This is a genomic window from Arthrobacter sp. 05T45 (genome assembly GCF_056395875.1).
On record NZ_JBFTKI010000003.1, the window covers coordinates 223824 to 338707 of the forward strand.

The window sequence follows — 114884 nt, forward strand, 5'->3', positions numbered from 1 at the left end:
TCCAGCTCTCCGGTGCGCGCCGCGTCCTGGAGATCGGCACGCTGGCCGGCTTCAGCACCATCTGGATGGCCCAGGGACTGCCCGACGACGGCCGGCTGGTCACCTGTGAATACCTCCCCCTGCACGCCCGCGTCGCGCGGACCAACGTTGACGACGCCGGCCTGGGCCACAAGGTGGAGATCCGGGTCGGCGCGGCGCTGGACACCCTGCCCGAGCTGGAAAGCGAGGCCGGGCCGCCCTTCGATTTCGTGTTCATCGATGCCGACAAGGAAAACAACCCGCACTACCTGGACTGGGCCATCCGGCTTGGCCGGCCCGGCACCACCATCGTGGTGGACAACGTCGTGTGGGAGGGTGCGGTGCTGGACGCGTCGATGGACCCGGTCAACGCCCCCGGAATCATCAGCACGCTCCAGATGATGGGCGATGACCCGCGGCTGGACGGCACCGTGATCCAGACTGTGGGTTCGAAAGGCTGGGACGGCTTCGCCCTCGCGATCGTCCGCTAGGCGCAAGAGACTGTCCGCCGGGGCGAACGCGCCGGTGGCAGCCGACCCCGTGAAGCCCCGGCCACCCCCAAGTGCTAAGTATGCTTAGATTACTTGTCGACGGCGCCAGTGATGGCGGCGCGGCCGCGGACGCGCAGGACTTCAGCCACGTGGCCGGGCCCAGCCCGAATCCGCCCAGCCCGAATCCGCCCAGCCCGAAGGAACACAGGCAGCCGAAATGAACGGGATCCCCATCTCCGACCACCCCCTACCCGTCCGGATCAGCTCCGCGGCCGCAGACCTGGAGACGATCAGCCCCCTGCTGTCCGAGGCGCAGGACGCCGTCCGCGATGTCCCGGGGCTGCTGGAGCTGGCCAAGGCGGCCGCGGCGGCGGCGCCCAAACCCGGGGACGGCCGGACCGCGTTCCTGTGGGAGATTCTGGCCTCCGTAACCGCCGTCGATGTCGCCGCCGGACGGGTGCTGGAACCCCACCTGGACGCCGTGGCGATCCTGGCCCAGGCCGGCGACGAGGCGGCACGGCACGGCCGGGACTGCCCGGACCCCGACGATGCCAACTTCGAGGGGGCCTGGGGTGTGTTCGCCGCCGAGGCGCCCGGCCTGCGGCTTGAAGCCAAGGAATCCGCAGACGGCTGGATCCTGCAGGGATCCAAGCCCTGGTGCTCGCTCGCCGCCCAACTGGACCATGCCGTGCTGACGGCCCATCTGGAGGCCGGAGGCCGGGCCGCCTTCGCCGTCGACCTCCACGCGAACGGCGTGGGCTTCGCGAATCCGGAGTGGACCAGCCTGGGACTGCGCGAGATTCCCAGCGGCACAGTCCACTTCGAGGCCGTTCCCGCCGTGCCCCTCGGCGGCGCCGGCTGGTATTACCAGCGCCCTGGTTTCGCGTGGGGCGGCATGGGCGTGGCCGCCTGCTGGCTCGGCGGCGCCGTCGCCGTGGCGCGCAGCTTCGCCGACTCCCTGCGGCACGCCGCCGACGGCGGACGGGAACCGGACCAGATTGCGCTGGCCCACCTCGGCGAGATTGACCGAACGCTTGCCGCCCTCACCGCCTACCTGGCCGGCACGGCCGCAAGGATCGACGCAGGCGAACTCTCGGACCGCGGTGCGTGGCAGGAAGCCCTGCGTGTGCGCGGCAGCGTGGCCGCCGCCGTCGAACGCGTCCAGACGCTCGTGAGCCAAAATCTCGGTCCGGCCCCCCTCGCCTTTGACGAGCGCTACGGAAAACGGATGGCCGATCTCGCCCTGTACATCCGCCAACACCACGCGATGCGCGACGACGCGCAGCTGGGCGCCCTGGCACTGGCCGAAAGCAACCCATGGTGACTTTCACACACAACGACGCCGGGACGTCCGAGGCCGCCTGGGCCGGCAGCCCCGCCGCCAGGCTGCCGGACCTGCCGCTGGATGACGCGGCGCTCGCCGGCCGGGCCTTCATTGTCCTGGCCGCGCACCCGGACGACGAATCGCTCGGGGCTGGCGGGCTGCTGGCCCGGCTGCACGCCGTCGGCGCCACGGTCCGCGTGCTGCTGTGCACGGCGGGGGAAGGATCCCACCCCGGCTCGCCAACGACGACGCCGGAACAGCTCGCCGCGGTCCGGCTGCAGGAGTTCGGCGACGCCCTGAAACGCCTTTCCGGAGCCGGGAACGGGGCCGGGAACGTGGCGTGGCAGTGCCTGGGCCTGCCCGACGGTCACCTCGCCGGGCACCGGGAAGAGATCCGGGCCGCCGTCCGGGACGCGGTCCGGGAGGCAGCGGCCGTGTGCGGTCGCGCCGCCGACGAGGTGGTTCTCGTGGCGCCCTACCGCTCCGATGGACACACCGACCACGACGTCCTCGGATCCGTTGCCGCCGGGCTCAGCGCCGCGGCGGGCCACGCCCTCCTCGAATACCCCATCTGGTACTGGTTATGGGCGGCACCAGGCGCGCCGGACGCCGGCGGCGGCCCGGCCGGGGCGGCCGGCCTGACCGGACCCGGCGACCCGGACGGCGGGGCATGGCGCGGCTGGTTCCGGCTGCCGCTGCGCCCGGCAGAGCTTGAGGCCAAGGCCGCCGCGATGGCGGCACATGTGTCCCAGGTGCGCCCGCTCTCCGGGCTGCCGGGCGACGAGGTGCTCCTGTCTCCGGCCTTCCTGACACACTTTGAGCGGACCTGGGAGACGTTTGCCTGGCACCCCGCGGTCGTCCCGGCGGATGGCCCGGGCGATGGACCGGGCGACGGCCCGGGCGATGGCGGGGCGGATGGCGGGTCCCGGCGGCCCTTCGCCGCGGGCGACGCGGAGCGCGTGTTCGATGCCGTCCACGCCCGGGAGGAGGACCCCTGGCAGTACACCTCGAGCTGGTACGAGCAGCGCAAACGCACCCTCACGCTCGCCGCGCTGCCCGGCAGCAGCTACACGTCCGGGTTGGAGATCGGCTGCTCCATCGGGACCCTGAGCGTGGAACTCGCGCCGCGGTGCGGAAGCTTCCTCGCCGTCGATGCCAGCGGCACCGCGCTGGCCCGTGCCGCCAGGCGGCTCGCGCACCTGCCCGCGGCGACGACGCGACACCTGACCGTCCCGAACGAGTGGCCGGACGGATCGTTCGACCTGATCGTGGTTTCAGAGGTGGGCTACTACCTCTCACCGGCAGAGCTCGCCGGACTGTTCGACCGGATTCAAGGCTCGCTCATGCCTGGCGGGACCCTCGCGCTGTGCCACTGGCGGCACCCCATTTCCGGCTGGGAACTCGACGGCGACGCGGTCCACGCCGCGGCCCGGCGGCACCTGGGCTGGGCCGGCGGCGGGACCTACCAGGAGCGCGACTTTGTGCTCGAGGTGTTCCTTGCCCCGGACGCTGTACCGGGTGCCGTGCCGGGCCTGGGCGGCCCGGAACGGATGCGGTGACCCCGATGACGGCGTTGCCGTTGCCGCGCGGGCACCGCATCGACCGGGTCGCCGTCGTCATGCCCGCAAACAACGAAGAAGACCACCTGGAACTGGCGTTGGAGGCCGTTCAGCGGTCCGCGGACGCCCTGCGCAGGGTCCGGTCCGACGTCGAGACCCGGGTGACGGTGGTGCTGGACAGCTGCACGGACGGTTCCGCCGCCGTCATGGCCGGCTTCGCAGCCTCGGACCCGCGTTTCAGCGCATTGGAGGTCAGCTACCACAGCGCCGGCGCCAGCCGGGCCGCTGGCGTCCGGGCCTCCGGCATCGGCGTGACCCGGCGGCGGCCGCCCGGCCAGCGCTGGACGCCGCCGCCCTGGGCCGGCCGGACCTGGCTGGCCAACACCGACGCCGATTCCCGGGTGCCGGAGAACTGGCTGGTGCGCCAACTGGAGTTCGCCGAGGCCGGGGCCGACGCCGTGCTGGGTTCCGTGGAACCCGACCCCGCCGGGATGGACCCTGAGCTGCTCCGGCGCTGGCACGAACGCCACCCCTTCCGCGAGGACCACCCCCATATCTATGGCGCGAATTTCGGGGTCCGGGCTTCCGCCTATCTTGCCGCCGGAGGGTTCGCCCGGGTCACGTCCGAAGAAGACCGGACCCTGGTGCACAGCCTCCGCAGCCGCGCCTTTACGGTCACCGCGACGGACAGCATCAGGGTCATGACCTCCGGCCGGACCCATGCCCGGGCGCCCCACGGCTTTGGCACCTACCTGCGGAGCCTGGGCCACCTGCTGCCGCCTGCCAGCTGAGGATTCATTGACGCCGGGACCAGGCCGCTCCACACTGAAGAAGTGACGGACGATGCGAAAGAACCCAGCATTGATCAGGTTGTCGAGCGTCTGGCTGCCAGGTTTCCGCACGTACCGCGGAGGCACATCGCCGGGATCGTCGGCGAGGAATTCGATGCCCTGAACGCAGGCCGGATCCGGACCTACATACCCACACTGGTTGAGCGCGGCGCCCGCGTGCGGCTCAAGAGCGAGTTCGGGATCAGCGCCGCCGAAGACTAACGCACGTGACGCCGCCCCCTACCCCCGAGTTCGCCGGATCCGCGCCACCCGGCACCCCCGAGTTCGCCGGATCCGCGCCACACCGCCGGAAAATTCCGGCGATCCCGCAGCTGTCCGGCGATTTCGACGGCGGCGGCCGGCGGTCTGCAGTGCCCGTGACGGGCGGAGCGCGGGGGTGAATCCCGGGCCGGGGCAGGACTCGCTGTTAGCCGTCGCCGGACTAAGCGCCGACGAAGCTGCCCGGCGGTTGAAGCAATTCGGTGCCAACAAACTGCCCGAGCCCCGTCCGGTCCCCGGCTGGCGAAGGCTCTTGGCTGAGCTGACCCATTTCTTCGCGATTATGCTCTGGGTGGCGGCCCTCTTCGCGATTATTGCCGGCATGCCGGAACTGGGCATCGCCATCGTGGCGGTGATCCTGGTCAACGGGGTGTTCGCCTACATCCAGCAGGAGCGGGCCCAGCATGCCGCCGCCAAGCTCCGCGAGCTGCTCCCGGCCATGGTGTCAGTGCGCCGGGACGGCCGCGTCATCAAGGTCCACTCCACCGAACTGGTGCCGGACGACGTCGTGGTGCTGGTGGCCGGCGACCGCGTTCCGGCGGACCTCCGGCTGGCCCTGGCCACCGGCTGCGAGGTGGACGAGTCCATGCTCACGGGCGAAAGCGAGGCAGTCGCCAAAACCCCCGGCGACACCGCCTTCGGCGGTACCTTCCTGGTTAACGGGCACGCCGAAGGCGTGGTCTCGGTGACGGGCGGCCAGACCCGGCTCGCGGAGATCGCATCCCTGACAGGTAAAGTCGAAGCCCCCACCAGCCCGCTGTCGCTGGAACTGCAAAGAATCGTCCGCATCACCGCCACCATGGCCCTGGGCATCGGCGCCCTGTTTTTCGTCCTCTCGCTCGTGATCGGCATTTCCTGGCGCGACGCCTTCCTGTTCGCCATCGGGGTGGCCGTCGCGCTGGTCCCCGAGGGCCTGCTGCCGACCGTCACGCTCTCCCTGGCCGTCGGCGCGCAGCGCATGTCCAGGCGCAACGCCCTCGTGCGCAACCTCCAAGCCGTGGAGACCCTCGGCTCCACGACCTTCATCTGCACCGACAAGACCGGAACCCTGACGCAGAACCGGATGAACGTCGTCGAGGTCTGGACCCCGGCCGGGCTGCTGACCATCAATGGCCAGGGCTACGGCCCCGAAGCCGAGATGACGGGCGGCGGCCTTCAAGAAGCCCGGCGGCTCAGTGTCGCTGCCCGCGCCGCCTCGGTGGGGCGCGCCGTCCTCCACGAAGACCGCTGGATAGCCGAGGGGGACCCGATGGAGGCGGCCATCGACGCGCTCGCCGTCCGCCTCGCCCTTCCGGGTGAGCAGCCGGAATGGCCGACGCCGTCGCACCGGTTCGCGTTCGACTCCCGCCGGCTGCGGGAGTCGGCAATCGTCGGCACCGCCCTCTTCGTGAAGGGGGCCCCGGAGTCCGTGATTCCGCTGTGTCTGGCCACCGGCGGCGGGGCTTCGGATCCCGGCTCGAACCGCGCAATGGACATGGTTGACGAGATGGCCGCCCGTGGCCTGCGGGTACTCGCCGTCGCCCAGCGCAGCCTGCCCGGGCCGCCCGGCGCCGCGTTCAAGCTGGAGGATGTCGAGGCCGGGCTGACGCTGCTGGGCCTGATGGGCCTGCACGATCCGCCCCGGACCGAGGTGAAAGTGGCACTCCAAGCGGCCCGCGACGCAGGAATCAAAGTGGCGATGGTGACAGGCGACCACGCCTTCACCGCCGCCGCCATCGCCCGGGAGACGGGGCTGCTCGGCCCCACGGAAACCGTGCTGCAGGGAGGGGACCTGCCCGGCGATGACGCCGTCCTGGCCGCACTGCTGGACTGCGACGGAGTGGTGGTCAGCCGGGTGACGCCGGAACAGAAGCTCCGCGTGGCCCGGCTCCTGCAGGGCCGCGGGCATGTCCTGGCCATGACCGGCGACGGCGTCAACGACGGCCCGGCGCTGCAGCAGGCCGACATCGGGGTCGCGATGGGACGCAGCGGCACCGACGTCGCCCGTGAGGCCGCCGACCTCGTGCTGCTGGACGACGACTTCGCCACGATCATGGCCGCGGTGGAGCAGGGCCGTGCCACCTACGCGAATATCCGGCGCTTCCTGACGTACCACCTGACGGACAACGTCGCCGAGCTCACGCCCTTCATTATCTGGGCCTTGTCCGGCGGCCACTTCCCACTGGCGCTGGGCGTGCTGCAGATCCTCGCCCTGGACATCGGCACGGACCTGCTGCCCGCCCTGGCCCTGGGCAGCGAGGCGCCAAGCAAGGGGACGCTGAAGCGGCCGCCCGAGCGCCGGCACCTGATGGACCGCGCCCTCATGTTTCGGGTGTTTGGGCTGCTGGGACCGGTCGAGGCGCTGATGGAGATGACGGCGTTTACGGTGGTTCTGCTCGGTGCGGGGTGGCGGCCCGGCGCCGAGCTGCCGGCTAGCGACGTGCTCCTGGCGGCGTCCGGCGCGGCCTTCACCACGGTTGTCCTGGCCCAGCTGGCGAACGCCTTCGCCTGCCGCAGCGCCACCGTCCCGCCCTGGCGGCTGGGCTGGTTTACCAACAGGCTGCTGCTGTGGGCCGTGCTGGCCGAGCTGGGGCTGCTGTGCGTGTTCCTGTTCCTCGGGCCGTTGGCGGCGCTGCTGGGCCACGCGCCGCCGACGCCGGGAGGCCTGGCGGTGGCGCTGGCCGCCGTCCCTGCCGTCCTGCTCGCCGACTGGCTGTACAAGATCGTCCGCCGCCGCCGGGCTGGTTCCGCCGGCGGCGCCCGGCCCGGCGCGGGAACAGGAGGCTTTCCCCCAGGCGGCACAGTAGCCGGCGGCGGCGCGCGGGTCCAAAGCCCCTGACCCCGGGACACCGGTCCCGCGCAGTATGGGTCCACCGACAATCCGCAGGAGTACTGACATGGCTGAATCGCCCGTGATGTGGTTTGACGAGATCGGCATGGCCGACGTCCCGCGGGTCGGCGGGAAGAACGCCTCGCTCGGCGAGCTCATCCGGACCCTCCAGAGCGAGGGGATACGGGTTCCTGACGGGTTCGCCACCACAGCCGCCGCGTACCGCTCGTTCGTCGTGGCTAACGGGATCGACGCCGCCATGCGATCGCGTATTGCCGCCTACCGGGCCGGGGACGCCACGCTGCGCGCCACCGGCGAGGCCATCCGGGACCTGTTCCTGGCCAGCGAGTTCCCCGGCGACATCGCCGAAGCCATCCGCGCCCACTACCGGACGCTGGGGGACCGGGCCGGCATGGACCGGCTCGCCGTGGCGGTGCGCAGCAGCGCGACGGCGGAGGATCTCCCGGACGCGAGCTTCGCCGGGCAGCAGGAGACCTTCCTGAACATTGCGGGTGAGCGGGAACTGCTGGACGCCTGCCGCCGCTGTTACGCCTCACTCTTCACGGACCGGGCCATCAGCTACCGCGAGGTCAAGGGCTTCGACCACATGGACGTCGCCCTCTCGATCGGCGTCCAGCGGATGGTGCGCTCCGACGTCGGGGCATCCGGGGTGATGTTCTCCATCGATACCGACTCGGGCTTTCCCCGCGCCGCCGTCATCAGCGCGGCCTGGGGCCTCGGCGAAACAGTTGTCCAGGGCACCATCAATCCGGACAAGTACCTGGTCTTCAAGCCGCTCCTGACAGAGTCCGCGGCCGCGGAGGGCATCACCCCGATCATCGAGAAATCCCTCGGCTCCAAGGCCCGGAAGATGGTCTACAGCCGCGGCGGGAGCGCCCGCACCCGGATGGTGGACACCTCGGAGGCCGAGCGCCGGGCCTTCGTGCTGGGCGACGCCGAGATCCTCGCCCTCGCCCGCTGGGCCGTCACGGTCGAAAACCACTACGGCCGGCCCATGGACATGGAATGGGCCCGGGACGGCGAGACCGGGGAACTCTTCATGGTCCAGGCCCGGCCCGAGACGGTCCAGTCACGCCGGACCGGGCCGCAGTTCACCATCCACCACCTGCTGGAACAGGGGCCCGTGCTCGCCACCGGATCGGCCATCGGCGACTCGATTGCGCACGGCACGGCCTGCGTCATCCGGACCGCGGCGGACATCGCGGCGTTCCGCGACGGCGCCATCCTCGTGACCGAAATGACCGACCCGGACTGGGTGCCCATCATGAAACGGGCAGCCGGGATCGTCACGGACCACGGCGGCCCCACGAGCCACGCGGCGATCGTCAGCCGCGAGCTGGGTGTCCCCGCCGTCGTCGGAACCGGCAACGCCACGGCCGTCCTGGCCGAGGGCCGGTCCGTGACGATCTCCTGCGCCGAAGGTGATCTGGGCCGGGTCTACGACGGCACCCTGGCGTTCGAAACCGAAGATGTGGACCTCGGTGCGCTGCCTGCGACGCGCACGGCCGTCATGGTCAACATCGCCAGCCCGGCCGCGGCCTTCCAGTGGTGGCGGCTGCCGGCGGACGGCGTCGGGCTTGCCCGGATGGAATTCATCATCAGCAGCCTGATCCGCGTCCATCCCATGGCGCTTGTCCACCCGGAACGGGTCACGGATCCCGCCGAGGCGCGCCAGATCCGGGAGCTGGCGCAGGGGTATGCGGACCCGGCCGAGTACTTCGTGGACGCCCTGTCGCTGGGGATCGCCAAGATCGCCGCGCCGTATTATCCGCGCCCCGTGATTGTCCGGCTCAGCGACTTCAAGACCAACGAATACGCCCACCTGCTCGGCGGGGCCGCCTTCGAGGAACCGGAAGAGAATCCCATGCTCGGGTTCCGCGGCGCCTCGCGCTACTACGACCCCCGTTACCGTGAGGGGTTCGCGCTCGAATGCGCCGCGCTCAAACGGGTCCGCGAGAAGCTCGGGTTCACCAACGTGATTGTCATGGTGCCGTTTTGCCGCACGCCGCAGGAGGCAGACAAGGTCCTGGCCGTGATGGCCGAGCACGGTTTGGTCCGCGGCAGCAACGGGCTGCAGGTGTACATGATGTGCGAAATCCCGTCCAACGTGGTCCTGGCCGAGAAGTTCGCCACCCGCTTCGACGGGTTCTCGATCGGCTCCAACGACCTCACCCAGCTGGTCCTGGGTGTGGACCGTGACTCCGGCCAGCTCGCGGCGCTCTTCGATGAGCGGGACGAGGCCGTGATGGCGATGATCAGCGAGGCCATCCGCAAGGCCCACGCTGCCGGGATCAAGATCGGCATTTGCGGGCAGGGACCGAGCAACCACCCGGAGTTCGCCGCGTTCCTGGTGCGCGAAGGGATCGACTCGATCTCCCTGAACCCGGACAGCTACCTCAAGACCGTGCCGCGGATCGCGGCAGCGGAGACAGAGTCAGCCAGGAAATAGTCATCCCGGTAGCGGGGCCTGCCGCGCGCTTTCCCGGGACCGCACCGGGCTGGCGGCGCCGTGGCGGCCGGGGCCGAGTGAACGCAGGGCATTGAGGATCGTGGCGAGGTCCACCAGTTCCTGGGACAGGGCGCCGGCGATGGCCGGCACGTAGCCCGCGGCCGCGGCCAGCATGAGGGCCACGCTCAGGCCGATGCCGATCCAGATGCTCTGCAAGGCCACCTGCACGGTGCGTTGCCCGATCCGGACAGCGGTCCCCACCTTGGAGAGATCATCGAGGATGATCACGACGTCGGCCGACTCGCCGGCCGCCGTCGAGCCGCGGGCGCCCATGGCGATTCCGACGTCGGCGACCGCCAGGACGGGGGCATCGTTGACGCCGTCGCCGACCATCATGACCGGACGGTCCGGCAGCGACCTGATGGCCTCGACCTTGTCCCGCGGCAGGCACTCGGCGCGGACGTCGGTGAGCCCTGCCTCGTCCGCGATGTGCCGGGCCGTGGCGAGCGCGTCACCGGTCAGCATGACTGTTCGGCGTACGCCCAGGGCCTTGAGGTCGGCGAGGGTGCGGCGGGTCTCTTTGCGAATGGGATCGCTCATCACCAGGGCGCCCACGAATTTTCCGCCGGCACCGACGTAGATGGCGAGCTCGCCGCTGGCCAGCCCCGCCTCCACCACGCCGGACGCCCACTCTGCGACGAACGCGGGCTTGCCCACCACCACGTCCTGGCCGTCGAACCTGGCGCGGACCCCGTGGGTGGCGAATTCGGTGGCTTCGGTGGCGGCCGCGAAGGGCAGGGCCCGGTTCCGGGCGGCCTCCATCACCGAGGCGGCCAGGACATGCGAGGAATACTGTTCCGCGGACGCCGCCAACTGCAGGACCTCGTCCTCTGCGAGGGGCCCGGCGGTCCGGATACGCAGCAGGGACGGGCGGCCGTACGTGAGGGTTCCTGTCTTGTCGAAGGCGGCCGTCTTGATCCGGCTCAGCTGTTCCAGCACCCCGGCGTGCTTGACGATGACACCGGAGTGCGCGGCGCGGCTCATGCCGCCGAGGAACGCCACCGGCGCTGCGATCAGCAGGGGGCACGGCGTGGCCACCACGAGGACCTCCGCGAAGCGTTCCGGGCTGCCGCTGATGATCCAGCCCACGGCGCCGAGCACGTACGCGAGGGCCGTGAACGGCACGGCATAGCGGTCAGCGAGCCGGACCATGGGCGCCTTGCTGTCCGCCGCCTCCTGCACGAGGGCGACGATCCGGCTGTACTGCGAATCCTCCATGCGCGCCGTGACCCGCATCCGGACCGCGGCCTCACCGTTCAGCGACCCGCTCATGAGCCCGTCCCCGGCGGACCGCTCCACCGGCAGGCTCTCCCCGGTGAGCGAGGACTCATCGAAAGAGCCGGACTCGGAGAGCAGGACGCCGTCCAGCGGGACCACCTCGCCGGGCCTGACCAGCAGGACGTCCCCGATCTCGACGTCGGCGGCCGCCACGTCCTCGTGTTGGCTCTCCGTTGGGGTTCCGGCTGTGTGGGTTCCGGCGGCGGGAGAGCCGGCTGTGTGGTCTCCGACGGCGGCAGAGCCGTTGCGCTCCCGGTGGGCCGTCTGCGGGACGCGTTCGAGCAATGCGGTGAGTTCGCCCTTGGCCCTGCCGGCGGCGTAGTCCTCAAGGGCAGTGCCGCCCGCAAGCATGAGTACGACGATCATCGAGGCGATGTATTCGCCCACCAGCACGGTGCTGACGATTGCGGTGACGGCCAGGATGTCGATGCCGAACTGGCCGCCTGCGAGCCGGCGCGCCATCCCGACGGCGAGGTAGGCCGCCACAGCCAGGGCATAGACGCTCGCAGCAGCCCGGGCTATGCCTTCCTGCCCGGAGAACAGCAAGACCAGCACCGCCAGCAGGACGACGAGGGTCCCGGCCACGAGCGGATACCGGAGTACGAATTTCACGGATGTTCCGCCTTAGCTTCGTATCAGTTTTGGCGTCTCCCTGAATCCTACTGCGCGGCCGCGCCCGGCTTGCCGGGGACGGCCTCCCGGACCGTCCCCGGACCCCGGCATGAGAGGCTGGAAGAGCATCCGTCCCGATCAAGCGGGCCGGCGCGCAGGGACCCGATACATGCAATGGGCGCGGCGCAGCACAAGCGATGCCAGGAGGAATGACGTGCGAAGCAGTTCAGAGACCGTCGACACCCGGACCGCCCTGGTGGTGGGGGCAAGCGGAATTGCCGGATCCGCCCTGGTGGACAGGCTCGCCGAGGAGGGCTGGGACGTGGTGGGGCTCTCCCGCAATCCCCTTCGCCGCCGTGACGTGCGCCATGTGAGCGCGGACCTGACATCCGTGGAGAACCTGCGCGAGGCCCTGGCAGGTGTTTCGCCCACCCATGTGTTCTACACCGCCTGGTCCAGGCGGAAGACCGAACAAGAGAACATCGACACAAACGCGGGCATGCTGCGGAACGTCCTCGCCAGCCTCAACGGCAAGCCTGTGAAGCACGTCGCCCTCATGACCGGGCTGAAGCACTATCTGGGCCCGTTTGAAGCGTATGCGGCCGGGGAAATGCCGGACACCCCCTTTCGGGAGAGCGAGCCGAGGCTGCCGACGCCGAACTTCTACTACGCCCAGGAAGACGAGTTGTGGGCTGCGGCCGCGAAGCAGGGCTTTGGCTGGTCCGTGCACCGGGCGCATACGGTGATCGGACATGCGGTCGGGAACGCCATGAACATGGGGCTCACCCTCGCCGTTCAGGCATCCATCTGTAAGGAACTGGGCCAACCGTTCATCTTCCCGGGCTCCGAGACGCAGTGGAACAGCCTCACGGACATGACCGACAGCGGACTGCTGGCGGACCACATGATCTGGGCGGCCACAGCGGACAACGTTGGCGACCAGGCCTACAACATCGTCAACGGCGATGTCTTCCGCTGGCGGCGCATGTGGCCTGCGCTGGCCGACTACTTCGGGGTCGAGCCGGTAGGTTACAGCAACGAACCGCGGCCGTTGGAGCAGCAAATGCGCGGCATGGAAGGCGTGTGGTCGGCCATCGCCGCCCGCCATGGGCTGGCCGAACCCGACCTCGCGCAGGTCGCCTCCTGGTGGCACACGGACGGCGACTTGGGCCGGAACCTCGAGGTGGTCACGGACATGAGCAAGAGCCGGCTTGCCGGTTTCACCGGGTACCGCCGCACGGAAGACGCCTTCCTGCAGCTGTTCGACCGGTACCGTGCGGACGGCCTGATTCCGGCGGCCTCCTAGGCTGCGGCACGGGCGGGGCCTTTGAGCCCTAGCCTGCCGTAGTGCGTGGTGCCAAGGTGAAACATGGGGTCCATGACCGCGGGCCGCCGCCGGCTGTTGGTGATCGCGGCCGTGGTGGTTGCGCTGCTTCTGGCCGCCGGTGCCGCGGTCGTGCTGCTTCAGGGGGCGCCGACGGCGTCACCGCCCCCATCTGCGCCCGTCACCGCCCCGGTATCCGGACCCGTCAGCGCAAGTGCCTCCGGGACCGCGCCCCCTGCCTCCCCGTCCCCTGAACCGACCTCGGCATCGCCGGCCCCGGACACCAGCGTGCCAGTTCCGGCCGAGCCGGTTCCCGTCCCCCCGCCGAGCCGGGCACCGACGGCTCCCGCTCCCGTGCCCCCCGCGGCGCGGTTCCCCGCCGCGCTCGCCGGCCACGACGTCGAGACCATCCCGGGCGCCGCGACGGTAGTGGCCCTGACCTTCGACGCCGGCGCCAACGCTGCCGGACTGCCGAGCATCCTGCAGAGTCTCGCAGCCGCGGACGTACGGGCCACGTTCTTCCTTACCGGCAGCTGGGCCGCCGCGAACCCCGGAAGCGTGGCGGCGATCGTCGCCGGCGGGCACCGGGTGGGCAACCATTCCATGACCCATCCGGCCTTCACCGGGCTGCCCGACGCCGGCATCAAGGACCAGGTCCGATCGGCCGAACAGGCCATCCGGGCGGCCGGGGCTGACCCGCGGCCGCTCTTCCGGTTTCCCCTCGGCGACCGCGACGCCAGGACCATCGCCACCGTCAACAACCTCGGCTACCTTCCGGTGCGCTGGAGCGTCGACACCCTGGGCTGGAAAGGCACCAGCGGCGGAGCGACGGCGCAGCTCGTCGCGGACCGCGTCCTGGCGGGCCTGCAGCCGGGGGAAATTGTCCTGATGCACATCGGCTCCAACCCCGACGACGGCACCACGCTGGACGCCGCTGCCCTGCCCCAGCTGATCAGCCGCATCCGCCAGGCCGGCTATGGCTTCACCACCCTCGACGCACTCCTGGGCTAAGGGCGGGCCCAACGCCACTGTCGCGGCGCACTGATCGCTGATAGGACAGGGCCATGACGGAGTCGCCCACAGTTGCCGCCGCGCTGGCTCCCGTCGATGCCGTGATCTTTGACCTCGACGGCGTCGTGACCGATACCGGCGAGCTCCGCGCGGCAGCCTGGAAACAACTCTTTGACGACGTCATGACGGACCCCCGGCTTCCCTCGGACGCGCGGCGCGCGCCCTTCACGGACGATGACTTCGCACGCTGGATCGAGGGCCGGACCTGGGAGGACGGCGTGGCCGCATTCCTGGCCTCGCGCGGGGTCCCCATTCCCCGCGGCTCGCCCGCGGACGGCCCGGACGAGTGGACGGCGTTCGGACTCGCGCAGCGCCAGAACGGAAATTTCGAAGCCATGCTCGCGGGCCGGCCCGTGCCCGTTTTCCCCGGCACCGTGGCGCTGCTCGAGCGGCTCCGGGCCGGGCGGATCCCCGTGGTCCTCGCCACCTCCAGCCGGAACGCCGCCGCGATCGTGGCCGCCGCGGGCCTTGGCGAGGTCTTTGACCACATCGTGGATGGCCAGACGGCCCTGGACCACGATGTCGCCGGAATGCCGGCGCCGGCTTTGGTCCTCGAAGCCGTGCGCCGGCTGGAGATCACCCCCGCCCGGGCCATGGTGATCGCGGACGCCGCAGCCGGCGTGGAAGCCGGGCGACGTGGGGGATTCGGGCTCGTGGTCGGCCTCGACCGGGCCGGGCGGCGGGCTGCGCTGGAAGCCGCGGGCGCCGACGTCGTGGTTGAAGACGTCAGCGAACTGGACATCGGGCTGGTCATTACGCACCCGTGGCTGCTGGTGTACGAGGGTTTCGATCCCGCCCACGAAGGGCACCGGGAGGCGCTGACCACGCTCGGCAACGGCTACCTCGCCACCCGCGGCGCCGCCCCGGAACACCGCGCGGGGGACGCCCATTATCCCGGCAGCTACCTTGCGGGCGTCTACAACAGCGTCGCGAGCGTCGTCCAGGGCGTAGAAACCGTGGATGAGCACATGGTTAACATCCCGGACTGGCTGCCGCTGGATGTCCGGGTGGGCGACGGTGCGTGGTGGTCCGGCGGCGGCCTGACGCTCCGCAGCGAGCGGCGCACCCTGGACCTCAAGCGGGCCCTGCTGAGCCGGGAAGCACTCGTGGCGGACGGCGCCGGACGGCAGCTTCAGGTACTCCAGCGCCGGCTCGTGTCCATGGCCGAGCCCCACTTGGCCGCACTGGAAACCACGCTGACCGCCGTCGGGTGGAGCGGGTCCATCAGCATCCGCAGCGGGTGCGACACCGGCGTCACCAACTCCAACGTGCCCGAGGACGCCCAACTGGCCAACCGGCACCTGACAGGGGTGGCGGTGTCCTCGTCGGAGTCTTCGTCGGAGGACGGTTCGGACGCTGCTGAGCTGACGGTTCAGGTGCAGACGTCCGGGAGCAGGATCGGGATCGCCCTGGCACTGCGGACCCGGATTTCCGGCGGCGGGGTGCCCGTCGGGGCCGGCGCAATTCCCGAGGTGGCAGGAGGGATGTACAGCCACCGCTTCGAGCTGCAGGTCACTGACGGTATCCCCGTCACGGTCACCAAGGCAGCGGCCGTCGCCACCTCCCGGGACCACGCCGTCGCCTCGCCGCTCTCGGGGGCGCTCGCGGTGCTGTCGCGCGCACCCCAGGAGTTCGACGCGCTGCTGGCGGACCACGACGCGGCATGGCGCCTGCTGCTGGCACCGTTCATCATCGAATCCGATGCCACGTCCCAGGCCCAGCTGATACTGAACCTTCACGTTTTCCATCTGCTGCAGACACTCACCACCCACACAGCCGAGCTCGATGCCGGGGTCCCGGCCCGGGGGCTCCACGGTGAAGGCTACCGGGGGCACATCTTCTGGGATGAACTCTTCGTCTTGCCGGTCCTGAACTCCCGGCTGCCCGCGGTGGCCCGCGAGCTGATTGACTACCGCTGGCGGCGGCTGGGAACCGCGCGGGACGCGGCCCGGAAGGCCGGGCTGCGCGGCGCGCTTTTTCCGTGGCAGAGCGGCAGCGACGGCACCGAGCAGACACCCAAGTTCCTGTTCAACAAGCTCTCCGGGCACTGGATGCCGGACTACTCACGCCTGCAGCGGCATGTCGGACTGGCGGTCGCCTACAACGCCTGGCAGTACTTCGAAGCAACCCAGGACCGGGGCTGGCTGACCCGGCACGGCGCCGAGATTGTGGTGGACGTCGCCAGGCTGTTCGTCTCCCTGGCGGAGCACGACGCCGCCCAGGACCGGTTCCACATCAAGGGCGTCATGGGCCCGGATGAATACCACACCGGCCACCCGGGCAACCCCGGCGGCGGCCTGGACGATAACGCCTACACCAACATCATGGCGGCCTGGGTATTTGACCAGGCGGTCTGGATCATGCATTCAGTACAGGGTTTCGACATGGAGGAACTCCGGGCACGGCTGGGGATCACGGGCACGGAAATCGACGCCTGGGCGCACCTGAGCCGGCGCATGTTCGTTCCCTTCCACGGCGGCGGAATCATCAGCCAGTTCGACGGTTACGGCGCCCTGCGGGAACTCGACTGGAATCACTACCGCCGCGCCTACCGCAACATCGAACGGCTGGACCTGATTCTCGAAGCCGAAGGGGACAGCACCAACCACTATCGGCTGGCCAAACAGGCGGACGTCCTGATGCTCCTGTATGTTCTTGGCGAGGACCAGCTCCTGGGGTTCCTGCGCCGGATGGGCTACGACGTCGAGCCGGCGCAGATCGCGGCCACCGTGGACTTTTACCTGGCCCGGACCGCGCACGGCTCCACCCTTAGCCGGGTCACCCATGCCTCGGTGCTGGCGCAGCACGATCCGGAGCGGGCGTGGGCGACATTCCGGGAAGCCTTGGACACGGACCTGGACGATACCCAGGGCGGCACCACGCGCGCGGGCATCCATTTGGGCGCCATGGCAGGCTCGATCGACGTGGTCCAGCGCAGCTTCGCCGGGCTACGGATCACCCGGGACGCCTTGGACTTCACCCCGCGGCTGCCGGCCGAGCTGTCCCGGGTGGAGTTCCAGGTCCGCTACCGTGACCAGTTGCTGTCCGTGCACCTCGGGCCGGACCGGCTGCGGGTGTCCGCCGCCCCGGGGGACGCGGCTCCGGTGCTGGTGCGGGTGGGCGTCGAGAAGGTGCTGCTCCGGGCGGGCCAGGAGCACGAGTTCCGCCGGGACGCCGGGACGCCCGGCTGACGCGCCGAAGCGTGTCCCCGGCGTTGTCGTGGTGACTTGCTTGCGATGGTTCCGGGCTATGTCGTGTCCATGTGCAGCACGGCCGCTCCGGTGATCCGGTCCTCCGCCAGGTCCCGCAGGGCCCGGTCCGCGGCCTCGAACGGGTAGGCCACAGTGGTCGGGCGGAGCGGGATCTCGGCGGCGATCCGGAAGAACTCCTCGCCGTCGGCCCTGGTGTTGGCTGTGACACTGCGCAGCTGGCGCTCTTCGAAGAGCTCGTCGGCGTAGTGCAGCGGCGGAATATCGCTCAGGTGGATGCCCGCGACGGCGAGCGTCCCGCCGCGGTCCAGGGCCCGGAGCGCAACCGGCACCAGGCCGCCCGCGGGGGCGAAGAGGATCGCGGCATCCAGGGGATCGGGCGGTTGTTCCTCGGCCCCGCCCGCGAACGTCGCGCCGAGGTCCAGGGCCAGCGCGCGAGCCTGCGCGGACCGGGTCATGACGTACACGCGGGCACCCCGGTAGAGGGCGATTTGGGCCGCCAGATGCGCGGAGCCGCCGAACCCATAGATGCCCAGCCGTCCGCCGATCGGCAGTTCGGCCCGGGTCAGGGCCCGGTAGCCGATGATGCCTGCACACAGGAGCGGCGCAGCCTCCTCATCGCTGAACGTCTCCGGGATCCGGTAGGCGAAGTTCTCCGCCGCGGTGATGAGCTCGGCGTACCCGCCGTCGCGGTCCCAGCCGGTAAACGTGGGGGACAGACAGAGGTTTTCCTGGCCGCGCAGGCAGAACCGGCAGGCGCCACAGGTGCCGCCCAGCCAGGCCACGCCCACCCGTTCGCCGATGCCGAACCTGGCGGCCCCCGGTCCCTGCCCGATCACCTCACCCACTACCTCGTGGCCGGGGATGACCCCGGCGTGCCGCGGCGTGAGGTCGCCCTCGGCCAGGTGCAAGTCCGTGCGGCACACACCGCAGACCCGCACTTTCAGCAGGACTTCACCGCGTCCCGGCACAGGATCCGGGCGGTCGGTGGCCACGAGGGGGCCGCTGGACATGGGCCCCGGAAGTCCAACTTGCCATGCTCGCACCGCGGCCTCCTTCTTTGCAGCGTCTGCAGGTCCGAATCGGTTGCGCTCGCGGCGGCTAGCGGGTGACCAGCACGTTGCAGCGCGCCTTGTGCAGCACGGCGGAGACCGTGTTGCCGGCTCCGGCCGCAGGGTTGTGGGTCCCGAGCACCAGGACGTCGGCGTCGTCCGCGGCGTCGAGGAGCTCCCGGGCCCCATGGCCCTCACGCAGGGCGCCGGTAACCTCCAGCCCGGGCGCCATCCCGCGGGCCTCGTCGATGGCGCGGTCGAGCAGCTCCTGGCCGTGGAGCAGGGCATGGCGGCCGTGCTCTTCCCGTGCCCCGCCGCGCAATGGATCGACGTGGACGAGGTGCAGCGGGGCGCCGAGGACTTTGGCCAACCGGATGGCCTCGGCCACCGTGGCGGGGCTGCGGGGCGAGGCATCGACTCCCACCACGACGGGGTGGGCCCGTCGGCGCGGGCGCCGGATTATCATCACCGGGCAGGGTGCCGAGCCGGCCAGATCGATGCAGACCGAGCCGGCCACCTGGCCCAGGACGGCGCCGAGGCCCCGGCTGCCCACTACCAGCAGCCGTGCGTCCCGGGAGGCGTCGCGCAGCACGGGTGCCGGGAGCCCGGCCTCCATGACGCCGTCGACGGCGGGGCCCGGACGTTCCGGCTCCTGCCCGGTAACGGCGCGCTCGGCCCCCAGCGGTGCGCCGCCGGCCGCTTCGCGGGCGGCGCCGCGTGCCAGCTCGATGCCCTCGGCGAGGACGGCTTCCGCGGAATGCCGCAGCCCGCTGCCGGCCACGCCCTTGACAGGGCCCAGGTTCTTGGTGAAAACCGGCCACACCCAGGCATGGATCACCAGGAGGTCCAGCCCGGCCGCGGCCGCGTATTCGGCCGCCCAGCGAACGGCGAGTTGGGCGGCCCCGGACCCGCCGTAACCGACCGCCACGGTGCCGCCCTGCTGCCCTGTGGGTGCCGACATTATTCCTCCCGGCTCGTCGGACGCACCCCTTCGCCCGGCACTATGTGCAGCCCCAGTAGAACCCTGCGGCCCGGGAATGTGTAGGGGCTTTGGTCCCGCGGGCTGGCCGCCTCCGGGGCCGCGCCCGGGGCCGCCGGTGAACTAGGGTTGAAACATGCACAATGCGGGGGATAGCTGATGGCCAAGCGGGGCAAAGGGCGGGGCGCCCAAACCGCCGGGCCGGGAGTGGTGGAAGTGCCCAAGGGTTCCCGCCCGGCCGGTCCTTTGGCCGGGGTGTACTACATCGATACCGGGGACTGCGAGCTGATCCCGGACCAGGACAATTCCACCGGCTGGCTCCTGCGCATCAACGGCGTCATGAGCTCGCACATTGACCTCGCGGACCCGTTGTTCCTCGACTTCGAGTACATGCGCTGGATGGCAGCCCTGGTGGAGTCGCGCTGGCCGCGGGAGCCTGGGCCCAAGCTGCGCGCCCTGCACCTTGGCGGGGGAGCGTGCTCAATGGCGCGCTATTTCCACGCCGCGTACTCGGACGCCCGCCAGGTGGTGGTGGAGCTGGACGGCAAGCTGGCCGACTACGTCCGGGGCTGGTTCGACCTGCCCAAGGCGCCGTTGCTGCGCCTGCGCGTGGGAGAGGCCCGCGAGGTCACCGAGAGCCTGACCCCGCAGACCCGGGACCTGATCATCCGCGACGTCTTCGCCGGCTCGCTGACCCCGCGGCCGCTGACCACCCGGGAATTCATCGAGCACGCCAAGCGCGTCCTGGCCCCCGGCGGGATATATGTGGTCAACTCCGGCGACGCCCCGGACCTCAAGAATGCCCGCGAGGACGCCGCGACCATCGCCGACGCCTTTGCCTACACCGTGATCATCGCGGATCCGGCCATGCTGAAGGGCCGGCGCTACGGCAACATGGTCATGGCCGGCAGCGATGTCCCGTTCGACGACGACCCCGGCCTCGCGCGGCGCCTGCTCGGCGGTGCGGTGCCGGCCCAAATCTGGAACGACGAAAAGGTGCGGGCGTTCGCGGCCGGCGCCGCCGTCCGGCATGACCCGAAGTCGCCCGTTCTCGCTGAGCCGGCCGCGGAACCGCCCGTTCTCGCTCAGCCGCCCGCCGAGCCCCCGGCTGGGCCCCGCGCAGGGACGCCGACTGCTCCGTAGCAGCCCCTTTGCGGCACCATATTTGCGGCACTAGAGAGGCGGCTACGGAGCAATCGATGGGGCTGCTCCGCGGCCCAGCAGGGCATCGCGGTGCGCCGCGGTCTGCTCCCGCAGCGCCTGTACGAGCGCGGCCACCGCCGGCCGGCGCATCGAATCGGGCCGGAGCACCATCCAGTAGGGCAGCAGCTCCGCGAATTCATCCGGCAGAAGCCGGACCAGGTCCGGATGCAGGTCGGCCGCGAAACAGGGCAGGAACCCAATCCCGGCGCCGGCCCGGGTGGCCTCCACGTGGACGAAGACGTTGGTGGAGCTCAGCCCGTCCCGCATGGTGGGCACCAGCCGCCGCGGGGCGTCCAGATCGTCCACCTGCAGCATCGAATCGACGAAGTAGACCAGCGAGTGGGCCGTCAGTTCCTCCACGGTGGCCGGGGTGCCGTACTCGGCGAGGTAGCCGCGGGAGGCATACATTCCCAGCATGTACTCGCCGAGCCGCGCGGCCTCTGCCCGGTGCACCTGCGGCTCGCCGACCACCACCTCGATGTCCAGGCCGGACCGCTGCTGGAGCGCCCGGCGCGTCACGGTGATGATCTCGACGCTGAGGCCGGGATGGTCGCGGCGGAGCCGGGCCACGGCCGGGGCGGCGATGTAGGCGCTGAATCCATCCGTCGCGGTCATCCGTACGACGCCGGTGATGGGGTCCGGGGTGTGCCCGGGCTGCTCCAGGGTGCGCACGGCGCTCTCGACCTGCTCGGCCACCCGAACGGCCTCGGCACCGAGCTCGGTGAGCTCCCAGCCTCCCGAGGCGCGGGAGAGCACGCGGCCACCCAGCGCCTTCTCCAGCGCCGCGATCCGGCGGGAAACGGTGGTGTGGTTCAGTCCGAGCGTCTGTGCCGCCGTCGTGAATTTCGCCGAACGGGAGACCGCGAGCAGGACCAGCAGGTCATCAGGATTGGCGTTCATATCTGCAATTCTGCACATAGCGGGTGCTGGTTTGGCCATTGAATCGCCGTGGATGTGCGGCAATACTCAATGAAGCCATTTCAGTGCTGTGCGTCACAGCGCGTGTCACCGTGGACACTAAGGAGAATCAGATGAGCGTAAACGAACGCTCTGCAACAACCGCCGCAGCACCCGCATCCAAGGGTTCCGGGCTCAAGAAAATCGTCGCCGCATCGATGGTGGGAACCGTCGTCGAGTGGTACGAATTCTTCCTCTACGCCACCGCCGCCACCCTGGTGTTCGGCAAGTACTTCTTCCCCGCCACGGGCAACGAACTGGACGGCATCATCCAGGCGTTCCTGACCTACGCCGTCGGTTTCGTGGCCCGCCCCCTGGGCGGCATTGTCTTCGGCCAGATCGGCGACAAGCTCGGCCGCAAGCCCACCCTGCAGCTCACCATCATCATCATCGGTGTCTCCACCTTCCTGATGGGCTGCCTCCCGGGCTTCGCCACCCTCGGCTACCTGGCGCCGGCGCTGCTGGTCCTCCTGCGCTTCATCCAGGGCTTCGCCCTCGGCGGCGAATGGGGCGGCGCAGTCCTGCTCGTCGCCGAGCACAGCCCCAACAAGTCCCGTGGCTTCTGGTCAAGCTGGCCCCAGGCCGCCGTTCCCGTCGGCAACCTGCTGGCCACCCTGGTCCTGTTCATCATGTCCAACGTGCTCAGCTCCGCCGACTTCCTCAGCTGGGGCTGGCGGGTGGCGTTCTGGCTTTCCGCCGTGATCGTGTTCGTCGGTTACTACATCCGCACCCACGTCTCCGAATCGCCCATCTTCCTCGAGGCCAAAGCCCAGCTGGAAGAGGATCAGTCCGCCAGCTACGGCGTCCGCGAAGTCATCCGCAAATACCCCAAGGGCATCCTGCAGGCCATGGGGCTCCGGTTCGCGGAAAACATCATGTACTACCTCGTGGTCAGCTTCGCGATCGTCTACCTGAAGTCCGTGCACAAGTACGACACCTCCTCGCTGCTGCTGGCCCTGCTGATCGCCCACGTCGTCCACTTCCTGGTCATCCCGCAGGTCGGGCGCCTCGTGGACAGCTGGGGCCGGAAGCCGGTCTACCTCATCGGTGCCGTCACCGGTGCCACCTGGCCGTTCTTCGCCTTCCCTATGTTCGATACCCGCAACCCGGTGATCATCGTCCTGGCCGTCACGATCGGCCTGTGCCTGCACGCCTTCATGTATGCCGGCCAGCCGGCCCTCATGTCGGAGCTGTTCCCGACCCGGATGCGCTACGCCGGGGTCTCCCTTGGCTCGCAGGTCACCTCGATCTTCGCCGGTTCGCTGGCGCCGCTCCTGGCCACCCAGTGGCTCAAGGACACCGGCTCCTGGCTGCCCACCGCGATCTACCTCCTGGTCGCCTGCGCCATCACCACCGTCGCAGTGCTGAGCCTGAAGGAAACCAAGGGCATCGCGTTGGAGGACGTGGACCGGGCCGACGCCGAACGCGAAGGCCTGCCCGTAGCAGCCACCCGCTGAGCTGCTTGAGTTTTGGGCCGGCTCCAGCCACGCTGGAGCCGGCCGCCTCATCGAATTTTTGACACGGAAGGCTGAGTTATGGAAAACACGCTGAACGGACGCAAGGCCCTGGTCACCGGCGGCGCCGGCGGGATCGGCGCGGCGAGCGTCCGGGCCCTGGCGGCACGCGGGGCCAAAGTGGTGATCGCGGATAGGGACGAGGCCGCCGCCGCCGCGCTCGCCGACGAAATCGGCGGCACCGCGTGGGCCGTCAACCTGCTCGACGTCGAATCCCTCCAGACGCTCAGCCTGGACTGCGACATCCTGGTGAACAACGCCGGAATCCAGCGCATCAGCCCCATCGAGGAGTTCGATCCGGCCGACTTCCGCCGCATCATCACCCTCATGCTGGAGGCCCCGTTCCTGCTGATCCGGGCCGCGTTGCCGCACATGTACGCCAACAACTTCGGCCGCATCATCAACCTGTCCTCCGTGCACGGGCTCCGGGCCTCGCCGTTCAAGAGCGCCTACGTCTCGGCCAAGCACGGGCTCGAGGGCCTGAGCAAGGTGACGGCCCTCGAAGGTGGGGCGCACGGCGTCACCTCCAACTGCATCAACCCCGGCTACGTCCGCACGCCCCTGGTTGAATCGCAGATCGCGGACCAGGCCAAGGTGCACGGCATCCCGGAGTCCGAGGTGCTCGCCAAGATCATGCTGACCGAATCAGCGGTCAAGCGGCTCGTGGAGCCCGAGGAAGTGGCGTCCCTGGTGGCGTGGCTGGCATCCGACGACGCCGGCATGGTCACCGGTGCCAGCTACACGATGGACGGCGGCTGGTCCGCGCGGTAGCCCGTCGCCGCTCAAACCAACGCGGGGTCAGCTACGGCCCATTCGGAGGGTATTAATGGGCGCTAATTGACCCCGCGTTGTGCTGGAGTTGAGCGGCTGGAGCAGCGTGCTAGTCCTTGGTGCCTGTCAGGGCCAGCGTGCCGCCCAGCCCGATCATCATCACGCCGCCGGTGGTGCTGAGAGCGGCGATCCGCCGGGGGGAGCGGGCAAACCAGTGCCGGGCCGTCCCGGCCGCGAGGGACCACGTGCTGTCCGAGACCAGGGCAATGAGCAGGAAGACCGCACCCAAAGTGGCGAGCTGCACGGGAATCGCTCCGGCCGAGTAGTCCACGAACTGGGGAAGCACGGCCACGAAGAACACAATCGACTTGGGGTTGGTCGCGCCGACGATGAAGCCCTCCCGGAGCACGCGGGCGGTCGAGGCCGGGTTCGAGGTCGACGCCGTCGCCGCGCCGCCGCCGCGGTGCCGGATCGCCTGGATCCCGAGGTAGACCAGATAGGCGGCGCCGGCGAATTTCACCACGCTGAACAGCAGCAGGGACTGGGCCAGCACCACGCCGACGCCCAGGGCCACGGCGGCGATCTGCACCACCTCTCCGGCCGCGTTTCCCAGAACGCTCAACAGCCCGCCCCTGCGTCCCAGGGCCAACGTCCGTCCGATCACGAACAGCACGCTGGGCCCCGGGATGGCGATGAGCACCAGGGCGGCAAGGGCAAAGGCCAAGAGGTTGGTGGCGGGGACCATGCCTGATCCTAACCCCGTGAGGGCCCGCCCGGGAGCGTCTTAATCCCTTGGGGGCGAGGCACCATCACCGCCCGGCGGGAACCTGCGGGAGCTGGGCGGTTTCGTCGACCAGTTCCGCCCGCGCCCTGCCGTGGCCGCGGACCCAGAGGCGGTAAGCGAGTACCAGGACGCCCAGCCAGGCGGCGCCCACGTACAGCGCCACCCGGGTGTCCTCGAAGGCGCCCAGAATCACGATCACCAGGGCCATGAACGCGATCGTCAGTATGGAGGCGGCGGGCCACCACGGCGACGGGAACTCCGACGCCGGCAGGGACTTGCGGGCGATCTCGCGTTTCATGGCGACATGGGAGGCCAGGATCATGGCCCAGACCCAGACGGTCGCGAAGGTGGCGATCGAGGCGATCAGCAGGAAGACGTCTTCCGGGATCACGGCGTTCAGCACCACCCCCACCAGCAGGATGCCGGTCATCATCACCACGGTCATCCACGGCACCCCGTGACGGGAAACCTTGCCGAAGCTCGCCGGTGCGTGGCCCTGCCGGGCCAGGCCGAAGAGGATCCGGCCGGCGCCGAAGATGTCGCTGTTGACTGCCGAGAGCGCCGCCGTGATCACCACGGCGTTGAGGATGTGGGGTGCGGCGGGGATGCCCAGGCCGCTGAAGATCTGCACGAAAGGGCTGCCGTTGCTGCCAATTTCGTCCCACGGAAACAGGCTCATCAGCACGCCGAGGGTCAGCACATAGAACAGCAGGACCCGGACGGGCACGGTGTTGACGGCCTTGGGGATGACCTTTTTCGGATCGGCGGCCTCACCGGCGGTGATGCCGAGGGTCTCCACGCCGCCAAACGCGAACATCACCACGGCGAAGGAGGCAAGGAGTCCTTCGAATCCGTTCGGGAACAGGCCTCCGTGGTCCACGAGGTTGCCGAGCCCTGGTGCCACGGTGGCGCCGCCGGCCTGGAAACCGAAGACGATGATCGCCGCCCCGCCCGCGATCATGGCGATGATGGCCGCCACCTTGATCAGGGAGAACCAGAATTCCAGCTCGCCGAACACCTTGACGCTGAGCAGGTTCAGGGCAGCCAGGAAGAAGATGATGGCCAGAATCCAGACCCAGCGCTCCACGCCGGGGAACCAGAATCCCATGTAGATGCTGAACGCCGTGACATCCGCGATGGCCACGATCGCCATCTCAAAGACGTAGGTCCAACCGGTCACAAACCCGGCCAGCGGTCCCAAGTAGCGGCTCGCGTACTGGCCGAAGGACCCGGACACCGGATGCCGCACCGCCATCTCGCCGAGGGCGCGCATCACCATGAAGACCGCGGCGCCGCCGATCATGTAGGCCAACAAGACGGCGGGCCCGGCCTTCTGGATGGCGGAGGCGGAGCCGTAGAACAGCCCCGTGCCGATCGCCGAGCCCAGCGCCATGAAGCGGATGTGGCGGACGTTGAGTCCCCGGCTGAGTACGGAGTCGACGGCTGCGCCGACGGCGGTGGCAGCGCTGCCGGTGCCGGCCTCGGCAGGAGCCGCCTTCGTAGCGGTTTGGGCTTGTTGCATGCGAATACCTTCTCGTCATTGGGAGGGGGATCGCCATCCAGCAGACCATGTCCGGCCTTGCTGTGAGGAGTCTCACGGGAACTTCGTGTCTTTGATTTCAGACTGTGCGGCGCCCCCGCGCGCGGAGCCGGCCGCCGCCGCCGTCGAACCCCAACCGGCGGGGGAGCGGCGAAAGAGCTTGACAACATGTCAGGATTTCTTCACATTCAAGGTGTCGCCCGGCGCCTGCGGTTACGGAATGGCGAGCTGACCCAGAGGAGAAGCACCATGAAAGCGATCGTCCAGGATGTTTACGGTTCCGTTGAGGTGCTGGAACTGCGCGACGTCGACGCCCCCGTGCCCGGCGACGACGACGTGCTGATCCGGGTCCGGGCCGCCGGTGTCGACCAGGGCGTCTGGCACCTCATGACGGGCCTTCCGTACCTGACCCGCGTGGTCGGCTACGGGCTCAGGAAACCGAAGACCCGCATCCGGGGCCGGGCCGTGGCTGGCCGGGTAGAGGCTGTCGGCCGAAATGTCGTCGGCTTCCGGACCGGGGATGAGGTGTACGGCACCTGTGAGGGATCCTTCGCCGAATACGCGTGTGCAAAAGAAGGCCGGCTCGCGCTGAAGCCGAAAAACCTCAGCTTCGAACAGGCCGCCGCCGTCCCGATCTCGGCCGTCACGGCCCTGCAGGCGCTCCGGAACGCCGGCAGGATCCAGGCCGGGCAGGAGGTCCTCGTCATCGGCGCGGCCGGCGGTGTCGGCGCGTACGCCGTACAGCTCGCCAAGGCGTTCGGGGCGCAGGTGACGGGGGTGTGCAGCACCGCGAAAACCGATCTGGTCCGCTCCATCGGCGCGGACCACGTCATCGACTACACACATGACGATTTCGCGGACGGATCCCGGCAATTCGACCTCATTGTGGACACCGCCGGCAACCGCCCGCTCACCGTCCTGCGGCGGGCGCTCAAGCCGAAGGGCACGCTCGCGATCATCGGCGGGGAAGGCGGAGGGCGGCTGACGGGCGGATTTCAACGCTCGCTCGGCGCCGGGCTGCTCTCCGTGTTTGTCGGCCAGCGGCTCAGGGGCGTCATGTCTGCAGAGCGGGCGGAGGACCTCCGGTTCCTGACCGGGCTCATCGAGGCGGGCGCGGTGACCCCGGTCATCGGCAAGAGCTACGCCCTGGCGGACGCGCCGGCGGCAATCCGGGACCTGCGTGATGGACACCTCCGCGGGAAGGCCGTCGTCATCATTTGAGCCCGCTTGCCGGTTGGCCGGCGTCACGGTTTTGGGCGGAGCCGCCTAGGGCGTTCCGGTCCGGAAGCGGGTCACGTACTGCCGCTGCCAGGGAGTTTCCACTGTCCGGCGCCGGTACTGGCGGCGGACGTAGGACACTGCCTGGCCGGGCGGGACTCCGTCCAGGATCGCGATGCAGGCCAGTGCGGTGCCGGTCCTGCCGATCCCGCGCCAGCAGGCCACTTCAACCCGTTCGGTCTCGGCCCGGCGCCAGGCTTCCCGGAACGCCTCGAGGGCATCCGGCTGGTCGACCGGCAGCCGAAGGTCGGGCCAGGGCACCCATCGGGACTCCCACCCCACGGGCGGCGGCTGCTTGCCCAGCAGGTACACGCCGAACTCGGGAAACGGCCCGGCCGGAAGCGGATAGTGCAGGCCGCGCCCACGAATGAGCCGGCCGGACGGAAGAGCCATGATGCCGTCCGCGGAAGTTTCCCACGTGTGCTTCATGAACCCGATCGTAGTCTTTCCCGCCGCCCGGTTGTCCGTGACACGGAACGGCCGGATGTCAGCGGTATCCGGAGGCGTCGGCGTCGAGTCCTGCTTCCTGGACCTCAACGAGGTACCTCCAGCAGTCCGGCTGCGAGCCGTCGGTGTCGGTGAAGCCGTACTCGCGGGCCAGCGCGCCGGACGAATACGAGCCGCCCGTGCGGCTGAGCACGTGGGGGTCCGCCGCCAGGGCCGCGACCGCACGCCCGACGAACAGCGGGCTTTCCGAGATCGCGGCAAAGTGCGGCTGCGTCCCGGCGGCCTCCCGCCAGTTTGCCTCGGTGACGCCAAAGTGTTCGAGCATCATCTCCGAACGCATCCAGCCGGGCGTCAACGCCACCGCCGCGCAGCCGGAGGATCTCAGCTCCTCCGCCTGGCTGAACGCCAGGCGGAGCACCGCGGTCTTGACGAGGTCGTAAAAGACGGAGACCCGGTAGTGCTGTGCGTTGTACTCGCGGGTGCCGTCGGTCATCTCCACCACCAGGCCGCCGGGGCGGCGGGTGAGCAGCGGCAGCGCGAAGTGGCTTGTGATGAGGTGGGTGTCCAGACCGAGGCGGAGCATCTGCAGTCCGGCATTCAGATCGTGGGCCCAGAGCGGGGTGTTCCATTCGATGAAGTCCTCGCCGCCCCAGATGTCGTTGACAAGGATGTCCAGGCGGCCCTGCTCGGCGTCGATCCGCTCCACGAGGGCTTCCACCTCCGCAGCCTGGCGGTGATCGACCTCGATGGCGATTCCAGTGCCGCCAGCGGTGCTGACAAGCCCGGACGTCTCCTCGATCGTCTCGGGCCGGTTGTAGTCCGAACGGTGGCGGGAGGTCGTGCGGCCGGTGCAGTACACCACCGCTCCTGCCTCGCCGAGGGCGACGGCGGTGCCGCGGCCGGCGCCGCGCGTGGCCCCGGCAACCAGGGCGACCCTGCCCGACAGCGCTGCATCCACGTCTGTGCCTTCCCTCCGGAACCATCCCGCATGGGGCTCAGCCGGCGACGGGCTGGTTCCAATGACCGGGCATACCACGGGGAAGCCGGCGCCCACATTCATCGGAACACCGGGGGGGCTGGCCGGGCTAGGGGCGGAAGGCCCGCCGCAGGTATGTGGCCTTTGTCCGGCATTCCAGACAGCCGTTCCTGTGCGAGGCTGTCGGTTGACCGTCGCCGGGCGCATGCTTAAGTACGGGATACCGGACACCACCGACCCTGAAGAGGATCCATGCCACCCACCAGTACTGCCGTGAGCCCCGCCGCCGAGACTTTGTCGGCTGCGACCGACGCGACTCCGGCGCAGTCCGCCGCGACTTTGTCCGCAGCGCCTGACACACCCGCGCCCAAGGCCGTCCACCGGGCCGCCGGAACCAAGGCGGCGTCGAAGGTGCCGGCCGCCGAGAACACGCTGCGCATCCTCAAGCTGCTGGCCTCCCGGCGCGGGCCGATGGCGGCGTCGAACATTGCCACCGCGCTGGGACTGCCGCGCTCCAGCGTCTACCACCTGCTCGGGGTGATGGAGGCGAACGGCTTCGTGCTGCACCTGCACGAGGAGCAGCGCTACGGCCTGGGCATCAGCGCATTCGAACTCAGCTCGGCCTACTCCCGGCAGGAGCCGCTGTCCCGGCTGGGCCGGCCGATGCTCGCCTCGCTCGTGGACGTGATCGGCGAAAGCGCGCACCTGGCGGTGCTGCACGGCCGCGACGTGCTCTACATCGTGGAGGAGCGGGCCAAGAACCGGCCGTCCCTGGTGACCGACGTCGGCGTCCGGCTGCCCAGCCATCTCACGGCCAGCGGGCGGGCCATCCTCGCCGCGCTGCCGAAGTCGCAGGTGCGGGCGCTGTACCCGAACGCTGCCGCCTTCACGGCCCGGCACGAAACCGAATCGCCCATCATGAAGTACTCCGCGCTGTCTTCGCATCTGGACCAGGTCCGCCAGCGCGGCTACGCCACCGAACACGGCGAGGTCACGCCCGGATTCGGTTCGATCGCCGCCGCCGTGACCGACCACGTGGGGTGGCCCACCGCCGCCGTCGCCGTGACGTTCCTGGAGGACAAGCTGCCCGCGGATCAGTGGCCGGTCCTGGCCGCCCGGGTCCAGAAGGTCGCCAACGAGCTCTCGGTCCGGATCCACGGCCGCCCCGCCTGACCGGTTGCCCCATCCCACCCCACCCCACCCCCGGTTGCGCTGTCACCTAGGGCTCCCATTCGCCCTTTTTGGCAACCGGAAGTGATAGCGCAACGGGGGAGGGGAAGGGTCTGGAATCCCGGACAGCACCCCTCCGGCAGGCCTGTTTCCGCGGCCGCTAAGGGGCTTTAGTTGATACAGAACCTCATTCCTCCGGATACACCAGGACACCAGTCCGATCAGACATCATCCGGCGGCATATCCAGCGACAAAGGAGACCCTCATGGCACCCGCCGATTTCACCACCGGTGCCCGCCCGGTCAAAGCAGCCCGCGGCACCGAGCTCACCGCCAAGAGCTGGCAGACGGAAGCCCCGCTGCGCATGCTCATGAACAACCTCGATCCCGAGGTCGCCGAGCGCCCCGATGACCTGGTGGTCTACGGCGGCACCGGCCGCGCCGTCCGGTCCTGGGCCGCGTTCGACGCCATCACCCGCACCCTGGAAACCATGGAAAAGGACGAGACCCTGCTGGTCCAGTCCGGCAAGCCGGTTGGCGTCTTCCGCACCAACGAATGGGCACCGCGCGTGCTGCTGGCAAACTCCAACCTCGTCGGCGACTGGGCGAACTGGCCCGAGTTCCGCCGGCTCGAGGCCGAGGGCCTGATGATGTACGGCCAGATGACCGCCGGGTCCTGGATCTATATCGGCACCCAGGGCATCCTGCAGGGCACCTTCGAGACCTTCGCCGCGATCGCCCGTAAGCTCACCGGGGACGAGAACGGCACGCTCGCCGGCACCCTGACCCTCACCGGCGGCTGCGGCGGCATGGGCGGAGCCCAGCCGCTCGCCGTCACCCTGAACGACGGCGCCTGCCTGATTGTCGACGTCGACGAGACCCGCCTGCGCCGCCGGGCCGGGAAGCGCTACCTCGACGAGGTCGAAACTGATCTCGACGCCGCGATCGCCAAGGTCCTGAAAGCCAAGGAAGAACGCCGCGGCTGGTCCGTGGGCTACGTCGGCAACGCCGCGGAGGTCTTCCCCGAGATCCTGCGCCGCCACAACGCCGGCGAGCTCACCGTCGACATCGTCACGGACCAGACCTCCGCGCACGACCCCCTGAGCTACCTGCCCGAGGGCATCACGGTGGAGGAATGGCACAGCGAGGCTGCGGCAGATCCCGAGGGCTTCACCAAGAAGGCCCAGGCCTCGATGGCCAAGCACGTCCAGGCGATGGTCGAGTTCCAGGACGCCGGCGCCGAGGTCTTCGACTACGGCAACTCCATCCGCGACGAGGCCCGCAAGGGCGGCTACAACCGCGCCTTCGAATTCCCCGGCTTCGTCCCGGCCTACATCCGGCCGCTGTTCTGCGAGGGCCTCGGCCCGTTCCGCTGGGTGGCCCTCTCCGGCGACCCCGAGGACATCGCAGTCACGGACAAGGCCATCAAAGAGCTCTTCCCCGAGAACAAGCACCTGCACCGCTGGCTCGATGCCGCCGCCGAACGGGTCGAGTTCGAAGGCTTGCCCGCCCGCATCTGCTGGCTCGGCTATGGCGAACGCGCCAAGGCCGGCCTGCTGTTCAACCAGCTCGTCAAGGAGGGCAAGGTCAAGGCGCCCATCGTGATCGGCCGCGACCACCTCGACTCCGGCTCCGTCGCCTCCCCGTACCGCGAGACCGAGGCCATGGCCGACGGCTCCGACGCGATCGCCGACTGGCCGCTGCTCAACGCCCTTCTCAACACGGCCTCCGGCGCCACCTGGGTTTCCATCCACCACGGCGGCGGGGTCGGCATCGGCCGCTCCATCCACGCCGGCCAGGTCTCCGTTGCCGACGGCACCGACCTCGCCGCGGAAAAGCTCGCGCGCCTCCTGACCAACGATCCCGGCATGGGCGTCATCCGCCACGCCGACGCCGGCTACGACCGCGCCGTCGAAGTCGCCAAGGAACGCGGCGTCCGCATCCCGATGAACGAAACGAAGTAGGACTTCACCATGACTATCACCACGCATTCACCGCTCACCGTCACCCTCGGCTCCAGTGGTGTCACCCCCGAAGACGTCGTCGCCGTCGCCCGCCACGACGCCCACGTCACCATCGCCCAGGACGCCCTGGACGCCGTCGCCAAGGTCCGTGCCCACATCGACGACCTCGCCCACAGCGAGGTCCCGGCCTACGGGATCTCCACCGGCTTCGGGGCGCTGGCCAACCGGCACATCCCCAACGAGCTGCGCACCCAGCTGCAGAAATCCCTGATCCGCAGCCACGCCGCCGGCATGGGCCCGGCCGTGGAACGCGAAGTGGTCCGCGGCATCATGTTCCTGCGCGCCAAGACCCTTGCTTCCGGCCGCACCGGCGTCCGCCCGGTGGTGCTGCAGACCATGGTGGACGTGCTCAACGCCGGCATCACCCCGGTGGTCCGCGAATTCGGCTCCCTTGGCTGCTCGGGCGACCTCGCGCCGCTGTCCCACTGCGCCCTGGTCCTGATGGGCGAAGGCGAGGCGACCGGCCCCGACGGCACACTGTACGGGAGCAAGGATGCCCGCCCGGTCGCCGAGCTCCTCGCCGCGCACGGCATCGAACCCGTCACGCTGGCCGAAAAGGAGGGCCTGGCCCTCGTCAACGGCACCGAGGGCATGCTCGGCATGCTGCTGATGGCCATCGCGGACATCCGCCAGCTGCTTACGACGGCGGACATCACCGCCGCGCTCAGCGTCGAGGCGCTGCTCGGCACCGACCAGGTGTTCCTGCCGGAGCTGCACGCGGCGCTGCGCCCGCACCCGGGCCAGGCCGCCGCCGCGGACAACATGCTCCGTGTGCTGTCCAACTCCCCGATCGTGGCCTCGCACCGGATCAACGACACCAAGGTCCAGGACGCCTACTCGCTGCGCTGCGCACCCCAGGTGGCCGGCGCCGTCCGCGACACCGTGGACCATGCCGCCCTGGTCGCCTCCCGCGAACTGGCCTCCGCGATCGACAACCCGGTGGTCCTGCCCGACGGCCGGGTCAGCTCCAACGGCAACTTCCACGGCGCCCCGGTGGCCTACGTGCTGGACTTCCTGGCGATCGCCGTCGCGGACCTGAGCTCCATCGCCGAGCGCCGGACCGACCGGATGCTGGACCCGGCCCGCTCGCACGGGCTGCCCGCCTTCCTGGCCTCGGACCCCGGCGTCGACTCGGGCCTCATGATCGCCCAGTACACGCAGGCCGGCCTGGTCTCGGACAACAAGCGGCTGGCCGTCCCGGCGTCGGTGGACTCGATCCCGAGCTCGGCGATGCAGGAGGACCACGTCTCCATGGGCTGGCACGCGGCCCGCAAGCTCCGCCGCTCGGTGGAGAACCTGCGCCGGGTCCTGGCGATCGAACTGGTGACCTCGGCCCGGGCGCTGGACATCCGCACCCAGCTCTCCGGCGGCGAACTCACGCCGGGACCTGCGGGCGCGGCCGTGATCGCCGCGCTGCGCGACGTCGTCGACGGTCCGGGCACCGACAGGTTCCTGTCACCGGAGCTCGAAGCGGCGGATGTCCTCGTGGCCTCGGGCAAGGTCCGGGCGGCGGCCGAATCCGCCGTCGGAAATCTCGCCTGAGAAGAAACAAAATGCAGGGCAGCTGAACAATTCCCGGCGCCCCCGAAATCTTTGGCGACACGGACGGCGGGGGCCCGGGAACTGTAGTACAAATGGAGAGTCCACACCAACGAAGTTGTGGCAAAGAACACATACAAAGGGGTAGAAGTTCTATGAAAGCACGCGGCACGGTACTGTCCAGGCGCCTTGCATCCGCAGCTACGGTTTCCGACTGGAGCGGCCTTCGGGTCGGCGAACGCGTCGAAATTGTCAAGCACGCACAGGTCATTGCGGCCGGTGAGGTCGAAGAGGTCTCGGTAAGCGGGAATGTGCTCTGGCTGGTCCCCGCGGGGCCGTCCGAAACGCAGCTTTTCCTGCAGTCCGACGGCGTGCAGGTCCGCCGCAGCTAGGCTGAGCGTTTTCACCAGAAAGTCCCCGCCACGGCGGGGACTTTCTGCGTTTCGGGGCCCAGGGCCCAGATGTGGGCGCGCTGCTGTCAGTGCCCAGTGAACGGCGGCGGACCCAGCAGCACGATCCCGCCGTTTTTACGTGCCGACTCCTGGACTCTGCCAAAGTCAACCAGGCCCGGCGCGACGGATTCGCCGGCAGGGTCCCCGGCATCGTTGCCGGGGGAGAGGGGTATGCTCGCGTCCCAGTAAAAGGCCTCGCAGCATCCGGGGGTGTGCAGGCAAAGCATCCGGGCGGAGTCGGAGACCACCATGAAGGCGTGTGGAACGCCCCGCGGGGCCACGGCCAGTCCGCCGGGGCCGATCCGGTGCTCTCTCCCGTCCATATGCACGAGGATCTCGCCGTCCAGGATGTACATGGTTTCATCCGAATCGGGGTGGCTGTGCAGCGGTGTCATTTTCCCGCCGGACATCTGGTCCTCGAACAGCAGGAAGGCCCCGGCGGTCTCTTCCGCCCTGGCCTTCCAGGTGTGGACTCCGCCGCCGAAAAACCATCGGCGCTCGCCCTGGTCTTCCGCGCGGATGATGGCTGCCGGGTTGCTGGCCGTTTCCATAAGATCGCCCCTTCGCCGAGGACTACATGGGACGCGTGTCCCATGACAAGACTCGGGTACCATGAGATCCATGTCAACCCCCTATCAGGACGCCGGCCGGACGGGGCAGAAGCGCCGCACTTTTGAGGCCCTGTTGGCTGCAGCCCGCGAGGCCGTCGCGGACGGGGTCGCCCCCACCGTTGACGGCACCGCGGCAGCGGCCGGGATTGCCCGGAGCACGGCCTACCGCTACTTCCCGAGCCAGCGGGAATTGCTCGCCGCAGCCCACCCGGAAACGGCCCGGCAGTCCCTGCTGCCGGCGGATGCCCCCGAGGATCCAGCGGAGCGGCTCGACGCCGTCGTGCTGGAGTTCACACGGCTGATCCTCTCCACCGAGGCGCAGCAGCGGACCATGCTCAGGCTGTCCCTGGAACGTGACCGCGGAAAGTCGGACTTGCCGCTGCGGCAGGGGCGCGCGATCGCCTGGCTTGAGGAAGCACTCGCGCCGCTCCAGCGGAAGCTGTCCGGACCTGAAATCCGGGCGCTAGCGCTGGCCATCCGCAGTGCCATCGGGATTGAGGCCCTCGTCTGGCTGACGGACATCGGCGGTCTTACGCAGGAACAGGCTGTGGCGTCGATGCGTTGGTCCGCCCAGGCCCTGCTCGCACAGACCCTGACGTCCGGGCCGCCGCCTATCCCAGCAGCGTATTGACCAGCCGGGCCGCCACTTTGGCGGTGCGGCCGTCGATGTCGAACTCCGGGTTCAGCTCGGCGATATCCAGATGCAGGAGCTTCCCGCTCGCGGCCACCTGGCGGCACACGGCGCTGATCACCGGCAGCGGCACACCAAAGGCCGCGGGAGCGCTCACCCCGGGGGCCACGGAGGCCGGCAGCACGTCCAGGTCGATGGTCAGGTACACCGCGTCCACCTGTGCCAGGAAGGCTGCCACAAACGCGTACGCGGCGTCCGCCGAGCAGTCCTCGTCCAGCAGATAGTCCACGCCGAGCTCGTCTGCCGTCCGGAACAGCGTCCGGGTGTTGTTCGGCTCGGAAATCCCGACGACGGCGTAGCGCAGCTCCCGGCCGGCGGCTGCTTCGGCGCGGGCCATCTGGAGGAAGGGCGTGCCGGAGCTGGGCACCGGCTCATCGCGGAGGTCGAAGTGCGCATCGAGATTCAGCACGCCGACGCTCAGGCCCTCGCGCACGGCCGCCGACCCGGCCACGCCGAGATAGCTGGCAAAGGCGGTCTCGTGCCCGCCGCCGAGCACCACGGGAAGCCCGCCGGCGTCGAGCAGACTGGTGATCGCGAGCCCGGCGCGTGCCTGTCCTGCCTCGAGCGCGTCCCCGGCCACGGTGACGTCGCCGGCGTCGTGCACGGCCCGCGTCAGGTGGAACGCGAGCGGGCCGAGCGCGGCCCGGATGGCGGCGGGGGCGGCCGCGGCGCCGGTCCGGCCCTTGTTGCGCCGCACCCCGGCGTCGCTGCCGAAGCCGAGGATGACGGCGGGGCGCGCAGCAGGGACACCCGCCGGAACCGTGCCGGGAGCGTAGGGGGTCACCCCCTGCCACCAGCGCCGGTGCTCGTCGCCGTCGCCGTCGAACCTGCCGGTCCAGGGCTGGGGCGGGACATCAACGGGGAGCGCGGGAGAAACCATGCCCCTAGCTCACCGCAGCCCGGGCCGGAAAACCAGCCGGGCCGCCGTCGGACTGTCCGGAATCCCGGAAACTGAGCTTAACAACGGTTAAGCAGCGCCGGGTGGGCCACGCCGGGGGGCGTGGCCCACCCGGCGGGCGTGACCGCGGGCGGGGCTGCGTTAGTGGATCCCCAGGACGGCCTCGATCGGGCCGATCGCGAAGAAGAGCAGGAACGCGGACGCCACGGCCCACATGAGCGGGTGCACCTCGCGGGCCCGGCCCTCGAACAGGCGGATCAGCACGAAGCTGATGAAGCCCGCGCCCAGGCCGTTGGCGATCGAGTACGTGAACGGCATGAGGGTGAAGGTCAGGAAGGCCGGGATCGCGATGCCCCAGTCCTGCCAGTCGATCTTGCCCACCTGGGAGACCATCATGAAGCCGACCACCACGAGGGCGGGGGCCACGGCCTCGAACGGCACGAGGTTGATCAGCGGGGTGAAGAACATCGCCACGAGGAACAGCAGGCCGGTCACGACCGAGGCCAGGCCGGTGCGTGCGCCTTCGCCGATGCCGGCACCGGACTCGACGTAGATCTGGTTCGAGGAGACGGAGGCGCCGCCGCCGATGATCGCGCCCAGGGCGTCCACCTGCAGCACGCGGTCGACGTCGGGGATGTTGCCGTCCTTGTCGATGGTGCCGGCCTCGGTGGCCAGGCCAACCATCGTGCCCATGGCATCGAAGAAGATGCTGAGCAGGATCACGAACGCCAGCAGGGTCGCCGCGACGAAGCCGAGGTGTTCAAAGGCGCCGAAGGGGTTGGCCTTGCCGATCAGGGACAGGTCCGGGGCCGCCCACTCGGAGAACTGCGGTGCCACGAGGGACCAGCCCTGCGGGTTGTGGTTCTTGCCGTCAAAGCTGGGCCCGATGTGCAGGATGGATTCCAGGATCACGGACAGGATGGTCGAGGCCACGATGCCGATCAGGATGGCGCCCTTGACCTTGCGGACCACCAGCGCGATGGTCAGGATCAGGCCGAAGACGAACACGAACGTCGGCCAGCCCAGGAGCTTGCCGTCGAAGCCCAGGCCGACCGGGACGGTGGTGCCGGCGACATCGGGGACGCGGCGCACGAAGCCCGCGTTGACGAGACCGATCAGGGCGATGAACAGGCCGATGCCCACCACGATCGCGGTCTTCAGCCCCTCGGGTACGGCCTTGAACACGGCCGTCCGGAAGCCCGTGAGGACCAGGATCAGCATGGTGATGCCCGAGAGCATCACCAGGCCCATCATGTCCGGCCAGGTCAGGCCGGGGTTCGTGGCCACCGTGACGGCGACGAACGCGTTGACGCCGAGCCCGGTGGCCAGGGCGAAGGGATGCTTGGCCCACGCGCCCATGAGGATGGTCAGGATGCCGGCCACGAACGCGGTGACGGCGGCGACGGCGGGGAAGCCCAGCGTGGCGCCCGAGGAGTCCGGCCCGGAGAGGATCAGCGGATTCAGCACCACGATGTAGCTCATGGCGAAGAACGTGGCGAACCCTCCGCGGATCTCGCGCGAGACGTTCGACCCCCGCTCGGATATTTTGAAATACCGGTCGAGTGCCGAGCCCTGCTTGAGCATTAGGTCTTGCATTAGTCCTCCGGGAGTGATGGGTGTTGCATATATCTTATTTGGCGCCCGAGGGCCAACCCTGCGTTTTCGCCTAGTCTGTAAGGAAGCCAACACTAGGAGTAGCCTGCCCATGCGCCGTATCCGCCAGCTTCGCAGTGCCCTGCTGGGCGCCGTCGTCCTTGTGGCCGTCCTGCTGGGAGCAGTGAGCCCGGCGTCGGCGCACGATACCGCGGAGTCCACCAGCCCGGCTGCCGGAGCAACCGTCGCGGCACCGCCGGAGCAGGTCTCGGTCACGTTCAACCACAATCCGCTCGCCCTGGGGTCGCAGATCGTGGTCAATGATGCCACCGGCGCCAACTGGTCGGACGGTTCCGTGGAAATCGTGGACAACGTCGCTGCGCAGAAGCTGAAGTCCGGCGCCCCTAGGGGGCAGTACACCGTGCACTGGCGGGTGGCCAGTTCCGACGGCCACCCGATCGAGGGCAGCTTCACCTTCACAGCGACGGCGGCTGCGGCAGGCACGACGGCGGCTGCCGCAGTCCCCACGATGGGCACCGCCCAGCCGGGGACCACGCCCGCGCCTGCCCCTGCGCCGGCCGGGTCGCAGCAGTTTCCCTGGAGCGTCATGGTCTTCGTCGCCGTCGGGGTCGGCATCCTGGTGGCCCTGGGCCTGATGGCGAAACGCCGCCTCACACCGGACGAGGGCGGCGACACCGAAGGCTGAAACAAGCCAATGCAACTCCGGCAACGCGGCCAAAGCGCTGCTAGGCGGGGGCGGCCAGGGCAAAGCCGCCGGGCAGCAGTGCGGGGATCCCGTTCGGGTGGACCTTGGCCGAGATTGCCTGTCCCACCACTTTGGCCTGGCGCAGGACTTCCTTGGGCGTCGGGGTAATGAGCTCGCCCACCCCCACGAGGTACATACCCAGGGCATGCATCGCCGCCATGAGATTCTGCCCGGCTGCCATGCCAAGTTCCGAGAGCATCCGGCGCAGCTGGCTGTGGGCGCAGCGGGTCAGGACAAGGTGGTCGGCCAGCAGGACGCCGCCCGGGGTCTGGACGGCCCACTTCTCCGTGGGTGAGCCGTCCGTGCCGGCCTCCAGGAGGTCCAGCTGCAGGGCCCGGATGTTGTTCCGCACGTCGAGCTTGTGGCTTGCGGCGTAGTTGCGCAGGTGCCGCAGGATTTCGTTGCGCTCCCTCAGGCTGGCGGCGTCCGCCGCGTCGCAGCGCTGGAGCGAGGAGGTGTTGGCCGGATGGCCGGCACCCAGGAGGTCGAGCCCGTCCACAATGATGGACGCAACGCCCCGGCGCTGGAGCTCGCTGGCCACAGCCAGGCCCGAGAGCCCCGTCCCGATGACTACGGCGGTGGTCCGCTCAATCCCGCCGTACAAAGGCATGCTCGACACTGCAGGGTACCTCCTTGAAATGGTGCGAGTCGCGGGGGAAACCCCGGACGCCAACCCGTGCCTGGTTCCACAGCCCCAGCGGCTGCTTTCTGGAACACCAGTCTCGGTTCAGCAATGCCTCGAAGGATACCTAAGATTCCCGCCCGTGGATAGGGGAGGTAGGACATTGGCTGTGGTGCCGGATTCCGGCGGTTTCCGTGCTCCCGCTCCAGCGGAAACCGCCTCAAAAGCCTGAATTTCCGGGCCAGGAAACGGCGTGTTAACTCTGCGTAAATCCTTCCGCCGCGGGCGGCCGGGGGCGCCTTGCCGCCGTCTTGAATGTTCGCAATTAACCGAGAATAGTGAGGAAAATCAGGGGTTCCTGCACGCAGATTCCGGGTCGCCTCGCCGGTGGACGCCGGGCGGCAGTACTTCTGGCAGAATAGCCGCAACATCAGGCAAGAATCGCGAGGAGGCGGACCCTATGGGCCGTGAACAGGTGCATCCGGACCCGGCATGGGAGACCGGTGGCGAGCCGGCGCCGCCCCGCGGAATCGTCGTGGGAGTGGACGGCTCGGACCACAGCCACTGCGCCCTGGTGTGGGCGGCCCGTGAGGCGGAGCGCCGCCGCCGCCCGCTGCACATCGTGACCGCCTATTCCGTTCCGATCTTCGCCGCTTCCGGGCTCGACGGCGGCTACGCCACAGTGGACGACTCCGTGATCCGCGAGGGCGCCGAAGCCATCCTCAAGCACGCCATGGACAAGATCGCCTTCTACAACATCGACGTCGACGCGTCCGTCGAAAACGGGGACGCGTCCGGCGTGCTGCTGGAAATCAGCGAAACCGCGGAGCTTCTGGTCTTCGGCACCCGCGGCCGCGGTGGCTTCGTGGGCCGGCTGCTCGGCTCCGTCAGCAGCGCGCTGCCCGCCCACTCGAAGTGCCCCACCGTGACTGTGCCGCTGATCTGCGCGGACCGCCTGGGCGAAACCACAGACGACAAGCACGTCCTCGCCGAACGGGCCAAGTCGGGCAGCCAGCCGGTGGAGAACGTCGTGGTCGTCGGTGTCGACGGTTCCGAGCAGGCCCGCGTCGCCGTGCTGGAGGCCGCAGCGCAGGCCGAGCGGCTCTCCGCCCGGCTCCGCGTGGTGTGCGCGGTGCCGCAGTACACCGGCTCGCTGGCATGGGTGCCCACCCCGATGGACCGCGACGCACTGTTCGCCGACATCAAGGTCCAGCTCGACGCCGGCGTGGCCTGGCTGCGGAGCCACTTCCCCGCCCTGCAGGTGGAGACGCAGCTCGTGGACGGCTCGCCCGTCGACATCCTCGTCGACGCCAGCCGGCACGTGGAGCTCGTGGTGGTCGGCACCCGAGGGCGCGGCGGATTCACCGGAATGCTGCTGGGCTCCACGTCCGACGGCGTCCTCCACCACGCCAAGGGGCCGGTCATGGTGGTGCCGGACCGCGACGACCCGCGGCTGGCGGACAGAGCCAGCTTCGGCCCGATGCTCGGCGACTCCTAGAAGGCGACGGGCCCGGCGTCGGAAGGACGGCTAACGGATGGAGCACCCCGGGACGCCGGACCCTGCCGAGGGCGGGCCGGTCCTGGCCCTTGAACGCCTTGGCCCGGACATGCTCGCCACCGTCGGCGGGAAGGCGGCGAACCTGGGCGAACTGGCACGCGCCGGCCTACCGGTGCCCGCCGGCTTCTGCCTGACCACCACTGCGTATCTGGACGCCACGGCATCCCCGGCGCTGGCGGACGTGCACCGCGCCCTCGCCGCAACAGCCCCCGACGACCTGGCGGGGCTGGCTGCGCTTGCGGCGAAGGCCCGCGCGCTGGTGCTCGACGCCGATGTCCCCGCCGGCATCGACGCCGCCGTGCGCGCCGCCTACGCGGCGCTGGGCACCGACGCGGCGGTCGCCGTGCGGTCCTCCGCGACCGCCGAAGACCTGCCGTTTGCCAGCTTCGCCGGCCAGCAGGACACTTTCCTGAACGTGGTGGGCGCGGATGCCGTGCTGGCTGCCGTCCGCCGGTGCTGGGCCTCGCTGTGGACAGACCGCGCGGTGACCTACCGCGCGGTGCAGGGGATCGAGCCCTCGGCGGTGTCCCTCGCCGTGGTGGTCCAGCGCATGGTGGACGCGGCCGTGGCCGGGGTGCTGTTCACAGCCAATCCCGTGACCGGCCGGCGGCACGAGGCCGTCATCGACGCCAGCCCGGGGCTGGGGGAGGCCGTGGTGTCCGGGGCGGTCAACCCTGACCACTTCGTAATCGACGGCACCACGGGACGGATCCTCGAGCGACGAATCGGGGACAAGGGAATCATCATTCGTCCCCTGCCCGGCGGCGGCACCGAGCGGGTGGCGCAACCGGACGCCGGGCTGGCGCCCAGCCTGGACGACGCCCAACTGGCCGCACTGGAGCTCCTGGGCCGACGCGCGGAGGTGCACTTCGGCTCGCCGCAGGACCTCGAATGGGCCATCGGCCGGGACGGTGCCGTGTGGCTGACGCAGTCCAGGCCCATCACCACGCTCTATCCGATGCCGGACCGGCGTCCCTCCGGGCCGACGCCGCGCGTGTATTTATGCTTCAGCCTGGCCCAGGGGCTGACCAGGCCCCTGACCCCGATGGGCCTCGCCGGCATCCGGCTGATTGCGTCCTCGGTCGCGGGGGCGGCGCATTTCCCGGTGCCGGTGCCCCGTGACGGGCCCGCGCCGTATGCGGAAGCCGGCCAGCGCATATTCTTCGACCTCACGCCCGTAGTCCGGAGCAAGGCCGGACGCGCAATCGTCCCCCGGGTATTCGACGTCATGGAGGCGCGCTCCGCGGCCGTGCTGCGCAACCTGTTCGACGATCCCCGGTTCTCCGTGACCACAACAAGGCCGTGGCGGCTCCTGCGCCACGTCGCCCCGGTGGCGGCGCGGGCGAAGGTCCCGGAGACCTTGATCCGCGGCCTCATCCGGCCCGAGGCGGCACTGCGCCGGGCAGACCGTGTGGGCGAACAGCTCCGCGCGGCACTCGCGGTGCCCGCCGGCGCCACCGCCACGGAGCGTCTGGAGCACGTCGAGCGGATCCTTGGCCAGCATGTCTTTGCCGTGGTTCCCGCGATCCTGCCGCTGCCCGCCCTGGGGTTCGCCTTGCTGGCCGTGGCCGGAAAACTCGCCGGGAAACCCGGGAACGGGGCGCTGCAGGAAGTCCTGCGGGGGCTGCCCAACAACGTGACCACCGAAATGGACCTGGACCTGTGGTCGCTGGCTACTGCCATCCGCAACGACCCGGCGTCGGCGGCGGTGTTCGGGGAAGCCGCATTGCCCGAGATAGCCCGGCGTTACCGGGCGGCGGACCTGCCCGGCGTCGTGCAATCCGGGCTGCGGGACTTCCTGGGCCGGTACGGCCACCGCGCCGTGGCGGAGATCGACGTCGGCATGCCCCGCTGGTCTGATGACCCGACCCACATCCTCGGGGTTCTGGCCAACTATCTGCGCATGGATGATCCTGCGCTCGCCCCGGACCGGCAGTTCGGCAAGGCGGCCCGCGAGGCGGAGGCGCAGGTGGCCCGGCTGGTGGCAGCGGCGGGGCAGCGCAGCCGCCTCCGCGGTGCACTCGCGCGGGCCGCGCTGCGGCGGACCCGGATGTTCGCCGGGCTGCGTGAGCTGCCCAAGTACCACCTCGTGGAAGCGCTCGGCGCCGTCCGGCAGCAGCTCGCAGCCGTCGGGGCCGAACTCGCCGCGGCCGGGGCCATCGATGCGGCGGACGATATCTTCTTCCTCGACCTGGCTGACGCGCACCGGGGGCTCGGCGGCGCCGCGCTGCAGGGGCTCGTGGCCCGGCGCCGGGAGGCTTACGCGGCCGAACTGGGCCGCCGGCACATTCCCCGCGTGCTGCTCTCGGACGGCACCGAGCCCGAGGCGGTGCAGACCACTGCCGGCGGAAGGGGGCCGGCGGGTTCTGACGGCGGCGCGGGGCGGCTCTCCGGCACGCCGGCTTCGGCCGGCACCATCACGGCCCGGGCCCGGGTGATCCTGGACCCCCAGGGCGCGCACCTGGAACCGGGCGAGATCCTCGTGGCGCCGTCCACCGATCCGGGCTGGACGCCGTTGTTCCTGACGGCCGGCGGCCTCGTGATGGAAATGGGCGGCCCCAACTCCCACGGCGCCGTCGTCGCCCGGGAATACGGGATCCCCGCAGTGGTGGGGGTCCCCGACGCGACGTCGAGGATCGCCACGGGCCACAGCATTACAGTCGACGGCGCCGCCGGCACCGTGACGCCGTCAACGTCGCCGGCACCCTGACCCCGTCACTCTGACGCCGGCCAATTCGTGCCGGGCCGCCCGCGGCGGCGGGCTCCGCACCATGGTGTCGGCCGGCTCGCTACAGTGGGGCCATGAGCGAAGTGCGCGGCTCCGAGGGCCGGGAGCCCGGGAGCGCCGGAGTTCCCGCGGCGGGCATACCGGCGCCTGACCCCCGGCCGCCCGGCAGCCCCGCGCCCGGAGCCCCCGCGCCCGCGACTGACGCGCCCCCCGCGCCCGCGGACCCGGACGCGTGGCTACCGGAGTGGTTCGTGGGGCGTCCGCTCACGGCCGGCTGGGCGTGGGCCGGGTTCTGGGCGGTGCTGATCGTGGCCGACGAGTTCCTGGATCTGGCCGGCTGGTCCTGGTACGTGCTGGTTGGCCTCGCCGCCCTGCCGACTCTGCTGGCAAGCATCGCCCTTCTGCACGCCACCCCGCGCCGCTACCTGAAGCCGCGCCGGGACTCCGTCCTGGGCCACTTCTTCGTCCGCTTCCTGGCCCTGATCGCCGCCTTCCTCGTGTGGGGCGTGTCCGTGGTCATGAGCGCCTCGATCTCAACCACCCTCCAGTCACTCGTCGGGGCGTCCGAACGCGAGGTGACCGCGGTGGGCTTCAACCTCCTGCTGGCCGCGATCCCGCTGGTGGTCTCAGTACTGTGGCTGGCCTTCATCATTCGCTGCGCCTGGTTCCTGCGGCGGCTCCGGGGCTGGAAACAAACGCCGGAACCGGGCGCCGTGCCCAAGAAGTTCCTGCGGGACAGGCCGCGGCTGAGGCGGGTGGTGGTGGGCCTGGCCCATCCCGGCCTGCTGCTCGTGGCGGGCCTGGGCACCTCCGTGCTCGCGTTCCTGCTGGGCGCCGTGGAACTGACCATTAATGTGCTGAAGTAGGATAACCGGGCCGCCGGGGCCAGGCGTACTGTTGACCTATGAGCTGCACTGAAGCGCGCATTCCCCAGGCGCGGATAGTTGGAACATCTCTTTCCGGAGCGCGGTCACGATGACGCGCACGTGGCTGCGCTGGCTGCCCGCTGCCGCCGTTCCTGCCGTTATTGCCGCCGGCGCGCTGGCCGGATCCCTGCCCGCCAGCGCCGGGGATCCCCTGCCGCCCAAGACGCCGGAGCAGGTGCTGCAGTTGATTGCCCAGCACCGCCAGCCCGCTCTCTCCGGAACCCTGGAACAGTCCTCTGCGCTCGGGCTTCCTGAGCTGCCCAAGACCGGTGCCGGCCCGGACGCGTCAGGGACGGCATGGCTCGAACTGCTGACGGGGCCGCACAACGCGCGGGTTTATCGCGACGGCCCGGACAACGCCCGCGTCCAGGTGATGGACCGGCTGGCCGAACGCAACGCCATCCGCCACGGCAACGACGTGTGGTTCTACAACTCCAAGGACAACACGGCCGCCCATGCCCAGCTCCCGGCCGACGACGCCGGTGACACAGGCCGTCACAGCGCCGGCGCCGACGTCACCGCCACCCCCGACCAGCTCGCCGTGATGCTTCTGGCCAAGATCGAACCGGGCACCGACGTGGCGGTGGGCGCCGATGTCCAGGTAGCCGGCCGGCCCGCCTACAACCTGGTGCTGACACCAAAGTCCGATGCGACGCTGGTCGGGTCCATCGCAGTAGCCGTTGACGGCCAGACCGGGCTGCCGCTGGGCGTCGAGGTGAAGGCGCGCGGACAGTCGGATCCCGCCTTCCGCGTCGCCTACACCAGCCTGACCCTCGGGGCCCCCGACGCGTCGGTCTTCACGTTCACCCCGCCGCCGGGCGCCACGGTCGAGGAGATTCCGGTAAAGGAGCACAAACACGGAAACGACGCCGGGAACGCCACAGCGCCGGCGGCCAAGGACCGCGCCGGCAAGCCGGCCGTCACCGGCTCTGGCTGGGACTCGGTTGTTGAGTTCCCGGCGGGAACGGCCGGCCCGGCGTCGGACGCCACGGCCCTGCTCGAACAGGCCACCGTCCCGGTCCAGGGCGGCCGGCTCTTGTCCACCGCGCTGGTGAACGTGTTGGTGCTCGACGACGGCCGGGTCGTCGCCGGCTCCGTGCCACTGGAGCGGCTCCAGGCCGCTGCCGCACAGAAGTGATGTCCGGTGCGGTATCCGGTGGCCGACGGTTGCTCCCTGACCATCCGGTGACGGCCGCGTGAGCGCCGCCGGGCCGGCGGCCGAGCTGAGCATTGAGACCACGGGCCTGACCAAACGGTTCGGCCAGCAGATGGCTGTCGACGGCGTCGACCTGGCCGTGCCGAAAGGCGCGGTCTTTGGTTTCCTGGGCCCGAACGGTTCGGGGAAGACCACCACCATCAGGCTCCTGCTCGGCCTGGCCACGGCCACCGGAGGTTCCATGCGCGTGCTGGGCGAGGAGATGCCCGGCAAACTCAATGACGTGCTGCCCCGGGTCGGGGCGCTGGTGGAAGGACCGGCGTTCTACCCTTTCCTCTCCGGCGCCGCGAATCTGCGCCGCATGGACGCCGCGGACCCCTATGGTTCGGGCGCCACTCGGCGTGCCCGCGTCCAGTCAGCCCTGGAACGGGTGGGTTTGACGCACGCCGCGGACAAGCTGGTCCGGGCCTATTCGCTGGGGATGAAGCAGCGGCTGGGGATCGCCAACGCCCTGCTCGCCCCGCGGGAACTGCTGGTGCTGGACGAGCCCACCAACGGGCTGGATCCGCAGGGCACCCGTGAGGTGCGGAGCCTGGTGCGATCGCTCGCGGCCGACGGCGCCACGGTGTTCGTCTCCAGCCACCTGCTGGCCGAGGTCGAGCAGATCTGCACCCATGCGGCCATCATGAGCGCTGGCCGGCTTGTGGCGCAGGGAACCCTGACGGAACTGCGCGGGGCCGGCCAGGCAAGGATTCGCGTGTTGACCCCGGATCCGGGCACTGCGGCGCAGGTGCTGGCCGGCCTCGGCCTGACCGCGACCCTGGGCACCGACGGCCGTACTCCCGGTGGCGCCGGCCCCGGGACCGACGCGGCCCTGTTCGCCTCACTGCCTGGGGCTCCGGCTGCCAGGGAAGACGGAGGATCGTCCCGGTCCGTGGAGCGGGCGGCCGTGCAGCCGGAGGCCGTGGTGGCGGCCCTCGTGGCGGCGGGGGTCCGGGTCCGCGGCTTCGCGACCGAACAGGCCAGCCTTGAGGACCGGTTTGTGGCATTGACGGGGGAGGGGTTCGACGTTGTCCAGTAACAACTCATCCGCGGGCGATCCGGCAGCCGGCCCGTCAGTTGCCCCGGCGCCGGGCCCCAGCGAAGCGGCCGCAGGCGCTGGCGGGGACGGCGGGGCGGGCGCTGCGCCGGTCCGGCGCGGGTCCCTGACCGGTGACCTGCTGGCGTCCGAGCTCGGGGTGCTGTTCCGCCGCCGCAGGACGTGGGCCATGTTGTGCGCGCTGGCGGCCATCCCGATCCTGATCGCGGTGGCGGTGCGGGTCTCCTCGGCCGTGCCGGCAGGCCGCGGGCCGGCCTTCCTGGACCGGATCGCCCAGAACGGCCTGTTCGTGGGCGTCACGGCAATGGTGGTCTCAGTTCCGCTGTTCCTGCCCCTTACCGTCGGCGTCGTGGCCGGAGACACGATCGCCGGAGAGGCCGGACAGGGGACCCTGAGGTACCTGCTGGTGGCTCCCGCCGGGCGGATCCGCCTGCTGATCGTCAAATATGCCGGGGCGGCCGTGTTCGTGATCGTTGCCCCGCTCGTGGTGGCCCTGACCGGGGCCGGAATCGGCGCGGCGCTCTTCCCCGTGGGGCCGGTGACCCTGCTCTCCGGCGACACGATCGGCACCGGCGAGGCCCTGGTCCGGCTCCTGCTGATCGCCGCCTATCTGGCGGTTTCGCTGCTGGGGTTGTCGGCGATCGGGCTGTTCATCTCCACCCTGACCGATGTTCCGGTGGGGGCCATGGCGGCCACCGTGGTGCTCTCTGTCGTCGCGCAGGTCCTGGACGCGCTGCCGCAACTCGAGTGGCTGCATCCCTGGCTTTTCAGCCACTACTGGCTGGACTTTGGCGATCTGCTCCGGCAGCCGGTTTCCTGGGATTCCTTTGCCGCCAATGCCCTGCTCCAGGGCGGTTACGTCGCCGTGTTCGGCGCGCTGGCCTACGGCAGGTTCATCACCAAGGACGTGCTCTCCTAGCCGCCAGTCTCAGTAACGGGCCGCGTAGCCGTACAGCTGCATCCCGGACATGGCGGCAACATCGGTCACGGTAATGCCGGCGTCGGGGTTCAGCGCCTGGACCACGCGGCCGCCGCCGAGGTAGATGGCCACGTGGTAGAAGCCCGGGGCCGAACCCCAGACGAACAGATCGCCCGGACGCGCCTGGGAGAGCGGGACATGGACGGGGGCCTGGGCGAACTGCTGGGAGGCCGTGCGGGGCAGGTACTTCCCTGCCGCGGCGAACGCATTCTGCACCAGGCCCGAGCAGTCAAACCCATAGCTCCCGGTTCCGCCGTACTGGTAGAAGAACGGCGATCCGGTCTTGCCGAGCGCCACCGAAATCGCGGTCTGGTTTGACCCGCCGGAAATCGGCGCCGGAACCGGAACGGGTACTGGCGCCGGGACCGGGGCAGGAATCGGTGCGGGGACCGGAGCAGGTACCGGTGCGGGATCCGGCGCGGACGCCGGAGCCGGAGCGGAGGCCGGTGCGGGTGCGGGCGCGGGTGCGGGCGCTGCAGCGGGGGCCGGCACGTCGGCGGGAGCCGGAGCGGCTGGCTGTCCTGCGGCTGAATCGTCCCGTCCCGGTGCTGCCGGTGCCGGCTGTGAACCCGTGCCAGGCTGCGGCGCTGGGCCTGCCGCCGCGGTCAGTGCTGCGAGCCGAGCCTGCTGGCGCTGGCGGTCGAGGGCGTCCACCCGGGCCGATTCCAGCGCCGCGGTGGTGTTTCTCAGGCTTGCCAGCTGGTCCACGAGCGCGCTGCGCTGCGCTTTGGCATCGGCCACGACCTGGCGCTGGGCGGCGTCGGCGCGGCCGGCGTCGGCCTTGCGGTCCGCGGCAGTCGCGGCGGCCTCGTCGGCGGCGCGGTTGGCGTCCGCTGCGGCTTCGGTCAGGGACTGCGCGGCCGTGGCCGCGTTTTCCGCGGACTCGAAGGCCCGCGCGCGTCCGGCCGTTACAGCCTCCAGCGTGGCTGCATCCTCCAGGGCCCGCCCGGAGCCGCTGACAAAGCTGCTGAGGGCCGGGTTCAGCCCGCCGTTGCGGTACAGGTCACCGGCCAGCTGGCCCAGCTGTTTGCGGGTTTTGGCCTGTTCTGCCCCGGCGGCGGCAGCCCTGGCGGCCGCCACAGCCGCCGCGTCACGGCGTGTGGCCAGCTCCACGAGGGCCTCGCCGTACGCGTTGTTTGCTTGCAGGGATGCGGCGAGGCTGGTTTCCTGGCCGGCCGACGCGTCGGCCAGAAGCCCGTCGATCCTGGTGACCTCTGCCGCCGTCGAGCTTGCACTGGACTTGGCGGCAGCGATCTCTTCCGGTGAGGGGATCTCCGGCGACGCCGGAACCCGGCCGGCAGTCTCCAGCGGCGGGCGCCCCTGCAGAGAAATCTGCGAAGAAATCAGCGGCGCGGCCTGGGCCGGGAGCGCGAGCGTTCCGAGGAGGACGACGGCGGTGCAGAGCACAGCCGTCTTGCGGCCGGATCGGATCCAACTCATGGGCAACCTCGCTGAAGTCTCAGGCTGGAGTGAGCGAGGTCGGATTGGCGCGTGAAAGCCCTCTGCGGATCACCCAGCAGGCATGAGGCTACGTGCCAAAGGCTACTTTGGCAACATGAGTCACATGAATAACATAAACAACACGAGTGTCATTTGGCCACGTCCGTGACGGGTGTGTCCTGCCGACGGTCAGGCGTGCTGGTGGGCCTCGTGCTCTGAATGCGTGGTGGGCTCGAGCTGGAACGTGCAGTGTTCGGTGTCGAAATGGGAGCCAAGGCAGCTGGTGAGTTTGTCCAGAACCCGGTCGGCGCCTTTGGCGCCGAGCGCTGCGTCTTCCACCACCACGTGGGCGGAGAAGACGGGGACACCGGAGGTAATGGTCCAGATGTGGATGTCGTGGACGGATACCACGCCGTCCACCGCAAGGATGTGGTCCCTGATCATCTGAACGTCCACGCCCTTGGGCGTGGCCTCGAGGAGCACGTCGACGACGTCGCGCAGCAGATGCCAGGCCCGGGGCAGGATCATGAGGGCGATGAGGATCGAGGCAATGGTGTCGGCCGCCTGGAACCCGGTGACCATGATGACCACCGCCGCCGCGATGACGGCAAAGGACCCCAGCAGATCCCCCAGGACTTCGAGGTAGGCGCCGCGGACGTTCAGGCTTTCCTTCTGGGCGCCGCGCAGGATCAGCAGGGAGACCAGGTTGGCGACGGCGCCGAGGACCGCCGCGGCGAGCATGACGTCGGTGTGGACCTCGGGGGTGGTGCCGAGCCTGCGGATGGCCTCGGTGAAGATGACCACCGAGATGACGATCAGGACCAGTGCGTTTGCCAGCGCCGCCAGAACTTCGGCGCGCTGGTAACCGTAAGTGCGCAGGTCGCTGGCGGGCCGGGTGGCGATCCATGCGGCCAGCAGGGCGATGAAGACGCCGGCGGCGTCCGAGAGCATGTGTCCGGCATCGGCGAGCAGGGCCAGGGATCCGGAGACCACCGCACCGATCGTCTGCACGAGCACCACGGCGAGCGTGATGGCCAGGACGGCGACCAGGCGCTTGCGGTGCTTGCCTGTGGCGGTAACGCCGTGCGTGTGGCTGTGGTCGTGTCCCATGCCTACAAGGCTATCCCCAGCCGAGCTCGTGCAGGCGCGCGTCGCTGATGCCGAAGTGGTGGGCGATCTCGTGCACCACGGTGACGGTGACTTCCTCGATCACGTCCTCCCGGGAGGCGCAGATGTCCAGGATGGGTTGGCGGAAGATGGTGATCCGGTCCGGCAGTGAGCCGGCGTCCCACCAGGAGTCCCGCTCGGTCAGGGGAACCCCCTCGTAGAGCCCGAGCAGCACGGTGTCCGGATCCTCCCCGGGCTGCGGGGTGTAGTCGTCCTCGATGAAGATCGCGACATTGCTCATGGTCTTTGCCAGATCCGTCGGGATCCGGTCGAGGGCATCACTCACTGCGGCCTCGAAATCGGCCTCGGACATCGGGAAGGGGCCGTCGTCCGGGCCGTCACCACCGTCCCCGCCGTTCGGAACGATCGGCAGGCCGGGCGGGAGGGAGGAGGGCATAGGCAAACTCTAGCGGGACCGGCGCCGGGTCAGCCCCACGCCCACAAGGCAGATCGCGCCGCCCACCAGGCCCCAGATGGTCGGAATCTCGCCCAGGACCAGCCAGGAGATCAGGATTGTGGTGCCCGGGACCAGGTAGGTGGTGGCCGCGAGGCGTCCCGCATCAATCATCGAGAGCGCATAGGCCCAGGTGGTGAATGCGATCGCAGTGGGGAAGATGCCCAGGTAAACCAGGCCCAGGGTGGCCGGCAGGGGAGCGGCCTGCAACTCGGTGACCAACTGGCCGCTGAAGGGCAGGCAGCACAGGGCGCCCACCATGATGCCGAACCAGGTGGCCTGGGCGGCCGGGAACTTGCGGAGCACCGGTTTTTGGACGATCACGCTCACAGCGGCCAGCGCTGCCGCAAGCAGGCAGAGCAGCACTCCGGCCACGTCCGCCGTCGACCGCTGGCCGGAACCAAGCGCAATCACGGCCACGCCGCCGAACGCGATGAGGCTGCCGATGATGAGCCAGCGCGGGAACCCTTCCTTCAGGATCACACCGGCCATGACGGCCACCAGGATGGGGTTGACGTTGATCAGCAGGGCGGCCGTGCCCGCGTCGAGCATGTGTTCGGCGGCGTTCAGGGCCACGTTGTAGCCTCCGAACCACATGACGCCATAGGCCAGGATGGGCCACCACTCGCGGCCCCGGGGCAGGCCCCTGAGCTTGGGCACCACCAGCAGGCCCAGCACGACGGCGGCAACGGCCAGCCGGCCGAGCGTCAGGGAGCCAGGGGAGAAGCTCGGGCCTACGGCCCGGATGCCCACGAAGGCGGAGGCCCACAGGACCACGGTGACGACGACGGCGGCAATGCCGAGCCTGCTGATCGTGGCCGGCTGCCCGGGAGGGGGCGGCGCGGGTTGCGGGGCGGGTGCGGGGGCAGCGTGCGGAGACCCTTCGTGGGGGCCTGCGGACGGAGTGGGGCCGGATGCGGCGGTTGTTGCCATGCTGCCAATGTAGCCGTTCCTGCATCCTCCCGGCTGGCGGGAATCGGTCACGTCTAGTCGAGATCCTGCCAACATCCCGAATGGCCTCAGCGCAGGACGCGCGCCGCCGTACGGACAGCGGCCGCGACGTCGTTCAGCGCCGCCGAGCCGCGCCGCCACTGCTGCCAGTAGAGGGCAACGTCCACGTGCGCTCGCGGGGCGAGGGCCTCGAGCCTGCCGGCCAGCAGGTCCTCGCCGATTTCGATTTCGGGCATCATGCCCCAGCCCATGCCCCAGCGGATGGCATCGCCAAACTCCTGGGCGGCCGGGACATAGTGGCGCGGCGGCTGCAGGGAGGCCCGGCTGACCCGGCGCAGCCAGCGGTCCTGCAGGTCGTCCTTGCGGTCGAAGACCACAACGGGAGCCGCGGCGAGCGTCGCGCCGGTCGCACCCGCCCCAAACCAGCGGCGGGCGAAGTCCGGAGCGCACACCGGCAAATAGCGCATGGTCCCCAGCTTGCTCGATGAGCAGCCGGGCATGGGCTGGGCTGTTTCCGTGATGGCGGCCGCGGCGGCTCCGGCGCGCAGCAGATCCAACGAGTGCTCCTGGTCTTCTCGCAGGATCTCGAGCTGGACGTTGTCACTGGCCGCCGCGAGGCCGGCCAACGCCCAGGTGTGCAAGGAATCGCTGTTGATCACCAGCGTCAGGCGCGTCCCTCCGCGGGGGTGCTCCGGCTGCAGTTCCTCGGCCAGGTCCGCAGAGAGCATTTCCAGCTGCCGGGCGAATCGCACCACGGCCTCGCCGGACTCCGTGAGTCCGGGCGGCCGCGCCCGGCTCAGGACCGGCCGGCCGACGGCGGTCTCGAGGGCCCGGACCCGCTGGCTGATCGCCGAGGGCGTCACGGACAGGTGCGCGGCCGCGGCGTCGAAGCTCCCGTGCGTCAGAATCGCGGCCAGCGTCCGGGCCTGTTCGGGGGTGATCTCCATCATTAGCCCATCTTACGTGTCAGCAGAATCTTTAACTGGTTTCATCTTTGGCGGGCGCCTACCGTGGAGTGGTGATCCTTCCCCTGTTTTCCGGTCTCTCCGCCGGCCTGTCCCTCATCGTTGCCATCGGCGCGCAGAACGCTTTTGTCCTCCGGCAGGGCATCCAGCGCTCGCACGTCGTCATGGTGGTGGCAGTCTGCGCGGTCTCGGACCTCGTGCTGATCCTGTTGGGCGTCGCGGGCATCGGCATCCTCCTGGACCGGGCGCCCGCTGCCCTCGTCGTGATCCGGTGGGCCGGGGCGGCGTTCCTCCTTGCCTACGGGGCGCTCGCGGCCCGGCGCGCGGTCCGCGGGGAGCAGATGGAGGATCCCGGCAACAAGCCCGCTGCCGGCCGGGCCGCCGTCCTTGGCACCTGCCTGGCCTTCACCTGGCTGAACCCGCACGTCTACCTGGACACGGTGCTGCTGCTCGGGTCCCTCGCTGCCGCCCAGGGCGAAGCCGGGCGCTGGTGGTTCGCCGCCGGGGCCGGCCTGGGAAGCATTGCCTGGTTCACCGCCCTCGGCGCGGGGGCACGGTTCCTGACGTCCCTGTTCCGGCGCCGGACGGCCTGGCGCGTGCTCGACGCCGGCATCGCCGTCGTGATGATCACCCTTGCCGTGCTGCTGCTGGCCTGACACGCGCCGTCCCGCCGCTCCGCCCCGCCGCGCGCCGCCCACCGCGCGCCCACGCAAAGTGTCGGGAAAGCTCAGGCTGATCCCCCGTCCCAGGGGGCGGTGGACCCTTGTCCGTTCAACGTGGCGGGGTCACGATTGCTGGTATGACAGCATCCCCAGCTTCGGCCAGCGAACGACGGCGTGCAGCAATCGGCACAGCCGTCTTCGCGGTCGCCCCCGCAACCGCCGCCGGCGTGGTGCCGTGGCTGCTGACCCGCTGGAAAGTGGAGTCCCCGGTCCCCGGCGGGGTGCCCGCGCAGATCGTGGGCGCCATGATGATCGGTGCGGGCGCTGCCGTCATCGCGAACTCCTTTGTGCATTTCGCCGTCGAGGGCATCGGGACCCCCGCGCCATTTGCCCCGCCCAGGCAACTGGTGGTCGGCGGCCTTTACCGGTACGTGCGGAATCCGATGTACGTGTCCATTGCCGCGGCCGTCGCGGGGCAGGGGCTCCTGCTGGGCCAGCCGAGGCTCTTCCTGGCTCTGGGCATCGGTGCCATCCCGGTGGTGGCTTTCGTCCGGCAGTACGAGGAGCCCACACTGGCCCGGAAGTTCGGTGCGGCGTACGAGGAGTACCGCAGCAATGTCCCGCGCTGGCTGCCCAGGCCCACGCCGTGGCGGCCCGTAGGGCCGGAGCCGTCCCGGCCCTAAGCGTCGGCGGGCAGCAGGGCATTGGGCGGCTGGGCATCCGCGGGCTGGGCATTGGCGGGCCCGGGTAGCCCTGGGGCCTGGCCCAAGGCAGCTGTCCGGCCGCTATTTGCCGTTTCCGGCCCACTCCAGCAGCCGATCCAGCGGCCAGGTGGTGACGATCCGCTCGGCGGGTACCCCGTTCGAGGCCGCGCGCTCGGCACCGTACTGCAGGAAATCCAGCTGGCCCGGCGCATGGGCGTCGCTGTCGATGCTGAACAGACAGCCGGCATCGAGGGCCAGCCGGATCAGCTCGTCCGGCGGATCCTGCCGTTCGGGGCGGGAATTGATTTCGACGGCCACATTATTGCCGGCGCACGCCGCGAACACGCGCGCGGAGTCGAACTCGGACTGCGGGCGGGTTCCCCTCGACCCCTGCAGCAGCCGGCCGGTGCAGTGGCCGAGGACGTTCGTGTGCGGATCATTGATGGCGCCCAGCATCCGCTCGGTCATGGTGCGCCGGTCGGAGCGGAGCTTCGAGTGGACGCTCGCCACCACGATGTCCAGCCGGTCCAGCATCTCCGGGGTCTGGTCCAGGGTGCCGTCCTCCAGGATGTCCACCTCGATCCCGGCCAGGAGGCGGAAGTCCCCGCCGTCCGCGTTGATGTCCGCAACAATGTCCAGCTGTTCCCGAAGGCGTTCGGCGCTCAGGCCGTTGGCGATCTTGAGGTTGGGGGAGTGGTCCGTCAGGGCGAGGTAATCCCGGCCCAGTGTCCGGGCGGCGTCGGCCATGAGTCCGATCGGGGATCCGCCGTCGGACCAGTCGCTGTGGCTGTGCAGGTCCCCGCGGAGGGCCGAGCGCAGTTCGGCGCCGCCGGTCGCGAGGGGTTGCTGCCCGCGTTGGCGCAGATCCTCAAGATAGTCGGGCACGCCGCCGTCGACCGCCTGCCGGATGACCTCGAACGTTCTGTCGCCGATCCCCTTCATGCTCTTGAGCCGGCCGTTGCGTGCCCGCGCTGCGACCTCCTGCGGGTCCAGGGCGCCGATAATCCCGGCTGCCTTGCGGAACGCCTGGATCTTGAAGGTGGGGGCGAGCCCGCGTTCGAGCCAGAACGCAATCTCATTGAGGGCATCAACGGCATTCATCAGTCCATCTTGCACCCACTCTGCCCGGCCCCGCCCCTAATCTTGGCCCGGCTTTGTATCGGCGGGAAGGACCGATTTTGGATAATCCGGGGGTCTGCCCTTATAGTTTTATAGTCCAGTTCGGAGGAACCCGAAAGGACAAAAACGACAGGCTTCGGCCCTTAATTTTTGCCCCTATATGTTCCGACGGATGGCGTCTTGGCCCCCATCGTCTAGCGGCCTAGGACACCGCCCTTTCACGGCGGCGGCACGGGTTCGAATCCCGTTGGGGGTACGCAAGGAACTGGTCAAGCCGGGTGAAAAAGTCTGGTAGGCTAAAGGCCTTGAAAATCTGCGGTAGCGATATCGCAGACAGCAAGAACAAGCAGTAAACAAGCAAGGCCCTGTAGCGCAGTTGGTTAGCGCGCCGCCCTGTCACGGCGGAGGTCGCGGGTTCAAGTCCCGTCAGGGTCGCTCTGATTGCCGGAAGAAGTTCCGGCCTTCAAGGTGACGTGTCACCTAGGCTCTGTAGCTCAGTTGGTAGAGCGTTCGACTGAAAATCGAAAGGTCACCGGATCGACGCCGGTCGGAGCCACCACTGGGAAGCATCAGTTCTTTGAGAACTGGTGCTTTTCTTCTTTAACACCTTCTGGTGCTCCGCTTTATCGACGGGGGAGGCGGGCGGCGAGGGGCGGGCGATGGGCGACCGACGGCGGCGACCGTTTGGGGGCCGTCCAGCCGGCCGGGCTAGACTCGCACGCTGGGGAAAGAACACCAAGGCCGCCGGCAGCCCGGTCCGGGCAGGCGGCGTAATCTCAACCGAAAAGTGATTCTGCAACGTGACTTCGAAGAATATTGCCCGTCCTCTCGCCGCAACCGCCCTCCTCGCAGCCCTGGCGCTTACCGGGTGTTCGGCCCCGCAAGCCGGCAGCGCGCCTTCGTCCGCCGCGGGCACGTCCGCCGGGGGCGAGTCCACCGCTTCCGCGTCCGCCACGCCGAGCCCCAGCGGGACCTCGGGACCGTTCGGCGGCTTCACCAGCGCCGCCGAGGCGTGCTCCAAGATCTCGGAGCAGGCAACCGGCGCCACGCTCCTTCCGCTGTCGGCAGCCCAAGGCAAGACGGCGGAACTGGAACAGTTCAAAACGGAGCTGGCCGCGACGGCCGAACGCGTCCCGGACAGCCTCAAGGCCGACTTCGCCAACCTCAAGGAGGTGGCCGTTGCCGGCGTCACCGACCAGACGATCTTCTCCAGCGGAAAGCTCCAGGCCGCCATGGCGCCGGTCACGACCTGGATCGCCACCAACTGCAAGTAGGGGGTTCGGCCAGGCCAACGCCCGCGTCGGCCCCCGGGTGGCATCCCGCGGCCGACAGACGGCTGGCCTTGTCCCCGATGCAGGCCGCCCGTTCCCGCCCCCACCTGCATGGACTGTGGGAACAGGCGCCGCAAGATTCCCCCACGCGCCCCAAGGCAGGGACTAGGGTTGTGTCAAAGAGAAGGGGGAGTGCGTTATGGAATACCAGAATTCTCAACCCGTCGCCGGTCCCGCGGCCGGTCAACACGTTGCCGGGCTCGCAGCCGGTCAGCCCGGTCCCGATGCCCTGGTCAGTCCTACAGACGGTCTGTCCGCGCCGGCCGGCACCGGCCGCACGGTCATAGCGGAAACTGCCGTCGCCAAGGTAGCGGGCATCGCCGCCCGATCGGTGCCCGGCGTCTATTCGTTGGGATCAGGACCCTCACGCGCCCTCGGGGCCATCCGCGACGCCGTCGGCAACGCTGATCACGCAGCGGGCGTCCGCGTGGAAGTCGGCGAAACGCAGGTCGCCGTGGACATCGATCTTGTTGCGGTGTACGGCACCCCCCTGCAGACCCTCGCGGACCAGGTCCGCGCCGTCGTCTACGCCGCCGTCGGGGAACTGGTGGGTCTCGAAGTGATCGAGGTCAATATCGAGATCAACGACGTTTATGTGCCCGGCCCGGCCAAACCGGCCGCGTCCGCCGAGGCCCGGCCAGTCAGGGAGGCAATCCAATGAGTCTGACGGTAGTGGGAATCGCCATGGGCGCCTTCGTGGCCTTCATGTCCTTCCAGTTCGGTGTCTGGGGCTTCCTCGGCTCCCTGTTCTTCATGGCCATTGGCGCCCTCCTGGGCCGGGCCGCAGAGGGGAAGCTGGACCTGCGAAGCGTGTTTGACGCCCTCACGGGCCGGCGTTCCTCCTCATGAGCATCACGGCAGAAGCGCCGATCCCCGGCGCCGCGGTGGCCGGGCACAACCGCATCAGCACCCAGGCCCTGACGAGCGTGGCCCGGGCGGCCGCGGGGGAGGCCCTCGGTGTCCCGGCGCACGACGTCCGCGCCGACTGGTCGGACGATGACGGGCTGCTCGCCCTGTCGCTTGTCATGCCCGTCGCGGTCCCGAATCTCACCGCTGTGGTCCGGGACCCCGGCCGCGTCGCCGGATTCGGCGGTTCCATCTGGGAGCGTGCCGTCGCCGCCAAGGCCGAGATTCTGCGCCGCGTGACGGAACTGACCGGAGCGCAGCTGAGCCGGGTGGACATCCGCATCAGCGGGGCCGCCGTGCGCGGGGGAGGCCGGGTACATTGAGCCAGGACACCCAGAACGCCGGGATCGACTCCGCCGGGCACGACGCCGATGCGGTGCAGGGGAGCGCGCCGTTGGGTTCCGGCGCCGCGGGCATGGGCCGGATAGTGAAACGGGAGACGCACACATCGCGCGCTGTTGTGTCCGTGATCGCGGCCGGCCTGGTCATGGCCGTGTTCGGCTATGCGCTGCTTGAGACCGGGGTCCGTGCGATCGGGCAGCCGCCGTGGCTCGTGGATCCGCAGACCGCGGCCGAGCGGGTAGTCGCGCTCCCGGCGGGAATCCCGCCGCTTCTGCTCGGTGTCACGGGCGCTGTGATCGCGATGGCCGGATTGTTCTTCTTCCTCAATGCCGTGCTGCCCGGCCGGCGGGCACGCCACCTGCTCCCGGACCGCCGGGCCGCCGTCGTGGTGGACGATGAGGTGATCGCCGCTGCCCTGGCGCGCCGGGCCCGGCTGGCCGCCAACGTGGCCAAGGAACAGGTGATGGTGGTCGTGTCGCGGAACCGGATCACGGTCAACGTCCGGCCGACCTCCGGTGTGCCGCTGCGCCCGGACGCCGTCCTGGATGCTGTGCGCCGGGAAGTGGAGGAAATGGGCCCCTGGCCGATGCCGGACGTGCGGATCCAGGTATCCACAGCCGGGGTGGTGGGGGCATGAACAACACCCCCCGGGCGCTGAACCGCGTACTGATTGGCATCCTTGGCATCCTGCTCCTCGCCGTCGGCGTCCTCCTGATACTGCTTGCAAGCGTCCCGGCCGTGGGCGTGTGGTGGCATGAGTGGGCCGGCGGCGTCCTGAGCTTCTGGCTCGATTTGTTCGAACGGACGCAATTCCCCCGCCGCCAGGGGAGCTGGCTGTGGCTTGCCATCTGCGTGGCGCTGCTGGTGGTGATTGGCCTGATGATCGCCTGGATTGCCCAACAGGGTACGGGCCGGACCAGCCTGCTCGTGGCAGAGGAGGACCCGGGTGAGGTGCCCGGCAACGTCGGAATCAGCGGCGGCGTGGCGGAGCAGACTCTCCGCGCGGCGCTGGCGGACCGGCCCGACCTGGCCGGCGTCACGGTCGCCGCCTACAAGATCAGCGGTGAGCCGGCCCTCAAGATCCGGGTGGAACCGCGCCAGGGCGTCGCCCCGCACCGGCTCGCCGCCGAAGTTTCCGCCCTGGTAGAGGCGCTCGACGCGGTGATCGGCAAACGCACCCCGGTGCTGATCCACATCGGATCCGGCGCGCGGTCGCGGTTCGGCCGTTCCGAGCGGGTCCGCTGAGGTGGCCGGCCGGCGGGCCACGGAATCTCCTTTGCATAAAGGTTTCATGTAAACGCTTGCATTCCGGACTGCCTGTTGATTACTGTGATGGTCGGCACACCATCAGTACGGCCGTTTTTCACCGGTACTCAGCGAGGAGCACTCCAGTATGAAAACCCGCAATTTCCTACTTCCCGTCGCCACGGCAGGCATTTTGGCTATCACCCTTTCGGCGTGTGGCGGCGGAGGTGGCGGCACTACCAGCGGCAGCGACGCCGCCTCGCAGGGCCTGGACGGGCGCGGCCCCATTACTTACGTTCAGGGCAAGGACAACAGCAACGTGGTCCGCCCGCTGATCGACAAGTGGAACGCCGCCCACCCGAACGAAAAGGTCACCTTCAAGGAGCAGACCGACCAGGCCGACCAGCAGCACGACGACCTCGTCCAGCACTTCCAGGCCAAGGACCCCGGCTACGACGTCGCGAGCGTCGACGTCGTCTGGACCGCCGAATTCGCCGCCAAGGGCTGGCTGCAGCCGCTCAAGGACAAGATGGCGCTGGACACCTCGGCCATGCTGAAGCCGACCGTTGATGCCGCTTCCTACAAGGGCACGCTGTATGCGGCACCGGAATCATCCGACGGCGGCATCCTGTACTACCGCAAGGACCTGGTCCCCACGCCCCCGAAGACCTGGGACGAGATGATGAGCATGTGCTCCATCGCCAAGACCAACAACATCGGCTGCTACTCCGGCCAGTTCAAGAAGTATGAGGGGCTGACCGTCAACGCCTCCGAGGCAATCAACTCCGCCGGCGGAGCCGTGCTGGACGAGAACGGCAAGCCCAACCTGCTCACCGCGGAGGCAAAGGCCGGCATGGCCAACCTGACCAAGGCCTACGCAGACGGCTCGATCCCGAAGGAAGCCATCACGTTCCAGGAAGAGGAAAGCCGCCAGGCATTCCAGGACGGCAAGCTGCTGTTCCTGCGCAACTGGCCCTACGTCTACAACCTGGCCACCACCGAAGGCTCCTCCAAGGTCAAGGACGTCCTGGGCATGACCGCACTCCCCGGCAAGACCGGTCCGGGCGCCTCGTCCCTCGGCGGCCACAGCGCCGCGATCAGCGTCTACTCCAAGAACAAGGCCACCGCGGTGGACTTCCTGAAGTTCCTCACCACCGAAGAGACCCAGAAGTTCTTCGCCACGCAGGGTTCGCTCGCACCGGTGCTCGGCAAGCTCTACGACGACAAGGAGCTCGTCGCCAAGCTGCCGTACCTGCCGGTCCTGAAGACCTCGATCGAGAACGCCGTGCCGCGCCCGGTCACCCCGTTCTACCCGGCCGTCACCAAGGCCATCCAGGAAAACGCGTACTCGGCCATCAAGGGCGAGAAGACTGTAGACGCGGCCCTGTCCGACATGCAGAAGTCCATCGAGTCCGCTAGCGCGGGACAGTAGGTCCATCATGGCAACTGAAGTAGGCCCGACGTCGGTCAAGGCACCGGCGTCGGGCGGGGCACCGATCCACCACGCACCCAAGGGTGTTGGGGAGGACAACCGCATCGCGACGCAGGGGCGCTGGGCAGCTTGGCTGCTGGCGCCGACCATCCTCGCATTGTCGGTAGTGATCGTGTATCCGATCATCACCGCCATTGTGATGTCATTCCAGAAGGATGCCGGTCTGGACCCCGCTACGGGTCTCTTCGTTGAGGGTGGCCCGGCCGGCTTCTCGAACTACTACAACTGGATTTTCCAGCAATGCCCGGCACCGTCCGGCGGAACCGTTGACTGCCCGCCGGGAACCCTCGGCGCGCAGTTCTGGTCCGCCACCGGCACCACGTTCTTCTTCACCATCGTGACGGTGGCACTGGAGACCGTGCTCGGCTTCTGGATGGCCGTCATCATGGCACGGGCCTTCAAGGGCCGCAGCCTGGTCCGTGCAGCCGTCCTGGTGCCGTGGGCCATCCCCACCGCCGTGACGGCCAAGCTGTGGCTGTTCATCTTCGCCTTCGAAGGCATCGGCAACAAGCTCTTCAACACCACCGTCCTATGGACCGGCAGCGAATGGCCGGCCAGGTGGGCCGTGATCATCGCGGACGTCTGGAAGACCACGCCGTTCATGGCGCTGTTGATTCTTGCCGGCCTGCAGATGATTCCCGCGGAAGTGTACGAGGCGGCCAAGGTCGACGGCGCCTCAGCCTGGCAGCGGTTCCGGATGATCACCCTGCCGCTGGTGAAACCGGCGCTCATGGTGGCCATCCTGTTCCGCACCCTGGACGCGCTGCGCATGTTCGACCTCCCGTACATCCTGACCGGCGGAGCGAACAACACCACCACGCTCTCCATCCTGGTGATCAACCAGATCAGGCAGGGCTTCAACGCGGCGGCGGCTTTGTCCACCATCACGTTCATCATCATCTTTCTGGTGGCTTTCATCTTCGTGCGCTTCCTCGGAGCGAACGTGGTGGAGCAGCAGACCGGCGCAGGTAAGGGGAAGAAATGACCGCCGCGACGAGCGCCGCAACCGAGCTGCGCGCAGAGCAGGACCGGGGGCGGAAGGCCGCGCAGAACCGCGAGAAGTGGGCCCAGAGCCGGACCTACATCAGTGCGGTCGTGATCCTCTTCTGGTGCCTGGCTCCGGCCTACTGGATGGTGGTGACGGCGTTCCGCGACGTCGGCTACACCTACGACACCTCGATCCTGCCGACTCACATCACGCTGGACAACTTCAAGACGGCGTTCGACACGTCCTTCGGCAACCACTTTGGCCAGGCACTGCTGAACAGCTTGTTCATCGGCACCGTCGTCACCCTGGTGTCGCTGGTGATCGGCGTGTTTGCCGCCTACGCACTGGCCCGCTTGAACTTCAAGTTCAAGTACCTTGTGCTGGGCTTCATCCTGGGCGCTTCCATGTTCCCCGGCGTCGCCCTCATCACCCCGCTGTTCCAGCTCTTCACGAACATCGGCTGGATGGGCACCTACCAGGCCCTGATCATCCCGAACATCTCGTTCGTGCTGCCGCTGACGGTCTACACCATGACCTCCTTCTTCCGGGAGATGCCGTGGGAGCTCGAGGAATCGGCCCGGGTGGACGGCTGCACGCAGGGACAGGCCTTCCGGAAGGTCATCATGCCGCTGGCCGCACCGGCCATCTTCACAACCGCCATCCTGGCCTTCATCTCCTCATGGAATGAATTCCTGATCGCCAGCCAGCTTTCGTCCGACGCAACGCAGCCGGTCACCGTGGCCATTGCGAGCTTCGCCGGTGCGCAGCCGAACCAGATTCCGTACACCGCCATCATGGCTGCGGGCACTATTGTGACCATTCCCTTGGTCATCCTGGTGCTGGTGTTCCAGCGTAAGATTGTCGCGGGCCTCACGGCCGGCGCGGTTAAGTGACTGAGGCGTGATGACTGACGAGCAGAACCAGGGTCACGTGCCGGCGACGCGTCGAAAGGTGCGCTCCGGCGAGGACTTCGACATCATCATCGGGTTCCTCGGCTTTTGGGCCGTGGTGCTGCTGGTGGTCACTGTCTGGATGGAAGTGACCGCCCAGCCAGCCCTCTTCTGGGCCCTGGGTCTGCTCGCCATGTTGCTGGCCCTCTACGGGATGATCCGGCTGCGCCGGCGTTTGCCGCGCCGGACGGCCAGCCGGCACTCCTAGCAGGGGGACAGCAGCCGGCAGGAGCCGGGCAGCAGCCGGGCAGGATTATTCAGCCGCCGGGGGGAGGCGGACGCAACACGTCTGCGGGCAGCCGCCAGGCTTCCACGGACCGTTAATTAGGGGGCACAGGTGGCACGGACGGAACGGGCGCAGCGCGGAGGCCACTCGGGCGTCAGCATTGAGGATGTCGCCGCCGCTGCGGGCGTGTCAACGGCCACCGTATCCCGTGCCGTTCGGGGACTGCCCCGTGTTTCCCCGGCAACCCGCGAGAAGATCCTCGGCATCGCCGAATCCTTGGGCTACGTCGCGTCGTCCTCGGCGTCCGGCCTGGCGACGGGCCGGACCAAAACCATCGGCGTCCTGGCCCCGTTCGTCAGCCGCTGGTTCTTCTCCAAGGCCATCGAGGGAGCCGACCGGGAACTCCACTCCCGGCAGTACAACCTTTCCCTCTTCAACCTCGGCGGCCACGGCAGCCACCGTGAACGGCTCTTCAGCAAGACCATGGTCTACAAGCAGATCGACGCCCTGCTGGTCCTCTGCATGGCGCTCACCCACGAGGAAATCGAGCATCTCCAGAAAATCGACATCCCGCTGGTGGTGGTGGGAGGCCACGTCGAGGAGTGCCCCTACATCGGCATCGACGACTACGCCGCGGCCGCCACCGCAGTGCGCCACCTGATCGGGCTGGGCCACACGGACATCGCGCTCCTGCACGGCGACGACGAAACCGACCTCAACTTCGACGTCCCCAGGGTCCGGATCCAGGCTTTCCACGACATCATGGGCGAGGCGCGGCTGCCCGTCCGGGCCGAATGGGACCTCTGGGGGGACTTCACCGTCCGCAGCGGTCAGGAGGCATTCCGCCGCCTCTGGGCCACCGGCGGTGCCAAGCCCACAGCAATCTTCTGCGCCTCCGATGAGATGGCCATGGGCGTCATCTTCGAGGCCAACAAAGCCGGTGTGCGCGTCCCGGAGGACCTCTCGGTCATCGGCATCGACGACCACGACTTCGCCGAGGCCATGGGCCTGACCACAGTCGGGCAGCGCCCGGACCAGCAGGCCGAACTCGGCACCAAAATGCTGCTGGACGAGCTCGACGGCATTTCCGGCTCCGTGCAGTCCGCTGTGGCGCCGCACCGGCTGATTATCCGGACGACGACGGCGCCGCCTCTGCGCCAGTCCGCGCGGCTCAGCTAGCGGAGTTCGGGCCGCGCTAGGACGCGCGGGCCAGCTGGCGGATCGGCACCCAACGCGAGGCCAGCCGGCGGTAGGCCGCGGCGGCGCCGGTCATGTCCCCCTCCGCCAGGCACTCGATGCCGAGGCGTACGTCCAGCGGCGAATCATCCGGATAGACCTTGTCTGCCACCCCGCCGTAGTCGAGTTCCACCGCCGAGTCCGGGTGGAAGAGCTCAAGCCATTCCGTTAACTGGGTCAGGTCCTCAAGCATGTCGAGATCGGGCGCGGCGAGGGCCAGGTGCGCCACCGCATAGCTCACCCGCTCCAGCGCGTTGCTGATGCCGGCGCGGATGCGGACCGTCACAATGTGGCCGTCGGCTTCGACGACGTCGGTGGGATCCGATTCCTGGAAAAGGCAGAACCAGCTGAACGGAATGCCCCACGTGGACGCCCTGGTGTGGACCCGGCTCAGGCCATCGTGGGCGCGCACCTCATCAATGCGTTCCTGGTGTTTGTCCCGCTGTTCTTCCGGGATCAGCAGCTGGGCCAGGGGCCCGTGGATGCCTTCCATCAGGGCATTGGCGGCCAGCCCGGCGCGGAGGACCAGCTGGCTGGGGCAGTACAGCAACCGGTCGGGCTGCGGGGCGGCCGCAGTCCCGGACCCGGCGGCGTCGTGCGCTGCGCCGGACGGGGTCCGCCTGGCCGGAGCCGCGACAACGCGCACCAGATCGGTCCGGCCGGTGGGAAACGGATCCCCGTCGGGCCGGGTGATGCGGCCCAGGGACGCCAGCAGCTCGGCGTTCTCCACAGCCGCGCGGGACGCCTGGCCGGCGCCGGCGGCCCTCAGGGTTTCCTGCTGTTGTTCGGGGAACGCCTCGAGGGGCTCGTAGATCCGGAGCGCGGAAGAGAACGGCAGCCCGGACTGTCCGTGGTAGATGCTCCCCGTCATTGGATCACGACGCTTCCCTGGCCGGCAGCCATTAGTCCGCCAGTTCCGCAATCACCGGGGCGTGGTCCGAGGCGCCCTTGCCCTTGCGCTCCTCGCGGTCGATCATCGCACCGGTGACCCGTGCCGCCAGGGCCGGGGAGGCGAGGATGAAGTCGATCCGCATGCCCTCCTTTTTCGGGAAGCGGAGCTGCGTGTAATCCCAGTAGGTGTAGACGCCGGGCCCCGGGGTGTGCGGGCGGACGACATCCTGGAAGCCGGCCTCCTCGAAGGCATGGAAGGCGGCCCGCTCAGGCTCACTGACGTGGGTGAGGCCCCCGGAGCGGAAGTAGTCGATGTCCCAGACGTCATCATCCAGGGGGGCGATATTGAAATCGCCCATCAGCGCAATCTGCGCCTCGGGGTCCTCCTTGACCCAGGTGCCGGCGTGGTTTTTCAGGATGTCCAGCCAGTTGAGCTTGTAGGGCATGTGCTCATCGTCGAGGGCGCGGCCGTTCGGCACATAGAGGCTCCAGACCCGGACGCCGCCGCACGTGGCGCCGATGGCGCGGGCCTCCTGCACGGCGTCCTTGCCGCTCTTGCCGAACACGGGCTGGTCCAGGAAGGTGCGTTCGACGTCGTCGAGTCCCACCCGGGAGGCGATCGCGACCCCGTTCCACTGGCTCAGGCCGAAGTGCGCCACCTCGTAGCCCATGTTCTCGAAGAGCTCCCAGGGGAAGTTATCGTCCTTGCATTTGGTTTCCTGGATGGCCAGGACGTCGCAGTCCGTGCGCTGAAGCCAGGACTCCACACGGTCGGCGCGGGCACGGAGCGAGTTCACATTCCAGGTAGCAATCTTCACAGTCCCTAACTTACCGAACTTGGCCCCCGGACGAAGCCGCCGGCCGGCTCCGTCCTCTGGAAATTAGTAGGAAGTCCGAGTATATTCGGCTGCAGAGATGATCTAGGTCACATGCAAAGGAGCATTCGGTCATGGTTCGAGAACTATCCCATTACATTGACGGGCAGCGGGTTGAGGGAACCTCCGGCCGGTTCAGCGACGTCTATGATCCCTGCACCGGCGAGGTCCAGGCCCGGCTGCCGCTGGCCAGCACCGAGGAGGTGCGCAACGTCATCGCCAGCGCCGAAAAGGGGCAGGTGGAATGGGCCGCGATGAATCCGCAGCGCCGCGGCCGGATCCTGCTCAAGTTCGTGGACCTGGTCAACGAGCACATGGACGAACTCGCCACCCTGCTGTCCTCCGAGCACGGCAAGACCTTCCCGGACGCCAAGGGCGACATCCAGCGCGGCATCGAAGTGGTCGAGTTCGCCGCCGGCGCCCCGCACCTGCTCAAGGGCGAGTTCTCGGACAACGCCGGAACCGGCGTCGACGTGCACTCGATGCGCCAGCCCCTCGGCGTCGTAGCCGGCATCACGCCGTTCAACTTCCCGGCCATGATCCCGCTGTGGAAGTCCGGGCCGGCGCTCGCCGCCGGCAACGCCTTTATCCTCAAGCCCTCCGAACGGGATCCCTCCGTGCCGCTGCGGCTGGCCGAGCTCTTCACCGAAGCGGGCCTCCCCGATGGCGTCTTCAACGTCGTCAACGGGGACAAGGAAGCGGTGGACGCGCTGCTGGAGGATCCCCGGGTCCAGGCCATCGGGTTCGTCGGCTCCACGCCCATTGCCCAGTACATCTACGCCACCGCCGCGGCGAACGGCAAGCGCGCGCAGTGCTTCGGCGGCGCCAAGAACCACATGGTGATCATGCCCGACGCGGACCTGGACATGGCCGCGGACGCCCTGATCGGGGCAGGCTTCGGCTCCGCGGGCGAGCGCTGCATGGCGATTTCGGTGGCCGTTCCGGTGGGCCAGAAGACCGCGGACGTCCTCGTGGAGAAGCTGCAGGAGCGGATCGCCGGCCTCAAGGTCGGCCACAGCCTCGCCAAGGACTCCGATTTCGGCCCGGTGGTGGCGGCCTCCGCGAAGGACCGGATCGAAGGCTACATCGCCTCCGGCGTCGAAGAAGGTGCGAGCCTGGTGACCGATGGCCGCGGCCTGAAGGTGGAAGGCTACGACGGCGGCTTCTGGATCGGACCCACGCTGTTCGACAACGTCACGAAGGACATGAAGATCTACAAGGAGGAAATCTTCGGCCCGGTCCTCAGCGTGCTCCGCGCCGAAGACTACGACGAGGCCCTCCGGCTCTGCAGCGAACACGAGTTCGGCAACGGCGTGGCCATCTTCACCCGCGACGGCGACGCCGCCCGGGACTTCGCCAGCCGGGTCCAGGTGGGCATGGTGGGCATCAACGTCCCCATCCCCGTGCCGATTGCTTACTACACCTTTGGCGGCTGGAAGGCGTCCGGATTCGGCGACCTCAACCAGCACGGGGCCGACGCCTTCCGCTTCTACACGAAGACCAAGACGGTCACCAGCCGCTGGCCGTCCGGTATCCGCCAGGGCGCCAGCTTCATCATGCCGGAAGGCAGCTGATGGGGGCGGACGTTGCGCGGGTAGCGGACAGTGGAGCAGCGGCAGGCGAACCCTTGGCCGGGGAAGCAGGGGAAGTGACGTTTGAACGGCGCGGCCACCTCGGCGTCGTGACCCTCAACCGGCCCGCGGCCGTCAACGCCCTGACGGCCGGCATGGCCGCCGCGATGCTCGAACAGCTCACGCTCTGGGCCGACGACGACGCCGTGGCTGCGGTGCTGGTCCGCGGCGCCGGGGACCGGGGCCTCTGCGCCGGCGGTGACATCGTGGCCATCTACCGGGACATGCTCGACGGCGGGGACGCCACCGCAGACTTCTGGGCCGTCGAGTACCGGCTGAACCTGCTCATCTCCGAATACCCCAAGCCGTACGTCGCGTTCATGGACGGGCTGGTGTTGGGCGGCGGCGTGGGGATCTCGGCCCACGGCTCCGTACGGATCGTCACCGAACGCACCCGCACGGGCATGCCCGAAACGACGATCGGGTTTGTTCCCGACGTCGGCGGCACCCTGCTGCTCTCCGGCTCGCCGGGGGAGACCGGCACCCATGCGGCCCTGACCGGAGCCCACCTGAGCGGCGCGGACGCACTGTTCCTGGGCCTCGCCGACTGCTTCGTGCCCTCCGGCCGTTTGCCGGGCCTGGCGGCAGCGCTCGAAACCGAGGCGGCCGAGGCCGCTGTGGCCCGATTCGCCGAACCGGCACCGGCTTCAGTCCTGGCCGCACAGCAGGAATGGATCGACGCCTGCTACTCCAGCGACGACGCCGAGGAAATCCTGCGCCGGCTGCGGGCCTTCGGTGGAGAGGCGGGCGGGGAGGCCGCCGCAGCCGCTGACACCATCGAGGCCAAGTCGCCGACGGCGGTCAAGGTGGCGCTGGAATCCCTGCGCCGGGTCCGCGGCCTGAGCCTGGAGCAGGCGCTGGAGCAGGAGTACCGCGTCGGCCTGCGCTTCCTTGACGGCCCGGACTTCCGCGAAGGCATCCGCGCCCAGGTGGTGGACAAGGACCGCAATCCCCGCTGGAAGCCCGCCACCCTTGCCGAGGTCACCGGGACGGACGTCGCGGCCTACTTCGCCCCGATGGGCGGGCGCGAACTGAAACTCTCTCCGAAAGAGAACAACGCGGAGAACAACAAGGAGAAGAACCATGTCTGACGCAGGAGCCCCGGATACCGGCACCATCGCCTTCCTCGGCCTGGGCCACATGGGCGGCCCCATGGCCGTCAACCTGGTCAAGGCCGGCTACCGGGTGACCGGCTTCGACGTCGTGCCGGCGGCCCTGGACGCCGCCCTGGAGCACGGCATTCCCACTGCCGGGACGGCTGTCGAGGCGGCGGCGGGCGCCGCCGTCGTGCTGACCATGCTGCCCAGCGGCAAGCACCTCCTTGACGCCTACCGCGGCACGGGCGGTACGCCCGGCCTGCTCGAAGCCGCCGCCCCGGGCACCATGTTCCTGGATTGCTCCACCATCAACGTGGACGAGGCCCGCGAGGCCGCAGAACTCGCGGTCGCGGCCGGCCACCGCGCCGTCGACGCCCCCGTGTCCGGAGGTGTGGTGGGCGCCGAGGCCGGCACGCTCACATTCATGGTCGGTGCCCTCCCGGAGGACTTCGAGGCCGTCAATCCGCTGCTGGAAGTCATGGGCAGGCGGGTGGTCCACTGCGGCGCGCACGGTGCCGGCCAGGCGGCCAAGATCTGCAACAACATGATCCTGGGCGTCTCGATGATCGCCGTCAGTGAGGCCTTTGTGCTGGGCGAGAAGCTCGGCCTGACCCACCAGGCGCTGTTCGACGTCGCTTCCGCCGCCTCGGGACAGTGCTGGGCGCTGACCACTAATTGCCCCGTGCCCGGTCCGGTCCCGACGAGCCCCGCCAACCGGGACTACCAGCCTGGCTTCGCCGGGGCGCTCATGGCCAAGGACCTCAACCTGGCCCTCAACGCGTTGCAGAGCACCGGCGTCGCGGCCCGGCTCGGGCCGCTCGCGGCCGAAATTTACGATACGTTTGCCGCGGAAGGCGGTGCCGGCCGGGACTTCTCGGGCATCATCACCGACATCCGGGAAAAGTCGGAAGCAGGCAAATCCGAGGCAGGCACGGCCGGGCACTAGTCCCGGACCGAAGCCAACGCGCAACATCAGAACCAGAACCAGACCAGCACCACCGAAGGGGACCACCCATGACGGAACAGTACGCAAACATCCTGGTGGAGCGCCGCGGCCGCGTGGGCCTCGTGACGCTCAACCGGCCCGAGGCCCTCAATGCCCTGAACAAGGCCACGATGGACGAGCTGGTGAAGGCAGTCGCCGGGATGGACGCGGACCCGGGGGTCGGTGCCGTGGTGGTGACCGGTTCGGCGAAGGCCTTTGCTGCCGGCGCGGACATCAAGGAAATGCAGTCCAAGGGCTACATGGACATGTACGCGGCGGACTGGTTCCGCGGCTGGGAGGACTTCACCCGGCTCCGCATCCCCGTCGTGGCAGCCGTGTCCGGCTTCGCGCTCGGCGGCGGCTGCGAGCTGGCGATGATGTGCGACTTCATCATCGCCGGGGACAACGCCAAGTTCGGCCAGCCGGAAATCAACCTTGGCGTGCTCCCCGGCATGGGCGGCTCGCAGCGCCTGACCCGCGCAGTGGGCAAGTCCAAGGCGATGGACATGATCCTGACCGGCCGCTTCATGGACGCCGAGGAGGCCGAACGCGCGGGCCTCGTGTCCCGGGTGGTCCCCGCCGCGGACGTCGTCGAGGAGGCACTGAAGGCCGCCGAGGTGATCGCGTCCAAATCCAAGCCGGTGGCGATGGTGGCCAAGGAAGCGGTGAACGCCGCGTTTGAGACCGGGCTTGCCCAGGGCGTGCTGTTTGAACGGCGCGTGTTCCACTCGCTGTTCGCCACCGAGGACCAGAAGGAAGGCATGGCCGCCTTCACCGAGAAGCGGCAGCCGGAGTTCAACCACCGCTAGGCGGCACCGGCCGGCCGCGGGAGCGGCGGGGCGGCCTCAGGTGAAGATGTCGGCCACGTACCTGCCGTGGGTGCGCTCCACCTCATCCATCCAAGCCTCGGCCTCCGCCTTGGCGGCGCCGGTCGCTTCCTGGTAAATGAGGGCGCACGTGTCCCGGACCTGCGGCGCCATGTGCTTGCCGTCGCCGCAGACATAGACCGTGGCGCCCTGCCGGACCAGCTCGACGACGTCGGCCCGGTCTGCCCAGAGCCTGTCCTGGACGTATTTCAGGCCGTCCTCCGGTGCGGTGGAAAAGACCGGCCGCAGATCGAGGTTGGCTTGGTCCGCCCATGACGCGAGTTCCGAGCGGTAGAGGAAGTCGGTGTCCGGGGCGCGGCAGCCGAAGAACAGCAGGGCAGGTGCCGGCGTCGTCTCCTCGGCCTCGGCCCGCAGCGCCCGGTCCTGGACGAACCCGCGGAAGGGGGCCAGTCCCGTCCCCGCGCAGACCATGATGAGCGGGACCGCCAGGGACGGCGGCGGGTGGAAGGCCGCGTTCGAGGGGCGGACAGTAACCGCGACCCTTGACCCGGGCCTGGCCTGGGCGAGGTAGGTGGACGAGGCCCCTTCGAAGACCCCGCGGCCGGACCACGCCGGAGCCTGGATGACGGCGAAGGTCAGGGTCACGTGGTCGGGGCTCCAGAGCGGGGACGAGGAGATGGAGTACCGCCGGGGGGTCAGCTGGGTCAGCAGTTGCAGGAACGAGGTGAACGACAGCTGGCATGACGGATACGTCTCCAGCAGGTCAAGGATGGAAACGCGCCTGTCGAGGATCTCGGCCGCGTACCGCCCGCGGTCCTGGGCCAGGGCCTCAAGTTCGGCGCGTTGGGCAGGATCGGCCGCGACATCCGCCAGGTCCTCGAGCTGGGTGCGGGTGGCGGGGACTGCGAGCTCCACGTAGCTGCTCAGCAGTTCGCCCACGGCCACCGGCGCGCCCGTGGGCAGGAAGGTGTCCCCGCGCTCCATGGTCAGCTGGACGTGCGAGTCGTAGTCGAGGTTGAAACGGGCCAGGGCCCGCTGCACGAGTTCGCTGGGATTCAGGGGCAGCACGGCCAGATAATCCCCGGTCCGGTAGCTCATCCCCTCGGGCAGGGCGATCTCGACATGCCGCTTGGACCGGGCGCCGGGCTTGGCCAGATCGACCAGTTCCCGGTTCGCGACGACGGTGCCCAGCGCCAGCCCGTTCTGGCGCAGCATCGGGTCCCGGACGTTGCCGACGAACTGCAGTTCCAGCTCGGGTTGAGCTGTCGGCTGGCTGGTCCGCTGCCCCAGGGCGGCGTCCACGGCCGGCCAGAATCCCGCGTACCACTCTTCGAAATCGCCGAAGAAGTCGCCGCGGGCGTTGGCTTCGCCCCGGGCATAGATCCGCGTGGCACCGGCAGCCTCGAGCCGGGCGTCGATGGCCTTGGGCACCTCCTGGTACGTCCTCGCCCAGTCCTTGTTGCCGTTGCCGAAGACCGTGTACCGGACCCCGGCGAGGGCGCCCGGCCGCAGGCCCTCGGTCCAGGCCACGAATTTTCGGGCGTTGTCCGGCGGCTGCCCCTCGTAGGAGGACGTCACGATCGCGACGAGCCCCTCCGTGGGCAGCCCGCCGGCCGCCTCGTCGAGCGGACCGATGGTGGGGCTGTAGCCGCGCCGTCCGGCGTCGTTGGCGAGGCGCTGGGCGAAGTCCTTGGACGTGCCTGCATTGGAACCGTAGAGCACCCGGATCGGGACGCCGTTGGGCGCGGCGGCCGCCGCTGCGGCTTCGGCCTGCCGTGCCTGTTCGACGTCGGCCCGGGGGCTGGCCGCGATGGTGACGTCCCGCCTGCGCACGTGGATGAACAGCCCTTCAGGCTTCATGGTCAGCGTGTGTTTGATCTGCAGCTCATAGCCCGGGTCCGCCGCCGTGACCTCGAAGCGCTGCAGGAGCTTGGCCAGGAAGAGCATGGCCTCCTGCAGGGCAAATCCCCGGCCGATGCAGGAGCGCTGTCCGTTGCCGAAGGGCTTCCAGGCATTGGCGGGGATTTCGGCGGCCCGTTCCGGGGAGAACCGCTCCGGGTCAAAGATGCCGGCGTCCTCGCCCCAGGCCGCCTTGTCCCGATGCAGTTGCGGGATCAGGACCATGATGGGCTGGCCCGCGGGGACTTCGTAGCGGCCGCCGAGCGTCGTGTCCTCGTAAGGAGTCACGTTGAACGCCGGAGCGGTGGGCCACAGCCGAAGCGTTTCCTTAAGGATCTGGTCCAGGTATCCCAGCCGGGGCAGGTGCTCGAACCTGGCGCTTTCGGTACCAAGGACCTCGTCCACTTGTGCACGCGCCTTGGCCAGGACGCCCGGATGGCGCAGCAGTTCGTAGAGTGTAAAGGACAGCAAGCCGCTGGTAGTCTCGTGCCCGGCGATCAGGAAGGTGACCATCTGATAGCGGATGTTTTCATCGGATAGACGCTCACCGGTCACCGGGTCCGCCGCGCTGAGCATGGTGTCCAGGATGTCTTCGCTGCCCGGCGCGCTGGGGTTGCGCCGCCGGTCGCTGATGATCTGTTCGGCGACCTCGAACATCAGGGCATGGTCTTCTTCGAGCTGGTGCCGCCTGCGCAGCATGATCTTGTTCTGCACCGGGAGCCTGCGCGCCCGGTCCCCGGACTCAACCAGGGCGCGGACCATGGCGCCGACGAACGGGTGCATCTCCTCCCGGTAGAGGCTGTTGAACCGGTAGCTGAACGAGCACAGGGCGATGGTGTCCAGCGTCAGGCGGGTGGTGCTGTCCGGAATGTCGATCCGCGCCGTGGGGCCCAGCCTCTCCCACTTGAGCAGCAGCTGCTCAACGATGTCGTCCATGCCGGCGAACATCCGCTTCAGCGCTGCAGGCCCGAACGCCGGCATCAGGATCCGGTGTGCCTTTTGCCAGTTGGGTTCCTGTGTATCTGCGGTGAACAGGCCGTCGCCGGCGAACTGCCTCACCTGCCGAAGGGCAACGCCCAGCACTTTGCCGAACCGGGACTCGTCGCACACCTCGTCGACGAGCTGCTGGGAAGAGATGGCGACGATACTGCGGTTGAAGAACTGGATGCGGACTATGGGGCCGTACCGCTCGGCCAGCTCGACTATTCCCAGGATTCCCTTGCTGGAGTCGATGTCCGGCAAATTGCCGACCACCGGCCTCGTGGGAGGCTGCGGTATGGGGACGCTGGGCGAAGTCATGGCCACTCCTAGGCGATCGCCAATGAACGCGCTGTGAGCACTGCTTGCTGCCTGGCCGGACGGAACCGTCCTGCCGGAACCACGATACTCCGGTCCGATCCCGCACAAAATAGCTCCCGGCCGGCTTCGCGGGCCATCGTCCCTGACGGCCGAATGCCAAGAAGCGAAGGGTCGGAGACTGTTTTCTTCGTGCTGTCTGCCGGGACGCCCTTCTTGTCAGCGGGCGGGGCGTTCCTTAGCCGGCGGCCGTCGCTGAGGTTCGCAGCCCGTGGACGAACTCAAGCTTGTCGATAACTGCGGCGGAAAGGACGAAGGGGTAAAGATCATCTTTCCCCATGCTGCGGTTGACCTGGTTCAGGGCAAGGGAGAGCGGCAGCCATTCGGTTTCCACAATTTCCTGGAAAGAGGTCCCCCGGGGAGTGCCTGGGATGAGTCCGAATTCCCGGGCGGTGTCGAGGGTGTCGCAGATGTGGAGGTAATGGGCGAACGACTCCGCAAAGTCCTCGTAGGGGTGCATGGTTGCGTACTTTGAGATGAACCGTTCATTCCAGTCCGCCGGGGCGCCTTCGCTGTAGTGGCGGTCTATCTCTGCCTGGTAGTCCTTGGTGTCGTCGCCAAAGAGATTACGCGCCTCGCGCGTTCGTCCGTCATCGCTGAATACCAGCACCGTCTCAAAATAATGCCCCACTTCATGCCGGAAATGCCCGAGCATCGTCCGGTATGGTTCATCGAGTTGGGTACGCATTCGTTCCCGATAGGCATCGTCGCTTTCGGCCAGATTGATGGTGATCACACCGTCAGCATGACCGATCACCACATTTTCCTTGACACTGGACAACAGGTCGAAAGCAAGTCCCCCGTCGGGGTCTTCTGTGCGCGTGATGATCGGCAGGCCCAGCCCATCGAGCTCAGCAATGAGATGACGCTTGGCCCGCTCAGCCGCAATGAACTGCGATAGGCCTTTGGCGTCGCTGTCGTTCGGGCGAGTCCGCGTGAGCTCACAGCTGAAGCACTGACTGCCGCCCTCCGGGGCAAGCCAAGTGCAACCGGAAAGCAAAAAATTAGCGCACCGGTGCCAAGTGGCTCCCGACTCATCGGTGTACTGTCCCTGACTGCCTGTTGCGACTATGGCGCGGGCGTTCCGCAGGTATGCCAAGTTAGTTCCGCAGTGCAGGCAGACCGAATTTTCAAAGTACACGCTCGAACCGCAGACACCGCAGGATTGTTTTTTCACTTCATGATCTTAGCCGCGGCCACCGGGCTTCACCCGGTGCCCGGCGCCCGGGTCTCAGCCGCTGAAATCACCGGCGTTCCGGCGGAACGTGCCCAGGATCCGGATCAGCTGGTCCACGTCCTGGTCCGCGAAGCCGGACTGGCCAAAGACCTCGGAGTTCAGCACCGCCGTCGCCCGTTTGGCCAGGGTGCGGCCTTCCGGGGTGAGTTCGATCAGGGTGGTGCGGCCGTCCGTGGGGTGCGGCGAGCGGATCACCAGCCCGGCCTCCTGGAGCCGGTCCACGGCATTGGTGACTGAGGTGGGGTGGACCTGCAGCAGCGCGCTCGCCTTGTTCATGGGCAGCGCCCCGCTGCGGGCGAAGCTGAGCAACGCGAGCAGCTCGTACCGGGCAAAGGTGAGCCCGAACGGCTTGAGCACCGTCTCGATCCGGCCGAGCAGGATCTGCTGGGTCCGCATGATGGCGGTGATGGCGGCCATCGAGGCGGCGACGTCGGACCAGCCGTGGCGCTCCCAGTTCAGCCGGGCGTCGGCAATCGGATCTCGCGGCAGCGGTGTTCCCATGTTCAGCCCTGACCCTTGAGCCCGGGGAAATCGGAGTCGGAGTACTCGACGCCGAGGCCTTCCGGGACGGGCCCGCCGCCGTGGCGCACTTCCTCGCTGTGCCGCAGCTCCACGCGCCGGATCTTGCCGGAGATCGTCTTGGGGAGCTCGGCAAACTCCAGCCGGCGGATCCTTTTGAACGGGGCCAGGTGCTCCCGGCAGTACCGCAGGATGTCCTCGGCCAACTCCGGGCCCGGCTGGTGGCCGGCCGCAAGAACCACAAAGGCCTTCGGCACCGACAGCTTGAGCGGGTCGGGAGAGGGGACGACGGCAGCCTCCGCCACTGCCGGGTGCTCAATCAGCACGCTCTCCAGTTCGAACGGGGACAGCCGGTAGTCGGAGGACTTGAAGACGTCGTCGCCGCGGCCCACATACGTGATGATGCCGCGCTCGTCCCGGCTCGCCATGTCCCCCGTGTGGTAGTAGCCGTCACGGAAAGCCTCCGCCGTCTTGTCCGGGTCGCCGTAGTACGCCTTCATGAGCCCCACGGGGCGGGGGTCGAGGCGCAGGCAGAGCTCGCCGTCGTCGGCCTCCTCACCCGTGGCGGGGTCCACAAGCACGACGTCGTAGCCGGGGAGCGGCTTGCCCATGGCGCCGATCTTGATCGGCTGGCCCGGCGTGTTCGCGATCTGCACGGTGGATTCGGTCTGGCCGAAGCCGTCCCGGATGGTTTGGCCCCAGGCGCGGTGGACCTGGTCGATCACCTCGGCGTTGAGCGGTTCGCCGGCGGACACCACCTTGGTGGGCGGGTTCTTGAGCAGTGTGAGATCGGCCTGGATCAGCATCCGCCAGACCGTGGGCGGGGCGCAGAAGCTGGTCACGGATTCGCGGTCCATCTGCTCCATGAGGGCCCTGGCGTCGAAGCGTTCGTAGTTGTAGATGAACACACACGCCTCGGCGATCCAGGGGGTGAATACATTGGACCAGGCGTGCTTGGCCCAGCCCGGCGAGGCCACGTTGAGGTGCACGTCGCCCGGTTCCATGCCGATCCAGAACATCGTGGACAGGTGTCCCACCGGGTAGGACGTGTGCGTGTGTTCGACGAGTTTGGCCTTGGACGTGGTGCCCGAGGTGAAGTACAGCAGGAGCGTCTCGTCGGCCAGGGTGGGGGCGTCGGGGGTGAAATCCGTACCGGCCGCGGCAGCATCCGCGCCGTAGTACTGCAGGGCATTGGCCTGGGCGGCGGCGGGGTCCCCGGCGCTGGCGCCGACTTCAATCAGCGTGTACTGGCCGGCGACGTCGGCGAACTTCGCGATGTTGGCACTGCCGACGGCGGCCCAGGCCGCACCGCCGCGTTCCACCCGGTCCTGGAGATCGGCCGGTCCCATCAGCGTGGTGGTGGGAATCATGACGGTCCCCAGCTTGATGCCGGCCAGCATGAGTTCCCAGAGCTCAACCTGGTTGCCGAGCATGATGATCATCCGGTCCCCGCGCCGCACACCTGCCCCGCGCAGCCAGTTGGCCACCTGGGACGAGCGCCGGGAGAGGTCAGCGAAGCTGCGCCGGGTCGCGGACCCGTCCTGTTCAACGATCACCAGCGCAGGCTTATCCGCCTTGGCCGGGTCCGCGGCGAGCTGGTCGAACCAGTCCAGTGCGAAGTTGAACTCCTCGAAGCGGGGCCACTGGAAATCGTTGCGGGCGCCGTCGTAGTCCCCGCGCAGGGCCAGCAGCCGGTCCCTTGCGGCCCGGAATTCCTCAGTCACGGTCATGGTGCACCTTTCGAAGTCCTCGGGCGCTGCCGTTCCGGGCGGTCGGTGGCACGGCGCCGTTGCCTGGGATCCACCGGCCCGGCACGGCGCCTGCCTAGTGATCCCCATCACTGTGCAATATACTAGGACATCCAAGGGTTTGGAAGGGCGGCGCTGCTCTGCAGGCGTTGCATGACGAAGGGATACGTGCCCGTGCAGCCACAAGGACGTGCCAGCGGACCGTCGGCGCCAGCCGAATCAAATAGAGCGGATGACAGAGCCGAATCAAATACAGCGGAAAACACAGCCGTCGCCGCATCCGAAGCCGCGGCGGAGCCGCCGTTTCCCGACGCCGACCTCATGTACATCGTGGACCTGCTGCCGCCGGACGAACAGCTCCGCTACCAGGAGGTCCGGGAATTCCTGCAGTCCCGGATCCGGGCCGCATCAATCGATTACTGGAACCGCGAGGAGTTTCCCTTCGGGCTGCTCGCCGAACTCGGCAAATACGGTTTGGGCGGGCTGCAGACGGACGGCACGTCCAAGCTCTTCAAGGGGCTCATGTATGTCGAGGTGGCGCGCGCCGACGTGTCCCTCTCGGCGCTCGTCGGGATCCACAACGAGCTGATCGTCGGCATGATCGACGAGCTCGGCTCGGAGGAACAGAAGGCGCGCTGGCTCCCTGGCCTCACCGCGTTCACCCAGCTCGGGGCGTTCGCCCTGACGGAGCCGGACCACGGCTCGGACATCGCCGGCGGCCTGGAAACGACTGCGCGGCTGGACGGCGACGAGTGGGTCCTCAACGGCGCCAAGCGTTGGATCGGCGCGGGCACCATCGCGGACTTCGCCCTCGTGTGGGCCCGGGACGTCGCTGACCAGCACATCAAGGGCTTCATCGTGGAGACGGACCGTCCGGGCTACACCGCAACCAAGATCGCCAACAAGATCGGCCTGCGCATCATGCAGAACGCGGACATCGTCCTCGACGAGGTCCGGATCCCGGCGGCCAACCTGCTGCCCGGCGCCACCAGCTTCTCCAAGGCCAACGAGCTCCTGCGCGATTCGCGGGCCTGGGTGGGCTGGCAGGGTGCCGGCATCCAGCTGGCCGCGTTCGACGTCGCGCGCGCCTATTCGCTGAAGCGCCGCCAGTTCGGCAAGGAACTGGCCCGCTTTCAGCTCATCCAGCAACAGCTCGCCGAGATCCTGGGCAACGCGACCGCCTCCCTGGCCCTGATGGCCCAGCTGGCGCGCATCCAGGAAGAGGGCAAGCTCGAGATGGTCCAGGCCGCCATGGCCAAAGCGACCACCACGCGGCTGGCGCGTGCCTCGGTGGCGATGGGGCGGTCCCTCATGGGCGGCAACGGCATCAGCAGCGACTATGAGATGGGCAAGCTCTTCGGCGACGCCGAGATTCTCTATACCTATGAGGGCAGCTACGAAATCAATTCACTGATCGTGGCGCGGGCCGTGACGGGAAAGTCCGCTTTCGTCTAGGCTCCCCGCGGGATCTAGGCTCCGAGTGTGTCAGCGCCGTCCCGCGCCTGGCCGTCCCGCGCCTGGCCGCTCCGTGCCGGCCCGGCCGGGGCAGGCTGAACCGCCGGGCTGGCGTGGCCGTAGCGGGACGTGCGGTTGCGGCCGCCGTTCTTGGCCTCGTACAGGGCCCGGTCCGCGCAGTCCAGGAGCGAGCCGGCCGCGGCGTCGCTTTGCTCGCAGACTCCGGCGGAGATCGTCAGGAAACCAACCTCCCCGAACGGTTCGGACGCGATGGCCTTGCGGGCGCGTTCGGCGGCGCGCAGGGCCTCGGCACCGTCCGTCTCCGGGAGCAGCCACACGAACTCCTCGCCGCCGAATCGGGCCACGATCTCCTCGGCGCGGGCGACCGCCCGGAGCCTGGCCGCGACCTCCGCCAGGACCACGTCGCCCGTCAGGTGGCCGTGAGTGTCGTTGACCCTCTTGAAGTGGTCGATATCCAGGACGACGGCACTCAGGCTTGTCCCGCGGGTCCGGGACTGCGCAACATGCTCGGCGAGGTGCCGTTCCAAGGCCCGCCGGTTGGGCAAGCCACTGAGGGCATCGGTAGTGGCCTGCTGTTCGAGGTCGGTCCGGGCCTCCGTGTTGCCGATGGCGATCTCGACGAGCTCCGCGAACTGGGCCAGCCGCTCCATCATCGCCTCCGTGACCCCGGTGCGCGACTTCGACGTCAGGCTCACGGCGCCCCACAGGCTGCCGCGGACCCGGATCGGCGCCGCCGCCGCAGACTGGAAGCCGCCTGCGCGCATCTGCTCCGCTGCCTGTCCACCTTCCGCCCGGTAGCGAACCAGGGCCGGCTTGCCGGTCACGGCCACCCGGACAGTGGCCGACTCGTCCGTCGGGGCGAAGATCTGCCGCCGGCTCAGCGTCGGCGGCAGCGTCGGCGCCATGGCGACGATTTCCGCCGAGGATGCGCCCGTGAAACGGACGACGGCGGCGGAATCGACGTTGAACAGGTCGCGGACAATCGCGGCGACCCGCTCAGAGATGGCTGCGGGGGCCGCGTTGCGGGCAACTTCGGTGGCTATCTCGTGCAAAGCCTCCCAAATTTTTTGCTGCTGCAGGCGCTCGGTTATATCAACCGCCACCACCATGCCGGCCGCGGCCTCGTCGTCGGAGTAGACCGGCCCGGCGTTCAGCCGGTAGGTGCGGTGGCCGATCTGCCGGCTCCAGGACACCTCGCGGCCGGCGAGGGCAGCGAGGTAGCGCGGCTCGAGCTCGCTGGCGAGATTGCCCTTGAGCACGTCCTGGATGCGCTGGCCTTCGAGCTCTTCCCTGCGGTAGCCGAAGGTCTCCAGCTCCTGGCCTTCGGCGATCAGGTAGCGCAGCTCGGCGTCGAAGAGGAGGACAAAGACGCCGGGGACGCTCCGCGCCAGGGCGCGGTACCGGTCCATGTCCCGTTGCCGGCGCCGGTCGGCCAGGACACGCTCGGTGATGTCCGTGACCAGGACGAAGAAGCCCTGCACCGCGCCGTCCTGGGTATCGGGGGTGTAGGTCACCTCGGTGAAGCGGGACTGGCCCGCGGCATCCACCAGGGTCCGGTCGAACTGCTGCCGCTTCCCGGCGAGCGCTCCCTCGATGTGCGGCAGGTTGGCCTCCAGGACGGTCTCGCCGAGCACGTCCCGGACATGCATGCCGTGAAGCTGCTGGGGTGCGAAACCAAACCACTCGCAGTAGGCGTCGTTGGCCAGGCGGTTGCGGAGTCCCGTGTCCCAATAGCCCACGAGTGCCGGGATTCCGTTCAGGACGGCCCGCAGCTGCGCCGGGATCTCAGGCAGTGGCGACGGACCGGCATCGTCCCTGTTGAGCGGGCTGCGATTAGTCATTGCCCCAGTATCCATTGCCGGGTTGCCTGGAGGGAAACGTCAGTGTCATCGACCGCCAGCGTGTCAGCGGGACTCAGGGCATGAACCTGTAGCCGATGCCGGCCTCGGTGAGCAGGTGGCGCGGGCTGGCGGTATCCGGCTCCAGCTTGCGCCGCAGCTGCGCCATGTAAACCCGGAGGTAGTTGGTCTCCTTGGCGTAGGCCGGACCCCAGACCCTGGAGAGCAGCTGCTGCTGGGTGATGAGCTTTTCCGGATTGCGGACCAGAACCTCCAGAATCTTCCATTCCGTGGGGGTCAGCCGGACGTCCTCGTGGTCCCTGGTCACCCGGTGCTTGGCAAGGTCCACGGTGAAGGCATCGGTCCTGACCACTGATTCGTGCTCCGGTTCGACGCTGCGGCGCAGCAGGGCGCGCAGCCGTGCCAGGAGCTCGTCCAGGCCGAACGGTTTGGTGATGTAGTCATCCGCGCCGGCGTCGAGCGCCTCAACTTTGTCCTCGGAGCCGTGCCGGGCGGACAGCACCAGAACCGGCACGCTGCTGAAGCCGCGCAGCTCCTTGAGGACGCTGGTCCCGTCAATGTCAGGCAGGCCGAGGTCCAGAATGATGAGTGAGAGCGGGTTCTGAGTGGCCGCCAGCAGTGCTGAGGTCCCGTCGACGGCGGTGGTGACGGCGTAGCCGTTGGCCTGGAGCGTGATCCGGAGGGCCCTGAGCAGATGCGGGTCGTCGTCGACGACGAGGACCGCCGTCATGCTGCGTCCGGTCCGGACGTGACGGGCAGCGCATGACCACGGCGCGCCACCAGCGAGCGGGGCTCGAACGGGGCCTGGGCCCGGTGCCCGTCATACGGGGTCCCCGTCGACAACGGCAGCCGGATAATCATCGTCAGCCCTCCTCCCGGTGTAGCTTCCGCGGTCAGGCTCCCACCCATGGCGTCCGTGAACCCTTTCGCTACCGCAAGCCCGAGCCCGATCCCAGTGGCCTGCGGGGCGTCGTCGAGCCGCTGGAATGGCCGGAACATTTCCAGGACACTCTCCGCAGGGATTCCCCGGCCGTGATCGATGATCCGCAGCTCGCCGGCAGGACGCCCCCCGAGAGTCGCCGGGCTCAGCCCGCCGGCCGCCCCGACCAGGACGATGTCCGAGTCGGGGGCATATTTCACGGCGTTCTCGACGATGTTCGCAATCACCCGCTCCAGCATTCCAGGGTCGGCTTCAATCTCCGGCATGTTTGGAGGCAGGTCCACCCGCACCCTCCCCGCGGGGACGGCGCTCAGGGAACCCGGGATGACCTCATACCAGCGCACGGGTTTGAGCAGGGGATTGACGGCATCCGACGTGATCCGGGACATGTCCAGCAGATTGCCGACCAGCGCGTCCAACCTGTCCGAACACTCCTCTATCGTAGCCAGCAGCTCCTTCTCCTCTTCCTTGGTGAAATGGACGTCGTCGTGCCGAAGTCCGCCGACAGCCAGCTTGATCCCGGCCAGGGGCGTGCGCAGGTCGTGGGAAACGGCCCGGAGGATGGACGTGCGCATCGTGTTGCTCTCGGCCAGGCGCAGCATCTCCCGCCGGCTCGCCACCAGCTGCTGTCGTTCCAGCTGCGCTGCCAGATGAACCCCGAACGCCCCCAGAAGGCGCCGGTCGCTTGCGGGCAGAATCCGTCCGAACAGCACCAGGCGCGTGGAGGCGTCGATTTCTTCGACGTTGTCGCCGGCGGCATCGCTTCCGGTCCCGTCAGCGGACAGGGCAGGAATTTCACCTACGGCGGCCTGGAGACGCCACTGCCGGTCCGGGCTGGCTCCGCTGTCGCCGTCCGCGAGGCCGTAGCCCAGGCTGAAAACAGCAGCACCACGGACCTGGAAAACGCTCAGGGCTTGTTCCAGCAATGCCTGGACCGTGTCCTCCGAGCCGGCGGCACTGCGCGTCAGGTCACCGAGCGTCGTGGCTTCGGCGCGGGCCCGCGCGGCCTCCTTGGAGCGGCGGGCCGATAGGTCGACCACAAGGGCGACGGCGGCCGAGACGCCTACAAACACCAGCAGCGCCAGGAAATTCTGGGGATCGCTGATGGTGAGGTTGCCCAGCGGCGGGGTCGAAAAGTAGTTCACCAGGAGGCTGCTCCACAGTGCGGCCAGGATGGCCGGCCACAACCCGCCGATCAACGCCACCGCCACCGAGCCGGTGAGCTGGACCAGCATGGCCGCAGCCACATTCTGTTCCGGATTCAAGAGCGACAGCAGGAGTTGCAGGACCACCGGGAGCAGCACAGCAAGTCCGAACCCGGCGGCCACCCGGATGCGGCCAAGGTCCCGCTGCCGTGGCGGGCGGGTTCCCCGGCCGCCGAGCGGATGGGAGACCATGTGGACGTCGATGTCGCCGGAATCGCGGACCACCCGGGTGCCGACCCCGCCGCCGAGCAGATTTCCGACCAGGCCGGCGAGCTTTTTGTGCCGCGAGATGCCGACGACGATCTGGGTGGCGTTGACGCTGCGGGCGAAGTCCAGGAGCGCGGCAGCCGGATCCTCGCCGGTCACGATGTGGTAGCTGCCGCCCAGGTCCAGGATCAGGCGGCGCTGGGCTTCCAGCGCCTGGGGCGACTCCTCGGCGAGGCCATCGGCGGACCGGACGTGGACCGCCAGCAGGTCCCCACCGCTGACGCGGTTGAGGATCCTGGCCCCGCGGCGGATCAGGACTTCTCCTTCGGGGCTGCCGGTCAGCCCGACCACGATGCGTTCCCGGGCCGGCCAGCTTTCGTCGATGCCCTGTTCGGCCCGGTACTTGGCCAGGCCCTCGTCCACCCGGTCGGCGAGCCACAGCAAAGCCAGTTCACGCAATGCCGTGAGGTTGCCCAGGCGGAAATAGTTCGAGAGGGCGGCGTCGATCTTGTCGGCAGCGTAGATCTTGCCGTCGCCCAGGCGCTGGCGGAGCAGCTCGGGGGAGATGTCCACGAGGTGGATCTGGTCCGCCTTCCGGACGACGGCGTCCGGCACCGTCTCCGCTTGGTGGACATCGGTGATGGCGCTGACAACGTCGCCCAGGGACGCCAGATGCTGGACGTTGACGGTGGAGAGCACGTTGATGCCGGCATCCAGAAGCGCATCGACGTCCTGCCAGCGCTTGGGATTGCGGCTGCCGGGGATGTTGGAGTGGGCGTATTCGTCCACGATCGCGGTCCCTGGCGCCCGGGCCAGGACAGCGTCGAGGTCCATTTCCTCGAACTCCGTGTCCCGGTAGGGCAGCTTCCGGGGTGGAATGACTTCGAGTCCCGCCAGGAGCGCCCCTGTCTCGCTGCGGCCGTGGTCCATGGCGAACGCGACGACGACGTCCTCGCCGCGCTTGCCGAGCCGGTGGGCCTCCTCGAGCATCTCGTAGGTCTTGCCCACACCCGGCGCGGCGCCCAGGAAGATCCGCAGCGTTCCACGTGCCATGCCGTCATTCTCTCACTTGGATTGTGCCGGCTGCGACGGCAGCGCGGCCGCCGCCACGGCGAGGTTGAGGGCAGTCACGTTGACCGACGGCTGGCCGAGAAACGCGACTAACCCACTGCTGGTGTGCTGCTCCATCAGGGAGGCAACGGCGTCGGTGCTGAGGCCGTTCGCTGCTGCCACCCGCGCAAGCTGCAGTTTGGCGTACTCGGGTGAAATGTCCGGGTCCAGTCCGGAACCGCTGGCCGTCACCGCGTCGGCCGGCACCGCTGCCGCATCCACGCCTTCAGCGGCGGCGACGGCGGCCCGGTTCGCGGCGACGGCCTCGAGCAGTTTCGGATCGTTGGGCCCGAAGTTGGTGGCCGAGGACGACGCCGGGTCCCACTTCACGGCCGAGGGCCGGGGGTGAAACCAGCGCGGGTCCTGGGCGCCGGCGTCGTTAGCGGATGACTGGGCGATCAAGGCAGACGCGGCCGGGTCGCCGGCGGCGTCCTTGATGATGGAGCCGTTCGCCTGATATGGCGCGATGAGCTGTGCGATGCCGAAAACGGCCAGCGGGTAGGCGACGCCGAGGGCCAGTGTGGCAAAGAGCAGGAACCGCAGTGCGGTGCCGGCCTGGCGGAGGTAGCCGGTGAGTGCGTTCATGGGGGTGTTCCTAGCCGATTCCGGGGATGAGGGAAATCATGAGGTCGATGATTTTGATGCCGATGAATGGTGCGATCAGGCCGCCGAGCCCGTAGATCAGCAGGTTCCGCGCCAGCGCCTGGTTGGCGGAGACGGCACGGTATTTGACCCCGCGCAGAGCCAGCGGCACCAGGGCGATGATGATGAGGGCGTTGAAGATCACTGCGGACAGGATGGCTGAGGCCGGGGTGGCCAGGCCCATGATGTTCAGCAGTCCGAGCCCGGGGAAGGCTGCGGTGAAGAGGGCCGGGACGATCGCGAAGTACTTGGCGACGTCGTTGGCGACAGAGAAGGTGGTCAGGGCGCCGCGGGTGATGAGCAGCTGCTTGCCGATGCCGACGATGTTGATGAGTTTGGTGGGGTCGGAGTCGAGGTCGACCATGTTCGCGGCGTCCTTCGCGGCCGGGGTTCCGGAGTTCATGGCGACGCCGACGTCCGCCGCGGCCAGGGCCGGGGCGTCGTTGGTGCCGTCACCGGTCATGGCCACGAGCCGGCCTGCGGCCTGTTCCTTTTTGATGACCGCGAGCTTGTCCTCCGGGGTTGCTTCGGCCAGGAAATCGTCTACTCCGGCTTCGGCGGCGATGGCCTTGGCGGTGATGGGGTTGTCGCCGGTGATCATGACGGTCCGGATGCCCATTTGCCGCAGTTCGGCGAAGCGGGCGTGCATGCCGGGTTTGACGACGTCGGCGAGGTGGATGGTTCCCAGGATGTCCGCCCGGCCGTCCTTGTCCACCTGGGCGACCAGCAGGAGGGTGCCGCCCTGGGCCGAGATTTCCTGTACCCGGTGGTCGACCTCCGCCGGGGTGTGCCCGCCGAAGTCGGCAACGAATGCCGCCACCGTGGTGGCAGCGCCTTTGCGGATCTGCCGGCCGTCAAGGTCCAGGCCGCTCATTCGGGTGCTGGCGCTGAAGGGGACCACGGCAAAATTGCCGGAGGAGCGTTCAAGTGTGGCCAGATCGGACCCGGTCACGCCCTTGTCCGCGGCGAGGTCCAGGATAGAGCGTCCCTCGGGGGTTTCATCGGCCAGACTGCAGACCCGTGCGGCCTCGATGAGTTGGGTCCTGTCCACTTGGTTGGCGGGGAAGAAATTGACGGCGCGGCGGTTGCCGTAGGTAATGGTTCCGGTCTTGTCCAACAACAGTGTGGTGATGTCCCCGGCGGTCTCCACGGCACGGCCGGAGGTCGCCAGCACATTGTGCTGGACCAGGCGGTCCATGCCGGCGATGCCGATCGCCGGGACCAGGGCGCCGATGGTGGTGGGGATCAGGCAGACCAGCAGGGCGACAAGCACGATCGGAGACGGCGTGGCGCCGGCCAGGGCGGCGAACGGTGCCAGAGACATCGTCACGGCCAGGAACACGATGGTCAGGGACACCAGCAGGACGTGCAGCGCGATTTCGTTGGGAGTCTTCTGCCGCACGGCGCCCTCCACCAGCTTGATCATCCGGTCGATGAACGTCTGTCCAGGCTCGGCCGTGATGCGGATGACAATCCGGTCCGAGAGGACCCTCGTGCCGCCGGTGACGGAGGACCGGTCACCGCCGGATTCGCGGATCACCGGGGCTGATTCGCCGGTGATGGTCGATTCGTCGACGCTCGCCAGGCCTTCGATGATTTCGCCGTCCGAGGGGATGACGTCCCCGGCCTCGCAGATCACCACATCATTGAGACGCAGCTCCGTGCCGGGCACGTCCCGGGTGGTGCCGTTGGGCTGGCGGAGCCGGGCCTGGACGCCTTTGCGGCTGGCGCGGAGGCTGTCGGCCTGGGCTTTGCCCCGGCCCTCGGCGATGGATTCGGACAGCGTGCCAAAGAGGACGGTGAGCCACAGCCAGGCGGTGACCGCGATGCCGAACACCGACGGCCGGTACAGGGAGATCGCCGTGCACAGCCCAGCCCCCACCAGCACGGTGAACATGACCGGGGAATGGATCATCTGCCGCGGGGAGAGTTTGCGGACCGCGAGCGGCAGGGCCGCGAGGACGGACGCGAACGTGAGTTTTGCCGGGGCCTTGGTGTGGTGCTTGTGTTCGCCGGGGGTGCCGAGGGGGTTGCCGTCGGCGTAGGTCTGGGCGTCGGTGTCCGTGGCTAATGCCGTGTGAGACCGGGTCATTTGAGGAGTCCTTCTGCGAGGGGTCCGAGGGCAAGGGCCGGGAAGTAGCTCAGGGCGGTCATGATCACTGTCACGCCGAGCAGCAGCGAGCCGAACAGTGGGCCGTGGGTGGGGACGGTGCCGGCGGAGGCGGGAACCTTGCCCTGACGGGCGAGGGAGCCGGCCAGGGCCAGCACCAGGACAATCGGGAGGAGCCGGCCCAGCAGCATGCCCAGGCCCAGCATGACCGACATGAAGGGGCCGGAGGTGGTGATGCCACCAAACGCGGAGCCGTTGTTGTTGGCCCCGGACGTGAAGGCGTAGAGCACTTCGCTGAACTGGTGGGGACCGGTTGCTGGCGCGTTGGCCATGCTGTCCGGCAGCAGGACGGTGATTCCGGACAGGGCCAGCACCAGGGTCGGGGTGACCAGGATGTACATGGCGGCGAGCTTCATTTCCGTCGGGCCGATCTTCTTGCCTAGATACTCCGGGGTGCGCCCGACCATGAGACCTGCGATGAAGACGGAAATGATCGACAGGATCAGCAGGCCGTAGAGCCCGGAACCGGTTCCGCCGGGAGCGACCTCGCCGAGCATCATGTTCACCATGGCTATTCCGCCGGCCAGCGGCGGCAGCGAATCGTGGGCGACGTTGACGGCGCCGGTGGAGGTCAGAGTGGTGGAGGTAGCGAAGATCGCGCTTGGCACGGGGCCGAAGCGCTGTTCAAACCCCTCGCCCAATCCGCTGGCGGCCGCTGTCGCCGTTCCCTGCCCGGCAGCCACGGCCCAACCCATCAGCGAAATCGAAGCCAGCCACAGGGTGCCCATCACGGCGACCACCGTATAGCCCTGCTTCTGGTCGCCCACCATCCGGCCGTAGGCGTAAGGCAACGCCGAGGGGATGAGCAGGATCAGGAACACCTCAAAAAGACTGATGAAGGCGTTGGGGTTTTCGAACGGGTGGGCCGAGTTGGCATTGAAGTAGCCGCCGCCGTTGGTTCCCAGGATCTTGATGGCTTCCTGGGAGGCGACGGGACCGCCGGGAATGGTCTGGCTGACCCCGGACGCCTGGTTGACGACGTCCGTAGGCCAGAAGTTCTGCACCACACCGCCGAGGACCATCACCACAGCCGCGACGAACGCGATCGGCAACAGGACCCGGAACGAGGTCCGGGCCAGGTCCACCCAGAAGTTGCCCAGCCGGTCGGTGCGGGTCCGGGCGATGCCTCGGATCAGGGCGATAACGACGACGATCCCGACGGCGGCAGAAAGGAAGTTCTGCACCGCAAGCAGGGCCATCTGCACAAAGATGCCTACCGTGGTCTCCGGTACATAGGTCTGCCAGTTCGTGTTGGTCACGAACGAAATGGCCGTGTTCATGGCCACCCAAGGATCCACGCCGGGCAGGGATCCGCTGCCCGGCAGGACGCCCTGCAGCCGCTGGAGGCCGAACACGGCCAGAATGGACACGGCCGAGAACGCCAGGACGCTGCGCAGGTAGACGGACCAAGTCTGCTCGGTGTCGGCGTCGACCCCGGCCAGCCGGTAGAAGAGGCGCTCGGGCCGGGATGACGTTTTGCCCTCGAAAACCCGGGCCAGGTAGATGCCCAGGGGCTTGTGCACGGCCGCCAGAACGATGAGGAGGGCCGCCACCTGGGCAGCAAAGGATGCAGCGTTGAACGTCATGATCCCCTCACCACTTTTCCGGGTGGATCAGGACGGCCAGCAGGTAGCCGAAGAGGCACAACCCGGCCAGCAACAGAACGAGCCACATGATCGCGTCGGCGCTCACTTGCCGCTCTCCGGCCGGTCATCGGCACTGCCGACCATTCCGGCCAGGACGTGGCCGATCCACATGACGAACCCCATGGACACCATGAGGATTCCGATAACAGCCAGGTCGGCCATTGCAGGTTCCTTTCATCCGCGCCCCGTTTGCGGGGCTACTGAAAGTCAATCCCTGCCAAGAGCGAAATAACCGGTTCCTGATGGTTTCTTAACGCCCGGACGGCCGATCTTGACGCAGTCTTAACGGGCGCGGAAAGCGCGCCGTCCCGCGGCCATTAGCCGACGTGGACCCAGGGCCGTTTGGTGACGTCCGGTTCGGCTTCGCGGAGCACTTCGCGCGTGACCGGGGCGATTTCACCTTCGCCGAAGGCCAGGAAGCGCAGCAGGTTGGTGACCGGGTTGCCTTCGGTCCAGCGGAAGTAGATGTGCGGCATCAGCCCGGTGACGTCGCGGATGTGCAGCAGTACGGAAGCGATCGTGTTCGGTACAACTGGCCCGTGGACCTCCAGGATCTGGTACCCGTGCCGGGTGACCCCGTGGACCTCGAGCGCGGTCTCGAAGTCCGAGGAGTCGTCCACGACGACTTCGAGGAACAGCGCCTGGTAGTCCACGGGGAGGTGGCTGACCTCGATCGCGGACGTGAGCTTGTCCAGGTAGGCTTCAGGGCTCAGCCGCAACGGCTCGTGGGCGATGATGGCGATCGGACCTTCCAGGTTGGCGGACATGAACTCCAATGCCTTCCGGTCCATGTGGACATGGGTCGCGTGGAGTTCGAAGGAGCGCCGGATGCGGGAAAGCAGGGAGATCACGATGATGCCCCCGATGAAGAACGCGGCGATCCGGATGCCTTCGGGCCGTTCGATGATGTTGGCCACCGTGGTGTAGATGAACACGACGGCAATGACGCCAAACCCGATAGTGCGTTTGCGCTGTTTCCCGCGCCGGGCGGACAGTGCCACCGCCACCGCGGCGGAGGTCATCAGGACCAGGACGCCGGTGGCGTAAGCGCCGCCCTGGGCGTCGACGTCGGCGTCGAACAGCCAGGTGATCAGGAACCCCACCAGCGTGAACACCAGGACCAGCGGGCGCACGGCCCTTGCCCACCCGGGGGCCATGCCGTACCGGGGCAGGTAGCGCGGCACGAGGTTCAGCAGCCCGGCCATGGCGGAGGCGCCGGCGAACCACAGGATGGCGATGGTGCTCAGATCGTAGACGGTGCCGAATCCGTTTCCCAGGTATTCGTGCGCGAGGTAGGCCAGGGCGCGGCCGTTCGCCGGGCCTCCGGGTTCGAAGTCCTGCGCTGGGATCAGGACCACCGTGGTGAAGCTGGTCGTGATCAGGAAGGCACTCATGATGACGGCGGCAGTTGTCAGCAGCCGGCGGGCACCGTCGATTCGGCCTGCCGGTTTCTCTTCCGTGTCACCGGGGCGTCCCTGGATCTGCGGCATCACGGCCACGCCGGTCTCGAAGCCGGACAGGCCCAGGGCCAGCTTGGGGAAGACGAGCAGCGCGATGCCCACCACCATCAGCGGGCTCCCGTGCTGGGTGGTCAGGGCCAGCCACCAGTCGTCCACGGCAACTGGGTGGGTCAATGTTTCGAATATTGTCGTGACTACCACGACGACGTTCAGGCCCAGGTAAATGCCCACCAGGACGACGGCGACGCCGATGGCCTCCTTGAAACCGCGCAGGAACACGGCGGCGAGCAGAGCCAGCAGGAACAGCGTGACCGCGACGTTCTGGCCCTGCATCCAGGCGGGGGCGAACGGGTTCTCGAGCGCGTGCGCGGTCGCGTCCGCGGCAGAAAGCGTCATGGTGATCATGAAGTCGGTAGCCGCGAACCCCAGCAACACCAGGACGAGCAGTTTCCCGCCCCAACGCGGCATCAGCCGCTCCAGCATGGCGATGGATCCCTCGCCGCGGTGGCTTTCGCCGGCCACCCGGCGGTATACCGGCAGTGCGCCGAACAAGGTCACGGCAACCAGGACCAGCGTGGCCAGCGGCGAAATCACGCCCGCGGCCAGGGCCGCAATGGCCGGCTGGTAGCCCAGCGTGGAGAAGTAATCGACGCCGGTCAGGCACATGACCTGCCACCACGAGTGCTTCTTCAGGTGGCTGTCGCTCACGGCCCCGGGCCCCTGATGGATACCCTTGGCGTCCTGCAGGCCGAACAGCAGCCATTTCCTGAAGTTGTCCCCGGCTCCCGGCCGTGCCGCTGAGGGATCCGAAGGCGGCCTGCTCATCGTGGTCATCTATGCCTCTCCGCGCGATGCCCACCATCGTGTTTACTGCCGACGATAACACCGGAGCCGGGAGCGGCTCCCGCCCCGGGGCCGATCTTGACGGATCTTTAACACCGGCCCGCCGGCGGCGGCACCGGTCTCAGCGGGCTGCGGCGGGGGCGGGGATTTCGATGTAGAGGATGAAACCGGCGGCAGCCGGCAGATACCAGTGCCTGCGGTGCCGTGCGGGCCGGTAGAGGTGTCCGAACGGGTCTGTCACGTGGGCATGCGCCAGCACGTCTTGGCGCCGGAGCTGGACGTCGATGTCCTCGATGCCGGACGGGTGCGAGGCAAGGCCGTCGATGTCGAGAGACCAGGCGCCCCCGGCCGGGGCTGTCCCGCGTTCCAGGGCGAGGGTTTCGAACAGGTCCGAGACCACTTCGTCCCTGGTGGCGGGGTAGAAGCGGCGGAGCCGATGCCCCTCGGGATGCGCGCCTTGTGCGTCCAGCCATGCGTGGCGGAGCCAATGGAATTCCACTTGGCCGCGGGAGGGCCCGAGGACCAGATGACGGTTCGGATCCAGGGCGAGGCGGTAGGCGCTGCCGGTGCGGTCGATGATGCACGCGGCTTCCCCGACGTACTCAAACGCCGCCAGCAGGTCCTGTTCCGACCGGTGATAGGAAAAGTCCCCGCTGTCATCGACGGCGACGAAATCCGGGGCAGTGCCGCCACGGGCCGGAAGGTCGGGCGTGTCGTGTGCCGGCCGGGACGTGGTGTTCATGCTGTTTGGCTCCTGCTGGGGATCGGATTGCGGCCACCGTGGCTGCAGCGTCCTCTTGCTTCATAACATCACCGGCGACGCCCCTCGGGACGGTCCTTAATGCTTTCCATATGCCGGCAGGCCATAAATTTGCGTTCTCTTAATGTGGCGGCTCGCCGTGGGCGTTAAGGAACCATCAGGATTGTTGGCCGGACGGTCGTGACGGCTGCGTGCGCTGGTACTCTCGCGGACGGAAGCGGCGCGATGCGTCGCCTGGAAAGGACTACATGACTACCCTCAGCCGGCCACCGGCAGACCCTTCGGCGCCGCGGCCCGACGCCGGGGAGCACTTCAAGAACTGGCTGCTGTTCGGCCTCCAGGACGCCAAGGGAATCCACCAGGGGCCCGGGGCCGTGAGCGACAGCCACCTGAAGAAACACACATGGTGGCAGGTCATGTGCCTGACCGGCGTCGATTACTTCTCCACGCTGGGCTACCAGCCCGCCATCGCCGCGCTCGCGGCCGGCGTGATTTCGCCGCTGGCCACCCTGGTCCTGGTCGCCGTGACCTTGCTGGGCGCACTGCCGGTGTACCGCCGGGTGGCCGGCGAAAGTCCGCGCGGCGAAGGGTCCATCGCCATGCTGGAGCGGCTGCTGCCGCGGTGGGGCGGGAAACTGCTCGTCCTGGTGCTGCTGGGTTTCGCCGCCACCGACTTCATGATCACCATGACGCTCTCCGCTGCGGACGCAACAGCGCACGCGATCGAGAACCCGTTCGCCCCCGACTGGATCCAAGGCCAGAACGTCGCGGTCACGCTGGTCTTCCTGGCCCTGCTCGCTGCCGTGTTCCTGCGCGGCTTCAAGGAGGCGATCGGCGTCGCCGTCGTCCTGGTGGGCATTTACCTCGGGCTGAACGTCGTCGTGGTCATCACAACGATCATCGAAGTCCTGCAGCACCCGGTGGCGGTCGACAACTGGTGGCTGGCCCTGACCACCCAGCACGGGAGCCCGCTGATGGTGGTGGGGATCGCGCTGCTGGTCTTCCCGAAGCTGGCCCTGGGCCTGTCCGGCTTCGAGACCGGCGTCGCCGTGATGCCGCAGATCCGCGGTCACGCCACGGACACCGAGGAGAACCCTGAGGGCCGGATCAAGGGTGCCCGCCGACTGCTGACGACGGCGGCCCTCATCATGAGTGCGTTCCTTGTCACCACGAGCTTCACCACGGTGGTGCTCATCCCGGCGCCGGAGTTCCAGCCGGGCGGCCCGGCGAACGGCCGCGCGCTGGCTTACCTGGCGCACGAATACCTGGGAAACGGATTCGGCACCGTCTATGACCTGAGCACCATTGCCATCCTGTGGTTTGCCGGCGCTTCCGCCATGGCCGGGCTGCTGAACCTCGTACCGCGCTACCTGCCCCGGTACGGCATGGCTCCGGAGTGGGCCCGCGCGGTCAGGCCACTGGTCCTGGTGTTCACGCTGGTCGGGTTCCTGATCACCTGGCTGTTCGACGCCGACGTCGACGCCCAGGGCGGCGCCTACGCCACCGGCGTCCTGGTCCTGATGACGTCGGCGGCGATTGCCGTGACGCTGTCCGCGCGCAGCCACCAGCAGCGCAAGCGCACCATCGGGTTCGGCATCATTGCCGTCGTGTTCATCTACACCACGGTGGTCAACATCTTCGAGCGGCCCGAAGGCATCCGGATCGCCGCGTTCTTTATCATCGGGATCATCGTGATCTCCCTGCTCTCGCGCATCCGGCGCTCCTTCGAGCTCCATGCCACGCATGTGCGGATGGACACCCCGGCCCTGGAATTCCTGGCCGCCAATGAATCCGGCCCCATCGCGATCATCGCCCACGAGCCGCTGCGTCTCACTGCCCAGGCGTACCTGGACAAGCTCACGTCCGCGATCGAGGTCAGCCACCTCCCGCTGGACTCCCAGGCACTGTTCCTCGAAGTGGTGGTGGACGACTCCTCCGACTTTGAGACCGCGCTCGAGGTCCGCGGGGTCAGCCGGCACGGGTACCAGATCCTGGAGGTCCACGGGCCAGTTGTTCCGAACACGATCGCCTCCGTGCTGCTGCACATCCGCGACGTCACCGGGCTGATGCCGCACATCTACTTCCGCTGGACGGAGGGAAACCCGTTCACCAACCTCCTGCGGTTCCTGGCTTTCGGCGAAGGCGAGATCGCCCCGGTGACGCGCGAAGTGCTGCGGGAGGCCGAGCCGGACGTCACCCGGCGTCCATGGGTCCACGTCGGCTGAGACCGCGCCCGGCGGCAGGCGCAAGGCCACAAGTGCCTCGAACACAAGCGCCTCGAACACAAACGCCCCTCCGGAGGAATCCTCCGGAGGGGCGTTGTGGTCTTCGGGGAAAGTGTCCCGGCCAGGCGGCCGGGGCTTTTTCCGGAGTACTTAGAGCGGGCGGATGTTCTCAGCCTGCGGGCCCTTCGGGCCCTGCGTGACGTCGAATTCAACCTTCTGGTTCTCGTCCAGCGAACGGTAGCCGCTGGTAGCGATTGCCGAGTAGTGGGCGAAAACGTCGGCCGACCCGTCATCCGGGGCAATGAAGCCAAAACCCTTTTCGGCGTTGAACCATTTAACTGTGCCTGTAGCCATGCCTTTATCCTTCTGAAATGCTGCTGATCTCCGGCGGCCATAAGGCCAACGGCTGCGGAGACATTCGTCCGCTGTCCCCAACGTACGGTGCGACGGGCCGCGGTGCAAGGGTCTGACGGGGGTCTTCGTCCCGGCCGCCCGCTTTCGTCAGGCCGAGACGGTGGCGTCGAAGAGCGCAATCAGGTCCCGGCTGATCTGGTACGGCGAGGTCTCGGACGGGCTGTGGCCCGCGCGGTAGACCGAAATCCGCGCACCGATCGACTGCGCGAAGCTCCGGTGCAACGCCAGCGGCCAGAGGTCGTGTTCGCCGACTGCGACAAGCTTTGGCAGCGTCGCGGCCGCCAGCACCCGCCGCAGATCCGGGGTGTGCTTCATAAGGCCGATGATGTCGACCACCGAGGCGCGGCGCGTGAACGCGAACCGGCTCCTGACGAACCGCAGCCGCTGCGGCGCCACCCGGGCAATATTGCTGCGGATGCCCCAAATCATTAATGCGGTGCCGACCCTGGAGGTGACCCAACAGCTGACCCAGCCAGCCAGGCGCACGTAGCGGAGGCTCTGCCCCGGCTCCGGCGGGCAGCTGATGAGGGTCAGACTGCGGAACTTTTCTGGCCGCTGGACGAACGCCAGCTGGGCAACCACCGCCGCGAAGGAATACCCCACGACGTGCACCGCGCCTTGATCGGTGTCCAGCATGGCCAGGAGATCGTCGCGGAACAGCTCGTAGTCGTAGCAATTCCGGGGCGGAACGAGGTTTTCGGGCCCGGCCTGGGCGGATTCGTACTGCCCGGCGATGTCGCAGCTGAGGACGAAGTATCCGGCCGCGGCGAGCTCGGGCAGCATGAGGATGAAGTCTTCCTTGGAGCCGGTCGCGCCCGGGACTAGCAGGACGCGCGGCTTCCCGGGATCTCCGGCAGCGATCGTCGCCAAGGTCCCGCTCGGTGCCTCGAACTCACCGCGCATCACGCCTGCCGGAAGGACGGCCCAGTCGAAGTCGGGCAACGCGGCGTCCCGGCAGGCGGCATCGTCCACCAGCCCCGAACCAAAGCCCTCGGGAACCGGGCCGCCCTGTGCGTTACTGCCGGCAGACGCCATCTAACTAACATAGCCCCCTGCTGGCGGCGTGGCGGAGGTCCCGCTGCAATTCGAAGGCCCGGCGCCGGCCGGTCCGGAGGTTCACGCTCAGCCAGCCAGGCTGCCGGCGGCCGTCGTAGGGGAGAGCGGGGAATCCACCTGCCGCACCGTTCCGGCCGATCCGTCCACGGTCACGGTCTCACCGGTCCGCAAACGGGTGGTCGCGTCCGGCACGCCCACCACCGCCGGGATGCCGTATTCGCGGGCCACCACGGCGCCGTGCGAGATCACCCCGCCCATTTCCATCACCAAGGCGCCGGCCGTCATGAACAGCGGCGTCCAGCCGGGGTCGGTGGAGGGTGCCACAAGGATTTCCCCGGGCTCAAGGTGCGCGCCCACCGGATCCAGGATGACCCGGACCGTTCCGGTGGCGGTGCCGGCCGACGCCGGTGTCCCGGCGAGGGCGCCGGAAGCGGGGGACTTGGCCATCACGGCCGCCTCGACGTCCGTGCCGTCGGAGAGCAGGAGCCGGGGAATCCGGCGCCGGCGCAGTTCGACGTCGTAGATCCGGTGGCGGCCCGCGACGATGCCCTTGAGGTCGGCACCCCGCAAACCCACACGGACCTCGTCGAATTCCAGGAAATACACGTCGTCCGCGGCGGCGATCGCACCGGACCGGGCCAGCTCGATGCCGATCGCGTTGAGCTGGCGGTGCATTTCCGCGAGGGCGAGGATGATGTAGAACTTGGGCAGTTCGCGCAGTCCGGACAGCTGGCGGGTCCGGCGCAGGCAGAATTCCACCAGCCGGGCACGGATCCGGCTCCGGACCCTGGTCCGTTCCACCAGGCTGCGGATCCTGGCCTCGGCATGTTCCTCGGCGCGGGCGAACTGCCGGTCGGGCGCCTGCTCGGGGTCGGCCACATGAAGGTAGTTCGAGATCATCCCGAGGATATGGTCCGGCTTCTCCGACCACCGCGGCATGCCAAGGTCGATCTCCGCCACGGCGCGGTGGCCGTAACGGTCCAGGAACCCGTGCAGGCCGGTCTGCGCCACCGCGGGCAGCGCGCCGGCCGCGTAGCTGGCGGCCAGTTCCGCCGGCCGGTGCGCCAGAAACACGTCGCGGGATGCGTCATTCGCGCCGATGGTGACGGCCAGTTGCCAGAGCTCGAGGTCCATCTCGGTGGTGATATTGTTGGGCAGACCCCGCAACACGGCCTCGAGTTCCCGCGGTGCCGCGATGCCGCGCAGCAGCCTGCGCGCCCCGGCCAGCATGAGGTACCCAACGGACGGTCCGGGCAGCGTCGCCAAGATCAGCCCGTCCACGGTGTTCTCCAGGATGCGCTGGGCGTGATCGAGCCGGCCAAAAGTGGTGGCCGGCTCCGGCAGGACAAGCTCGGATTGAAGGCGATTTCCGTAATCGAAGGCGCGGCGCAGTTCGGCGGACGGCCGCACCGCGGCCCGCGCCAGGGACGGAAGCAGCCGGACCGTCAGGCCCAGGCCGGCCATGGTTCCGGGATCGCGCCCTGCGCTATTGCCCGCTGCGCCGCTGCCAGTCCCCGCCTGTCGGGGGGCCAGCCTGCCCGCTGCACCGTGCCGTGCCCGCCGGGACGGCCGTTTGCGCACGCCGAACCGCGGGTCATCCAGGAGTGCCGGAAAAACCGCGCCGGACCTGCCGTCCGCCAGCGGCAGCATCCGCAGCAGGTAGCGGCGGCCGTACCTGTTGCGCACCATGGGCGTCACGTCGACATACATCCGCAATCCCGGGTTGACGTACCGCCACGGCCCGTTGCGGTTCCGCATTGAGCCCAGCACGGAGAGCCCCATGGGGGTCAGGGGCCTGGTCAGGCCCTGGAGCAAGGTGCCGCACAGGTAGACGCGGGGGTCGGCGTCGGCCCCTGCCTCCGCGCCGAGCGGTTCGGCGGCCGCAGGCTCCGGCAGCGGATACAACGTGGTGATGGGCCGCGACTGGGTCACCCAGATCCTGCCCGCTGCGTCGATCACCCATTCCACATCCTGGGGTGTACCGAACAGCCGCTGGACGGTATCGCCGAGGGCCGTGAGTTCGCTGATCCGGGCGTCGTCCAGGCTCGGCCGCCGCCGGACTGCCGTCCCCTTCGGTGAACGGAGGAGGATGCGTCCCGTGGCCGTATCCACGACGACATGGTCCGGGTTCACGCTGCCGGAGACCACCGCCTGGCCGGGCCCCGCGCTCGCATCGATGACCGTTTCAGTCCGGGTGCCCGTCACGGGATTGGCGGTGAAGAGCACGCCGGCGCTGGTGGCGGTGATGAGGTCCTGGACGACGACGGCGAGCCCCACCTCACGGTGGCTGATCCCGTTGGCGGCGCGGTAGGCCACGGCCCGTTCGGTCCAGAGTGAGGCCCAGCAGCGCCGGACCGACTCGACCACGGCGTCGGCTCCGGAGATGTTCAGGAAGGAATCCTGCTGGCCGGCGAAGCTGGCGAAGGGCAGGTCCTCGGCGGTGGCGGAGGACCTGACCGCCACTGTGGCCCGGCTGCCGAGCGCGGCATACGCGCCGCGAAGGGCGGCATCGACGTCGGCGGGAATCGGCGCGGTCACGATCATTTCCCGCGCCTGCCGGGCCAGTTCGCCCAGGTCCGGTCCGGGCCGGGCCAACCCGGGGCGGCCTGGCTGGCCGGGGCGGGAGCCGCCGTCGCCTGGTTCGCCGTTGTCTGTTTCGTCGTCGTTCGAAGGGCCGGGCCGCGCGGAGTCCAGCCGGGCCGCCAGCGCGTCCAGTTCGGCCGGGGCCGCCTTTCGGTAGGCAACCGTGGTGAGGCAGAATCCGCGGGGTACGCGGAATCCGGCGGCCGTGAGCTTGCCGAGGTTCAGGGCCTTTCCGCCCACGAGCGGCAGGGGAGCGGAACCCAGTGCGCTGAGATCCATGACGAGACTTTCCGGCGCCCTGCCATCTGCAGAACCCATTTCCCTGCTCCCACGTCCTGTCCGCGTCTTCAATCCACGTGGTCACGCCACGTATTCAAGCCGCGGGCGGCCTCCGGGTCCTGAGTCCGGCGGCGCGGCGGCACCTCCGCCAAGCGAGCCTGCCGGCCTACTGGCCGGCGTCGGCCTCGCCGGTGTCTTCCCACATAAGATCCAGGTTGCGGAAGACCGGAGGGCCGTCGCACAGGGCGGCCATCTGCGCGGCGAATTCGGAGGTCTCGGGCCGGTTCGAGTTCTCCATGGCCGACTCGTAGGAGTCGAATTCCACGATCGTGAGGTACGTTCCGGGGCGGTCGCGGTCTGCGGTGGCCATGATGCGGCGGAAGGTCGGGGCAGTGGTTCCCTCCGTCCTGGAGGGCCGGCCGAGTTGCTCGATCTCCTCAATGCGGGAGGTCTGAAATTCGATGATCTGCACGAACCTGGCCATGACGGCTCCCTTGACGGCGGCGGATGCTGATGCGCTTCACGCTAGACCCTCGTCCTTGCCCGTGCAAGGGCAGGAGCTAGCAGTACAGCTAGGCCGGCGCGGGCGGCCGCGCGGGTGCAAGCGCGGCCGCCGTCGAGATCCCGGCTAGGGGGTCAGGAGGACCTTGATGGCGCGCCGTTCGTCCATCGCGCGGTAGGCCTCGGGTGCCTCCTCAAGCGGCATGACCGAGTCGAACACGCGGCCCGGATTGATGGTGCCGTTCAGCACGTCCGCCAGCAGTTCCGGGATGTACGTCCTGGCCGGGGCCATGCCGCCGCCGATCGAGATGTTGGTGTCGAACAGGAAGCGCAGCGGGGCTTCGGCGCCGCCGGTGGGGACGCCGACAAAGCCGAGGGCGCCGCCAGGGCGGACGCTGTGCAGGGCCTGTTCCATGGATTCCTTGGTCCCCACGCACTCCAGCACGGAGTCGGCGAGCACACCGCCAAGCAATTCGCGGACCTTGGCGACGCCCTCGTCCCCGCGTTCGGCGACGATGTCCGTGGCCCCGAATTCGCGGGCGATCGCCTGGCGGTCGGCGTGCCGTGACATGGCGATGATCCGCTCCGCGCCGAGGCGCTTGGCGGCCAGGACGCCGCAGAGCCCGACGGCGCCGTCGCCGACCACCACGACCGTCCGGCCGGGACCGGCCTTGGCCGCGAGGGCTGCGTGGTGGCCGGTGGCCATGACGTCGGAGAGCGTGAGCAGGCTGGCGCGGAGGGCGTCGTCCGGGTCGGTGACGCCCGGGACCTTGACCAGCGTGGACTCGGCGAGCGGTACGCGCACGGCCTGGCCCTGGCCGCCGTCGATCCCGTAGCCGGTGTCATCCTTGCCGCCCCAGCCGGCGAGGTGGTCGCAGGCGACCGTGACGCCGTCGAGGCACTGCGGGCACGCGCCGCAGCTGACCACGAACGGGGCGATCACGTAGTCGCCCACGGCGAGGTCTTTGATGTCGTCGCCGATGCTTTCGACCGTCCCGATGAACTCGTGCCCGATCGCGGACGGCTTGTGGGTGGGCTTGACCCCGCGGTACGGCCAGAGGTCCGAGCCGCAGACGCAGGAGGCGGTGACCTTCACGATGACGTCGGTGGGCAGCTGGAGGGTGGGGTAGTCGCGGTCTTCGACTCGGATGTCGCCGGGACCGTGGATGATGGTGGCGCGCATGGGTGCTCCTCGCATTGTGGTGGATGGGCTGGGAACGAGTTTAGTCCCGTGGCATGCCGGCCACGTAGGCGAGGACAAGCAACGCGGGGTCAGATACGGCCCATCAAGCCGCCCGGCATGGGCTGTATCTGACCCCGCGTTGCTTTAGAGGGCTTCGAGCACGCTGACGTAGTTGGCGATGCCCACGCCACCCATGTTCTGCACCGCGGCCCGGCGCGGGTTGGCCAGCTGCATGTCGCCGGCGGTCCCGGTGAGCTGCATGGCGGCGATGACGTGCTGGGAGACGCCGGTGGCGCCGACGGGGTGGCCCTTGGCCTTGAGCCCGCCCGAGACGTTGACCGGCAGCTTGCCGTCATTGAAGACCCAGCCTTCTTCCAGCGCCCGGGCGCCCTGGCCGCGTTCGGTCAGCCCCATGGCCTCGTACATGAGCAGTTCGGCGATGGTGAAGCAGTCGTGGACTTCCGCGAAGTCGAGCCCCTCCAGCCCGACGCCGGCCATCCCCAGGGCCCGCTGCCAGGAGGCGCGTGTGGCGGCGAATTCGGTGGGGTCCCGGCGGTCGGCGGGGAAGAAATCGTTCGCCTGGCCGAAGCCGGCGAGCCGCACCGGGGCGGTTGCCCCGCCGGTAGGGGCAACGCTGAGGACGACGGCGGCGGCGCCGTCGGAGACGGGGGAGCAGTCGGTGCGGCGCAGCGGATCGGCCACCATCGGGTTCTTGTCCGAGACGGTGCGGCAGAACTCCTCGCCGAGGTCCTTGCGGAGCTGGGCGTAGGGGTTGTCGACGCCGTTGCGGTGGTTCTTCGCCGCGATGGTGCCCAGGACGTCGCCGAGCTTTCCGTTGCCGTCGCCATAGCGCTTGCCGTAGTGCTTCGCGACCTCCGCGAAGAGCCCAGTGAACCCGGTGGTGGAGGCCTTGCCGGCCATGTCGTAGTCCGCGCCGAGCAGGGCCGCGCCCACGACGTCGGCCCCGGCGTGGGTCATCTTTTCGGCGCCGATCACCAGGACGGTCTTCGCGGTGCCGGCAAGCAGGGACTTGGTGCCCTGCTGGAATGCGGCCGAGCCGGAGGCGCAGGCGTTCTCCACCCGAGTGGAGGGTACGTTGGCCAGTTGATCCGAGACCTGCAGTGCGAGGGAGGACGGGAAGGCCAGCGGCATCATGCCGGAGTTGAACTGGCCGAGGTAGATCTCATCGATCTGGCCGGGCTCGATCCCGGCGTTGCCGATCGCCTCGGTGGCGACCTGCACGATCAGGGACTCCAGGGTTTCTTCGCTCAGCTTGCCGAACCGGCTGTGGCCCCAGCCGGTGAGCAGGACGTCCTTGCCGAACTGGTCTTTGAGGCTCATGCCGTCGCTCCTTCAAATTCGAGCGCGACATCGAAATCGGCTTCGGTCTTTTCGCGGATTTCCTCCACGGTGACGCCGGGCGCGAGGCGCGTGAGCGTGAGCTTCCGCCCGCCTGCTTTGTGTTCATTCTTCACAAGGTCGAAGACCGCGAGGTCGCTGATGATGCGGTCCACGCAGCTGAGCCCGGTGAGCGGCAGCGTGCATTCGTTGACGATCTTGGCGCTGCCGTCCTTGGCGTTGTGCTCGGTCAGGACCACGACGCGCGGGGTGCCGGCCACGAGGTCCATGGCGCCTCCCATGCCCTTGACCATCTTGCCGGGGATGGTCCAGTTGGCGAGGTCGCCGGCACCGGAGACCTGCATGGCACCGAGGATCGCGACCTTCACGTGGCCGCCGCGGATCATGCCGAAGGACGTCGCGGAGTCGAAGATGCTGCCGCCGGGCAGGACCGTGACGGTCTGCTTGCCGGCGTTGATCAGGTCCGCGTCTTCCTCGCCCTCGAAGGGGAATGGGCCCATGCCGAGCAGGCCGTTCTCGCTCTGCAGGACAACGCGGACGCCGTCGGGCAGGTTGTTGGCCACCAGCGTGGGGATGCCGATGCCAAGGTTGACGTAGTCGCCGTCGTTCAGTTCTTCGGCCGCGATTGCGGCCATTTCATCTCGGGTCCAGGCCATGGTGGTTCTCCTTGGAAAGTCAGGGTGCAAAGGGTGGGGCGCCAACGCCGGCGCGCCCGGGGTGGGCGGCGCTCGGGCCGGATTAGACGGTGACGGCGGAGGCGGCCTGCGCCGCCGCCGCTTCCGCTGCGGGCCGCGGGCGGACGGTGCGCTGTTCGATGTCCTTGACGCGGCCGCTGGCCTGGACCAGGCGCTGGACGAACACGCCGGGGGTGATGATGTGGTTCGGGTCCAGCTGGCCGGGCTCGACGATCACTTCGGCCTCGGCGACCGTCACGGCTCCCGCGGTAGCCACCACCGGATTGAAGTTCTGCGCGGTATACCGGTAGATCAGGTTGCCGTCGGTGTCGGCCGTGTGGGCGTGAACCAGGGCGACGTCGGCCTTGATGGCGCGCTCCTGGACATAGGTCTCGCCGTCGAACTCCGCCAGCGGCTTGCCTTCGGCGACGAGGGTGCCCACGCCGGTCTTCGTGTAGAACGCCGGGATGCCGGCGCCGCCGGCGCGCAGCCGCTCAGCAAGGGTGCCCTGCGGGGTGAACTCCACCTCCAGCTGGCCGGCGAGGTACTGCTCGGCGAAGAGCTTGTTTTCCCCAACGTAGGACGCGATGACCTTACGGACCTGGCCGCCTTCGATCAGGACCCCGAGGCCCTTGCCGTCCACGCCCATGTTGTTGGAGACGACAGTCAGGTCCTTCACCCCGGAGTCCCGCACCGCCTCGATCAGGTCAGCGGGGATCCCGCTGAGCCCGAAACCGCCGACGGCGAGCGTCATGCCGTCGCGCAGTACGTCCTGCAAAGCGGCCGCTGCCCCGGATTTCACCTTTGACATTGCATCTCCTCATTGAGCTCGTCTTGCTGTCCACCCCGGCAATCCACTTTGTGGACTCCATGTCTGAAGAAGGAGCCTATGGTGTGTCACAGACCACTGTCAACGTGGAGTCTCGCCGCTAACTGGCGGAATTTACAGTGTGGACGCTACCCTTAGGACTATCCATTATGTGGATACCTGATGGTGAAATTGGGTAAAAGCAGCGTGGGAGAAAGCATCATTCAGTTCCGGGCCGACGTGAGGCAAGCAATGAATACAACCCCCGTCCAGGGCGCCCAGGTGGTCAGCCGGGCAGCCGGCCTGCTGCGCCTGGTCGGCCGGAAGCCGGAGGGCTGCCCCCTGGTGGAGCTCGTGCGCGAATCCGGCCTGACACGGCCCACCGTGCACCGGCTGCTGAGCTCGCTCGCGGCCGAGGGGCTGCTGGACCAGGACCCGGGCAGCGGCAACTGGGTCCTGGGACCGGAGATCCTGCTGCTGGGGTCCGTGGCCTCGGCGCGCTTCCCCCTGGAGGACATCGCGAGGCCGAGCCTGCGCCGCCTGGCCGAAGAGACCGGCGAAAGCGCTTTCTTCTCCATCCGCCGCGGCAACGAGACCGTGTGCCTGCTCCGGGAAGAAGGCAGCTTCCCGGTCCGTTCCTTCGTGCTGCACGAGGGGGTGCGGTTCCCGCTGGGCGTCGCCTCCGCCGGCACCGCCATCATGGCCTTCCTGCCGGCACAAGAGCAGGAAGAACTGCTCGCTAACTGGGCAGCCCATGCCGGCAGCTTTGCGGCCGCGCACACCGCAGCACTGGTCAGGGAGAACCTGGAAGCGACGCGGCAGGCCGGCTATTCGGTCAATCCGGGGCTGGTCCTGGAAGGCAGCTGGGGGATGGGTGCGGCGGTCTTCGACCAGCGGGGGCGCCCCGCCTGGGCGCTGTCCCTGACCGGCATCGAACCGCGCTTCCGGGAGGACCGGCGTCCGCAGCTGGGGCGGCTGCTCCTGGAAGAAGCGCACCGGATCTCCACGCTGCTGACCCGCTCGCCAGGCGCCTGACCCTCGTCACGGGCTCCGGTTCGGCTCAGGCTGCCTCGGACAGTTCAACTTGCCGGGCGACTCTTGCGCAGCCGCCGCTTGTGCCAGAAGCTGGCAGCACAGGCCGCAGCGCGTCGAGCCGAAGGAGCAAAGCCCCGTGAAAGACACCAAGATCTCTTTCGATCACTATGGCAGCCCGGACGTCGTCACCGTTGGCGAGGAGAAACCGCCGGTTCCGGGGGAGAACGAGGTCCAGGTGGGAATCCGCGCCGTCGGCGTCAACCCGGTGGACTGGAAAGTCGTTGCCGGCTACCTGAAGCCGTACCTTGCCCTGGACTTCCCTGCAGTTCCCGGCTGTGAGGCGGCAGGAATCGTGACCGCCGTTGGCCCCGGCGTGACCGGCTATGAGGTGGGTGACGACGTCATCTGGAATGGCATTTCCGGGGCCTACCGTGCCGTGGCAAATTTTCCGGTCGACCAGCTGACGCCAAAGCCCGCGGGCATCGATTTTGAGCAGGCGGCATGCGTCGCGATAGCTGGCGGCACAGCGTATTCGGCGCTGGTTCAGCTTGGCATTGGCGTGGGGGACACGGTCCTCATCCACGGCGCAGCGGGCGGGGTCGGCTCTGCGGCAACCCAGATCGCGCGGCACCTCGGCGCCCGGGTCATCGGGACCGCTTCAGAGCAGAACCACGACTATTTGCGCGGCCTCGGCGCCGTGCCTGTGGCCCATGGCGAAGGGCTCGTGGAACGCGTCCGCGCGCTGGGCACCATCACCGCCGTCGTGGACACCTTTGGCGGGGAGGAGACGACGACGGCGACGGTCCATTTGCTCGGCGGCCACGGCGCCGCGGTGACCACAGTGCCTGGAAAGGAGGCCAACGCCGCCGGAATTGCACCGGTCAGGCTGCTGGACGGACGGGTAGCGGAGGCGGCCCGGCTGTCGGCCGGGGGAAAGCTCCGCTTCAGCATCCAGGAGCGGATTCCCCTCACCGATGCGGCCCGGGCACTGGGCATCAGCCGCGCAGGCCATGTCCGGGGCAAACTCGTGCTGATCCCCTAATTGGAACCCCCCGGGGCGAACCTGCAGCCCCGGCCCGGGGCTCCCGGCTCAGGCTATTTCCACCAGGTGTCGAAAATCGTCACCGGGACCGTGCGCTTGTGGCGGGTCCGCAGGTACATCGCCTCGATCCGTTCGGCAGCGGCATCGGGTACGTCACGGCCCTCGAGGTAGTCATCGATCAGGTCGTAGCCGAGGCCGAGTTCGTCCTCGTCGGTGCGGCCTGGCTTGCCGTCCAGCAGATCCGCCGTCGGAACCTTTTCCCAGATCCGGGCCGGTGCGCCGAGTTCCGCCAGCAGGGCGCGGTTCTGGCGCTTGTTAAGGCCGAACAGCGGCAGGATGTCCGCGCCGCCGTCGCCGAACTTGGTGAAGAACCCCGTGACGGACTCGGCGCCGTGATCCGTGCCGATCACCAGGTAGTTGTGCTCGCCGGCCAGGGCGTACTGGGCAATCATCCGGGTCCGGGCCTTGGTGTTGCCCTTGTGGAAATCGGAGATCTCCGTGCCCACGGTCTTCTCGAACTCGTCCTCGAAGCCATCTACTGCGGCCGAGATGTTGAACGTCCATTCGGTCTTGGCGCGCACGAAGTCCAGGGCCGCCTGCGCGTCGTCCTCGTCATGCTGGACGCCGTAGGGCAGCCGCACGGCCACGAAGTTCGCTTCGGTGCCCTCGGCCTCGAGTTCCTCGACCGCCAGCTGGGCCAGCCGCCCGGCCAGGGAGGAGTCCAGGCCGCCCGAGATGCCCAGGACGAAGCCCTTGGTGTGGGTGGCCGCTAAGTATTCCTTCAGGAACGTCACGCGTTTGCGCACCTCCCCGGCAGGGTCGATCCGGGGCTGCACGCCCATTTCCTCGATGATCTTCGCCTGGAGTTCACGCATGCCTCACAGCCTAGTCAGCGGTGTCAACAACGCTCAACTATTGCGTCCGGACCGGCGGCTGACGAGCGGATCCGGCGTCGAAATGGCTTCGGTTCCGGACGGCGGCTACGGTTTCGGACCGTTGCGACTTGGATCCCCGGTGCGCCGGTCCGAATTCGGCGCCCCTGTCCGGAACCGCCGCGAAAACCTCACCACCGGCCGACGCCTGCCCGGTCCTGACTGGGCACCGGGCCGGACGCCGGGCCTATTGAGCCTGCCGCACCGGACCGGTGGAGCCGCGGACCGTGAGATGGGTGGGCATCACGGACCGGCTTCGGGTGCCACCGCCGGCGAGCGGGTTCAGCTGGGCCAGCAGCATGGACACCGCCACGCGGCCGGCCTGCTCGATCGGGGAGGCCATGGTGGACAGCGGCGGATTGCAGAAGTCGGCGCCAAAGATGTCGTCGCAGCCCACAATGCTCATGTCCTGCGGGACGCGGATGCCGCGTTCGCGAAGGCGCTGGAGCATGCCGATGGCGATGAGGTCGTTGAACGCGAGGCAGGCGGTGACCCCGCTGTGGACGGCGGCGTCCGCGGCTGCCGCGCCGGACTGTGTCTTGGGGGCGAACGGACCGAGCCGGCGCACCTCCACGCCGCGTTCCTCGGCAGCCACGGACAACGCGGTCCACCGCCGTTCGCTGGACTGCGACGTCGTCGGGCCGGCCACATAGGCCACCCGGGTGTGCCCCAGCGAGATCAGGTGGTCCAGCGCCTGGCTGGTGCCGGACGGGGTGTCGATCAGGACCGCGGGAACGCCGGGCACGTCACGGTTGATCGCGACCATGGGCATCTTCGCCGCCGCGTTCAGCAGAGCTTCGTCGCTGAGCCGGGATGCGGCAACGATGATGCCGTCGGCGCTCTTGCGCAGCTGCTCCACGGTGCTGGCCTCCACCTCGTCGGATTCTTCCGTGTCCACCAGCAACTGGGTGTGCCCGGCCGCCTTGAGCTGGAGCTGGGTTCCCCTGATGAGGTCGAAGTAGAACGGGTTGGTGATATCCGGAACCAGGACTCCCACCGCGCCCGTGCGCCCGGAACTCAGCGCCTTCGCCTGGCTGTTGGGGGTGTAGTGCAGCCGGGCCGCGGCCGCCTCGATCCGCTGCCGTGTCCTGATGTTGACCCGGTCCGGCGTGGAGAGGGCACGGGAAACCGTGGAGGCCGCCACGCCGCAGAGCGCGGCGATGTCATGGATGGTGGCCGGGCGGTCCACTGCTGCTGGTTGCGTCGTCGCCACGGCGCTCCTCTCTGAACGTGGTGGCCGGGCCGAGGTGGCCGGGGGCGGGTGGCCGGGCTGTGATTGCCGCCACAGGGCCGGTCAGCAAAGCATGCCACAGATTGTCAGAATTTGGCAACCGGTTGTCATTTGAGTGCGGTGATGGCTAGACTGGGGCCCACACCGTTTGTGAACTGCGTCACCGCGCCGGAGCCGGAAGCTGCCCGCGGCGGCCGCGAAACCCAGGAGATCCGCGTGAGCAAAACACCACCCGCAGTCTGGTCGCTGTCAGGCTTCGGCGACGAAATAGATCCGGACCCGGCAGTTCAGGCCGCCGTGCTCCTGGCGCTGGGCGCAAGCCACATCGAGGTCCGCAGCGCCTGGGGCACCAACGTCTCCGAGCTGGAGCCCGCGCAGGTTGCCCGGCTCAAGGAAATCCTGGATGAAAAGGGCCTCAAGGTCTCGGCCGTGGCCAGCCCCATCGGGAAGGTGGACGTGAGCCTGCCGGTGGAGCACGAGCTGGCACGGCTCCGGCAGATCATCTCAGTGGCCAGGGGGCTGGATACACAATACGTCCGCATTTTCTCCTTCTTCCGGGCCGAAGGGCGCAGCGCGGAAGACATCCGCGAGGACGTCCTGGGCCGTATGGGCGCGCTGGCGGCGCTCGCCGCGGAATCCGGCGTCGTGCTCCTGCACGAAAACGAAAAGGGCATCTATGGCGATACCCCGCAGCGCGTGCTGGACATCATGGAATCCGTGAACTCGCCCGCGCTCCGCATCGCGTGGGACAACGCCAACTTCGTCCAGGTGGGCGTCAAGCCCTACACCGAGGGCTATGCCATGCTGCGCCCCTACCTCGAGTACTTCCAGGTCAAGGACGCGCTCGCCACCACCGGGGAAGTGGTCCCCTCCGGTGAGGGCGACGGCGAACTCGACGCCACCATCGCCGCCCTCAAGGCGGACGGTTACGCCGGCTTCGCCTCGCTGGAACCCCACCTGGCCAGCGCCCACGAACTCGGCGGCTTCTCGGGCCCGGCGGCCTTCGGCACCGCGGCCCGCGCCTTTGCCGCGCTGGCCGCGAAAAACCAGATCGAACTCGTGTAATCGGCCTTCTTTAGCAGGCATGCACCACCACTAGGGAAAGAGGGAACTCCGGATGCCAAAAGCGGCAATCATCGGCTGCGGCGACGTGTCGGTCGTTCACTTTGAAGCACTTGCAGGGATGGACAACGCCGAATTGATGGCCGTCTGTGACCCGGATCCGGCACGCCGGGCGGCGGCGCAGGAGGCCCACGGCGTCCCCGGCTTCGCGGACTACCGCGACATGCTCGAGGTGGCAGCTCCCGGCGTCGTGCACATCACCACCCCGCATCACGAACACGCGGCGATCGCGATCGAATGCCTGCGCCGCGGTGTCCACGTGGTGCTGGAAAAGCCCCTGGCGCACACCCTGGCCGAGGGCGAAAGGCTGCTGGCCGCGGCTGCCGACAGCACGGCGAAAATTGCCCTGTGTTTCCAGAACCGCTACAACGCCCCGGTGCAGGAAATGCGCCGACTGCTGGACTCCGGCGAACTGGGCCAGGTGCGGGGGGCCTCGGCCACGGTCATGTGGCACCGGGATGCCGATTACTACCTCAGCCGGCCCTGGCGCGGAAACTGGGCCGAGGGCGGCGGGGGGCTGATGATGAACCAGGCCATCCACACCGTTGACCTGCTGCAATGGCTGGTGGGCGACGTCGTCGCGCTCGCAGGCAGCGCCTCGACCCATGCGCTGGCAGAAACCATCGAGGTGGAGGACACTGCGGAGTTCGCCGCGCTGCACAGCAGCGGGGCGCGCTCCGTCTTCTACGCCACCTTGGCCAACACCGTCAACGCACCAGTCACGCTGGACATCAGCACCGAGAGGGCAACATTGAGCCTGCGCGGGGACCTGACAGTCACTTACGACGACGGGCGCAGCGAGGTGGTGCGGGAACGCACCAAGGGATCGGGCGGCCGGTCCTACTGGGGTGTTTCGCATGCCCTGCTGATCGCAGATTTCTATGCCCGACTGGCGCAGCCTGGCCCGTTCTGGATTGACGCCGCCGAAGGGGCGAAGTCGCTGCGGATCGTGAAGGAACTCTACCGCCAGTCCTACCCCGGCTCTGAGGAAAAAGTGTCCTAACCGAAGCCGCCTCCGCGACCCGGCTCAGGCGCGCGGGCTTCCGTTGCGCTTTCTTTTCCACTGCGAACGTCGTGCCTGCGCACTGCGTGCGCTCGCAGGTGCACCGTCGTGCTCCGTCCAAGTGCCCGGCAACACCCCTGATCGCAATAATTCAAAAAGTAATGACAACCGGTTGCCAGATGTGGCAACCCAACGTACGCTGAACCCACAAGCGGCAATGTGGCACAAGCCACATTGCCGCCGCCATGGTCCGTGCAGCGGACCTCGTCAATGATCCAAAGGAGCCAACAATGAAGTTCGGTCCCAAGGCAGCAGCTGCTGCCCTCATCCTCAGCGCATCCCTCGCGCTCACCGCCTGCGGCGGCGGTGCCGCAGCAGGCGGCGCAGGCACCACAGCCACGTCCCTCACGCTCGGCACCATCCAGGATGTCCGGTCCTGGGATCCGGCCCAGGCCCATGTGGGCCATATCCTCCAGCCGTACCAGGCCGTCTACGACACCCTGATCCTGCGCGAGCCGGACGGAAAGCTCAGCCCCATGCTGGCGACGGCCTGGAAGTACAACGCAGCAAACACCAAACTGACGGTGGACCTGCGCTCGGACGTCACCTTCAGCGACGGAGCAAAGTTCGACGCCGAGGCTGCCAAGGCCAACATGGACCACTTCAAGACGGCCAATGGTCCGCAGATGGCCCAGCTCAATGCCGTCAAGGACGTGGCCGTTGTGGACGCCGATACCATCGACATCAACCTCAGCACCCCGGACCCGGCCCTCGAGTACTTCCTCAGCCAGGCGGCCGGCCTGATGGGCAGCCCCAAGGCGCTCGGCACCGAGGGCATCAAGACCGAGCCGGTGGGCTCCGGGCCCTACGTGATGGACAAGGCCGCGTCGGTCAAGGACTCCCAGACCGTGTTCACCGCCCGGAAGGACTACTGGAACAAGGATCTGCAGAAGTACTCCAAGCTGACCTTCAAGATCCTGACCGACCCCACCGCCCGCACCAACGCCCTGGTCTCCGGCCAGGTGGACGCCACACTCCTGGACCCCAAGAACGGCAAGCAGGCCGAAGGCGCCAAGATGAAGCTGGCCGCCAACGAGGTGGACTGGCAGGGGCTGCTCCTCCTGGACCGTGACGGTGCCAAGAACCCCGCACTGCAGAACGTCAAGGTCCGCCAGGCCATCAACTACGCCTTTGACCGCAAGACCATCCTCGACCAGGTCCTGTTGGGCCAGGGCACCCCGACGTCCCAGCCGTTCGGCAAGGCCAGCGGCGCCTGGACCGAAGAACTGGAGAACTACTACAGCTACGATCCGGCCAAGGCCAAGCAGCTCCTCAAGGAAGCCGGCTATGAAAACGGCGTGACCCTGGAAGTCCCCAGCATCCCCGACTTCCAGACTCAGATTTCCGTGGTCCAGCAGCAGCTGGCAGACGTCGGTATCACCCTGAAGATTGGCGCCGCGCTCACCAACACCTTCACCTCCGATGTGGCTGGACAGAAGTACACCACCATGTACTTCTCCCTCTTCCAAGGCCAGCCGACAGTTGCCATCAACCAGATCATCTCCACCAAGGCGCTCTACAACCCGTTCAAGAACGCGTCGCCGGAGCTCGACGCCAAGATTGACGCCGTGCGCAACGGCGGGGCTGACGCGGGCAAGCTGGCCCAGGAAGTGAACAAGTACGTGGTGGAGCAGGCCTGGTTCGCGCCGCTGTTCCGCGTCAACCAGATGTACTACCACAACGCCAAGGTCGACGTCACACCCCAGATCCAGCAGGCCGTTCCGTCCATTTACAACTACTCACCCGCCAAGTAGGACACCATGATCAGGTTCATTGCGAAACGACTGGGCAGCGGGCTGGTGGTGCTGCTTGTTGTCTCGGCGCTCACCTTCTTCCTGCTCTATATGTCCAGCGGGAGCATCGCCAGGAACATCCTGGGCGATCAGGCCACCGCTGAGCAGGTGGCGATGAAAGAACACGAGCTGGGGCTGGACCAGCCCCTGCTGACCCGCTACTTTGCCTGGGTGGCCGATGCCCTCAGCGGAAACCTGGGTGCCTCCTGGTTCTCCTCGGAACCGGTGGCCAACTCCCTGGCCAGCCGAATTCCGGTGACCATGACCATGGTTTTCGCCGCAATGATCCTGATCGCAATTTGTGCCGCACTCATCGGTGTCATCGCCGCGGTCAAGCGCGGCTGGGTGGACAGGGTGGTCCAGGTTGGCGCCATCATCGGCGACTCCGTTCCGGGGTTCGTGATCGGCGTCGTCCTGGTCACCATCCTGGCCATCCAGTTGGGCCTGTTCCCGGCCACCAGCACCATTTCCCCGGATTCCGGGGCCGACGCGTGGGTCTATTCCATGTCGCTTCCGGTGATAGCCCTGCTGATCAACGGCGTCACCGGGGGCGCGCAGCAGATCCGCAGCGCCGTCATCAAACAACTCGAGCGGGACTATGTCCGCACCCTGCGCAGTCGCGGGATCGGCGAGCGGGAAATCCTGTTCAAGCACGTCCTGCGCAGCGCCGCGCCGGCCGGCCTGACGGTGCTGAGCCTGCAGCTGATCGGCATGCTGGGCGGCGTGGTGATCATCGAGCAGATCTTCGCCCTTCCCGGCATGGGTCCGATGGCGGTCGCCGCCACAGGCCAGTCGGATCTTCCGGTGGTGATGGGCGTCGTGATGTACACGGTGGTCGTCGTCATTGTGGTGAACCTGCTGGTGGACATCCTCAATGGCTGGCTCAACCCGAAAGTACGTGTGTCATGAACAATTCTTCCGAAGAAGCCGCCGCAACCGCGGCATCCGCCGCCATTCCGATTCACCCCGGCCAGAGCGGCACCGTGGTCCGGTCCACCGTCATCCGGCGCCTGTTCAGGAACCCGCTGGGCATCGTTGCCATGACCATCCTGCTGGCGATCTCGCTCCTGGCGGTACTCGCCCCGGTCCTGGCGCCCTTCGAGCAGAACTACGCCAACATCGCCAAGACCCTCGCCGCCCCGGACTCCGTAAACATCCTCGGAACGGACAGCGCCGGGCGCGATGTCTGGAGCCGGCTCCTGTACGGCGCGCAGCTGACGCTGCTTTCCGCCCTGCTCTGCGCGGGCGTGGCCATTGCCATCGGCCTGCCGTCCGGCCTGGTCGCCGGGTACTACGCCGGCAAATTCGAGGCAGTCTCCAACTGGGTGGTCGGCATCCTCATGAGCCTCCCCGGGCTGATCGTGCTGCTGACCATCCGGGCGGCCTTCGGCCCTTCGGTCTGGATGTCCATGATCGCCTTCGGCATCCTGATCAGCCCGTCCTACTTCCGGCTGACCCGCACGGCCGTCCAGTCGGTGCGCAACGAGCTCTATGTCGACGCCGCACGGGTCTCCGGGCTGTCCGCCCTCAGCATCATCGCCCGCCACATCTTCTCCGTGGTCCGCGCCCCCATCATCATCCAGACCGCGGCGATCGCCGGCGTGGCCATCGCCATTCAGTCCGGTCTGGAATTCCTCGGCCTGGGCGACCCCACCAAGGCCACCTGGGGCGTGATGCTCTCGGAGGGCTTCAAGAACGTCTACCTCACTCCCACGCTGCTCTTCTGGCCGGCACTGGCCATGGCGCTGACCATCGGCGGCCTGGTCCTGCTGGGCAACGCCATCCGCGATGCCCTTGAAGACGGCGAAAAGATCAAGCCCCGCAAGAAGAAGGCCATGCGGGAAAGTTCGACGGCGCCGGCCGCCGTGCGCCCGTCGCGCAAGTCCGTGGCCGCCGTCGACCCCGGAACCGAACACCACCTGGTCAAGGTGACCAATCTCGGCGTCGGCTATCCGCAGGCAGACGGCTCCATCAAGAAGGTCGTCGACGACGTTTCCTTCCACGTGGACCGCGGCGAGATCCTGGGCATCGTGGGCGAATCCGGTTCGGGCAAGTCCCAGACCGCCTTCTCCATCCTGGGGCTGCTGCCGGACAATGCCCGCATCGTGGCCGGCTCCATCCAGTTCGACGGCAAGTACACCGTTGCCCCGGGCGAGGAACGCGTCAGCCAGGAGCGACTGTCCAAACTGCGCGGCAGACGGATTTCCTACATCCCGCAGGAGCCCATGAGCAACCTGGACCCGGCCTTCACCATCGGCTACCAGCTCGTGACACCCATGCTCCGCGTCCTCGGCATCTCCAAGGCCGAGGCCAGGAGGCGGGCATTGAAGCTGCTCACCGACGTCGGAATCGCCAACCCCGAACGGACCTTCAACGCCTACCCGCACGAAGTCTCCGGCGGCATGGCCCAGCGCGTCCTGATCGCCGGCGCCATCAGCTGCGAACCGGACCTGGTGATTGCCGATGAGCCCACCACGGCCCTGGATGTCACGGTGCAGGCGGACGTGCTGGACCTGCTGCGCGAGCTCCAGCAGCGCCTGAACATCGGCGTCATCCTGGTGACCCACAACTTCGGGGTGGTGGCGGACCTCTGCGACCGTGTGGCCGTCATGCAGAACGGCCGGCTCGTGGAGGAAGGATCCGTCCGCGACATCCTGCGCAATCCGCAGGAGCCTTACACGCAAACGCTCCTGGCATCGATGCTTGAGGGCAAGGAACCCATGTCCATGCTCGTTTCCACCGGCCAGAAGGAGCCAGTCGCATGAGCCCCACCGACAGCGCTCCGCTGCTCGCGGTAGACCAACTGATCGTCGAGTACCCCAGCAAGAAGTTCCGGGCCAAGCCCTTCCGCGCCCTGACGGACATCAACATCACCATCGGCCGCGGCGAAACCCTCGGCCTGGTGGGGGAGTCCGGTTCCGGCAAGACCACCCTGGGCCGCGCCATCCTGGGGCTGGCCCCGGTGACCGGCGGGAAGCTCAGCTTCGACGGCAAGGACATCAGCCGCGCCACCCGCAAGGACCGGCGGGTCCTGAGCCGTGACCTGCAGGTGGTGTTCCAGGATCCCTACACCTCGCTGAACCCCGCCCTGGAGATCGGCGACATCCTCGCCGAACCACTGGGTGTGCAGGGCATGGACGCCGCGGCGGCCAAAAAGCGTGTGAGGGAACTGCTGGACCAGGTGGGTCTGCCCGCCGACGCCATCAACCGGCTGCCGCGCGAATTCAGCGGCGGACAGCGCCAGCGCGTGGCGATCGCCCGCGCCCTGGCCCTCTCGCCCAAGCTGATCGTCTGCGATGAGCCGGTCAGTGCCCTGGACCTCTCCACCCAGGCCCGGGTGCTGGACCTGTTCCTGCAGATCCAGAAGGACACCGGTGTGTCCTACCTCTTCGTCTCCCACGACCTCGACGTCGTCCGGCACATCAGCCACCGCGTCGCCGTGATGTACCACGGGGAGATCGTCGAACAAGGCCCGGCCGGCGTCGTCACCACCGACCCCGACCACCCCTACACCCAGCGGCTGCTGCTCGCCTCCCCGGTCCCGGACCCGGACCGGCAGGAACAGCGCCGCGCGGACCGGCACCGCTTGCTCGAGACGCAGCGCATGCAGCACGAACAAGCGGGCGCCCTCGCCTGAGGCCACCCGCGCCGTCAGGCAGAACGGCCGGCGCCCTGGCGGCAGCACCTAACCGGCAACGAGGGCCCTTGCGGGTCCGTAACACCACGGAGGAATACAGTGGCCAAAATTGGCGTACAAGCGATGATGCTGAAAGACAGCTTCGCCGAAGTGGGGGCGTTCGAGACGCTCCGCAAGGTGAGCGCGATCGGATACAACGCCGTCGAGATCTCCCAGATCCCGATGACCCCGGAGAACGTCGCCGAGCTGGACCGCGCCCGGAGCGAACTGGGCATGGACATCGCGGCACTGTCCGTCGCGATGGAGACTCCCAAGGGCCGTCCCGGGGACTCCCTGGCGGAGCACTTCGACAAGATCGTGGCGGACGCCAAACGCCTGGACTCCAGCCTCCTGCGGATCGGCATGCTGCCGTTCCCGGCCATGAAGTCAATCGCGGCAGTCGTTGATTTCGCCAAGGAGGCCAACGAGTACGCGCAGCGCCTGCAGGAACAGGGCCTGAGCCTGTATTACCACAACCACCACATCGAGTTCGCGAAGTTCGACGGCAAATTCATGCTGGACATCATTGCCGAGAACTCCCCGGCCATGGGCATGGAAATCGATGTGCACTGGGTGCAGCGCGGCGGCCTGGACCCGGTCCGGACGCTGCAGAAGTACGCCGGCCGCACGGCCATGGTCCATCTGAAGGACTACCGGATCGGAGAACTGCCGGAGTCCTCGTTCGGGCTCCTGGATTCCGG

The 114884-nt window shown here is 68.5% G+C and carries 97 protein-coding genes and 3 tRNA genes (2 of these 100 cut by a window edge); 57 read left to right on the forward strand and 43 right to left on the reverse strand.

Going from position 1 to position 114884, the window contains the following annotated elements:
* The 7 genes from AC1DGD_RS05610 to ppsA form a co-directional block, all read left to right on the forward strand.
* Positions 1-509 carry the 3' portion of an O-methyltransferase gene (locus AC1DGD_RS05610; RefSeq protein WP_476856161.1) on the forward strand. 169 nt of this gene lie to the left of the window's left edge, so 509 of the gene's 678 nt are visible here — the last part of the coding sequence; its start codon lies off the left edge, out of view; the stop codon is at positions 507-509.
* A gap of 217 nt (positions 510-726) precedes the next feature.
* Positions 727-1833: an acyl-CoA dehydrogenase family protein gene (locus AC1DGD_RS05615; protein WP_476856162.1), complete on the forward strand. Its 1107-nt coding sequence runs from the start codon at positions 727-729 to the stop codon at positions 1831-1833.
* Positions 1827-3392, forward strand: a complete 1566-nt coding sequence (locus tag AC1DGD_RS05620) for a PIG-L family deacetylase (RefSeq protein ID WP_476856163.1) — start codon at positions 1827-1829, stop codon at positions 3390-3392. The genes AC1DGD_RS05615 and AC1DGD_RS05620 overlap by 7 nt, the downstream gene beginning before the upstream one ends.
* Positions 3393-3397: 5 nt before the next feature.
* A complete protein-coding gene (locus AC1DGD_RS05625; RefSeq protein ID WP_230010083.1) occupies positions 3398-4183 on the forward strand; it encodes a glycosyltransferase family 2 protein in 786 nt (261 codons plus the stop codon).
* A 42-nt stretch (positions 4184-4225) separates the two neighbouring features.
* On the forward strand, positions 4226-4444 hold the full coding sequence (locus tag AC1DGD_RS05630) for a three-helix bundle dimerization domain-containing protein (protein WP_079552243.1): 219 nt from the start codon (positions 4226-4228) through the stop codon (positions 4442-4444).
* Between the two features lie 175 nt (positions 4445-4619).
* Positions 4620-7319 (forward strand): cation-translocating P-type ATPase, encoded by a 2700-nt coding sequence (locus AC1DGD_RS05635; RefSeq protein ID WP_476856164.1) that lies wholly within the window; start codon positions 4620-4622, stop codon positions 7317-7319.
* A gap of 58 nt (positions 7320-7377) precedes the next feature.
* Positions 7378-9780: a phosphoenolpyruvate synthase gene (gene ppsA, locus AC1DGD_RS05640; RefSeq protein WP_476856165.1), complete on the forward strand. Its 2403-nt coding sequence runs from the start codon at positions 7378-7380 to the stop codon at positions 9778-9780.
* Here ppsA and AC1DGD_RS05645 read toward each other — a convergent pair whose 3' ends face one another.
* Positions 9781-11730, reverse strand: coding sequence for a heavy metal translocating P-type ATPase (locus AC1DGD_RS05645; RefSeq protein ID WP_476856166.1), 1950 nt, complete (start codon positions 11728-11730; stop codon positions 9781-9783). It abuts the gene before it with no gap.
* A gap of 214 nt (positions 11731-11944) precedes the next feature.
* On the opposite strand from AC1DGD_RS05645, the gene AC1DGD_RS05650 reads away from it, so the two are divergent.
* The 3 genes from AC1DGD_RS05650 to AC1DGD_RS05660 all read left to right on the forward strand — a co-directional run bounded on the left by AC1DGD_RS05650 (position 11945) and on the right by AC1DGD_RS05660 (position 17316).
* The gene (locus tag AC1DGD_RS05650; protein WP_476856167.1) at positions 11945-13036 is read left to right on the forward strand and encodes an SDR family oxidoreductase; all 1092 of its coding nucleotides are present in this window, start codon (positions 11945-11947) and stop codon (positions 13034-13036) included.
* Positions 13037-13108: 72 nt separating this feature from the next.
* Positions 13109-14065, forward strand: a complete 957-nt coding sequence (locus tag AC1DGD_RS05655; protein WP_476856168.1) for a polysaccharide deacetylase family protein — start codon at positions 13109-13111, stop codon at positions 14063-14065.
* A gap of 53 nt (positions 14066-14118) precedes the next feature.
* Positions 14119-17316 (forward strand): HAD family hydrolase, encoded by a 3198-nt coding sequence (locus tag AC1DGD_RS05660; RefSeq protein ID WP_476856169.1) that lies wholly within the window; start codon positions 14119-14121, stop codon positions 17314-17316.
* 56 nt (positions 17317-17372) lie between these two features.
* Here the strand turns inward: AC1DGD_RS05660 and AC1DGD_RS05665 are convergent, their stop codons facing one another.
* A complete protein-coding gene (locus AC1DGD_RS05665) occupies positions 17373-18380 on the reverse strand; it encodes a zinc-dependent alcohol dehydrogenase family protein (protein ID WP_476856170.1) in 1008 nt (335 codons plus the stop codon).
* A gap of 55 nt (positions 18381-18435) precedes the next feature.
* Entirely contained in the window at positions 18436-19347 is a 912-nt protein-coding gene (locus AC1DGD_RS05670) for a universal stress protein (RefSeq protein WP_476849841.1), read from the reverse strand.
* 177 nt (positions 19348-19524) lie between these two features.
* Here AC1DGD_RS05670 and AC1DGD_RS05675 point away from each other — a divergent pair, with 177 nt between their 5' ends.
* A complete protein-coding gene (locus AC1DGD_RS05675) occupies positions 19525-20508 on the forward strand; it encodes a spermidine synthase (protein WP_476856171.1) in 984 nt (327 codons plus the stop codon).
* A 42-nt stretch (positions 20509-20550) separates the two neighbouring features.
* Here AC1DGD_RS05675 and AC1DGD_RS05680 read toward each other — a convergent pair whose 3' ends face one another.
* On the reverse strand, positions 20551-21468 hold the full coding sequence (locus AC1DGD_RS05680; protein WP_476849839.1) for a LysR family transcriptional regulator: 918 nt from the start codon (positions 21466-21468) through the stop codon (positions 20551-20553).
* Positions 21469-21599: 131 nt separating this feature from the next.
* Between AC1DGD_RS05680 and AC1DGD_RS05685 the strand changes: the two genes are divergently transcribed.
* Together AC1DGD_RS05685 and AC1DGD_RS05690 are read left to right on the forward strand one after the other, a co-directional pair.
* Positions 21600-22982, forward strand: a complete 1383-nt coding sequence (locus AC1DGD_RS05685) for an MFS transporter (protein ID WP_223914618.1) — start codon at positions 21600-21602, stop codon at positions 22980-22982.
* A gap of 78 nt (positions 22983-23060) precedes the next feature.
* Positions 23061-23810 (forward strand): 3-hydroxybutyrate dehydrogenase, encoded by a 750-nt coding sequence (locus AC1DGD_RS05690; protein WP_223914617.1) that lies wholly within the window; start codon positions 23061-23063, stop codon positions 23808-23810.
* 109 nt (positions 23811-23919) lie between these two features.
* On the opposite strand, the gene AC1DGD_RS05695 is transcribed toward AC1DGD_RS05690, so the two are convergent.
* Both AC1DGD_RS05695 and AC1DGD_RS05700 read right to left on the reverse strand, forming a co-directional pair.
* The gene (locus AC1DGD_RS05695) at positions 23920-24555 is read right to left on the reverse strand and encodes a LysE family translocator (RefSeq protein ID WP_230007224.1); all 636 of its coding nucleotides are present in this window, start codon (positions 24553-24555) and stop codon (positions 23920-23922) included.
* Between the two features lie 64 nt (positions 24556-24619).
* Complete coding sequence (locus tag AC1DGD_RS05700) at positions 24620-26116, reverse strand: amino acid permease (RefSeq protein ID WP_243181342.1); 1497 nt, start codon at positions 26114-26116, stop codon at positions 24620-24622.
* A gap of 267 nt (positions 26117-26383) precedes the next feature.
* Here AC1DGD_RS05700 and AC1DGD_RS05705 point away from each other — a divergent pair, with 267 nt between their 5' ends.
* Positions 26384-27355 carry an NAD(P)-dependent alcohol dehydrogenase gene (locus AC1DGD_RS05705; protein WP_476856172.1) on the forward strand — a complete coding sequence of 324 codons (972 nt, stop codon included), beginning with the start codon at positions 26384-26386 and terminating at the stop codon, positions 27353-27355.
* Between the two features lie 45 nt (positions 27356-27400).
* Here the strand turns inward: AC1DGD_RS05705 and AC1DGD_RS05710 are convergent, their stop codons facing one another.
* Both AC1DGD_RS05710 and AC1DGD_RS05715 read right to left on the reverse strand, forming a co-directional pair.
* A complete protein-coding gene (locus tag AC1DGD_RS05710) occupies positions 27401-27841 on the reverse strand; it encodes a protein-tyrosine phosphatase family protein (RefSeq protein ID WP_230007227.1) in 441 nt (146 codons plus the stop codon).
* A 58-nt stretch (positions 27842-27899) separates the two neighbouring features.
* Positions 27900-28817: an SDR family oxidoreductase gene (locus AC1DGD_RS05715; RefSeq protein ID WP_476856173.1), complete on the reverse strand. Its 918-nt coding sequence runs from the start codon at positions 28815-28817 to the stop codon at positions 27900-27902.
* A 270-nt stretch (positions 28818-29087) separates the two neighbouring features.
* On the opposite strand from AC1DGD_RS05715, the gene AC1DGD_RS05720 reads away from it, so the two are divergent.
* The 4 genes from AC1DGD_RS05720 (at position 29088) to AC1DGD_RS05735 (ending at position 33959) form a co-directional block, all read left to right on the forward strand.
* Positions 29088-30008: an IclR family transcriptional regulator gene (locus AC1DGD_RS05720; RefSeq protein WP_476849836.1), complete on the forward strand. Its 921-nt coding sequence runs from the start codon at positions 29088-29090 to the stop codon at positions 30006-30008.
* 262 nt (positions 30009-30270) lie between these two features.
* A complete protein-coding gene (gene hutU, locus AC1DGD_RS05725; RefSeq protein WP_223914611.1) occupies positions 30271-31968 on the forward strand; it encodes a urocanate hydratase in 1698 nt (565 codons plus the stop codon).
* Positions 31969-31977: 9 nt separating this feature from the next.
* A complete protein-coding gene (hutH, locus tag AC1DGD_RS05730) occupies positions 31978-33570 on the forward strand; it encodes a histidine ammonia-lyase (protein ID WP_476856174.1) in 1593 nt (530 codons plus the stop codon).
* 152 nt (positions 33571-33722) lie between these two features.
* Positions 33723-33959 carry a hypothetical protein gene (locus AC1DGD_RS05735; RefSeq protein ID WP_018774814.1) on the forward strand — a complete coding sequence of 79 codons (237 nt, stop codon included), beginning with the start codon at positions 33723-33725 and terminating at the stop codon, positions 33957-33959.
* 86 nt (positions 33960-34045) lie between these two features.
* Here AC1DGD_RS05735 and AC1DGD_RS05740 read toward each other — a convergent pair whose 3' ends face one another.
* Positions 34046-34570, reverse strand: coding sequence for a cupin domain-containing protein (locus AC1DGD_RS05740; protein WP_476856175.1), 525 nt, complete (start codon positions 34568-34570; stop codon positions 34046-34048).
* A 70-nt stretch (positions 34571-34640) separates the two neighbouring features.
* Here AC1DGD_RS05740 and AC1DGD_RS05745 point away from each other — a divergent pair, with 70 nt between their 5' ends.
* Positions 34641-35261, forward strand: coding sequence for a TetR/AcrR family transcriptional regulator (locus AC1DGD_RS05745; RefSeq protein ID WP_476856176.1), 621 nt, complete (start codon positions 34641-34643; stop codon positions 35259-35261).
* On the opposite strand, the gene hutG is transcribed toward AC1DGD_RS05745, so the two are convergent.
* On the reverse strand, positions 35242-36201 hold the full coding sequence (hutG, locus tag AC1DGD_RS05750) for a formimidoylglutamase (RefSeq protein WP_476849831.1): 960 nt from the start codon (positions 36199-36201) through the stop codon (positions 35242-35244). The two genes, AC1DGD_RS05745 and hutG, sit on opposite strands and share 20 nt — an antisense overlap.
* A gap of 159 nt (positions 36202-36360) precedes the next feature.
* A complete protein-coding gene (locus AC1DGD_RS05755; RefSeq protein ID WP_223915341.1) occupies positions 36361-37803 on the reverse strand; it encodes an NCS2 family permease in 1443 nt (480 codons plus the stop codon).
* 121 nt (positions 37804-37924) lie between these two features.
* Here AC1DGD_RS05755 and AC1DGD_RS05760 point away from each other — a divergent pair, with 121 nt between their 5' ends.
* The gene (locus AC1DGD_RS05760; protein WP_476856177.1) at positions 37925-38518 is read left to right on the forward strand and encodes a copper resistance CopC family protein; all 594 of its coding nucleotides are present in this window, start codon (positions 37925-37927) and stop codon (positions 38516-38518) included.
* Positions 38519-38558: 40 nt separating this feature from the next.
* Here the strand turns inward: AC1DGD_RS05760 and AC1DGD_RS05765 are convergent, their stop codons facing one another.
* On the reverse strand, positions 38559-39188 hold the full coding sequence (locus AC1DGD_RS05765) for an NAD(P)/FAD-dependent oxidoreductase (RefSeq protein WP_043436212.1): 630 nt from the start codon (positions 39186-39188) through the stop codon (positions 38559-38561).
* Between the two features lie 472 nt (positions 39189-39660).
* Between AC1DGD_RS05765 and AC1DGD_RS05770 the strand changes: the two genes are divergently transcribed.
* From AC1DGD_RS05770 to AC1DGD_RS05795, 6 genes are all read left to right on the forward strand, one after another.
* Positions 39661-40698, forward strand: coding sequence for a universal stress protein (locus AC1DGD_RS05770; protein ID WP_230009431.1), 1038 nt, complete (start codon positions 39661-39663; stop codon positions 40696-40698).
* A 37-nt stretch (positions 40699-40735) separates the two neighbouring features.
* On the forward strand, positions 40736-43468 hold the full coding sequence (locus tag AC1DGD_RS05775; RefSeq protein WP_476856178.1) for a PEP/pyruvate-binding domain-containing protein: 2733 nt from the start codon (positions 40736-40738) through the stop codon (positions 43466-43468).
* A gap of 92 nt (positions 43469-43560) precedes the next feature.
* Positions 43561-44352, forward strand: a complete 792-nt coding sequence (locus tag AC1DGD_RS05780) for a hypothetical protein (protein ID WP_476856179.1) — start codon at positions 43561-43563, stop codon at positions 44350-44352.
* 109 nt (positions 44353-44461) lie between these two features.
* Positions 44462-45550: a LolA family protein gene (locus AC1DGD_RS05785; protein WP_476856180.1), complete on the forward strand. Its 1089-nt coding sequence runs from the start codon at positions 44462-44464 to the stop codon at positions 45548-45550.
* Between the two features lie 58 nt (positions 45551-45608).
* On the forward strand, positions 45609-46649 hold the full coding sequence (locus tag AC1DGD_RS05790; protein WP_476856181.1) for an ABC transporter ATP-binding protein: 1041 nt from the start codon (positions 45609-45611) through the stop codon (positions 46647-46649).
* Positions 46650-46773: 124 nt separating this feature from the next.
* A complete protein-coding gene (locus AC1DGD_RS05795; protein ID WP_263407444.1) occupies positions 46774-47586 on the forward strand; it encodes an ABC transporter permease in 813 nt (270 codons plus the stop codon).
* Positions 47587-47595: 9 nt separating this feature from the next.
* Here AC1DGD_RS05795 and AC1DGD_RS05800 read toward each other — a convergent pair whose 3' ends face one another.
* From AC1DGD_RS05800 to AC1DGD_RS05820, 5 genes are all read right to left on the reverse strand, one after another.
* Positions 47596-49086, reverse strand: a complete 1491-nt coding sequence (locus AC1DGD_RS05800) for a C40 family peptidase (RefSeq protein ID WP_476856182.1) — start codon at positions 49084-49086, stop codon at positions 47596-47598.
* A gap of 189 nt (positions 49087-49275) precedes the next feature.
* On the reverse strand, positions 49276-50196 hold the full coding sequence (locus AC1DGD_RS05805; protein ID WP_476856183.1) for a cation diffusion facilitator family transporter: 921 nt from the start codon (positions 50194-50196) through the stop codon (positions 49276-49278).
* 10 nt (positions 50197-50206) lie between these two features.
* Positions 50207-50650 carry a metallopeptidase family protein gene (locus tag AC1DGD_RS05810; RefSeq protein ID WP_476856184.1) on the reverse strand — a complete coding sequence of 148 codons (444 nt, stop codon included), beginning with the start codon at positions 50648-50650 and terminating at the stop codon, positions 50207-50209.
* 9 nt (positions 50651-50659) lie between these two features.
* On the reverse strand, positions 50660-51640 hold the full coding sequence (locus tag AC1DGD_RS05815; protein WP_223914598.1) for a DMT family transporter: 981 nt from the start codon (positions 51638-51640) through the stop codon (positions 50660-50662).
* Between the two features lie 86 nt (positions 51641-51726).
* Positions 51727-52608, reverse strand: a complete 882-nt coding sequence (locus AC1DGD_RS05820; RefSeq protein ID WP_476856185.1) for an ArgP/LysG family DNA-binding transcriptional regulator — start codon at positions 52606-52608, stop codon at positions 51727-51729.
* Positions 52609-52676: 68 nt separating this feature from the next.
* On the opposite strand from AC1DGD_RS05820, the gene AC1DGD_RS05825 reads away from it, so the two are divergent.
* A complete protein-coding gene (locus AC1DGD_RS05825; protein WP_476856186.1) occupies positions 52677-53279 on the forward strand; it encodes a LysE/ArgO family amino acid transporter in 603 nt (200 codons plus the stop codon).
* 143 nt (positions 53280-53422) lie between these two features.
* A complete protein-coding gene (locus tag AC1DGD_RS05830) occupies positions 53423-53968 on the forward strand; it encodes a methyltransferase family protein (RefSeq protein ID WP_476856187.1) in 546 nt (181 codons plus the stop codon).
* A gap of 102 nt (positions 53969-54070) precedes the next feature.
* Here the strand turns inward: AC1DGD_RS05830 and AC1DGD_RS05835 are convergent, their stop codons facing one another.
* Complete coding sequence (locus AC1DGD_RS05835; RefSeq protein WP_476856188.1) at positions 54071-55090, reverse strand: PHP domain-containing protein; 1020 nt, start codon at positions 55088-55090, stop codon at positions 54071-54073.
* A gap of 201 nt (positions 55091-55291) precedes the next feature.
* On the opposite strand from AC1DGD_RS05835, the gene AC1DGD_RS05840 reads away from it, so the two are divergent.
* The 14 genes from AC1DGD_RS05840 to AC1DGD_RS05905 all read left to right on the forward strand — a co-directional run bounded on the left by AC1DGD_RS05840 (position 55292) and on the right by AC1DGD_RS05905 (position 63767).
* Positions 55292-55364: transfer RNA gene (locus tag AC1DGD_RS05840), tRNA-Glu, on the forward strand.
* Positions 55365-55469: 105 nt separating this feature from the next.
* Positions 55470-55543: transfer RNA gene (locus tag AC1DGD_RS05845), tRNA-Asp, on the forward strand.
* A 48-nt stretch (positions 55544-55591) separates the two neighbouring features.
* Positions 55592-55667 (forward strand) — tRNA-Phe (locus tag AC1DGD_RS05850).
* A gap of 241 nt (positions 55668-55908) precedes the next feature.
* Positions 55909-56382 (forward strand): hypothetical protein, encoded by a 474-nt coding sequence (locus AC1DGD_RS05855; protein WP_476856189.1) that lies wholly within the window; start codon positions 55909-55911, stop codon positions 56380-56382.
* A gap of 196 nt (positions 56383-56578) precedes the next feature.
* Positions 56579-57100: an Asp23/Gls24 family envelope stress response protein gene (locus AC1DGD_RS05860; RefSeq protein WP_230012588.1), complete on the forward strand. Its 522-nt coding sequence runs from the start codon at positions 56579-56581 to the stop codon at positions 57098-57100.
* Complete coding sequence (locus AC1DGD_RS05865; protein ID WP_223914590.1) at positions 57097-57288, forward strand: hypothetical protein; 192 nt, start codon at positions 57097-57099, stop codon at positions 57286-57288. The genes AC1DGD_RS05860 and AC1DGD_RS05865 overlap by 4 nt, the downstream gene beginning before the upstream one ends.
* On the forward strand, positions 57285-57668 hold the full coding sequence (locus AC1DGD_RS05870; protein WP_476851809.1) for a hypothetical protein: 384 nt from the start codon (positions 57285-57287) through the stop codon (positions 57666-57668). Before AC1DGD_RS05865 ends, AC1DGD_RS05870 begins: the two co-directional genes overlap by 4 nt.
* Positions 57665-58324 (forward strand): hypothetical protein, encoded by a 660-nt coding sequence (locus AC1DGD_RS05875; RefSeq protein WP_476856190.1) that lies wholly within the window; start codon positions 57665-57667, stop codon positions 58322-58324. Before AC1DGD_RS05870 ends, AC1DGD_RS05875 begins: the two co-directional genes overlap by 4 nt.
* Positions 58321-58932, forward strand: a complete 612-nt coding sequence (locus tag AC1DGD_RS05880) for a hypothetical protein (protein WP_230007798.1) — start codon at positions 58321-58323, stop codon at positions 58930-58932. The genes AC1DGD_RS05875 and AC1DGD_RS05880 overlap by 4 nt, the downstream gene beginning before the upstream one ends.
* Before the next feature lie 148 nt (positions 58933-59080).
* Positions 59081-60364, forward strand: coding sequence for an ABC transporter substrate-binding protein (locus AC1DGD_RS05885; protein ID WP_028277787.1), 1284 nt, complete (start codon positions 59081-59083; stop codon positions 60362-60364).
* Between the two features lie 7 nt (positions 60365-60371).
* On the forward strand, positions 60372-61409 hold the full coding sequence (locus tag AC1DGD_RS05890) for a carbohydrate ABC transporter permease (protein WP_026266860.1): 1038 nt from the start codon (positions 60372-60374) through the stop codon (positions 61407-61409).
* Positions 61406-62305, forward strand: a complete 900-nt coding sequence (locus tag AC1DGD_RS05895) for a carbohydrate ABC transporter permease (RefSeq protein ID WP_223914586.1) — start codon at positions 61406-61408, stop codon at positions 62303-62305. Before AC1DGD_RS05890 ends, AC1DGD_RS05895 begins: the two co-directional genes overlap by 4 nt.
* Positions 62306-62315: 10 nt before the next feature.
* Entirely contained in the window at positions 62316-62570 is a 255-nt protein-coding gene (locus AC1DGD_RS05900) for a hypothetical protein (protein WP_079552393.1), read from the forward strand.
* A gap of 129 nt (positions 62571-62699) precedes the next feature.
* On the forward strand, positions 62700-63767 hold the full coding sequence (locus tag AC1DGD_RS05905) for a LacI family DNA-binding transcriptional regulator (protein WP_476856191.1): 1068 nt from the start codon (positions 62700-62702) through the stop codon (positions 63765-63767).
* A 16-nt stretch (positions 63768-63783) separates the two neighbouring features.
* On the opposite strand, the gene AC1DGD_RS05910 is transcribed toward AC1DGD_RS05905, so the two are convergent.
* Together AC1DGD_RS05910 and AC1DGD_RS05915 are read right to left on the reverse strand one after the other, a co-directional pair.
* On the reverse strand, positions 63784-64695 hold the full coding sequence (locus tag AC1DGD_RS05910; RefSeq protein WP_476856192.1) for a DUF8083 family protein: 912 nt from the start codon (positions 64693-64695) through the stop codon (positions 63784-63786).
* A gap of 31 nt (positions 64696-64726) precedes the next feature.
* Positions 64727-65533 (reverse strand): exodeoxyribonuclease III, encoded by an 807-nt coding sequence (locus AC1DGD_RS05915; RefSeq protein ID WP_476856193.1) that lies wholly within the window; start codon positions 65531-65533, stop codon positions 64727-64729.
* A gap of 131 nt (positions 65534-65664) precedes the next feature.
* Between AC1DGD_RS05915 and AC1DGD_RS05920 the strand changes: the two genes are divergently transcribed.
* From AC1DGD_RS05920 to AC1DGD_RS05935, 4 genes are all read left to right on the forward strand, one after another.
* A complete protein-coding gene (locus AC1DGD_RS05920; RefSeq protein ID WP_476856194.1) occupies positions 65665-67164 on the forward strand; it encodes a CoA-acylating methylmalonate-semialdehyde dehydrogenase in 1500 nt (499 codons plus the stop codon).
* Entirely contained in the window at positions 67164-68312 is a 1149-nt protein-coding gene (locus AC1DGD_RS05925; protein WP_476856195.1) for an enoyl-CoA hydratase/isomerase family protein, read from the forward strand. Before AC1DGD_RS05920 ends, AC1DGD_RS05925 begins: the two co-directional genes overlap by 1 nt.
* Entirely contained in the window at positions 68305-69264 is a 960-nt protein-coding gene (mmsB, locus tag AC1DGD_RS05930) for a 3-hydroxyisobutyrate dehydrogenase (RefSeq protein WP_476856196.1), read from the forward strand. The genes AC1DGD_RS05925 and mmsB overlap by 8 nt, the downstream gene beginning before the upstream one ends.
* A gap of 68 nt (positions 69265-69332) precedes the next feature.
* Positions 69333-70112: an enoyl-CoA hydratase gene (locus tag AC1DGD_RS05935; RefSeq protein ID WP_223914579.1), complete on the forward strand. Its 780-nt coding sequence runs from the start codon at positions 69333-69335 to the stop codon at positions 70110-70112.
* A 36-nt stretch (positions 70113-70148) separates the two neighbouring features.
* Here AC1DGD_RS05935 and AC1DGD_RS05940 read toward each other — a convergent pair whose 3' ends face one another.
* The 4 genes from AC1DGD_RS05940 to AC1DGD_RS05955 all read right to left on the reverse strand — a co-directional run bounded on the left by AC1DGD_RS05940 (position 70149) and on the right by AC1DGD_RS05955 (position 76871).
* On the reverse strand, positions 70149-73328 hold the full coding sequence (locus AC1DGD_RS05940; protein WP_476856197.1) for a bifunctional cytochrome P450/NADPH--P450 reductase: 3180 nt from the start codon (positions 73326-73328) through the stop codon (positions 70149-70151).
* Positions 73329-73563: 235 nt separating this feature from the next.
* The gene (locus AC1DGD_RS05945; protein WP_476856198.1) at positions 73564-74562 is read right to left on the reverse strand and encodes a zinc-binding metallopeptidase family protein; all 999 of its coding nucleotides are present in this window, start codon (positions 74560-74562) and stop codon (positions 73564-73566) included.
* 54 nt (positions 74563-74616) lie between these two features.
* The gene (locus AC1DGD_RS05950) at positions 74617-75123 is read right to left on the reverse strand and encodes a MarR family winged helix-turn-helix transcriptional regulator (RefSeq protein ID WP_476856199.1); all 507 of its coding nucleotides are present in this window, start codon (positions 75121-75123) and stop codon (positions 74617-74619) included.
* Between the two features lie 2 nt (positions 75124-75125).
* Positions 75126-76871 (reverse strand): AMP-binding protein, encoded by a 1746-nt coding sequence (locus tag AC1DGD_RS05955; protein WP_476856200.1) that lies wholly within the window; start codon positions 76869-76871, stop codon positions 75126-75128.
* Between the two features lie 339 nt (positions 76872-77210).
* Between AC1DGD_RS05955 and AC1DGD_RS05960 the strand changes: the two genes are divergently transcribed.
* The gene (locus AC1DGD_RS05960; protein WP_243181414.1) at positions 77211-78344 is read left to right on the forward strand and encodes an acyl-CoA dehydrogenase family protein; all 1134 of its coding nucleotides are present in this window, start codon (positions 77211-77213) and stop codon (positions 78342-78344) included.
* A gap of 14 nt (positions 78345-78358) precedes the next feature.
* Here the strand turns inward: AC1DGD_RS05960 and AC1DGD_RS05965 are convergent, their stop codons facing one another.
* The 9 genes from AC1DGD_RS05965 to AC1DGD_RS06005 form a co-directional block, all read right to left on the reverse strand.
* A complete protein-coding gene (locus tag AC1DGD_RS05965; RefSeq protein WP_476856201.1) occupies positions 78359-80206 on the reverse strand; it encodes a sensor domain-containing diguanylate cyclase in 1848 nt (615 codons plus the stop codon).
* A gap of 73 nt (positions 80207-80279) precedes the next feature.
* The gene (locus tag AC1DGD_RS05970; protein ID WP_230008106.1) at positions 80280-80954 is read right to left on the reverse strand and encodes a response regulator; all 675 of its coding nucleotides are present in this window, start codon (positions 80952-80954) and stop codon (positions 80280-80282) included.
* Positions 80951-83629, reverse strand: a complete 2679-nt coding sequence (locus tag AC1DGD_RS05975; RefSeq protein WP_476856202.1) for a DUF4118 domain-containing protein — start codon at positions 83627-83629, stop codon at positions 80951-80953. Before AC1DGD_RS05975 ends, AC1DGD_RS05970 begins: the two co-directional genes overlap by 4 nt.
* Positions 83630-83641: 12 nt before the next feature.
* The gene (kdpC, locus tag AC1DGD_RS05980; RefSeq protein WP_476851794.1) at positions 83642-84271 is read right to left on the reverse strand and encodes a K(+)-transporting ATPase subunit C; all 630 of its coding nucleotides are present in this window, start codon (positions 84269-84271) and stop codon (positions 83642-83644) included.
* A gap of 10 nt (positions 84272-84281) precedes the next feature.
* Positions 84282-86420 carry a potassium-transporting ATPase subunit KdpB gene (gene kdpB / locus AC1DGD_RS05985; RefSeq protein WP_476856203.1) on the reverse strand — a complete coding sequence of 713 codons (2139 nt, stop codon included), beginning with the start codon at positions 86418-86420 and terminating at the stop codon, positions 84282-84284.
* Positions 86417-88084: a potassium-transporting ATPase subunit KdpA gene (gene kdpA, locus AC1DGD_RS05990; RefSeq protein ID WP_476856204.1), complete on the reverse strand. Its 1668-nt coding sequence runs from the start codon at positions 88082-88084 to the stop codon at positions 86417-86419. The genes kdpB and kdpA overlap by 4 nt, the downstream gene beginning before the upstream one ends.
* A 7-nt stretch (positions 88085-88091) precedes the next feature.
* The gene (locus AC1DGD_RS05995; protein WP_344361134.1) at positions 88092-88190 is read right to left on the reverse strand and encodes a potassium-transporting ATPase subunit F; all 99 of its coding nucleotides are present in this window, start codon (positions 88188-88190) and stop codon (positions 88092-88094) included.
* Between the two features lie 271 nt (positions 88191-88461).
* Positions 88462-90438 (reverse strand): APC family permease, encoded by a 1977-nt coding sequence (locus AC1DGD_RS06000; protein ID WP_476856205.1) that lies wholly within the window; start codon positions 90436-90438, stop codon positions 88462-88464.
* Between the two features lie 130 nt (positions 90439-90568).
* On the reverse strand, positions 90569-91189 hold the full coding sequence (locus AC1DGD_RS06005) for a hypothetical protein (RefSeq protein ID WP_476856206.1): 621 nt from the start codon (positions 91187-91189) through the stop codon (positions 90569-90571).
* A 266-nt stretch (positions 91190-91455) separates the two neighbouring features.
* Here AC1DGD_RS06005 and AC1DGD_RS06010 point away from each other — a divergent pair, with 266 nt between their 5' ends.
* The gene (locus AC1DGD_RS06010) at positions 91456-93432 is read left to right on the forward strand and encodes an APC family permease (RefSeq protein WP_476856207.1); all 1977 of its coding nucleotides are present in this window, start codon (positions 91456-91458) and stop codon (positions 93430-93432) included.
* Positions 93433-93582: 150 nt separating this feature from the next.
* Here AC1DGD_RS06010 and AC1DGD_RS06015 read toward each other — a convergent pair whose 3' ends face one another.
* From AC1DGD_RS06015 to AC1DGD_RS06050, 8 genes are all read right to left on the reverse strand, one after another.
* Positions 93583-93786 carry a cold-shock protein gene (locus AC1DGD_RS06015; protein WP_009357211.1) on the reverse strand — a complete coding sequence of 68 codons (204 nt, stop codon included), beginning with the start codon at positions 93784-93786 and terminating at the stop codon, positions 93583-93585.
* Positions 93787-93933: 147 nt separating this feature from the next.
* Positions 93934-94881, reverse strand: a complete 948-nt coding sequence (locus tag AC1DGD_RS06020; protein ID WP_476856208.1) for an alpha/beta fold hydrolase — start codon at positions 94879-94881, stop codon at positions 93934-93936.
* An 87-nt stretch (positions 94882-94968) separates the two neighbouring features.
* On the reverse strand, positions 94969-97764 hold the full coding sequence (locus AC1DGD_RS06025) for a PEP/pyruvate-binding domain-containing protein (RefSeq protein WP_476856209.1): 2796 nt from the start codon (positions 97762-97764) through the stop codon (positions 94969-94971).
* 166 nt (positions 97765-97930) lie between these two features.
* Positions 97931-98248, reverse strand: coding sequence for a hypothetical protein (locus AC1DGD_RS06030; protein WP_079552423.1), 318 nt, complete (start codon positions 98246-98248; stop codon positions 97931-97933).
* 144 nt (positions 98249-98392) lie between these two features.
* Positions 98393-99448, reverse strand: a complete 1056-nt coding sequence (locus AC1DGD_RS06035; protein WP_476856210.1) for a zinc-dependent alcohol dehydrogenase family protein — start codon at positions 99446-99448, stop codon at positions 98393-98395.
* 144 nt (positions 99449-99592) lie between these two features.
* On the reverse strand, positions 99593-100789 hold the full coding sequence (locus AC1DGD_RS06040; protein ID WP_476856211.1) for an acetyl-CoA acetyltransferase: 1197 nt from the start codon (positions 100787-100789) through the stop codon (positions 99593-99595).
* Entirely contained in the window at positions 100786-101463 is a 678-nt protein-coding gene (locus AC1DGD_RS06045; RefSeq protein ID WP_476856212.1) for a CoA transferase subunit B, read from the reverse strand. The genes AC1DGD_RS06040 and AC1DGD_RS06045 overlap by 4 nt, the downstream gene beginning before the upstream one ends.
* Before the next feature lie 82 nt (positions 101464-101545).
* Positions 101546-102292: a CoA transferase subunit A gene (locus AC1DGD_RS06050; protein ID WP_476856213.1), complete on the reverse strand. Its 747-nt coding sequence runs from the start codon at positions 102290-102292 to the stop codon at positions 101546-101548.
* 249 nt (positions 102293-102541) lie between these two features.
* Between AC1DGD_RS06050 and AC1DGD_RS06055 the strand changes: the two genes are divergently transcribed.
* Complete coding sequence (locus tag AC1DGD_RS06055) at positions 102542-103324, forward strand: IclR family transcriptional regulator (protein WP_230010098.1); 783 nt, start codon at positions 102542-102544, stop codon at positions 103322-103324.
* A 136-nt stretch (positions 103325-103460) separates the two neighbouring features.
* Positions 103461-104366 carry an NADP-dependent oxidoreductase gene (locus AC1DGD_RS06060; RefSeq protein WP_476856214.1) on the forward strand — a complete coding sequence of 302 codons (906 nt, stop codon included), beginning with the start codon at positions 103461-103463 and terminating at the stop codon, positions 104364-104366.
* Between the two features lie 53 nt (positions 104367-104419).
* On the opposite strand, the gene nadE is transcribed toward AC1DGD_RS06060, so the two are convergent.
* Together nadE and AC1DGD_RS06070 are read right to left on the reverse strand one after the other, a co-directional pair.
* Positions 104420-105241 carry an ammonia-dependent NAD(+) synthetase gene (gene nadE / locus AC1DGD_RS06065; protein WP_223914563.1) on the reverse strand — a complete coding sequence of 274 codons (822 nt, stop codon included), beginning with the start codon at positions 105239-105241 and terminating at the stop codon, positions 104420-104422.
* 244 nt (positions 105242-105485) lie between these two features.
* Positions 105486-106511, reverse strand: coding sequence for a LacI family DNA-binding transcriptional regulator (locus AC1DGD_RS06070; protein ID WP_476856215.1), 1026 nt, complete (start codon positions 106509-106511; stop codon positions 105486-105488).
* Positions 106512-106745: 234 nt separating this feature from the next.
* Here AC1DGD_RS06070 and AC1DGD_RS06075 point away from each other — a divergent pair, with 234 nt between their 5' ends.
* The 7 genes from AC1DGD_RS06075 to AC1DGD_RS06105 all read left to right on the forward strand — a co-directional run.
* Complete coding sequence (locus tag AC1DGD_RS06075) at positions 106746-107594, forward strand: sugar phosphate isomerase/epimerase family protein (RefSeq protein WP_476856216.1); 849 nt, start codon at positions 106746-106748, stop codon at positions 107592-107594.
* A gap of 52 nt (positions 107595-107646) precedes the next feature.
* On the forward strand, positions 107647-108654 hold the full coding sequence (locus tag AC1DGD_RS06080) for a Gfo/Idh/MocA family protein (RefSeq protein ID WP_476856217.1): 1008 nt from the start codon (positions 107647-107649) through the stop codon (positions 108652-108654).
* A gap of 290 nt (positions 108655-108944) precedes the next feature.
* A complete protein-coding gene (locus AC1DGD_RS06085) occupies positions 108945-110468 on the forward strand; it encodes an ABC transporter substrate-binding protein (RefSeq protein ID WP_230008163.1) in 1524 nt (507 codons plus the stop codon).
* 6 nt (positions 110469-110474) lie between these two features.
* A complete protein-coding gene (locus AC1DGD_RS06090) occupies positions 110475-111416 on the forward strand; it encodes an ABC transporter permease (protein WP_476856218.1) in 942 nt (313 codons plus the stop codon).
* Entirely contained in the window at positions 111413-113272 is a 1860-nt protein-coding gene (locus AC1DGD_RS06095; RefSeq protein WP_476856219.1) for a dipeptide/oligopeptide/nickel ABC transporter permease/ATP-binding protein, read from the forward strand. Before AC1DGD_RS06090 ends, AC1DGD_RS06095 begins: the two co-directional genes overlap by 4 nt.
* Positions 113269-114144, forward strand: a complete 876-nt coding sequence (locus AC1DGD_RS06100) for an ATP-binding cassette domain-containing protein (protein WP_476856220.1) — start codon at positions 113269-113271, stop codon at positions 114142-114144. The genes AC1DGD_RS06095 and AC1DGD_RS06100 overlap by 4 nt, the downstream gene beginning before the upstream one ends.
* A gap of 123 nt (positions 114145-114267) precedes the next feature.
* Positions 114268-114884: the 5' portion of a sugar phosphate isomerase/epimerase family protein gene (locus AC1DGD_RS06105; protein WP_476856221.1), read on the forward strand. The gene runs 220 nt beyond the window's last position; the window shows 617 of its 837 coding nt (coding positions 1-617); its start codon is at positions 114268-114270; its stop codon lies beyond the right edge, outside the window.

Coding starts and splice junctions, on each gene's coding strand:
- AC1DGD_RS06080 (WP_476856217.1), top strand. CDS start 107,647: ATGCCAAAAGCGGCAATCATCGGCTGCGGCGACGTGTCGGTCGTTCAC.
- AC1DGD_RS05830 (WP_476856187.1), top strand. CDS start 53,423: ATGACAGCATCCCCAGCTTCGGCCAGCGAACGACGGCGTGCAGCAATC.
- AC1DGD_RS05660 (WP_476856169.1), top strand. CDS start 14,119: ATGACGGAGTCGCCCACAGTTGCCGCCGCGCTGGCTCCCGTCGATGCC.
- AC1DGD_RS06025 (WP_476856209.1), bottom strand. CDS start 97,764: ATGGATCTCAGCGCACTGGGTTCCGCTCCCCTGCCGCTCGTGGGCGGA.
- AC1DGD_RS05655 (WP_476856168.1), top strand. CDS start 13,109: ATGACCGCGGGCCGCCGCCGGCTGTTGGTGATCGCGGCCGTGGTGGTT.
- AC1DGD_RS05685 (WP_223914618.1), top strand. CDS start 21,600: ATGAGCGTAAACGAACGCTCTGCAACAACCGCCGCAGCACCCGCATCC.
- AC1DGD_RS05755 (WP_223915341.1), bottom strand. CDS start 37,803: ATGCTCAAGCAGGGCTCGGCACTCGACCGGTATTTCAAAATATCCGAG.
- AC1DGD_RS06100 (WP_476856220.1), top strand. CDS start 113,269: ATGAGCCCCACCGACAGCGCTCCGCTGCTCGCGGTAGACCAACTGATC.
- AC1DGD_RS05975 (WP_476856202.1), bottom strand. CDS start 83,629: ATGGCACGTGGAACGCTGCGGATCTTCCTGGGCGCCGCGCCGGGTGTG.
- kdpA (WP_476856204.1), bottom strand. CDS start 88,084: ATGACGTTCAACGCTGCATCCTTTGCTGCCCAGGTGGCGGCCCTCCTC.
- AC1DGD_RS05895 (WP_223914586.1), top strand. CDS start 61,406: ATGACCGCCGCGACGAGCGCCGCAACCGAGCTGCGCGCAGAGCAGGAC.
- AC1DGD_RS06015 (WP_009357211.1), bottom strand. CDS start 93,786: ATGGCTACAGGCACAGTTAAATGGTTCAACGCCGAAAAGGGTTTTGGC.
- AC1DGD_RS05835 (WP_476856188.1), bottom strand. CDS start 55,090: ATGAATGCCGTTGATGCCCTCAATGAGATTGCGTTCTGGCTCGAACGC.
- AC1DGD_RS05920 (WP_476856194.1), top strand. CDS start 65,665: ATGGTTCGAGAACTATCCCATTACATTGACGGGCAGCGGGTTGAGGGA.
- AC1DGD_RS06000 (WP_476856205.1), bottom strand. CDS start 90,438: ATGACCACGATGAGCAGGCCGCCTTCGGATCCCTCAGCGGCACGGCCG.
- AC1DGD_RS05780 (WP_476856179.1), top strand. CDS start 43,561: ATGAGCGAAGTGCGCGGCTCCGAGGGCCGGGAGCCCGGGAGCGCCGGA.
- AC1DGD_RS05615 (WP_476856162.1), top strand. CDS start 727: ATGAACGGGATCCCCATCTCCGACCACCCCCTACCCGTCCGGATCAGC.
- AC1DGD_RS06090 (WP_476856218.1), top strand. CDS start 110,475: ATGATCAGGTTCATTGCGAAACGACTGGGCAGCGGGCTGGTGGTGCTG.
- AC1DGD_RS05815 (WP_223914598.1), bottom strand. CDS start 51,640: ATGGCAACAACCGCCGCATCCGGCCCCACTCCGTCCGCAGGCCCCCAC.
- AC1DGD_RS05785 (WP_476856180.1), top strand. CDS start 44,462: ATGACGCGCACGTGGCTGCGCTGGCTGCCCGCTGCCGCCGTTCCTGCC.
- AC1DGD_RS05885 (WP_028277787.1), top strand. CDS start 59,081: ATGAAAACCCGCAATTTCCTACTTCCCGTCGCCACGGCAGGCATTTTG.
- AC1DGD_RS05890 (WP_026266860.1), top strand. CDS start 60,372: ATGGCAACTGAAGTAGGCCCGACGTCGGTCAAGGCACCGGCGTCGGGC.
- AC1DGD_RS05680 (WP_476849839.1), bottom strand. CDS start 21,468: ATGAACGCCAATCCTGATGACCTGCTGGTCCTGCTCGCGGTCTCCCGT.
- AC1DGD_RS06095 (WP_476856219.1), top strand. CDS start 111,413: ATGAACAATTCTTCCGAAGAAGCCGCCGCAACCGCGGCATCCGCCGCC.
- AC1DGD_RS06055 (WP_230010098.1), top strand. CDS start 102,542: ATGAATACAACCCCCGTCCAGGGCGCCCAGGTGGTCAGCCGGGCAGCC.
- AC1DGD_RS05880 (WP_230007798.1), top strand. CDS start 58,321: ATGAACAACACCCCCCGGGCGCTGAACCGCGTACTGATTGGCATCCTT.
- AC1DGD_RS05960 (WP_243181414.1), top strand. CDS start 77,211: ATGTACATCGTGGACCTGCTGCCGCCGGACGAACAGCTCCGCTACCAG.
- AC1DGD_RS05625 (WP_230010083.1), top strand. CDS start 3,398: ATGACGGCGTTGCCGTTGCCGCGCGGGCACCGCATCGACCGGGTCGCC.
- AC1DGD_RS05970 (WP_230008106.1), bottom strand. CDS start 80,954: ATGACGGCGGTCCTCGTCGTCGACGACGACCCGCATCTGCTCAGGGCC.
- AC1DGD_RS05765 (WP_043436212.1), bottom strand. CDS start 39,188: ATGCCTTTGTACGGCGGGATTGAGCGGACCACCGCCGTAGTCATCGGG.
- kdpB (WP_476856203.1), bottom strand. CDS start 86,420: ATGACCCGGTCTCACACGGCATTAGCCACGGACACCGACGCCCAGACC.
- AC1DGD_RS05770 (WP_230009431.1), top strand. CDS start 39,661: ATGGGCCGTGAACAGGTGCATCCGGACCCGGCATGGGAGACCGGTGGC.
- AC1DGD_RS05620 (WP_476856163.1), top strand. CDS start 1,827: ATGGTGACTTTCACACACAACGACGCCGGGACGTCCGAGGCCGCCTGG.
- AC1DGD_RS06035 (WP_476856210.1), bottom strand. CDS start 99,448: ATGCGCGCCACCATCATCCACGGTCCCGGCGACATCCGAGTCGAAGAC.
- AC1DGD_RS06085 (WP_230008163.1), top strand. CDS start 108,945: ATGAAGTTCGGTCCCAAGGCAGCAGCTGCTGCCCTCATCCTCAGCGCA.
- ppsA (WP_476856165.1), top strand. CDS start 7,378: ATGGCTGAATCGCCCGTGATGTGGTTTGACGAGATCGGCATGGCCGAC.
- AC1DGD_RS05760 (WP_476856177.1), top strand. CDS start 37,925: ATGCGCCGTATCCGCCAGCTTCGCAGTGCCCTGCTGGGCGCCGTCGTC.
- AC1DGD_RS05925 (WP_476856195.1), top strand. CDS start 67,164: ATGGGGGCGGACGTTGCGCGGGTAGCGGACAGTGGAGCAGCGGCAGGC.
- AC1DGD_RS05870 (WP_476851809.1), top strand. CDS start 57,285: ATGAGCATCACGGCAGAAGCGCCGATCCCCGGCGCCGCGGTGGCCGGG.
- nadE (WP_223914563.1), bottom strand. CDS start 105,241: ATGCGTGAACTCCAGGCGAAGATCATCGAGGAAATGGGCGTGCAGCCC.
- AC1DGD_RS06050 (WP_476856213.1), bottom strand. CDS start 102,292: ATGTCAAAGGTGAAATCCGGGGCAGCGGCCGCTTTGCAGGACGTACTG.
- AC1DGD_RS05965 (WP_476856201.1), bottom strand. CDS start 80,206: ATGACTAATCGCAGCCCGCTCAACAGGGACGATGCCGGTCCGTCGCCA.
- AC1DGD_RS05860 (WP_230012588.1), top strand. CDS start 56,579: ATGGAATACCAGAATTCTCAACCCGTCGCCGGTCCCGCGGCCGGTCAA.
- AC1DGD_RS05745 (WP_476856176.1), top strand. CDS start 34,641: ATGTCAACCCCCTATCAGGACGCCGGCCGGACGGGGCAGAAGCGCCGC.
- AC1DGD_RS05735 (WP_018774814.1), top strand. CDS start 33,723: ATGAAAGCACGCGGCACGGTACTGTCCAGGCGCCTTGCATCCGCAGCT.
- AC1DGD_RS05810 (WP_476856184.1), bottom strand. CDS start 50,650: ATGCCCTCCTCCCTCCCGCCCGGCCTGCCGATCGTTCCGAACGGCGGG.
- AC1DGD_RS06040 (WP_476856211.1), bottom strand. CDS start 100,789: ATGAGCCTCAAAGACCAGTTCGGCAAGGACGTCCTGCTCACCGGCTGG.
- AC1DGD_RS06045 (WP_476856212.1), bottom strand. CDS start 101,463: ATGGCCTGGACCCGAGATGAAATGGCCGCAATCGCGGCCGAAGAACTG.
- hutH (WP_476856174.1), top strand. CDS start 31,978: ATGACTATCACCACGCATTCACCGCTCACCGTCACCCTCGGCTCCAGT.
- AC1DGD_RS05710 (WP_230007227.1), bottom strand. CDS start 27,841: ATGAAGCACACGTGGGAAACTTCCGCGGACGGCATCATGGCTCTTCCG.
- AC1DGD_RS05705 (WP_476856172.1), top strand. CDS start 26,384: ATGAAAGCGATCGTCCAGGATGTTTACGGTTCCGTTGAGGTGCTGGAA.
- AC1DGD_RS05675 (WP_476856171.1), top strand. CDS start 19,525: ATGGCCAAGCGGGGCAAAGGGCGGGGCGCCCAAACCGCCGGGCCGGGA.
- AC1DGD_RS05950 (WP_476856199.1), bottom strand. CDS start 75,123: ATGGGAACACCGCTGCCGCGAGATCCGATTGCCGACGCCCGGCTGAAC.
- AC1DGD_RS05865 (WP_223914590.1), top strand. CDS start 57,097: ATGAGTCTGACGGTAGTGGGAATCGCCATGGGCGCCTTCGTGGCCTTC.
- AC1DGD_RS05900 (WP_079552393.1), top strand. CDS start 62,316: ATGACTGACGAGCAGAACCAGGGTCACGTGCCGGCGACGCGTCGAAAG.
- AC1DGD_RS05940 (WP_476856197.1), bottom strand. CDS start 73,328: ATGACTTCGCCCAGCGTCCCCATACCGCAGCCTCCCACGAGGCCGGTG.
- AC1DGD_RS06005 (WP_476856206.1), bottom strand. CDS start 91,189: ATGAACACCACGTCCCGGCCGGCACACGACACGCCCGACCTTCCGGCC.
- hutU (WP_223914611.1), top strand. CDS start 30,271: ATGGCACCCGCCGATTTCACCACCGGTGCCCGCCCGGTCAAAGCAGCC.
- AC1DGD_RS05690 (WP_223914617.1), top strand. CDS start 23,061: ATGGAAAACACGCTGAACGGACGCAAGGCCCTGGTCACCGGCGGCGCC.
- AC1DGD_RS05955 (WP_476856200.1), bottom strand. CDS start 76,871: ATGACCGTGACTGAGGAATTCCGGGCCGCAAGGGACCGGCTGCTGGCC.
- hutG (WP_476849831.1), bottom strand. CDS start 36,201: ATGGTTTCTCCCGCGCTCCCCGTTGATGTCCCGCCCCAGCCCTGGACC.
- AC1DGD_RS05720 (WP_476849836.1), top strand. CDS start 29,088: ATGCCACCCACCAGTACTGCCGTGAGCCCCGCCGCCGAGACTTTGTCG.
- AC1DGD_RS05670 (WP_476849841.1), bottom strand. CDS start 19,347: ATGTCGGCACCCACAGGGCAGCAGGGCGGCACCGTGGCGGTCGGTTAC.
- kdpC (WP_476851794.1), bottom strand. CDS start 84,271: ATGAACGCACTCACCGGCTACCTCCGCCAGGCCGGCACCGCACTGCGG.
- AC1DGD_RS05800 (WP_476856182.1), bottom strand. CDS start 49,086: ATGAGTTGGATCCGATCCGGCCGCAAGACGGCTGTGCTCTGCACCGCC.
- AC1DGD_RS05805 (WP_476856183.1), bottom strand. CDS start 50,196: ATGGGACACGACCACAGCCACACGCACGGCGTTACCGCCACAGGCAAG.
- AC1DGD_RS05695 (WP_230007224.1), bottom strand. CDS start 24,555: ATGGTCCCCGCCACCAACCTCTTGGCCTTTGCCCTTGCCGCCCTGGTG.
- AC1DGD_RS05910 (WP_476856192.1), bottom strand. CDS start 64,695: ATGACGGGGAGCATCTACCACGGACAGTCCGGGCTGCCGTTCTCTTCC.
- AC1DGD_RS05700 (WP_243181342.1), bottom strand. CDS start 26,116: ATGCAACAAGCCCAAACCGCTACGAAGGCGGCTCCTGCCGAGGCCGGC.
- AC1DGD_RS05740 (WP_476856175.1), bottom strand. CDS start 34,570: ATGGAAACGGCCAGCAACCCGGCAGCCATCATCCGCGCGGAAGACCAG.
- AC1DGD_RS05775 (WP_476856178.1), top strand. CDS start 40,736: ATGGAGCACCCCGGGACGCCGGACCCTGCCGAGGGCGGGCCGGTCCTG.
- AC1DGD_RS06020 (WP_476856208.1), bottom strand. CDS start 94,881: ATGGCGTCTGCCGGCAGTAACGCACAGGGCGGCCCGGTTCCCGAGGGC.
- mmsB (WP_476856196.1), top strand. CDS start 68,305: ATGTCTGACGCAGGAGCCCCGGATACCGGCACCATCGCCTTCCTCGGC.
- AC1DGD_RS06030 (WP_079552423.1), bottom strand. CDS start 98,248: ATGGCCAGGTTCGTGCAGATCATCGAATTTCAGACCTCCCGCATTGAG.
- AC1DGD_RS05935 (WP_223914579.1), top strand. CDS start 69,333: ATGACGGAACAGTACGCAAACATCCTGGTGGAGCGCCGCGGCCGCGTG.
- AC1DGD_RS05820 (WP_476856185.1), bottom strand. CDS start 52,608: ATGATGGAGATCACCCCCGAACAGGCCCGGACGCTGGCCGCGATTCTG.
- AC1DGD_RS06010 (WP_476856207.1), top strand. CDS start 91,456: ATGACTACCCTCAGCCGGCCACCGGCAGACCCTTCGGCGCCGCGGCCC.